Origin of the sequence: Nocardia sp. NPDC056064 (assembly GCF_042266925.1) — a bacterium.
Classification (GTDB): Bacteria; Actinomycetota; Actinomycetes; order Mycobacteriales; family Mycobacteriaceae; genus Nocardia.
In genome coordinates this window covers 224,881-340,223 of the sequence record NZ_JBHJWO010000002.1, presented here as the reverse complement: position 1 = coordinate 340,223, position 115,343 = coordinate 224,881, and the positions used below count along the sequence as shown (strand labels likewise).

101 protein-coding genes (1 of these 101 running past the window's edge) are annotated in these 115,343 nt (G+C 66.4%); 51 read left to right on the top strand and 50 right to left on the bottom strand.

Annotation, left to right across the window (positions count from 1 at the left end; all coding sequences use genetic code 11):
* The first annotated feature begins 117 nt into the window (after window positions 1–117).
* The 6 genes from ndk (at window position 118) to proB (ending at window position 7,773) form a co-directional block, all read left to right on the top strand.
* Complete coding sequence (gene ndk, locus ACFC06_RS25395; RefSeq protein ID WP_375936628.1) at window positions 118–534, top strand: nucleoside-diphosphate kinase; 417 nt, start codon at window positions 118–120, stop codon at window positions 532–534.
* Window positions 535–788: 254 nt separating this feature from the next.
* Window positions 789–4,229 carry a translation initiation factor IF-2 N-terminal domain-containing protein gene (locus ACFC06_RS25390; RefSeq protein ID WP_375936625.1) on the top strand — a complete coding sequence of 1,147 codons (3,441 nt, stop codon included), beginning with the start codon at window positions 789–791 and terminating at the stop codon, window positions 4,227–4,229.
* A 229-nt stretch (window positions 4,230–4,458) separates the two neighbouring features.
* Window positions 4,459–4,770: a 50S ribosomal protein L21 gene (gene rplU, locus ACFC06_RS25385; RefSeq protein ID WP_302874528.1), complete on the top strand. Its 312-nt coding sequence runs from the start codon at window positions 4,459–4,461 to the stop codon at window positions 4,768–4,770.
* Between the two features lie 22 nt (window positions 4,771–4,792).
* Complete coding sequence (rpmA, locus tag ACFC06_RS25380) at window positions 4,793–5,059, top strand: 50S ribosomal protein L27 (RefSeq protein ID WP_067486232.1); 267 nt, start codon at window positions 4,793–4,795, stop codon at window positions 5,057–5,059.
* A 121-nt stretch (window positions 5,060–5,180) separates the two neighbouring features.
* Window positions 5,181–6,635 (top strand): GTPase ObgE, encoded by a 1,455-nt coding sequence (gene obgE, locus ACFC06_RS25375; RefSeq protein WP_375936620.1) that lies wholly within the window; start codon window positions 5,181–5,183, stop codon window positions 6,633–6,635.
* A 22-nt stretch (window positions 6,636–6,657) separates the two neighbouring features.
* Window positions 6,658–7,773 (top strand): glutamate 5-kinase, encoded by a 1,116-nt coding sequence (gene proB / locus ACFC06_RS25370; protein ID WP_375936617.1) that lies wholly within the window; start codon window positions 6,658–6,660, stop codon window positions 7,771–7,773.
* Here the strand turns inward: proB and ACFC06_RS25365 are convergent.
* The 11 genes from ACFC06_RS25365 to ACFC06_RS25315 all read right to left on the bottom strand — a co-directional run bounded on the left by ACFC06_RS25365 (window position 7,763) and on the right by ACFC06_RS25315 (window position 18,742).
* A complete protein-coding gene (locus tag ACFC06_RS25365; protein ID WP_375936615.1) occupies window positions 7,763–8,059 on the bottom strand; it encodes a DUF6191 domain-containing protein in 297 nt (98 codons plus the stop codon). The genes proB and ACFC06_RS25365 overlap by 11 nt on opposite strands.
* Window positions 8,060–8,101: 42 nt before the next feature.
* A complete protein-coding gene (locus ACFC06_RS25360; RefSeq protein ID WP_375936612.1) occupies window positions 8,102–9,349 on the bottom strand; it encodes a hypothetical protein in 1,248 nt (415 codons plus the stop codon).
* The gene (locus ACFC06_RS25355) at window positions 9,349–9,720 is read right to left on the bottom strand and encodes a hypothetical protein (protein ID WP_375936610.1); all 372 of its coding nucleotides are present in this window, start codon (window positions 9,718–9,720) and stop codon (window positions 9,349–9,351) included. The genes ACFC06_RS25360 and ACFC06_RS25355 overlap by 1 nt, the downstream gene beginning before the upstream one ends.
* 37 nt (window positions 9,721–9,757) lie before the next feature.
* Complete coding sequence (locus ACFC06_RS25350) at window positions 9,758–10,492, bottom strand: ESX secretion-associated protein EspG (protein WP_375936608.1); 735 nt, start codon at window positions 10,490–10,492, stop codon at window positions 9,758–9,760.
* 110 nt (window positions 10,493–10,602) lie between these two features.
* Window positions 10,603–11,571 (bottom strand): D-isomer specific 2-hydroxyacid dehydrogenase family protein, encoded by a 969-nt coding sequence (locus ACFC06_RS25345; protein WP_375936605.1) that lies wholly within the window; start codon window positions 11,569–11,571, stop codon window positions 10,603–10,605.
* Between the two features lie 100 nt (window positions 11,572–11,671).
* The gene (gene ligD, locus ACFC06_RS25340; RefSeq protein ID WP_375936602.1) at window positions 11,672–12,628 is read right to left on the bottom strand and encodes a non-homologous end-joining DNA ligase; all 957 of its coding nucleotides are present in this window, start codon (window positions 12,626–12,628) and stop codon (window positions 11,672–11,674) included.
* 74 nt (window positions 12,629–12,702) lie between these two features.
* On the bottom strand, window positions 12,703–13,092 hold the full coding sequence (locus tag ACFC06_RS25335) for a hypothetical protein (protein WP_375936599.1): 390 nt from the start codon (window positions 13,090–13,092) through the stop codon (window positions 12,703–12,705).
* A gap of 63 nt (window positions 13,093–13,155) precedes the next feature.
* On the bottom strand, window positions 13,156–14,256 hold the full coding sequence (locus ACFC06_RS25330; RefSeq protein WP_375936596.1) for a methyltransferase: 1,101 nt from the start codon (window positions 14,254–14,256) through the stop codon (window positions 13,156–13,158).
* Between the two features lie 103 nt (window positions 14,257–14,359).
* Window positions 14,360–16,483, bottom strand: a complete 2,124-nt coding sequence (locus ACFC06_RS25325; RefSeq protein WP_375936593.1) for a RecQ family ATP-dependent DNA helicase — start codon at window positions 16,481–16,483, stop codon at window positions 14,360–14,362.
* A gap of 29 nt (window positions 16,484–16,512) precedes the next feature.
* On the bottom strand, window positions 16,513–17,724 hold the full coding sequence (locus ACFC06_RS25320; protein ID WP_375936591.1) for an RtcB family protein: 1,212 nt from the start codon (window positions 17,722–17,724) through the stop codon (window positions 16,513–16,515).
* 151 nt (window positions 17,725–17,875) lie between these two features.
* The gene (locus ACFC06_RS25315; RefSeq protein WP_375936588.1) at window positions 17,876–18,742 is read right to left on the bottom strand and encodes a ribokinase; all 867 of its coding nucleotides are present in this window, start codon (window positions 18,740–18,742) and stop codon (window positions 17,876–17,878) included.
* 133 nt (window positions 18,743–18,875) lie between these two features.
* Between ACFC06_RS25315 and ACFC06_RS25310 the strand changes: the two genes are divergently transcribed.
* The 11 genes from ACFC06_RS25310 to lexA all read left to right on the top strand — a co-directional run bounded on the left by ACFC06_RS25310 (window position 18,876) and on the right by lexA (window position 29,087).
* On the top strand, window positions 18,876–20,141 hold the full coding sequence (locus tag ACFC06_RS25310) for a glutamate-5-semialdehyde dehydrogenase (protein WP_375936585.1): 1,266 nt from the start codon (window positions 18,876–18,878) through the stop codon (window positions 20,139–20,141).
* Window positions 20,138–21,016 (top strand): AAA family ATPase, encoded by an 879-nt coding sequence (locus ACFC06_RS25305; RefSeq protein WP_375936582.1) that lies wholly within the window; start codon window positions 20,138–20,140, stop codon window positions 21,014–21,016. Before ACFC06_RS25310 ends, ACFC06_RS25305 begins: the two co-directional genes overlap by 4 nt.
* A 2-nt stretch (window positions 21,017–21,018) precedes the next feature.
* Complete coding sequence (locus ACFC06_RS25300; protein WP_375936580.1) at window positions 21,019–22,410, top strand: VWA domain-containing protein; 1,392 nt, start codon at window positions 21,019–21,021, stop codon at window positions 22,408–22,410.
* 10 nt (window positions 22,411–22,420) lie between these two features.
* On the top strand, window positions 22,421–22,756 hold the full coding sequence (locus tag ACFC06_RS25295) for an MmcQ/YjbR family DNA-binding protein (RefSeq protein WP_375936577.1): 336 nt from the start codon (window positions 22,421–22,423) through the stop codon (window positions 22,754–22,756).
* 342 nt (window positions 22,757–23,098) lie between these two features.
* Complete coding sequence (locus ACFC06_RS25290; RefSeq protein ID WP_375936574.1) at window positions 23,099–23,890, top strand: hypothetical protein; 792 nt, start codon at window positions 23,099–23,101, stop codon at window positions 23,888–23,890.
* A 66-nt stretch (window positions 23,891–23,956) separates the two neighbouring features.
* A complete protein-coding gene (nadD, locus tag ACFC06_RS25285) occupies window positions 23,957–24,598 on the top strand; it encodes a nicotinate-nucleotide adenylyltransferase (protein WP_278262873.1) in 642 nt (213 codons plus the stop codon).
* A 46-nt stretch (window positions 24,599–24,644) separates the two neighbouring features.
* Complete coding sequence (gene rsfS / locus ACFC06_RS25280; protein WP_375936571.1) at window positions 24,645–25,061, top strand: ribosome silencing factor; 417 nt, start codon at window positions 24,645–24,647, stop codon at window positions 25,059–25,061.
* Window positions 25,058–25,717, top strand: a complete 660-nt coding sequence (locus ACFC06_RS25275; protein WP_375936568.1) for a histidine phosphatase family protein — start codon at window positions 25,058–25,060, stop codon at window positions 25,715–25,717. The genes rsfS and ACFC06_RS25275 overlap by 4 nt, the downstream gene beginning before the upstream one ends.
* Window positions 25,718–26,777: 1,060 nt before the next feature.
* A complete protein-coding gene (octT, locus tag ACFC06_RS25270) occupies window positions 26,778–27,503 on the top strand; it encodes a diglucosylglycerate octanoyltransferase (RefSeq protein WP_375937317.1) in 726 nt (241 codons plus the stop codon).
* Window positions 27,504–27,506: 3 nt separating this feature from the next.
* Window positions 27,507–28,349 carry a DegV family protein gene (locus ACFC06_RS25265; RefSeq protein ID WP_375936565.1) on the top strand — a complete coding sequence of 281 codons (843 nt, stop codon included), beginning with the start codon at window positions 27,507–27,509 and terminating at the stop codon, window positions 28,347–28,349.
* An 87-nt stretch (window positions 28,350–28,436) separates the two neighbouring features.
* The gene (lexA, locus tag ACFC06_RS25260; protein ID WP_375936562.1) at window positions 28,437–29,087 is read left to right on the top strand and encodes a transcriptional repressor LexA; all 651 of its coding nucleotides are present in this window, start codon (window positions 28,437–28,439) and stop codon (window positions 29,085–29,087) included.
* 5 nt (window positions 29,088–29,092) lie between these two features.
* On the opposite strand, the gene ACFC06_RS25255 is transcribed toward lexA, so the two are convergent.
* Window positions 29,093–30,055, bottom strand: coding sequence for a DUF2332 domain-containing protein (locus ACFC06_RS25255; protein WP_375936559.1), 963 nt, complete (start codon window positions 30,053–30,055; stop codon window positions 29,093–29,095).
* A gap of 178 nt (window positions 30,056–30,233) precedes the next feature.
* Between ACFC06_RS25255 and ACFC06_RS25250 the strand changes: the two genes are divergently transcribed.
* From ACFC06_RS25250 to ACFC06_RS25230, 5 genes are all read left to right on the top strand, one after another.
* Window positions 30,234–31,199: a ComEA family DNA-binding protein gene (locus ACFC06_RS25250; RefSeq protein WP_375936556.1), complete on the top strand. Its 966-nt coding sequence runs from the start codon at window positions 30,234–30,236 to the stop codon at window positions 31,197–31,199.
* Window positions 31,200–31,901: 702 nt separating this feature from the next.
* A complete protein-coding gene (locus tag ACFC06_RS25245; RefSeq protein ID WP_375936553.1) occupies window positions 31,902–34,601 on the top strand; it encodes a ComEC/Rec2 family competence protein in 2,700 nt (899 codons plus the stop codon).
* Window positions 34,598–35,569: a DNA polymerase III subunit delta gene (gene holA / locus ACFC06_RS25240; protein WP_375936550.1), complete on the top strand. Its 972-nt coding sequence runs from the start codon at window positions 34,598–34,600 to the stop codon at window positions 35,567–35,569. Before ACFC06_RS25245 ends, holA begins: the two co-directional genes overlap by 4 nt.
* Window positions 35,570–35,619: 50 nt before the next feature.
* On the top strand, window positions 35,620–36,075 hold the full coding sequence (locus ACFC06_RS25235) for an SgcJ/EcaC family oxidoreductase (protein WP_375936547.1): 456 nt from the start codon (window positions 35,620–35,622) through the stop codon (window positions 36,073–36,075).
* Between the two features lie 191 nt (window positions 36,076–36,266).
* Window positions 36,267–37,445 (top strand): LCP family protein, encoded by a 1,179-nt coding sequence (locus ACFC06_RS25230; RefSeq protein ID WP_375936544.1) that lies wholly within the window; start codon window positions 36,267–36,269, stop codon window positions 37,443–37,445.
* Window positions 37,446–37,451: 6 nt separating this feature from the next.
* On the opposite strand, the gene ACFC06_RS25225 is transcribed toward ACFC06_RS25230, so the two are convergent.
* Together ACFC06_RS25225 and rpsT are read right to left on the bottom strand one after the other, a co-directional pair.
* Window positions 37,452–37,700: a hypothetical protein gene (locus ACFC06_RS25225; protein ID WP_375936541.1), complete on the bottom strand. Its 249-nt coding sequence runs from the start codon at window positions 37,698–37,700 to the stop codon at window positions 37,452–37,454.
* Window positions 37,701–37,799: 99 nt separating this feature from the next.
* Complete coding sequence (rpsT, locus tag ACFC06_RS25220; protein ID WP_375936538.1) at window positions 37,800–38,060, bottom strand: 30S ribosomal protein S20; 261 nt, start codon at window positions 38,058–38,060, stop codon at window positions 37,800–37,802.
* A 393-nt stretch (window positions 38,061–38,453) separates the two neighbouring features.
* On the opposite strand from rpsT, the gene ACFC06_RS25215 reads away from it, so the two are divergent.
* The 4 genes from ACFC06_RS25215 (at window position 38,454) to ACFC06_RS25200 (ending at window position 42,625) form a co-directional block, all read left to right on the top strand.
* The gene (locus tag ACFC06_RS25215) at window positions 38,454–39,989 is read left to right on the top strand and encodes a circularly permuted type 2 ATP-grasp protein (protein ID WP_375937314.1); all 1,536 of its coding nucleotides are present in this window, start codon (window positions 38,454–38,456) and stop codon (window positions 39,987–39,989) included.
* A gap of 5 nt (window positions 39,990–39,994) precedes the next feature.
* Entirely contained in the window at window positions 39,995–40,972 is a 978-nt protein-coding gene (locus ACFC06_RS25210) for an alpha-E domain-containing protein (RefSeq protein WP_375936535.1), read from the top strand.
* Window positions 40,969–41,811, top strand: coding sequence for a transglutaminase domain-containing protein (locus ACFC06_RS25205; protein ID WP_375936532.1), 843 nt, complete (start codon window positions 40,969–40,971; stop codon window positions 41,809–41,811). Before ACFC06_RS25210 ends, ACFC06_RS25205 begins: the two co-directional genes overlap by 4 nt.
* Window positions 41,812–41,875: 64 nt before the next feature.
* Entirely contained in the window at window positions 41,876–42,625 is a 750-nt protein-coding gene (locus ACFC06_RS25200; protein ID WP_278262858.1) for an aquaporin, read from the top strand.
* A gap of 50 nt (window positions 42,626–42,675) precedes the next feature.
* On the opposite strand, the gene ACFC06_RS25195 is transcribed toward ACFC06_RS25200, so the two are convergent.
* From ACFC06_RS25195 to ACFC06_RS25180, 4 genes are all read right to left on the bottom strand, one after another.
* Window positions 42,676–43,227, bottom strand: coding sequence for a type II toxin-antitoxin system PemK/MazF family toxin (locus tag ACFC06_RS25195; protein WP_375936528.1), 552 nt, complete (start codon window positions 43,225–43,227; stop codon window positions 42,676–42,678).
* An 889-nt stretch (window positions 43,228–44,116) separates the two neighbouring features.
* Window positions 44,117–44,845 (bottom strand): hypothetical protein, encoded by a 729-nt coding sequence (locus ACFC06_RS25190; protein ID WP_375936525.1) that lies wholly within the window; start codon window positions 44,843–44,845, stop codon window positions 44,117–44,119.
* 158 nt (window positions 44,846–45,003) lie between these two features.
* The gene (locus tag ACFC06_RS25185; protein ID WP_375936522.1) at window positions 45,004–45,450 is read right to left on the bottom strand and encodes a hypothetical protein; all 447 of its coding nucleotides are present in this window, start codon (window positions 45,448–45,450) and stop codon (window positions 45,004–45,006) included.
* A gap of 424 nt (window positions 45,451–45,874) precedes the next feature.
* A complete protein-coding gene (locus ACFC06_RS25180; protein ID WP_375936519.1) occupies window positions 45,875–47,551 on the bottom strand; it encodes a DNA cytosine methyltransferase in 1,677 nt (558 codons plus the stop codon).
* A gap of 1,076 nt (window positions 47,552–48,627) precedes the next feature.
* Here ACFC06_RS25180 and ACFC06_RS25175 point away from each other — a divergent pair.
* Window positions 48,628–50,715 (top strand): LGFP repeat-containing protein, encoded by a 2,088-nt coding sequence (locus ACFC06_RS25175; protein WP_375936516.1) that lies wholly within the window; start codon window positions 48,628–48,630, stop codon window positions 50,713–50,715.
* Between the two features lie 63 nt (window positions 50,716–50,778).
* Here ACFC06_RS25175 and ACFC06_RS25170 read toward each other — a convergent pair whose 3' ends face one another.
* The gene (locus ACFC06_RS25170; protein ID WP_375936513.1) at window positions 50,779–51,192 is read right to left on the bottom strand and encodes a hypothetical protein; all 414 of its coding nucleotides are present in this window, start codon (window positions 51,190–51,192) and stop codon (window positions 50,779–50,781) included.
* Window positions 51,193–51,470: 278 nt separating this feature from the next.
* Between ACFC06_RS25170 and ACFC06_RS25165 the strand changes: the two genes are divergently transcribed.
* The 4 genes from ACFC06_RS25165 to ACFC06_RS25150 all read left to right on the top strand — a co-directional run bounded on the left by ACFC06_RS25165 (window position 51,471) and on the right by ACFC06_RS25150 (window position 55,295).
* Window positions 51,471–52,013: a hypothetical protein gene (locus ACFC06_RS25165; RefSeq protein WP_375936510.1), complete on the top strand. Its 543-nt coding sequence runs from the start codon at window positions 51,471–51,473 to the stop codon at window positions 52,011–52,013.
* 19 nt (window positions 52,014–52,032) lie between these two features.
* A complete protein-coding gene (locus ACFC06_RS25160) occupies window positions 52,033–53,127 on the top strand; it encodes a hypothetical protein (protein WP_375936508.1) in 1,095 nt (364 codons plus the stop codon).
* A gap of 629 nt (window positions 53,128–53,756) precedes the next feature.
* Complete coding sequence (locus ACFC06_RS25155; protein WP_375936505.1) at window positions 53,757–54,128, top strand: hypothetical protein; 372 nt, start codon at window positions 53,757–53,759, stop codon at window positions 54,126–54,128.
* Between the two features lie 846 nt (window positions 54,129–54,974).
* Window positions 54,975–55,295, top strand: a complete 321-nt coding sequence (locus ACFC06_RS25150; RefSeq protein WP_375936502.1) for a hypothetical protein — start codon at window positions 54,975–54,977, stop codon at window positions 55,293–55,295.
* Between the two features lie 235 nt (window positions 55,296–55,530).
* Here the strand turns inward: ACFC06_RS25150 and ACFC06_RS25145 are convergent, their stop codons facing one another.
* From ACFC06_RS25145 to ACFC06_RS25135, 3 genes are all read right to left on the bottom strand, one after another.
* A complete protein-coding gene (locus tag ACFC06_RS25145; protein WP_375936499.1) occupies window positions 55,531–55,875 on the bottom strand; it encodes a hypothetical protein in 345 nt (114 codons plus the stop codon).
* 461 nt (window positions 55,876–56,336) lie between these two features.
* Window positions 56,337–57,159 (bottom strand): IS5 family transposase gene (locus tag ACFC06_RS25140; protein ID WP_375936497.1). Its coding sequence is split into 2 segments (ribosomal slippage): window positions 56,337–56,810 and window positions 56,812–57,159, totalling 822 coding nucleotides; the frame shifts between segments, so codons are not numbered across the junction.
* Between the two features lie 90 nt (window positions 57,160–57,249).
* Window positions 57,250–58,197, bottom strand: a complete 948-nt coding sequence (locus tag ACFC06_RS25135; protein WP_375936494.1) for a hypothetical protein — start codon at window positions 58,195–58,197, stop codon at window positions 57,250–57,252.
* 202 nt (window positions 58,198–58,399) lie between these two features.
* Here ACFC06_RS25135 and ACFC06_RS25130 point away from each other — a divergent pair, with 202 nt between their 5' ends.
* Window positions 58,400–58,762, top strand: coding sequence for a hypothetical protein (locus tag ACFC06_RS25130; protein ID WP_375936491.1), 363 nt, complete (start codon window positions 58,400–58,402; stop codon window positions 58,760–58,762).
* Window positions 58,763–59,182: 420 nt separating this feature from the next.
* On the opposite strand, the gene ACFC06_RS25125 is transcribed toward ACFC06_RS25130, so the two are convergent.
* Window positions 59,183–59,506: a hypothetical protein gene (locus ACFC06_RS25125; RefSeq protein ID WP_375936489.1), complete on the bottom strand. Its 324-nt coding sequence runs from the start codon at window positions 59,504–59,506 to the stop codon at window positions 59,183–59,185.
* An 82-nt stretch (window positions 59,507–59,588) separates the two neighbouring features.
* On the opposite strand from ACFC06_RS25125, the gene ACFC06_RS25120 reads away from it, so the two are divergent.
* Entirely contained in the window at window positions 59,589–62,324 is a 2,736-nt protein-coding gene (locus ACFC06_RS25120; protein WP_375936486.1) for an NB-ARC domain-containing protein, read from the top strand.
* Here the strand turns inward: ACFC06_RS25120 and ACFC06_RS25115 are convergent.
* The 4 genes from ACFC06_RS25115 to ACFC06_RS25100 all read right to left on the bottom strand — a co-directional run bounded on the left by ACFC06_RS25115 (window position 62,321) and on the right by ACFC06_RS25100 (window position 64,104).
* Window positions 62,321–62,620, bottom strand: a complete 300-nt coding sequence (locus ACFC06_RS25115; protein ID WP_375936484.1) for a hypothetical protein — start codon at window positions 62,618–62,620, stop codon at window positions 62,321–62,323. The two genes, ACFC06_RS25120 and ACFC06_RS25115, sit on opposite strands and share 4 nt — an antisense overlap.
* A 285-nt stretch (window positions 62,621–62,905) precedes the next feature.
* A complete protein-coding gene (locus tag ACFC06_RS25110; protein ID WP_375936481.1) occupies window positions 62,906–63,283 on the bottom strand; it encodes a hypothetical protein in 378 nt (125 codons plus the stop codon).
* A 123-nt stretch (window positions 63,284–63,406) separates the two neighbouring features.
* On the bottom strand, window positions 63,407–63,892 hold the full coding sequence (locus tag ACFC06_RS25105) for a hypothetical protein (protein ID WP_375936478.1): 486 nt from the start codon (window positions 63,890–63,892) through the stop codon (window positions 63,407–63,409).
* A 5-nt stretch (window positions 63,893–63,897) separates the two neighbouring features.
* On the bottom strand, window positions 63,898–64,104 hold the full coding sequence (locus tag ACFC06_RS25100) for a hypothetical protein (protein ID WP_375936475.1): 207 nt from the start codon (window positions 64,102–64,104) through the stop codon (window positions 63,898–63,900).
* Window positions 64,105–64,209: 105 nt separating this feature from the next.
* Here ACFC06_RS25100 and ACFC06_RS25095 point away from each other — a divergent pair, with 105 nt between their 5' ends.
* A complete protein-coding gene (locus ACFC06_RS25095) occupies window positions 64,210–64,719 on the top strand; it encodes an NUDIX domain-containing protein (protein ID WP_375936473.1) in 510 nt (169 codons plus the stop codon).
* Window positions 64,720–64,745: 26 nt separating this feature from the next.
* Here the strand turns inward: ACFC06_RS25095 and ACFC06_RS25090 are convergent, their stop codons facing one another.
* Window positions 64,746–65,528: an aldo/keto reductase gene (locus ACFC06_RS25090; RefSeq protein ID WP_375936470.1), complete on the bottom strand. Its 783-nt coding sequence runs from the start codon at window positions 65,526–65,528 to the stop codon at window positions 64,746–64,748.
* Window positions 65,525–65,992, bottom strand: coding sequence for a hypothetical protein (locus ACFC06_RS25085; RefSeq protein WP_375936467.1), 468 nt, complete (start codon window positions 65,990–65,992; stop codon window positions 65,525–65,527). Before ACFC06_RS25085 ends, ACFC06_RS25090 begins: the two co-directional genes overlap by 4 nt.
* A 251-nt stretch (window positions 65,993–66,243) precedes the next feature.
* Between ACFC06_RS25085 and ACFC06_RS25080 the strand changes: the two genes are divergently transcribed.
* From ACFC06_RS25080 to ACFC06_RS25050, 7 genes are all read left to right on the top strand, one after another.
* On the top strand, window positions 66,244–67,545 hold the full coding sequence (locus tag ACFC06_RS25080) for an aminotransferase class III-fold pyridoxal phosphate-dependent enzyme (RefSeq protein ID WP_375936464.1): 1,302 nt from the start codon (window positions 66,244–66,246) through the stop codon (window positions 67,543–67,545).
* A 7-nt stretch (window positions 67,546–67,552) separates the two neighbouring features.
* Window positions 67,553–68,830 (top strand): thymidine phosphorylase, encoded by a 1,278-nt coding sequence (locus tag ACFC06_RS25075; protein ID WP_375936461.1) that lies wholly within the window; start codon window positions 67,553–67,555, stop codon window positions 68,828–68,830.
* Window positions 68,831–68,873: 43 nt separating this feature from the next.
* Window positions 68,874–69,437, top strand: a complete 564-nt coding sequence (locus ACFC06_RS25070; protein WP_375936458.1) for a hypothetical protein — start codon at window positions 68,874–68,876, stop codon at window positions 69,435–69,437.
* A gap of 51 nt (window positions 69,438–69,488) precedes the next feature.
* Window positions 69,489–74,069: an AMP-binding protein gene (locus ACFC06_RS25065; RefSeq protein WP_375936455.1), complete on the top strand. Its 4,581-nt coding sequence runs from the start codon at window positions 69,489–69,491 to the stop codon at window positions 74,067–74,069.
* A gap of 329 nt (window positions 74,070–74,398) precedes the next feature.
* Window positions 74,399–75,358, top strand: coding sequence for a hypothetical protein (locus ACFC06_RS25060; protein WP_375936453.1), 960 nt, complete (start codon window positions 74,399–74,401; stop codon window positions 75,356–75,358).
* Window positions 75,359–76,159: 801 nt separating this feature from the next.
* On the top strand, window positions 76,160–82,624 hold the full coding sequence (locus ACFC06_RS25055) for a PA14 domain-containing protein (RefSeq protein ID WP_375936450.1): 6,465 nt from the start codon (window positions 76,160–76,162) through the stop codon (window positions 82,622–82,624).
* Window positions 82,625–82,627: 3 nt separating this feature from the next.
* On the top strand, window positions 82,628–82,963 hold the full coding sequence (locus ACFC06_RS25050; RefSeq protein WP_375936447.1) for a hypothetical protein: 336 nt from the start codon (window positions 82,628–82,630) through the stop codon (window positions 82,961–82,963).
* A 608-nt stretch (window positions 82,964–83,571) separates the two neighbouring features.
* Here ACFC06_RS25050 and ACFC06_RS25045 read toward each other — a convergent pair.
* From ACFC06_RS25045 to ACFC06_RS24970, 16 genes are all read right to left on the bottom strand, one after another.
* Window positions 83,572–84,219: a DUF4913 domain-containing protein gene (locus ACFC06_RS25045; protein WP_375936444.1), complete on the bottom strand. Its 648-nt coding sequence runs from the start codon at window positions 84,217–84,219 to the stop codon at window positions 83,572–83,574.
* Window positions 84,216–85,943 carry a type IV secretory system conjugative DNA transfer family protein gene (locus ACFC06_RS25040; protein ID WP_375936441.1) on the bottom strand — a complete coding sequence of 576 codons (1,728 nt, stop codon included), beginning with the start codon at window positions 85,941–85,943 and terminating at the stop codon, window positions 84,216–84,218. The genes ACFC06_RS25045 and ACFC06_RS25040 overlap by 4 nt, the downstream gene beginning before the upstream one ends.
* Entirely contained in the window at window positions 85,943–86,680 is a 738-nt protein-coding gene (locus ACFC06_RS25035; RefSeq protein WP_375936439.1) for a hypothetical protein, read from the bottom strand. The genes ACFC06_RS25040 and ACFC06_RS25035 overlap by 1 nt, the downstream gene beginning before the upstream one ends.
* A 25-nt stretch (window positions 86,681–86,705) precedes the next feature.
* A complete protein-coding gene (locus ACFC06_RS25030; RefSeq protein WP_375936436.1) occupies window positions 86,706–88,337 on the bottom strand; it encodes a hypothetical protein in 1,632 nt (543 codons plus the stop codon).
* Window positions 88,334–89,827: an SCO6880 family protein gene (locus ACFC06_RS25025; RefSeq protein ID WP_375936433.1), complete on the bottom strand. Its 1,494-nt coding sequence runs from the start codon at window positions 89,825–89,827 to the stop codon at window positions 88,334–88,336. Before ACFC06_RS25025 ends, ACFC06_RS25030 begins: the two co-directional genes overlap by 4 nt.
* Window positions 89,828–89,900: 73 nt before the next feature.
* On the bottom strand, window positions 89,901–91,559 hold the full coding sequence (locus tag ACFC06_RS25020; protein WP_375936430.1) for a hypothetical protein: 1,659 nt from the start codon (window positions 91,557–91,559) through the stop codon (window positions 89,901–89,903).
* Window positions 91,556–92,242, bottom strand: a complete 687-nt coding sequence (locus tag ACFC06_RS25015) for a hypothetical protein (RefSeq protein WP_375936427.1) — start codon at window positions 92,240–92,242, stop codon at window positions 91,556–91,558. Before ACFC06_RS25015 ends, ACFC06_RS25020 begins: the two co-directional genes overlap by 4 nt.
* Before the next feature lie 14 nt (window positions 92,243–92,256).
* Window positions 92,257–93,009 carry a hypothetical protein gene (locus ACFC06_RS25010; protein WP_375936424.1) on the bottom strand — a complete coding sequence of 251 codons (753 nt, stop codon included), beginning with the start codon at window positions 93,007–93,009 and terminating at the stop codon, window positions 92,257–92,259.
* Between the two features lie 16 nt (window positions 93,010–93,025).
* Window positions 93,026–93,472, bottom strand: coding sequence for a hypothetical protein (locus ACFC06_RS25005; RefSeq protein ID WP_375936421.1), 447 nt, complete (start codon window positions 93,470–93,472; stop codon window positions 93,026–93,028).
* Window positions 93,469–93,756, bottom strand: a complete 288-nt coding sequence (locus ACFC06_RS25000) for a hypothetical protein (RefSeq protein ID WP_375936418.1) — start codon at window positions 93,754–93,756, stop codon at window positions 93,469–93,471. Before ACFC06_RS25000 ends, ACFC06_RS25005 begins: the two co-directional genes overlap by 4 nt.
* Before the next feature lie 12 nt (window positions 93,757–93,768).
* Window positions 93,769–94,317, bottom strand: a complete 549-nt coding sequence (locus ACFC06_RS24995) for a hypothetical protein (RefSeq protein ID WP_375936416.1) — start codon at window positions 94,315–94,317, stop codon at window positions 93,769–93,771.
* Window positions 94,314–94,925, bottom strand: a complete 612-nt coding sequence (locus tag ACFC06_RS24990; protein WP_375936413.1) for a hypothetical protein — start codon at window positions 94,923–94,925, stop codon at window positions 94,314–94,316. The genes ACFC06_RS24995 and ACFC06_RS24990 overlap by 4 nt, the downstream gene beginning before the upstream one ends.
* 20 nt (window positions 94,926–94,945) lie before the next feature.
* Window positions 94,946–96,019 carry an NlpC/P60 family protein gene (locus ACFC06_RS24985; protein WP_375936410.1) on the bottom strand — a complete coding sequence of 358 codons (1,074 nt, stop codon included), beginning with the start codon at window positions 96,017–96,019 and terminating at the stop codon, window positions 94,946–94,948.
* Between the two features lie 169 nt (window positions 96,020–96,188).
* A complete protein-coding gene (locus ACFC06_RS24980) occupies window positions 96,189–97,487 on the bottom strand; it encodes a cutinase family protein (RefSeq protein ID WP_375936407.1) in 1,299 nt (432 codons plus the stop codon).
* The gene (locus tag ACFC06_RS24975) at window positions 97,487–98,890 is read right to left on the bottom strand and encodes a hypothetical protein (protein WP_375936404.1); all 1,404 of its coding nucleotides are present in this window, start codon (window positions 98,888–98,890) and stop codon (window positions 97,487–97,489) included. Before ACFC06_RS24975 ends, ACFC06_RS24980 begins: the two co-directional genes overlap by 1 nt.
* The gene (locus tag ACFC06_RS24970; protein WP_375936401.1) at window positions 98,887–99,057 is read right to left on the bottom strand and encodes a hypothetical protein; all 171 of its coding nucleotides are present in this window, start codon (window positions 99,055–99,057) and stop codon (window positions 98,887–98,889) included. Before ACFC06_RS24970 ends, ACFC06_RS24975 begins: the two co-directional genes overlap by 4 nt.
* A 741-nt stretch (window positions 99,058–99,798) precedes the next feature.
* Between ACFC06_RS24970 and ACFC06_RS24965 the strand changes: the two genes are divergently transcribed.
* From ACFC06_RS24965 to ACFC06_RS24945, 5 genes are all read left to right on the top strand, one after another.
* Window positions 99,799–100,359 (top strand): hypothetical protein, encoded by a 561-nt coding sequence (locus tag ACFC06_RS24965; protein WP_375936399.1) that lies wholly within the window; start codon window positions 99,799–99,801, stop codon window positions 100,357–100,359.
* 479 nt (window positions 100,360–100,838) lie between these two features.
* Complete coding sequence (locus ACFC06_RS24960) at window positions 100,839–101,429, top strand: hypothetical protein (protein ID WP_375936396.1); 591 nt, start codon at window positions 100,839–100,841, stop codon at window positions 101,427–101,429.
* Window positions 101,430–102,072: 643 nt separating this feature from the next.
* Window positions 102,073–102,561 (top strand): hypothetical protein, encoded by a 489-nt coding sequence (locus tag ACFC06_RS24955; protein WP_375936394.1) that lies wholly within the window; start codon window positions 102,073–102,075, stop codon window positions 102,559–102,561.
* Window positions 102,558–103,718, top strand: coding sequence for a DUF6545 domain-containing protein (locus ACFC06_RS24950; protein WP_375936391.1), 1,161 nt, complete (start codon window positions 102,558–102,560; stop codon window positions 103,716–103,718). Before ACFC06_RS24955 ends, ACFC06_RS24950 begins: the two co-directional genes overlap by 4 nt.
* A complete protein-coding gene (locus tag ACFC06_RS24945; protein WP_375936388.1) occupies window positions 103,715–105,079 on the top strand; it encodes a cytochrome P450 in 1,365 nt (454 codons plus the stop codon). The genes ACFC06_RS24950 and ACFC06_RS24945 overlap by 4 nt, the downstream gene beginning before the upstream one ends.
* 16 nt (window positions 105,080–105,095) lie before the next feature.
* Here ACFC06_RS24945 and ACFC06_RS24940 read toward each other — a convergent pair whose 3' ends face one another.
* Window positions 105,096–105,488, bottom strand: a complete 393-nt coding sequence (locus ACFC06_RS24940; RefSeq protein ID WP_375936385.1) for a hypothetical protein — start codon at window positions 105,486–105,488, stop codon at window positions 105,096–105,098.
* 8 nt (window positions 105,489–105,496) lie between these two features.
* Entirely contained in the window at window positions 105,497–106,105 is a 609-nt protein-coding gene (locus ACFC06_RS24935) for a hypothetical protein (protein ID WP_375936382.1), read from the bottom strand.
* A 396-nt stretch (window positions 106,106–106,501) separates the two neighbouring features.
* On the opposite strand from ACFC06_RS24935, the gene ACFC06_RS24930 reads away from it, so the two are divergent.
* The 4 genes from ACFC06_RS24930 (at window position 106,502) to lepA (ending at window position 110,921) form a co-directional block, all read left to right on the top strand.
* Window positions 106,502–106,756, top strand: a complete 255-nt coding sequence (locus tag ACFC06_RS24930; protein WP_375936379.1) for a helix-turn-helix transcriptional regulator — start codon at window positions 106,502–106,504, stop codon at window positions 106,754–106,756.
* Window positions 106,757–107,397: 641 nt separating this feature from the next.
* Window positions 107,398–107,601, top strand: a complete 204-nt coding sequence (locus tag ACFC06_RS24925) for a helix-turn-helix domain-containing protein (RefSeq protein WP_375936376.1) — start codon at window positions 107,398–107,400, stop codon at window positions 107,599–107,601.
* Window positions 107,602–107,808: 207 nt separating this feature from the next.
* Entirely contained in the window at window positions 107,809–109,026 is a 1,218-nt protein-coding gene (locus ACFC06_RS24920; protein ID WP_375936373.1) for a tyrosine-type recombinase/integrase, read from the top strand.
* A 35-nt stretch (window positions 109,027–109,061) separates the two neighbouring features.
* A complete protein-coding gene (gene lepA, locus ACFC06_RS24915) occupies window positions 109,062–110,921 on the top strand; it encodes a translation elongation factor 4 (RefSeq protein WP_375936371.1) in 1,860 nt (619 codons plus the stop codon).
* 1 nt (window position 110,922) lies between these two features.
* Here lepA and ACFC06_RS24910 read toward each other — a convergent pair whose 3' ends face one another.
* From ACFC06_RS24910 to ACFC06_RS24900, 3 genes are read right to left on the bottom strand one after another with little or no spacing between them, the layout of a single operon-like run.
* On the bottom strand, window positions 110,923–112,152 hold the full coding sequence (locus ACFC06_RS24910) for an ATP-binding protein (RefSeq protein ID WP_375936368.1): 1,230 nt from the start codon (window positions 112,150–112,152) through the stop codon (window positions 110,923–110,925).
* Window positions 112,149–112,835 (bottom strand): response regulator transcription factor, encoded by a 687-nt coding sequence (locus ACFC06_RS24905; protein WP_375936365.1) that lies wholly within the window; start codon window positions 112,833–112,835, stop codon window positions 112,149–112,151. The genes ACFC06_RS24910 and ACFC06_RS24905 overlap by 4 nt, the downstream gene beginning before the upstream one ends.
* Before the next feature lie 36 nt (window positions 112,836–112,871).
* Window positions 112,872–113,231, bottom strand: coding sequence for a hypothetical protein (locus ACFC06_RS24900; protein ID WP_375936362.1), 360 nt, complete (start codon window positions 113,229–113,231; stop codon window positions 112,872–112,874).
* Between the two features lie 276 nt (window positions 113,232–113,507).
* Between ACFC06_RS24900 and ACFC06_RS24895 the strand changes: the two genes are divergently transcribed.
* On the top strand, window positions 113,508–115,343 hold the 5' portion of the coding sequence (locus tag ACFC06_RS24895; RefSeq protein ID WP_375936360.1) for a hypothetical protein. It continues 183 nt past the right edge of the window; only the first 1,836 of its 2,019 coding nucleotides appear in the window; the start codon lies at window positions 113,508–113,510; the stop codon falls past the right edge of the window.

Here is a 115,343-nt window from a genome sequence, read left to right as displayed (position 1 = left end):
CCCGCCTCGATTCTGGACTGACGGAGCGAAGGAGCGCAGCGACTGAGCGGAGGAGGGAAGAATCGAGGCTCAGGGGGCCGATCGGCGCGGCGCCGCAGGCGACGCTAATGTTGCTGCGTGACTGAGCAGACGTTGGTACTCATCAAGCCGGACGGTGTCTCGCGTGGACTCGCCGGCGAGGTGCTCGCGCGCATCGAGCGCAAGGGCCTCACCCTCAAGGCACTGGAGCTGAAGAACGTGTCCGTGGCGCTCGCCGAAGAGCACTACGCCGAGCATGCCGAGCGGCCGTTCTTCGGTTCGCTCATCGAGTTCATCACCTCGGGCCCGGTCGTGGCGGCCGTGCTGGAGGGACCGCGCGCGATCGCGGCGTTCCGTCAGCTCGCCGGTGGCACCGACCCGGTCGAGAAGGCCACCCCCGGCACCATCCGTGGCGACTTCGGTCTGGAGACCCAGTTCAACCTGGTCCACGGTTCCGACTCGCCCGAGTCCGCCAAGCGCGAGATCGCGCTCTGGTTCCCCGAATTTCCTGCTTGATCTGCTGTTCTCGCTCGTCGCGCCCGTGCTCGGCGCGACGAGCTCGAGTGACGCGGAGTTCGGGTGAGTTGCGCCGATGGCGATCCTCGCGCGAACCGTATGGGATACTGATTACGGACGTGTTCGATGCCGGACCCTGTCGCGCAGGTACGTGACAGCGGCGCCGGACATGACCGGATGACATCGCGGTTGGATGCCGATCATCGCTGCCACGGGCGGCCCTGTTGCTGGGGGCGCTCGCGCAGGCACGCTGGATGAGCGCTCGAAACGCGGCGTCACCGTACAGCCAGGCGCCGTGTGACCGGTTGGCCCGCCAGATGATCGATTCCAGGCGCGACCGGACGCACGGGGCGAGACCAGATGACCCTCGCACCATCGGGTGCGAGGTGCACGGACGATGCCCCCGCGTCGGCCGCGTACACCCGTACCGGGGATGGACGCGCCCGGGGGCCCGAGGAGACTTCGTGGCCGAACAAGAGCCGCTGGACACAACACAACAGGATGCCGATCAATTGCCGGAGCGAATTCGAGTTCATGCACTGGCCAAGCGACTGGGAGTGACCAGCAAGCGCATCCTGGCCAAACTGGCCGAATTGGGAACCGAGGCGCGCAGCGTCCAATCCAATGTCGACCGCGCGGTCGCCGAGACCGTGCGCGACGCGATCGCCGCCGACGCCGAGACCGGCGAATCCCCGGCAACGCCGTCCACCCCCGCCCCCGTCGCCGAGCAACCGGCCGACACGACCGCGGCCGCCGCCGCGCTGTTCTCCGCCCCCGAGGTCGCCCGCACCGGTGAGGTCTTCGCCGCCATGGCCGACGACGCGCACACCGGGCTGTTCACCCACCGGGTGACCGAGACCCCCGCCCCGGCCGAGCCGGTCGCCTTCGAGGCGCCCGCCGTGGCCGCGCCGCTGTTCCTGCCGCCGGACGCCACCGCCGCTGAAGAGGCCCGCAAGCGCCGCCGCACCGCCCGCACGACCAAGCGCGCCGACGAGCCCGCCGCTCCCGCCGAGGAGCCCGAGACCGAGCCCGCGACGGCCGACGACGAGCCCGTCGCCGAGTCCGTCGAGGCCACCACCGACACCACCGACTCCGATGCCGACCAGTCCGGTGACCACGACGCCGACGGCCAGCCGCGCCGCCGCCGCCGGGGCCGTCGTGGCCGTGGCCGTGGCCGCGGCGAGCAGTCCGCCGACGGCGACGACACCGACACCGACGAGTCCGACACCGACGACGAGCCCACCGCCGCGACCGAGCCGAGCGCCGAGTCCGCCGAGCAGGCCGAGGACACCGACGAGGACGACGAGGACGCGCTGCCCGAGGGCGCGAGCCGTCGCCGCCGCCGCCGTCGTCGCCGCAAGGTCGGTGGCGAGTCCGGGGAGGACGCGTCCTCGGAGGACGATCCGCCCAACACCGTCGTGCACGAGCGCGAGCCGCGTAACAAGAGCCGCGGCCGGTCCGGGTCCGACGAGGTGCAGGGCATCTCCGGGTCCACCCGGCTCGAGGCCAAGCGCCAGCGCCGCCGCGACGGCCGCGAGGCCGGGCGCCGCCGTCCGCCGATCCTGACCGAGTCGGAGTTCCTGGCCCGCCGCGAGGCGGTGGACCGGGTGATGGTCGTGCGCGAAAAGGCCTTCGACGCCGCCGAGCACGCTCCGGGTCACCAGATCACCACCCAGGTCGCGGTGCTCGAGGACAACATCCTCGTCGAGCACTTCGTCACCAGTTCCGGCCAGGCGTCGATGGTGGGCAATGTCTACCTCGGCAAGGTGCAGAACGTGCTGCCCAGCATGGAGGCGGCGTTCATCGACATCGGCCGCGGCCGCAACGGCGTGCTCTACGCCGGTGAGGTGAACTGGGAGGCCGCCGGTCTGGGCGGCAAGGAACGCAAGATCGAGCAGGCGCTCAAGCCGGGCGACCAGGTGCTGGTGCAGGTCTCCAAGGACCCGGTCGGGCACAAGGGCGCCCGCCTGACCACCCAGATCTCGCTCGCGGGCCGCTTCCTGGTGTACGTGCCGGGCGGCACCTCCACCGGGATCAGCCGCAAGCTGCCCGACACCGAGCGCAAGCGGCTCAAGGAGATCCTGCGCGACATCGTGCCCGCCGACGCGGGCGTGATCATCCGGACCGCGTCCGAGGGCGTCAGCGAGCCGGAACTGGCCCGCGACGTCGAGCGGTTGCAGGCCACCTGGCGCACCATCGAGGAGGCCTCCAAGGGTGCGGGCAAGGACGCGCCCAAGGCGCTCTACGAAGAGCCCGACATGCTGGTCAAGGTCATCCGCGACCTGTTCAACGAGGACTTCGCCCGGCTGGTCATCGAGGGCGATCGCGCCTGGAGCACCGTCGAGAACTACGTGCGCACCGTCGCGCCGGACCTGCTGCCGCGGGTGAACCGGCACGAGAACAACGGGGTCGACGTGTTCGACGCCTTCCGCATCGACGAGCAGCTGGCCAAGGCGCTCGACCGCAAGGTGTGGCTGCCCTCCGGCGGCACCCTGGTGATCGACCGCACCGAGGCGATGACCGTCGTCGACGTCAACACCGGCAAGTTCACCGGTTCGGGCTCGTCCAATCTGGAGGAGACCGTCACCAAGAACAATCTGGAGGCGGCCGAGGAGATCGTGCGCCAGATGCGGCTGCGCGATATCGGCGGCATGATCGTCGTCGACTTCATCGACATGGTGCTCGAGTCCAACCGCGATCTGGTGCTGCGCCGTCTCACCGAGGCGCTGGGCCGTGATCGCACCCGTCACCAGGTCTCCGAGGTCACCTCGCTGGGCCTGGTCCAGATGACCCGCAAGAAACTGGGCACCGGCCTGGTCGAGGCGTTCTCCACCACCTGCGAGCACTGCCACGGCCGCGGCATCCTGGTGCACTCCTACCCGGTCGACGCCGGGTCGGGCACCGAGGAACCGCGCGCCAAGGAAGGCGGTTCGCGCCGCCGCCGCGGCAAGGACAAGGACCGCGACAAGCAGCCCGCGGCCGCCGCTCCCGCGTCCAACGGCACCGCACCGCACCCCGAGCACGGTGAGGAGGACATCGCGGTCAAGCGGGCCCATCCGGTCGCGCTCGCGATGGCCGCCCACCACGGCGAGGACGGCGAACCCACCGACGAGCCGACGGCCGAGACCGCCGAGGCCACGACGGCCGAGGTCGCGCCCGAGGCGCCCGCCGAGCCGACCAGGCGGTCGCGTTCACGCTCGCGCCGGTCCAGCCGCAGCGCGGGATCGCAGTCGGAGACGGCCACGGAGAGCCCGGCGCTGACCGGGGTGATCCCGGCCGAGCCGGAGGCCGCCGATGCCGAGACCCCGGCGGCCGCGGAAACGGAGCCCGCCGACATCGAAGCGGTCACCGACGCCGCAGCCGCCGAACCGGAGGCCACGGTCACCGAAGCCGCGGCCGCCGTGTTCGAGGGTGCGGAGCCGGAAGTCGCGGCCACCGAGTCTGAGGCCGTCGAACCCGAGCCCGCACCGGTCGCCGAGGAGCCCGCACCCCGCACGCGCAGGCGTCGGGTGGCCCGCTCCACCGCGGCCCCGGCACCGGACAGCTCGGGCGCGGTGTTCGTCCTCTCGTCGAGCGAGCAGCCGCCCGCCGCCGTGGTGGACTTCGCCGCGGAGCCCGTCGTCGTCCCGGAACGCAAGCCGCGCCGTCGCGCGGTGGGCCGTCCCGCGGGCGCGCCGGCACCCGAGTCGAATTGACCCGTCGGCCCCCCGATTCGGCCCTGACCGGCCGAATTGGGGGAGCGGTTACCGTTCTGGTAGCCTAGGTCGGTCGCTGCCCCGCGATTGGGCATCCGGTCTTACGGCCGGGTGATTCCGCAGGCAGCCGAAGTTCTTCCCCCGCCGATGCGGGGATGAGCCCAGAAATACGCGTCGCAGCTGTGGCGCGAACATGTGCAGGACCAACGTGAGTGGAGGAAGCCGACCGATGGCAGCGTACGCAATCGTCAAGACCGGCGGAAAGCAGTACAAGGTCGCGGTCGGTGACCTGGTGAAGGTCGAGAAGATCGAGGGCGCGCCCGGCACCGCCGTGGCCCTGACCCCGGTTCTCGTCGTCGACGGCGCCGATCTGACCACCGACGCCGACAAGCTGGCCAAGATCTCCGTGGCCGCCGAGGTCGTCGACCAGACCAAGGGCCCGAAGATCCGGATCCACAAGTTCAAGAACAAGACCGGCTACCACAAGCGCCAGGGTCACCGTCAGCCGCTGACGGTCATCAAGGTCACCGGCATCAAGTAAGACATCCCGAGGAGACGAAGCAATGGCACATAAGAAGGGTGCATCCAGCTCCCGGAACGGTCGTGATTCGAACGCCCAGCGCCTCGGCGTGAAGCGCTTCGGTGGCCAGAAGGTCAGCGCGGGCGAGATCCTCGTCCGTCAGCGTGGAACCCACTTCCACCCCGGCGTGAACGTCGGTCGTGGCGGCGACGACACCCTGTTCGCCCTCGCGGCGGGCGCGGTCGAGTTCGGCACCAAGCGTGGCCGCAAGACCGTCAACATCGTCGTCCCGGAGCCGGTCCAGGCCTGACCGCCTGGAGCGTCAGCTCCCCACGGACACCAGAGCGGGTCAGGGTTGCTTCCCTGACCCGCTCTGTCGTGTCCGTCACCCCCTACCGCCAACGACCAGTCAGAAGGAGGAGGATCAACCCATGTCCAAATTCATCGACCGCGTCGTGCTTCATGTTCGTGCCGGTAGAGGTGGACACGGTTGCGCCTCGGTGCACCGTGAGAAGTTCAAGCCGCTCGGCGGGCCCGACGGCGGCAACGGCGGCAACGGCGGGGACGTGATCCTCGAAGTCGACGCCAATGTCCACACCCTGCTCGACTTCCACTTCCACCCGCACGCCAAGGCGGGCAACGGCAAGCCGGGCGAGGGTGGCAACCGCGACGGCAAGCAGGGCACCGATCTGGTGCTCAAGGTGCCCGATGGCACCGTGGTGGTCGACGGGGACGGCAAGGTCGTCGTCGACCTGGTCGGCGCGGGCAATCAGTTCGTCGTCGCCAAGGGCGGCCGCGGTGGCCTGGGCAACGCCTCGCTGGCCTCCAAGGCGCGCAAGGCGCCCGGCTTCGCGCTGCTCGGCGAAGAGGGCGAAGAACTGGACCTGGTCCTCGAGCTGAAGTCGGTCGCCGACGTCGGCCTGGTCGGGTTCCCGTCGGCGGGCAAGTCCTCGCTGGTCTCGGTGCTGTCCGCGGCCAAGCCCAAGATCGCCGACTACCCGTTCACCACCCTGGTCCCGAACCTGGGCGTGGTGGCCTCCGGCGACACCACCTTCACCGTCGCCGACGTGCCCGGCCTGATCCCCGGCGCCAGCGACGGCCGCGGCCTCGGCCTGGATTTCCTGCGTCATCTGGAACGCTGCGCGGTGCTCGCGCACGTGGTCGACTGCGCCACCCTGGAACCCGGCCGCGACCCGGTCTCCGATGTCGACGCGCTCGAGGCCGAACTGGCCGCCTACAAGCCGGCGCTGACCGGTGACGAGAGCCTGGGCGATCTGGCCGACCGGCCCCGCGTGGTGATCCTCAACAAGACCGATGTGCCCGACGGGGCGGAGCTGGCCGAGATGGTCACCCCCGAGTTCACCGAGCGCGGCTGGCCGGTCTTCGAGATCTCCGCGGTGAGCCGCGCGGGCCTGCGCCCGTTGACCTTCGCGCTGGCCGACATGGTCCGCCAGTACCGCGACGACCACCCCAAGGCCGCCCCGAAGCGCCCGGTGATCCGTCCGATCGCGACCGACGAGTCCGGCTTCAGCGTGATCGCCGATCCGCAGGAGCCCGGCGGCTTCATCGTGCGCGGCACCCGCCCGGAACGATGGGTGCGCCAGACCCAGTTCGACAACGACGAGGCCGTGGGCTACCTGGCCGACCGCCTGGCCCGCCTCGGCGTGGAAGCCGAACTGGTCAAGCAGGGCGCGCAGCCGGGCTGCTCGGTGACCATCGGTGACGTGTCGTTCGAATGGGAGCCGCAGATCTCCGCGGGCGTCGACATCGTGCCGACCGGCCGCGGTACCGACGTGCGACTGGAGAACAACGACCGGGTCGGCGCGGCCGAGCGCAAACTCGCCTCACGCGCGCGGCGTGGTCTGCTCGACGAGGACGGGAAGTAGGGTCCGGCCGAGGAGTATGGCTATGCAGGTGGGTTCGGAAGTGAGCGTGGCGCGTCAGGCCATCGTGTCGGCTCGTTCGGTCGTGGTGAAGATCGGGTCGTCGGCGCTGACCAGCCTCGAGGGCGGTCTCGACACCGACCGGCTCGACCGGCTCGCCGACGCCGTGGAAGCGCGGATGCGCGCGGGGTCGGACGTGGTGGTCGTGTCCTCCGGGGCGATCGGTGCCGGCATCGCGCCGCTGGGCCTGTCGCGCAGGCCCAAGGACCTCGCCACCAAGCAGGCCGCCGCCAGTGTCGGCCAGCTGGCGCTGGCGCACGCCTGGGGTACCTCGTTCGCGCGTTACGACCGCACCGTCGGCCAGATCCTGCTCTCCGCCGACGATTTCGCCCGCCGCGAGCACCACCGCAACGCCCAGCGCACCCTGGACCGGCTGCGGTCGCTCGGCGCGGTCGCGGTGGTCAACGAGAACGACACCGTCGCCACGGAGGAACTGCGCTTCGGCGACAACGACCGCCTCGCCGCCCTGGTGGCGCATCTGGTCGGCGCCGACGCCCTGATCCTGCTCTCCGATGTCGCCGGACTCTACGACGGCGACCCGCGCAAGGGTGCCGCCACCTTCATCCCCGAGGTCCGCAGCAGCGCCGATCTCGACGGGGTCATCGCGGGCAGCGGTGGCGCGCTCGGCACCGGCGGCATGGCCTCCAAGCTCTCGGCCGCGCGCCTGGCCGCCGACGCGGGCATCCCGGTGCTGCTGGCCTCGGCCGCCGACGCCGCGACCGCCCTCACCGACGGCACCGTGGGCACCGCCTTCGCCGCCCGCCCGGTCCGCCTGTCCGGCCGCAAGTTCTGGGTCCGCCACGCCGCCGACACCCGCGGCGCGGTGCTGCTCGACGCGGGGGCCGTCACCGCCGTCACCGAACGCCGCTCCCTGCTCGCCGCCGGCGTCACCGGCATCCGCGGCCGCTTCTTCGGCGGAGACGTGGTCGACCTGGTGAGCCCCGACGATCAGGTGATCGCCCGCGGCGTCGTCGAATACGACAGCACCGAGCTCACCACCATGCTCGGCCGCTCCACCACCGAACTCCCCGAGACGATGCAGCGCCCGGTCATCCACGCCGACGACCTGGTCAAGGTCTGAGCGCGGACCCTTCCCGCCGCAGATACACCGTGCGCGTCGAGAGATCGAGCTCGCGCCCGTCACCCACCTCCACGCGCACCAGCTGCCGCGACTCCCGTTCCTCGACGACATGCCGCGACGCCGGGTTGAACACCTCGTCCACCGGAGCGAGCATCCCCGCGGCCCCCGCGCTCCCCGAGCGGCGCCTGCGCCAGTGGACCCAGCCGCGCCGCTCGGCCCAGCGTCCGAGCTGGTCGATCCCGACCACGAGCGAGGCGAGCGTACCCAGGAACAACGCGTAGTCCACGATCTCTCCTTCGGCCACCGGCACCGCGCCCGGTGCTGACGATCACCGTTGCGGCGGAACAACTCCCGGCTGATCCAGGTCCGCCGGTGCCGGCGGTGGCGGCGCGGGACGCGGGCTCTCCGCCCCCGGAATGGGCCCGGTGACACCCGGCTGCCCACCCGGATCCGACATGTCGGGTCCACTCGGGACCGGCGGGAGCGGGGCCGGAACAGGCTGCCCCGTGGGCGGGGGAGCCGGCTGCTGCGACGTGGGCGCCGGTGGGTCCGGTTCCGGCGCGGGTTGCTGCGTCGTAGGTGCGGGCGGCTCGGGCTGGGCCGGGGGTTCGCTCGGCGGTGGTGCCGGTTGCGTCGGCTGCTCCGGGGTCGGTGCCGGAGCTTCTGTCGTCGGGGCCGAGTCGTGCGGGGTCGGTGTCTCCGTCGGCTGGGGGTCGGCTTGTGTGGTGGGCGCGTGGGTCGACGGCGGCGCAGAGGACTCGGTCGGAGCCGCCGGCGTGGGGGTGTTGCCGCCGGGTGCGGGTGAGTTGTCGGTGGGTGCCGGAGCCGGGGTGCCTTCCGTGGGCGCGCTGTCGGCCGGGGGAGGCGTGACCGGGGACGCCGGGGCGCTGTCGGTCGGCGCGGGCATTTCCGGCGACGGCGAGGTACCGGGGTTCTGGGGTGAATCACCTTCCGGGGCAACACCTTGCGGTGTGCCGAGCTGTGGCTGGGCCGGCGTGGTCTGCGGTCGCGACGGCGTCGCAGGCGATTCCTGTCCTCGCGCACCGGGGGGAGCGGGCAGGGACGGAACCCCGGTGCCCGCCAGCGAATACGCGGGCTTGTAGATCATGTTCATCGCCAGCACGGCTTCCTGGCGCAGCGCCTCGGTCGCCATCTGGGCGTCGATCACCTTGGCCGACTCCAGCAGTCGCGCGATGGTCCCGATCGGTCCCGAATCACCGGGCGCGACCACCGCGAGTTTCACCGCCTCCGCGGCCGCCGCCACTGCGCCCAGCCGGGCGCCGACTTCGGCTGCCACCCCGGCCAGTTCGTCCAGCGCGGCGGCGAAACCGCGGGTGCCCGCGAAGGCGGCCTCGGCGGCGGCACCCTCCCAGCCCGCTTCGTTGATCACCCGTTCGGCGTCGGCCTTGGTGATCGGCATGGTGGTGCTCAGCGCGGCCGCGGCCTCCAGCCAGGCCATCGAGGCGCCGAGGATCGCGCCCGCGTCGATCTGCTGGGTGCGGGCGTAGATCTGTTCGTGCGGCATGGATTCGAAATGCTCCATGGCACTGATGTAGGTGGGGTCGGTTCCGCTCATCAGCGCATCCGGGTTTCGACGGCCCGCAGGGCGGCGGCGGCCGCGGCGTCGGCCTCGTCGTAGAGACCGCCGCTGAGCAGGAACGCCTCTTTCATCCGGTAGGCCGCCTCGATGTAGTGATCGATCAGCGAGGCCGCGTCACGCGCCTTGTGCGCGAAGCCGGCCTGCAACTGCTGTGCGGAGACGAAACCGCCGAATCCGCCTGCCTCGGAGGCGGATTCGAGTCGCTGACGTAACTGCCCGAGCTGATCGGCCTGCTGTTCGTAGAGCTCGGCGCAGCGGCGCGCGGCCTCGGGCTCGAACTTCAGCGTCCCCGTCGCGGCGGCGGTGCGGAACCGGGAGATCTCGGCCCTGCTGCTCTCGATCGTCATCGCGTCTCCCCTCCAGATGAAGCGTTCGTGGTCCAGGCTAGCCGGACCTTCTGCTGTGCGAACTGTGCGCCGGTGCCAGCCTGCGCTGGAGCTGGGCGGCGAGCTGACCGGTCGTCGCGGGCACCACGTGCACCGTTTCCCCTGCTCTGAGCAGGTAACGGCCGTCGGCGGCGACATCGATCCAGCTGTAGTGCACCGGCGGGGCGGGCACGCTGCGGTCCAGCCCGGTCTCGATGCGGATATGTCCCTCCGCGGTGTGCTGGCGACGTAATAATCGCTGGATACGCGGCACCGCGGGGTGCGTCGCGATCACCGTCTCCTCGTCGCGCACGGCCTCGGTGGCGGCTTCGCGCGCCGGTTCGCGGCCCGGCGGCGTGTCGGGCAGGCACGCGGTGATCCGGGCGCCCATGCCCGCGGTGTGCCCGATCGAAACCCGCACGCTGCCACCGTAATCGGGCCGGTTGCCGGGTTCCTGGCGCACCAGCACCGCCCGGTCGTACACGGCACAGGCGAGCAGGCGGATCTCGCTGCCCGGCGTGTGCCCGCCGCCGACCAGCACGATCCTGGCGTGCGGTGCGGCGATGATCCGCAGACAGGCGGTCAGGTCGGGATCGCCGCCGCCGGGTAGTCGCTGCTCCAGCCCGGACCGCAGCCGGGCCGCCTCGTGTTCGGTGTGCGGTGATTCCAGCACCCGGATCGGAAACGGCAGGCGATCCTGACCCGATTCCCGCCAGACGTGCGCGAATTCGTCAGCGGTGAAGGTCCATCCCATTGCCGATCCCATCCTTACCGAGCCAGGACCACGACAGCCTATCGGTACTGTCCGATTCCGGCCCACCGTTCACCCGGCATACCTCCGAACGGAAGCTTTCCGGGTGTCGTTCAGTAACCCCGGTCCGGGTCGATGAGCGCGTGCAGCGGCTCGCCCGCGACGAACCGGGCCGCATTCGCGCCGACGTGATCGGCGAACGCGGCCAGCCGCAACTGCGGCGGGTTGGAATCGTGCGGGGTGATGATCGCGTTGGGCAGGCTCCACAGCGGATGACCGTCGGGCAGCGGTTCCGGCTCGGTGACATCGAGCCCCGCGCCGCCGATCGCGCCCCGCGTGAGCGCGTCGACCAGCGCCTCGGTGTCCACCAGGCTGCCCCGGGCCACATTGATCACCCACGAGGAGGGCTTGAGCCGGGCCAGTTCCTCCGCGCCGATCAGGTGCCGGGTCTGCGCGGTCGCGGGCGCGGCGATCACCACGTGGTCGGTGTGCGACCACACCCGGCCCAGCTGGTCGGCGGGCACGGTCTCCACGTCGTCGGGAATGCCCGGGCCGGTGACCGGACGGCCGGACCGGTTCACCGCGATCACGTGCGCGCCCAGCGGCGCCAGCATCGGGATCAGCGCCCGGCCGATGCCGCCCGCGCCGACGATCGTCACCGTCTTGCCCCGCAACGACCCCACGTGCGGGAAGAACTCGCGCTGCTGCCAGGTCCTCGCCCGCAGGTGCTCGGGCAGATACCGCACGCCCGCCAGCAGCAGCGTGAGCGCGTGCTCGGCGACGCTGTCGGCGAACGCGCCCGCCGCGGAGGTGAACGTCACGCCGGGATGGGCCTCGAACACGCCCGCGCCGAAGTAGTCCTCGATGCCCGCGGCGGGCAGCTGCACCCAGCGGACGGAGGCGGGCAGCGTCCGCGGGAACTCGCCGGGGGAGCCGATCCAGATCAGGGCCTCGGCATCGTCGAGCGCGCCGATCTGCGCACCCGCCCCGAGCACGGCTTTCTCCAGCAGGCGCGAGGCCGGCTGATCCGGTCCGATCGCGATCGTGGTCGCGGATTGCTGCACAGAGACCTCCTGGGGCATGGGCTCGACCGGGGCGCGGCGGCTCCGGGTGGGAGTGTCGATTCTTCCTGTTCGGGCGCGCCCGCGCAGCCCGGCGATCAGCCCGCGCGGAAGGGTTCCGCTACTCGTCCAGATCGACCGGTTCGTCCACGCCGTGCCGGTCGGCCAGCTCGAGCAGCCCGGCGATGTCGAACACGGCCTCGTCCATCCCGGCCTGCAGGTCGCCGAGCTCGGCGTAGCGGGCCGGAACGGTGGCGAGGGTGAAATCGCGGGGGTGGATCTCGTCGATCTCGGTCCAGCGCACCGGCGTCGACACCGTCGCCGCGGGCACCCCGCGCACCGAGTACGCGGCGGCGATGGTGTGATCGCGCGCGTTCTGGTTGTAGTCGACGAACAGCTGCGCCGGATCGCGATCCTTGCGCCACCAGGCCGTGGTCACGTCCGCGGGCGCGCGCCGCTGCACTTCCCGCGCGAACGCGAGCGCCGCCCGGCGCACCTGCTGGAAGCCGTACTCCGGCGCGATCCGCACATAGACGTGCATCCCCGACCCACCGGAGGTCTTGGGCCAGCCCACCGCGCCCAGCTCGTCGAGCACCTCGTGCACGACGTGCGCGACCCGCCGCACCCGCGACCACGGGCAATCCGGCATGGGATCGAGATCGATGCGCCACTCGTCGGGCGACTCGGTGTCGGTGGCCCGGGAGTTCCACGGATGGAACTCCACCGTCGACATCTGCACCGCCCAGATCACGTCGGCCAGTTCCTGCACGCACAGTTCGTCGGCGTGCCTGCCGTAGCGCGGGAAATTCACGCGCACCGTCGAGATCCAGTCCGGCGCACCGCCCGGCAACCGTTTCTGATGCACCTTGCCGCCGGGCAGGCCCTTCGGGAACCGGTGCAGCATGCACGGCCGGTCGCGCAGCGCGTTGACGATGCCGTCGCCCACGCTGAGGTAGTAGCGCGCCAGGTCGAGCTTGGTCGCGCCCAGCTCGGGGAAGTACACCCGGTCCGGGTTGCTCACCCGCACCGTGTGCTCACCGACCGGCAGTTCGACAGCCGGAGTCGCTGACTTGGCCACCGGCCAACCCTAACCGAGCGGACCCACCGCGCCACGGATGTTGCGGCGGCGCGGTGGGACGGCGACCGGCGGAGCTAGAGCTCGTAGACGCCGAACGCGCGGTTCTGGATGCACATGGGCATCACGTGGACGCGGTCGGTCCATTCGAACCTGGCGGCCGCCTCGACGGTTCCGCGCTCGTCCACGCACACGCTCGCGGTGCCGGGCATGGTCAGCGGGTTGAGCACCGCCAGCGGGATGCCGGCGTGGATGCCGCTGTAGAGGCCGCCGCTGAAGCACAGCGGGGTGATCGGGATGCCGCGTGCGGCGCTCTCCCGGTCGGCCGCGGCCTGGGCGCCGGGCACGCCCGCGCAGTCGAGGGGGTTCTCGTTGCTCGCCTGGGCGGGCACGGTGAAAAGGGTGAATCCGGCCGCACAGCCCGCGGCGACGGCCATCAGGGATCGAGCAAATGTGGTCCTGGTCATAGCCGCATTGAAACACTGGTGCCGGGTGCCACACACAATCGGCGGCGGCGTGTCGAGCCGGACTCAGCGGGCGACCGCCTCCAGCACGCAGTCCGGCGCGGCGGTGTGCACCGTGCGGGTGAGGGTGAAACCGCTGCGCGCGAGCAGTTCGCGGAACTGTGCCTCGGTGCGTTCGTGGCCGCCGTCGGTGTTCACCAGCATCTCCAGATCGATGAATTTGCCGGGATGCGGCCGGTCGTCCTCGGGCAGCACCAGTTCGATCACCAGCAGCGTCGTGGACCGGTTCATCGCGAGCCGGATGGTGCGCAGGATCTGTTCGGCCCGCTCGTCGGACCAGTCGTGCAGGATGTGTTTGAGCAGGTAGGCGTCGCCCCCGTCGGGCACCTTCTCGAAGAACGACCCGGCCTCCACCGCGCATCGCTGCGACAGCCCGGCCGCCTCGAGTTCGGCGGCCAGGTCGTCGACCACGGTCGGCAGGTCGAACACGATGCCGCGCGCCGCCGGATGCCTGCCGAGGATCTCGGTGAGCAGCCCGCCCTGCCCGCCGCCGACGTCGACGAGCGTGCCGAACCGGCCGAAATCGTAGGCGGCCAGCAGCGGTTCGGTCGACAGGGTGCCGATGCTGGTCATCGCCCGGTCGAACAGTTCGCCGACATCGCGGTGGGTGGCCGCGTACTCGAAGAAACTCGACCCGTCGATGGCCGGGCCGACGGCCTCGCCGGTGCGCACCGCGTCGGTGAGATGCGACCAGTGACTGCGATGGAACTTCGAACCGAAGAACTTCGACACATCGCGCAGCGTCACCGGGGCGTCGCTGCGCAGCGTGGCACCCATGCGGGTGAGCGCGTAGGAACCGTCGCGGCGTTGGGCGAACACGCCGTAGCTCACCAGCAGGCGCATCAGCCTGCGCAGCCCCTCCTCGTCGACCTCGACCGCCCGTGCCAGCTGGGCCGCCGTGCGTGGACCGCCTGCCAGTTCGTCGGCGATCCCGAGCTCGGCGGCCGTGCTGATCGCCTGCGAGAGGAATCCGGCGATCTGTAATTCCAGCAGCGCGATATGGCCCGGAACCAGGTTCCGGTACAGGCTCCCGAGTGCGGCGCGCACCCGATCGATCGCGCGGAGCACGGGGAGCGGGGGAAGCTTCTGCGGTGCGGTGGACGTCATGACGACTCCGTATCGGCCGGTTGACCTGCGCGTATGGACTGAGGGTACGGGACCGCGGGTGATGTGGGCAGCCCTCACACGCCGTGGGGGCGGGTTCGGTGGGTCAGGTCGGGGTGGCCAGCGCGAACGGCAGCACCGCCTCGGCGCCGCTGGTGCGCAGGGCGTGCGCGGCCACCGTCATCGTCCAGCCGGTGTCGGTGAGCGTGTCCACCAGCAGGATCGGGCCCGCGACCCCGGACAGATCGGGGACCTCCCAGTAGTCGAACAGCCCGGCCACCCGGTGCGCCGAATTCGCCGCCGAGACCGGCGGCCGGTCCGGGCGGGCGCGCAGGGTGCCGAGGTCGTCGAGCCTGCCGACCTGCGCCAGCCGCGCGGCCAGACTCGTGGTGAGCTGCGGATGACCCGGGGACTCCAGGGCGAGCACCGAGGTCGGGCGGGTGGTCCAGGTCCAGTCGCGCAGCACGGCGACGCAGGCCTCGAACACCGCGTCGGGCACGGGAGCGTCCGGTCCGTCGAGCAGCGTGCGCAGCCGCCTGCCCCAGCCGAGATCGGTGAGCCTGCCGAGCACCCGCCCGGTCTCGGCGCCGCCGGTGATCTTGCCCGAGAGCGGGACGCCCAGCTTGGCCATTCCGGTGGGCCACTGCTTGCGCGGGGCGAGGTCGAGGCCGGGGCGGTCGAGCCGGGCCCTGGTCGCCGCGACGGCGGCCTCGTCGACGGTGGTGTCGGCCCGGGTGCCGGTGCAGTTGTCGCAGCGCCCGCAGCCGGGAGTGGTGGCGTCGAGGGCGGCCAGGCCGGGGTCGTCGAGCTGGCGGCGCAGGAAGGTCATCCGGCAGGTCGTGGTCGACTGGTAGTCGATCATCGCCTGCTGTTCGCTGTCGCGCGCGGCGGCGAGCCGTTCGTAGCGTTCGGTGTCGTAGGTCCACGCCTGGCCGGTGGACAGCCAGCCACCGCGCACCCGGCGCACCGCCCCGTCCACGTCGAGCACCTTCAGCACCATCTCGAGCCGCGAGCGGTTCAGTTCCACCAGCGGTTCCAGCGCCACCGTCGACAGCGGCCGGTCCTGGTCGAGCGCGGCGAGCACCGCGCGCACGATGTGCTCGCGCGGGAAGGCGACCGAGGCGAAGTAGCTCCAGATCCGGGCGTCCTCGGGGCCGGGCAGCAACACCACCTCGGCCCGCTCGGTGCCGCGCCCGGCACGGCCCACCTGCTGGTAGTACGCGATGGGGGAGGACGGCGCGCCCACGTGCACCACGAACCCGAGATCGGGTTTGTCGAAGCCCATACCCAGCGCCGAGGTGGCGATCAGGGCCTTGACCTCGTTGTTCAGCAGCGCGGCTTCGAGCGCCTCGCGTTCGGCCGGGTCGGTCTGGCCGGTGTAGGCGGCCACGGTGTGGCCGTGCGAGGCGAGCACGTCGGCCAAGTCGTGCGCGGCGGCGACGGTGAGGCAGTAGATGATGCCCGAACCCGGCAGCCGGTGCAGTTGTTCGCCGAGCCACGCCGTGCGCTGCACCGCGTCGTCGAAACGCACCACCGACAGGTGCAGCGACTCGCGGTCCAGGGTGCCGCGCAGTACCAGCGTCTCGGTGCCGATCTGCCCGGCCACATCGGTGACGACCCGGTCGTTGGCGGTGGCGGTGGTCGCCAGCACCGGCACATCCGAACCCAGATCCGCGATGAGGGTGCGGATGCGGCGGTAGTCGGGCCGGAAATCGTGGCCCCAGTCCGAGACGCAGTGCGCCTCGTCGATCACCACGAGCCCGGCGTCGGCGGCCAGCCGGGGCAGTACCTGGTCGCGGAAGTCCGGGTTGTTCAGCCGTTCCGGACTCACCAGCAGCACGTCGACACCGCCCTCGGCCACCCGCTGATGGATCTCGTCCCACTCGGTGACATTGCCCGAGTTGATGGTGGCCGCCACCACGCCCGCCCGTTCGGCGGCGGCCACCTGGTTGCGCATGAGCGCGAGCAACGGCGAGACGATCACCGTCGGCCCGCGCCCGGCACCGCGCAGCAGCTTGGCGGCGATGAAATACACCGCCGACTTGCCCCATCCCGTGCGTTGCACGACCAGGGCCCGCCGCCGCTGCACCACCAGTGCCTCGATGGCGGTCCACTGGTCCTCGCGCAGCCGGGCATCCGGACCGGCCAGTTCACGCACCAGTTCCTCGGCCCGTTCCCGCAGGTCAGGAGCCATCAGGTCGAGCACGTCACTGCCAGCCGCTGAGGTCATGTCCCCATACTGCCCGACCCCACCGACAGCTAGCCCTTGACGCAGAGCACCTGCCGCAGCGTGGCCACCACGTCGACCAGGTCGGCCTGCGCGGCGATCACCTCGTCGATGTCCTTGTACGCGGCCGGGATCTCGTCGACCACGCCCGCGTCCTTGCGCGACTCCACACCCTCGGTCTGGGCCACCAGATCCGCGACGGTGAACTGCTTCTTCGCCGCGGTCCGGCTCATCCGCCGACCCGCACCGTGCGAGGCCGACTGGAACGAGGCCGGATTCCCCTTACCCCGCACCACGTAGGAGCGCGTGCCCATCGAGCCCGGGATCAGCGCCAGATCGCCCGCGCCCGCGCGCACGGCACCCTTGCGGGTCACCAGCATCGGCACCCCGTCGATGATCTCCTCGGCCACATAGTTGTGATGGCAGCTGATCGGCTCGTCGAAGCCCACCGTCCGCGCACCGAACTCCTCGCGCACCGCCCGGCACACCAGCGACAGCATCACCGCGCGATTGCGCGCCGCGTAGTCCTGGGCCCAGGTGAGGTCGCGCCGGTAGGCCGCCATCTCCGGCGTCCCCGCCAGGAACACGGCCAGATCCCTATCCGGCAGTGACCCGTTGTGCGGCAGCTTCCGCGCGATCGCCATGTGCCGCTCGGCCAGTTCCTTGCCGATGTTGCGCGAGCCGGAGTGCAGCAGAATCCACACCGCGTCGTCCTGGTCGAGGCAGACCTCGATGAAGTGGTTGCCGCCGCCGAGCGAGCCGATCTGCTTGTGCGCCTTGGACTCCAGCGAGGACACCCCGGGATGCAGGTCGCCGAAGGACCGCCAGAACTGCTCCCAGCCCTTGGTCCGCGCCGAGTGCCCGTGCGAGCCCGCGTGCAGCGCGGTGACGTCGACCGCGCTCTTGTGCGCGTTGAAGCCGACCGGTACGGCCCGCTCGATCCGGCTGCGCAGCGAGCGCAGGTCGTCGGGCAGATCGGCCGCGGTGAGGTCGGTCTTCACGCTCTCCATCCCGCACCCGATGTCGACGCCGACCGCCGCGGGCGCCACCGCGTCGCGCATCGCGATGACCGACCCCACCGTCGCGCCTTTACCCAGGTGCACATCGGGCATCACGCGCAGTCCGTGCACCCATTCCAGCGCGGCGATGTTGCGCAGCTGGCGCAGGGCGGCCTGCTCGATCTCGTGCTCCTCTGCCCACATGAGCGTCTGCGCCCTGGTACCGCGCAGCTCGACGGGAAACATGGTTCGGTCCTTTCTTCGATGTATCGACGACGGTAGGCGCACGGGGCCGGCACCCGCATCCGAATTTCCGCGCCCCGCGAGTCGAGTGCGGCGCTATTTGCTTGCGGGAGAACGATTTTCGAGGTGTCGGCAGTGCTGTGTGCCCGTCGGGTCAGTCCGTCGGCAGCGCGGCGGCGATCCGGGCGCGGTCGGGGATCGACGCGCTGGCTCCGAGCACGGTGGTCGCCAGCGCGCCCGCGGTATTGGCCCAGGTCAGCGCGGTGCGCGGGCCGCTGGTCCAGGTGGCGGCGAGCGCGCCGGTGAACGCGTCTCCGGCGCCGGTGGTGTCGACCGCGTCGACCGTCCTGCCCGCGACCGACAGCTGCGTGCCGTCGGCGCCCCGATAGGTGGCGCCGTCCGCGCCGAGGGTGCGTACCACGTGTGCCACGCCTGTCAGCTCCGCCGAATACCGCTCGTACTCCAAGGAATTCACGATCGCGACATCCACATCCGCCCACAGCCCGGCGGGTAGCGGTGCGACCGGCGACGGGTTGAGCACCACGACGGTCCCCGCGGCGGCCGCGTGGCGGGCGGCGGTGACGACGGTGTCGAGCGGGATCTCGAGCTGACACAGCAGGATGTCGGCCGCGGCGATCGCGGCGAGCTCGGCCTCGGACAACTCGGTCACGTGTCCGTTCGCGCCCGCCACGACGATGATGCTGTTCTCGCCGGACCCGTCCACCACGATCGAGGCGACGCCACTGGGCCCCTCGACGCGGCGCACCAGGGCCGTGTCGACGCCCGCCTCGTGCAGTGTCGTCCGCAGCTCGTCGGCGAACGCGTCGTCGCCGAGCGCGCCGAGGAACCGCACCCGCGCACCCGAGCGGGCGGCGGCGATCGCCTGGTTGGCGCCCTTGCCGCCGGGCACCGTCGCGAATCCTGACCCGAGCACGGTCTCACCCGGCGCGGGCCGCCGCGGCGTGCTGGTCACCAGATCCATATTGATGCTGCCGAGGACGACGACGTCGGGGCTGTCCATGAGGCCAACCTAGGACACCATCGCGCCGCAGGTGGCGACCCTGTGGATAACTCGGTCCCGCCGCCGGTCGGAGCCGCTTTACGGTGTCCGGGTCGCGTCGAACGGACGAGCCGGACTGCGTAGGCTGATACCCATGACGGTAGAAGTGACCCCCGAGCTCGACATCCGCGCAGCGGTGCACGACGCCGCCCGCAGGGCTCGTGTCGCGTCCCGTGTGCTGGCTCAGCTGACCACGGCGCAGAAGAACGAGGCCCTGCACGCGGCGGCCGACGCCCTGCTCGCCGCCGCCGACCGCGTTCTCGCGGCCAATGCCGCCGACATCGCGACGGCACAGGCGGCGGGCACCGAGGAGAACCTGCTCGACCGGCTGCGGCTCACCACGGCACGCATCGACGGCATCGCCTCCGGGCTGCGCCAGGTGGCGGGCCTGCCCGACCCGGTCGGCGTCGTGGTGCGCGGCTCCACGCTGCCCAACGGCCTGGAGATCCGCCAGACCCGGGTGCCGCTCGGCGTGGTCGGCATGGTCTACGAGGCCCGCCCCAATGTCACCGTCGACGCCTTCGGCCTGGCCCTCAAGTCGGGCAACGCGGCGCTGCTGCGCGGCTCGTCCTCGGCGGCGCAGTCCAACGCCACCCTCGTCGAGGTGCTGCGCGAAGCGCTTGTCGCCCAGGACCTTCCGGCCGACGCGGTGCAGCTGCTGCCCAGCCACGACCGTTCCAGCGTCACCCACCTGATCCAGGCCCGCGGCCTGGTCGACGTGGTGATCCCGCGCGGTGGCGCCGGCCTGATCAACGCGGTCGTGCGCGACGCGCAGGTGCCCACCATCGAGACCGGCACCGGCAACTGCCACGTCTACGTGCACTCCGCCGCCGATCTGGACATGGCCGAGGCGATCCTGCTCAACGCCAAGACCCGCCGTCCCAGCGTCTGCAACGCCGCCGAGACGGTGCTCATCGACGCCGCCGTCGCCGAGACGGCCGTCCCGCGCCTGAGCAAGGCGCTCGAGGCCGCGGGTGTCACCATCCACGGCGACCTGCCCGGCCAGGTGCCCGCCACCGACGCCGACTGGGGCGAGGAGTACCTCACCCTCGACATCGCGCTGAAGGTCGTCGACGGCATCGACGCCGCGGTCGACCACATCAACACCTGGGGCACCGGCCATACCGAGGCCATCGTCACCGCCGACCTGGCCGCCGCGCGCGAGTTCACCGCCCGCGTCGACGCCGCCGCGGTGATGGTGAACGCGTCCACCGCCTTCACCGACGGCGAGCAGTTCGGTTTCGGCGCCGAGATCGGCATCTCCACCCAGAAGCTGCACGCCCGCGGCCCGATGGCTCTGCCCGAACTCACCTCCACCAAGTGGATCGTGTGGGGCGACGGCCAGACTCGGCCGGTGTGATCGTGGCACTGGTAGAGGAACCGATCTTCGCGTCGGTCGAGGAGGTCGTCGAGCGGCTCGCCGCCACCGGCTATCTGGCCGACAAGGCCACCGCCACCTCGGTCTTCCTGGCCGACCGGCTGGGCAAACCGCTGCTCATCGAGGGCCCGGCCGGTGTCGGCAAGACCGAGCTGTCGCGCGCGGTGGCCCAGGTCGCCGGGGCCGAGCTGGTCCGCTTGCAGTGCTACGAGGGCGTCGACGAGGCCCGCGCGCTCTACGAGTGGAACCACGCCAAGCAGATCCTGCGGATCCAGGCCTCCAGCGAGAACGACTGGGCCGAGACCAAGGCCGATGTCTTCACCGAGGAGTTCCTGCTCTCGCGCCCACTGCTCACCGCGATCCGGCGCACCGACCCGACGGTGCTGCTGATCGACGAGACCGACAAGGCCGACGTCGAGATCGAGGGCCTGCTGCTCGAGGTGCTCAGCGATTTCGCGGTGACCGTGCCGGAACTGGGCACCATCACCGCCACCCGCAAGCCGTTCGTGGTGCTCACCTCCAATGCCACCAGGGAACTGTCCGAGGCGCTCAAGCGGCGCTGCCTGTATCTGCACCTGGACTTCCCCGACGAGGAGCTGGAACGGCGCATCCTGGCCAGCCGGGTGCCCGAGCTCTCGGCCTCCGTCGCCGAGCAGCTGGTGCGGATCGTGCATGTGCTGCGCGGGATGCAGCTCAAGAAGCTGCCCTCGGTGGCCGAGTCCATCGACTGGGGCAACACCCTGCTCGCGCTGGGCGCCGAGGACCTCGACGACGCCACCGTGCGTGCCACCCTCGGTGTGGTGCTCAAGCATCGCAGCGACCACCAGCGCGCCCTGGCCGAGCTGAAGCTGGCCTGAGCATGACAGCGCCCGCGCCGCACGGACTCGGCGGCCACGTCGCCGGTTTCGTCGCGGCGTTGCGGGCCCGCGGTGTGCCCGTCGGCCCGTCGGAGACCATCGACGCGGGCCGGGTGCTGACCGTGCTCGACCTGCTCGATCGTGAGGCCGTGCGCGAGGGCCTGGCCTGCGCGGTCCTGCGCAGGCCCACCCACCGCGCCACCTTCGACAGCCTGTTCGACCTGTGGTTCCCGGTCGCGGTGGGTGAGCGCGGCGGCGAGGTCACCGATCTGCCGCGCACACCGGAGGGCGAGATCGACTTGGCGGCCCTGCGCGAGCAGCTCGCCGAACTCCTGGCCGAGGAGAACCCCGGCGACCGGCTCGAGCAGCTGGCCGGCCAGGTGGTCGAGCAGCTGGGGCAGTACCAGTCGGCCCGCGGCCCCTCGTTCTCGGCCTATCAGGCGATGAAAGACCTCGCGCCGCAGACCTTGCTGTCACGCGTGCTCGCCGGGCTCGCGCTCCCGCCGGACGCGAGCGCCCGCGACACCGAGGTGGCCCGCCGCATCGCCAGGGAACGCATCGACCGGTTCCGGGCGAGCGTGCAATCCGAGACCAACCGCCGCGTGGCCGAACAGATCGGCCGCGACCGGGTGGCGACCTACGGCGTCGCCCGCCAGGCCGAGGACGCCGATTTCCTGCGTGCCTCCGAACGCGAACTCACCGAGCTGAAGCGCGGCACCCAGCGCCTGGCGCGAATCCTGGCCTCCCGGCTGGCGGTGCGGCGCAAGCATTCCCGCCGCGGCGAGATCGACCTGCGCAAGACCCTGCGCGCGTCGATGTCCACCGGCGGCGTCCCGATCGACCTGGTGAACCGCAAGCCCCGCCCCGGCCGCCCGGAACTGGTCCTGCTGTGCGATATCTCGGGCTCGGTGGCCGGGTTCAGCAATTTCACGCTGCTGCTGGTGAGCGCCCTGCGCGAACAGTTCTCCCGGGTGCGGATCTTCGCCTTCGTCGACCGCACCGACGAGGTCACCGGCTACTTCGACCCGCACGCGGGTCTCGACGACGTCCTCACCAGGATCTTCACCGAGTCACGCATCATCGACGCCGACGGGCACTCCGACTACGGCCAGGCCCTGACCAGCTTCGCCGACAACTTCGCCGACGCCGTCACCAGCCGCAGCTCGCTGCTGGTCCTCGGCGACGGCCGCACCAACTACCGCAACCCGCGCCTGGACACCCTGCGTGAGCTGGCCGGCACCGCCCGGCACGCGCACTGGCTCAACCCGGAACCGAAAAACCTGTGGGGCACCGGTGATTCGGCCGCCCAGGAATACGGCACCGTGATCGAGATGCACGAATGCCGCTCGGCCCGGCAACTGACCGAGGTCGTCTCCCGACTGCTACCCGTGTGAAGGAGCTGTGGTGGATCCGCTGACCTACTGCCTGGCCAAACCCGGTGCCTGGCAAGACGAACCGTGGGAGGGCGATGTCGTCGCCAAGGTCGGCGACAAGATCTTCGCCTTCCTCGGCGCGGGCACCGCGATCGGCCTCAAATGCGGCCGCGACCGGGCCGAAGCCGACGAACTGGTGTACGTCTATCCCGACGACGTGAGCGCCTCGGCCTACATCGGCCGCTACGGCTGGAACAGCATCCGCCTCGGTGGCGCGGTCCCCGACGACGAACTACGCGAACTCATCGACGCCTCCTACGACGCGGTCGTCGCCAAACTCCCGAAGACCAAGCGCCCGAAGGCATGACGGATTTCAGCGGACGTTAAGCCACTTACAGGGTGCCGGTACCAGGATCGCGCACATGCTGGCAGGGGCGTCGCGCGACGACGAGCGAGCCGATCGACGTGGATCGGCCAACAAGGGTGACCTAGCGGTGTCGTGGGTCCGGTCCACCCGGTGACCGATCCGCACGCCGAACACAGCGCCGCAGAACCGTCACGCGAGACACAACCCGAACATCCCCTCGCCCCCACCCCACCCGGCGATCTAGCCCTGGCCGAACGACCTCGTCCCGCATCAGGGCCAGGGCCGGGGATTGCGTCGGCGCTCGAACGGGGTGCGGGTGCTCGGGCCGCGCGGAGGCTGGCGGTGGTCGCGGCTGCCCGGCTCGTCGATGCGCCCGCGGCCGCGGAGGAGCAGTTGCGGCGCGCGTTGGTGGTCGGCGCGGGTGAGCTGGTCGGTCGTGAGCTGGCGCAGCTGCGTACTCAGCTGGTGACCGCGGTCGCGGCGCAGCCGGACCGGGATCGCGACGTCGCCCGTGCCGCGGCTGCGGCGGCGGCCTGCTGGCAGCCGATCTCGCGGGCGGACGCGGCACATCTGTGGCTGGTGGCCGGGCGGGCGTGGCGCCGGGCGGGCAGGCACGGGGAGGCGGTGACGGCGTTCGATCGCGCCCTGCTCGGAGGCCCGCTGCACTATCCGCCCGGCGAGCTGTCACTGGCGCGCGCCGAGTTCGCCGAGTCGCTGATCCGGTTGCGGCGCTACCGCCAGGCTGCCTGGCAGTTCACCGAGGCCGCCCGCCTGCTCTCCGGCGCTCCCGCCGACCGGCACCGCCATGCCGACCTGGTGTGGTCGGCGGCGGTGGCGCGCGAATGCTGCGGGCAGGAGTCGCTGGCGCTGGGGCTCTATCTGCGCGCGGCCGGTCTGTGGGGTGAGCAGGGCCGGATCGTGCCGCGCGCGCGATGCCTGCGCGCGGCCGCCTGGCTGCAGCTGCGCGGGCCGCACGGGTACGTCCGCGGGCCGTGGTGGGTCACCATCGACGTGCTGCTGGCCGAACTCGGCCGCCTGGTGGCCGAGAACCCGGCCGTGCACGTCGCCGAGGAGCTCGACCGCACCCGCGCCCAGTTCGCCCAGATGTGCGCCCAGGCGTCGGGCCTGGGATGACCCGCACACGGTGGCCGGGCACTCCGGTCCGCCCCGCGGGCTCCCACCCCGTTAAGCTCGGACCTCATGCACGAAACAGCTCGGCCGCGCCGCAAGCTCGGCGTCATGGGCGGCACCTTCGACCCGATCCACCACGGCCACCTGGTCGCGGCGAGCGAGGTCGCGAACCGGTTCGAGCTCGACGAGGTGATCTTCGTCCCCACCGGACAGCCGTGGCAGAAGGCGAACAAGCAGGTCAGCCCCGCCGAGGACCGCTATCTGATGACGGTCATCGCCACCGCGTCCAACCCCCGGTTCTCGGTCAGCCGGGCCGACATCGAACGCAACAAGGTCACCTACACGGTGGACACCCTGCGGGAGATGCAGAGCGCCCATCCCGACGACGAGCTGTACTTCATCACCGGTGCGGACGCGCTGGCCAACATCCTGACATGGCAGGATTGGACCGAACTGTTCGAACTGGCGAAGTTCGTCGGGGTGAGCCGTCCGGGGTACGAGCTGAACACCGACCATCTCGAGGAGCATCTGCGGGACCTTCCCGCCGACGCCGTCACGATGATCGAGGTCCCCGCGCTGGCCATCTCGTCGAGCGAATGCCGCCGCCGCGCCGCGGAGGGTCGGCCGGTCTGGTACCTCGTCCCCGACGGCGTGGTGCAGTACATATCGAAGCGGCACCTGTATGGGCCCGCAGGAACGGAAGGTAGCTGACGTTGAGCGAGACGAGCGTGGTTCTGGTCTGTCAGGGGGAGCCGGCATGAGCGCTTCCGCCGAATCGATCGAGATGGCCAAGGTCGCCGCGCTGGCGGCCGACGACAAGCTCGCCACCGATGTCGTCGTGCTCGACGTTTCCGAGCAGCTGGTGATCACCGACTGCTTCGTGATCGCGTCGGCGCCCAACGAGCGCCAGGTCAACGCGATCGTCGACAACGTCGAGGAGAAGCTGCGCGAGGCCGGGCACAAGCCGGTCCGTCGCGAGGGCACCCGCGAGGGCCGCTGGGCGCTGCTCGACTACGTCGACATCGTGGTGCACATCCAGCACAACGACGAGCGCAATTTCTATGCGCTGGAACGCCTCTGGCGTGACTGCCCGGCGGTGCCGGTGGACGGCATCGAGACCCCCGCCACCCCGGCGGCCGACGACGACGCACAGGTAGAGGGTTACACCGAGTGAGCAAGTACGCCCATGTGCGCACGCTGATCCTGCTGCGGCACGGGCAGACCGAATGGAACGCCGCGGACCGGATGCAGGGCCAGATCGACACCGATCTCACCGAGCTCGGCAGGCAGCAGGCCAAAGAGGCTGCCCGCGAACTGGTTTCGCGTAATGCCATCGCGATCCACGCCTCCGATCTGCGTCGCGCCAAGGACACCGCCCAGGCGCTGGGGGACATCAGCGACCTGCCGGTCGTCACCGATCAGCGACTGCGTGAGACCAACCTGGGTGACTGGGAGGGGCTGACCCATCTCGAGGTCGACGCCGACTACCCCGGCGCGCGCGTGCAGTGGCGGCTCGACGCCACCTACACACCGCCCGGTGGGGAGAGCAAACTCGAGGTCGGCGCGCGGGCGCTGCCGGTGGTGCGCGAACTGTACAACGAGCGGCAGGATTGGCCCGGCCGGACTATCATCCTGGTTGCGCACGGCGGGCTGATCGCTGCCCTCACGGCCGCGTTGCTGGAACTGCCGCCCGGCAGCTGGCCCGCTCTGGGCGGGCTGGCCAATACGAGCTGGGTGCAGCTGTCCAGCCACGGCCCTGACATCGACCGACCCGGCTGGCGACTCGATGTTTGGAACGCAGCGGCGAAGGTAGCTCCCGATGTCCTCTGAAGAGCCTGATCGATCGGTACCGGACGAACTGTTCCAGCAGGTGACGGCCAAGCCCGGACGGCAATTGCCGGACGCGCTGTTCGGCCCGCCGCCTGCTCGCACCCCACGCGCCGAGCGTGAGGAGCCGATCCGTTCGGTACCGGACGAACTCTTCAAGCAGGTCACCGCACGCACCGCGCGCTCGCTGCCCGACGCGTTGTTCGGTCCGATGCCGGCACCGGCGGTCGCCGAACCGGAGCAGGCCGAACAGGTGCGAGCCGCCGAGTCCGTTTCCGGGGCAGGCGATTCCGCGACTGCGGTAGAGTCGGCGGGGACCGACGGCGCGGTTGCCGCGGATTCCGCTGTCCAGGAACCGGATACCGCGCCGGACACCGACACGGTGAACTCCGGTGTGTCCGTGGACGGTACCGGCGCCGACCTGGAGACCGGTGCCGCACAGCCCGATATCCGGTCGGCGATCGACTCCGAGACCACCGGTGCTGATATCGGCTCCGCCGCAGCGGCTTCCGAAGACATCGCGACAGAACTCGTCGCCGCTGACCTCCCGGAACTCGCGACGTCGACGGGTGCTGTCGCTTCGGCCGCCGGCTCGGTGGAGGCGGACCAGGCCGAATCGGCAGGTGTCGGATCGGCGGCTTCCGAGGATGCCGCCGCGGTCGCTGTCGCCGATGTCGTGCCCACCGCCGTCGAGCGTGAAGCCGCTGCCGCGGACGCCGTGGATGCTTCCGGGGGTCCCGGTGCCACCGGGTCCGAGCCCGCTGCTGTCGACGTTTCTTCGGGCATCGAGCAGCAGGTGGACGCCGGTGAGAACGTGCTCGCCGGTGCTCCGGCGATGGTGATTGCGGCAGCCGGTGATGCGGAGTCCGCATCGGTCGATGGCGTCGCCGGCGAAATCGCCTCCGAGACAGGCGAATCTGTAGCGGCGCAACCGGCCGCTCTCGAGAATTCGGTGGCAACCTCGTCGGCCGAGACCACCGTGGTGTCGAAAACTGTTGTGGCGCAGGGTGAACCCGCCGCCGCTGTGCTGGACGGCGTGCTGGCCGAATCCGAGGCCGCCGAGCTGCCGGTCGCGCAGGCGTCGCCGCGTCCGGTGCTGCTCGTTGTCGCCGATTCGCTGGCCTACTACGGACCGAAGGGCGGCCTGCCCGCCGACGATCCGCGGATCTGGCCGAATCTGGTCGCGGCCGAACTGGACTGGGATGTCGAACTGATCGCCCGGATCGGCTGGACCTGCCGCGATGCCTACTGGGCGCTGATCGGTGACCCGCGGGTGTGGGCGGCGGTGCCACGCGCGGGCGCGGTCGTGTTCGCCGTCGGCGGCATGGACACGCTGCCCTCGCCACTGCCGACCGCGTTGCGCGAACTGATCCGCTACATCCGCCCGCCGCGTCTGCGTCGCGGGGTGCGGTCCACCTACAACTGGCTGCAGCCCAAGCTGTCGAAGCTCGGCCGTCCGGTGGCGCTGCCGCCGAAGGTGAGCGTCGACTACCTGGAGCAGTCGCGTGAAGCGCTGGCGCAGTTGCGACCTGATCTGCCCGTGGTCGCGGTGTTGCCGTCGGTGCACAAGTGCGAGGCCTACGGACGCGTGCACCGGGGCAGGGCCAAGGCCGTCAAGGCCCTTCAGGCCTGGTCGGGTCGCACCTCGGTGCCGCTGGTCGACCTCGGCGAAGCCGTGCGCGAGGACATCGAGTCGGGCTCGGCGAACCCGGACGGCATCCACTGGGGCTGGGCCGGGCACACCGCCGTGGCGACCGCGATGACCAAGGCGCTGCAGGAGGTCCGGTAGTCCGTGACCGTTGTGGTGGTCACCGATTCGGCGGCCGGCCTGTCCGCCGACGTCGTCGCCGAACTCGGTATCGAAGTGGTGCCGTTGCATGTCCTCGTCGGCGAACGCGAGATCCGCGAAGGTGTCGACCCGGTCGACATCGACTATGGAGCCGACTCCGTCAGCACCTCGGCCGCGTCGCCGGGTGAGTTGCGCGCCGCCTACGAGCGCGCGCTGCACCACAGTGACGGCGACGGTGTGGTGGCGGTGCACCTGTCGCGCATGCTGTCGGCGACCTGGGAATCCGGTCGGCAAGCCGTGCGGGACATGGGGGCCGAAGACCGTGTGCGCCTGGTGGATTCGCTCGGCGCGGGCCTGGCCACCGGGCTGCCGGTGCTGGCGGCCGCGCGGCGGGCACGGGCAGGCGAGGCGCTGGACGCGGTCTACGAACGGGCGGTGGCCGCCGCGGCTCGTGCCCGCACGTTCATCCTGGTCAACCGCACCGAACAACTGCGCAAGGGCGGCAGGCTGAGCAGCGCGGCCGCCTTCTTCGGCAGCGAACTGGTGACCAAACCGCTGCTGCAACTGGTCGAGGGCAAGCTGGAACTGCGCGAGAAGGTCAGGACCCGGTCGCGCGCGTACGCCAAACTGGTCGCGGCCGTGCTCGAGGCGGCGGGCAGTGACGGTGCCGCCCTCGGCATCCAGCATCTGGGCGCGCCCGATGCCGCCGAGAACATCGCCGCGCAGCTGCGCGAGCAGGCGCCGGAGCTGGCCGAACTCTACGTCGCCGAATTCGGGCCGACCCTCGGCGTGCATCTCGGGGTCGGGGCACTCGGTGTGGTGGTCCTGCCCGGCGGCTGTTCCTGAACCGTTCCGATGCCGGATCCGGGCGCGCCGCCGCGGACCGGCCCCGCGGTGCCGTGTGGTGAGCACGCCGGGCTCTACGATGCCCCGGTGACCGCATTCGACGACTTCGACTATCTCGACACCGCGAACCTGCCGCCGCGCAGGCAACACATCCTCGCCGTGATCCGGGATTCGGTGCTCGCCCACGGCTACCCGCCCAGCGCCAGGGAGATCGCCGACGCGGTGGGCCTGCGGTCCACCTCCACGGTCGCCAAGCATCTGAAAGCGTTGGAGGAGGACGGTTTCCTGCGCCGCAGCGCATCCCTGACCCGCCCCATCGATGTCCGGCTGTTCCTGCGCACCGCGCCCGGCGCGAGCTCCGAGGCGTCGGTGACCGTGCCCGTCGTCGGCGATATCGCCGCCGGCACCCCGATCCTGGCCGAACAGCACGCCGACGACGTCCTCACCCTGCCCCGGGAACTGGTCGGCCGCGGTGAGGTTTTCGGTCTGCGCGTGCGCGGCGACTCGATGATCGACGCCGCCATCTGCGACGGTGACCTCGTGGTCGTCCGCAGGCAGCAGGAGGCGAACTCCGGCGACATCGTCGCCGCCATGATCGGCGAGGAGGCCACCGTCAAGGTCTTCCGCCGCCGCAACGGGCACATCCACCTCGAACCCCGTAATCCCGCCTACTCCGCGATCGACGGCGACGAAGCCGTGATCCTCGGTCGTGTCGTCTCGGTGATGCGCAGCATCTGACACCCTCACCCCACGCCGAACCAGTCCAGCGACTGCCCGTGCGGGCCCGCGTAGGCCAGTGGCACCTCGTCGAGCGCCACCACCAGCCGCGCGGCGCACGAATCCCGCTCGGGCAGTTGCCCGGTGAGCCAGGGCAGTACGGCGGGGCCTTCCTGGGAGATCCAGTGACACGGCAGCGCCCGCACCGTCGACCGGAACTCCGTCCTGGCTTCCGGTGACAGGTAGGTGAGGACCGCACTGTGGAAGACGACCACCGTGCTGTTCCGGGGTGCGGCGGCCACCAGTCCGGTGACCTTCTCGATCAGGTCGCCGGCGACGACCTCCGGTGGGTCCGCCGCCGCGATCGCGCAGGCTGCCCGCAGCCGCGACACCCGGTCCTCCTGACCGGGCCAGACCAGGGCTGCCAGCCAGTCGCGGTCCCGGCTGTCGGCGGCGTCGAGGGGATTCAGGTCCACGCCCGCGCGATACACGACCCGTGGCAGCCGGGCCGGGATCGGTACCGGCCCAGTAGTGGTGCAGGACAACACCACCGGCGACGGGCCCTCCTCGGGGTCGACGCCCGTGTGCCCGTACCGGTAGCTGAACCGATCGGGATAGAGACAGAGCCCGGCCGAGGCGCCCACCTCGATGAGCGACAGCGGCTCCGGTAGCGCCGCCAGTACCGGAAGCAGGGATGCCGCGCGACCGGCTTCGTTGGTCTGGGTGCGACGCGTCAGTGCCGTCCGCGCGATCGCGGGCCAGTTCGCGTGGAACTGCTCGCGGAATTCCTGGTAGCGCTCGGTATTCGCGCCGTTCACCCGTGCCGCGGCCAGGATCAGATTCGGCTGCTGTTTGTCCGGAGGCAAGGCGGCGATCAGCGCCAGGGTGTCCGGGTCGGCGGCGATGTCGAGCGCTCGCCGGTGATAGAGCGGGGAATTGCCGCGTGCCTCGCGGAGCGCGAACTCGCGGAATCGCTGTGCGGGATGCATGTGTCCATCCGTACTGCCGAGTCGTCATGCGCGCACCGTATCCGTTCAGCCCGCGCCGAAAGCGTGGCCTGGGGCGTGGAACACCTAGTTGTCCACAGGTTTCGAGTTATCCACAGGCCTAGTGAAAGCCCAGGTCGCAGGCCGGGCCGGGAGATCAGGCGGGCATACCGTCGGAGCCATGTCACGACACGAAGAGCACGAGCGGGTACGGCAGCGGTTGGGCGGAATGGCGGTGCGGGAACGGGAGTGGGCCGGTGGGCAGCCGCCGGATAGCGGCCCGGACGGCAGGAGTGGCGCGGGGACACGCGGCGAAGGGCGCTGGGACGACGAGGTCGCACCGGCGCCATCCGAGCAGGTGCGACTGCCGAGCTGGCTCGACGAGGGAACGTCCCGGCGCCGGAACCGGCTCGTACCGGAGCGGTTTCGCGGCGCCAGGATGGATCCGGGTCGTCGCGGTGCGATGGCACTGGGTGTGGTCGGTGTCCTCGCGGTGGTGGTCACCGGCGTGGTGATGATGCGGGATCAGCCGATTCCGCAGGCGGTCCCGCCGGTACCGGTGGTCCGTGCCGAGGCCGCGCCCGCGCGCCCCGAGACGGTCGCCGCGGTAGCAGCCCTGACGGACACCGGCGCGGGGCCGGGGGCCGAAGTGGTGGTCAGCGTCGTGGGCCTGGTCGAGCATGCCGGTCTGCACCGGTTGCCCGGTGGTTCCCGGGTCGCCGACGCCATCGAGATGGCGGGTGGGATTCGCGATGGTGCCGACCTGTCCGGTCTGAATCTGGCCCAGCGCCTGTCCGACGGCGACCAGCTCGTCGTCGGCGCCACCGGTCCGCACTCGGATCCGCTCCGGGTCGGCAGCGCCATGATCAGTGCTTCCGGCGGAACCCCTGCCACCGGTCCCACCCCTGCGGGCGGCTCCGGTCCGAAGTCGGCCGGAGCGGGCACGGGCAAGTCCGGTGGGGTCGACCTCAATACCGCCACCGAAGCGGAACTCGATGCTCTTCCCGGCGTCGGTCCGGTCACCGCGAAAGCCATCCTGGCCTGGCGCGCGGCCAACGGCCGCTTCACCGATATCGCCCAGCTGGGCGAGGTCGACGGTATCGGCCCCGCCCGCCTGGCGCGACTCCGCGAGCTGGTGAGGATATGACCGCGCATCGGCCGACAGCTCTCCATGCCGACCCTCGTCGTCGTGCCGTGCCCGAAGGACATCCCTCGTGTCCTGCGAGGCTGCCTCCAGAACGCGACGCGGTACCTATGGAGGAATCGACTGTCGGTGGTTCTCGGGAAACTGTCGGTGGTTCTGGAGAAGAACGGCCGACGCGCGGCTTCGGTGAAGTCGCACGGAGCCGGTCCAGCGCGATGTCGCGATCGCGTGGATTCGCTGCCTGTGCGGTCGGATCTCTCGGGTCCGGCAGCGAAGTGACTGCGGCTCAGAATGATTCCTCCTCGGGGTCTGGTCCTGCCCCGGCCGGGAGTCCAGGGATTCGTTCGACTGCTGCTCTCGGTGCCGGTCCGGACGGCTCTGCTCCTCGGCAGGGTTCACAGCTGCTCACCGGCGCCGGCGGCGGCGACGAGACGCGAACCGGGTCGTTGACCGCGGTGTGGCCGCGGCGAATCGGCTCGTTCGCTTTGCCCGCCGAGTCGGAGCGGCCGGGTGAGGTGACGCTCAGGTGGTCGTGGCCCGTCGGCGCGGTGTCGGGGTGACCGGGCCGTGCTCGACCGGGACGGGCGGGGAGGTGCGCCGTAGTCGGCGCTCGTGCATCGCGTGTGATCGCTTGCGCGGCAGGGGCGGACGTGTGCCGGCGGATGGCCGGAACGGCGATGTCGGGTCTTCCGGTGTGGTGCGCGGATGAAGGTGATGGGGGAGGAGATCGCCGCGGAGGACGAAGGGGAGCTGCCGGTTCTCGATATGCGGCTGGTACCTGCCGCGGTGGGGTGCTGGGTGGCGACCATCGTGGCGATCGGGGCCGGGTGGGTGGCGGGAGTGGTGATCTCGGTGGCCGCCGTGGTGGTGGCGATCGGGCTGTGGGTGGTGCTGCTGTGGGCGATCGCGCACCGGCGGGAACGGTGGCGGGTAGTGGCGGTGGCCGGGTTGGCGGCCGTGCTGCTGACCGCCGGCTTCGGGGTGGCGGGGGCGTGGCGGGAGCATCGGGTGCAGGCGCATCCGCTGCGGGACATGGTCGGGCGGTCGGTGAGTGTGGTGGCGGTGGTCACCGACGACGCGAAGCCGATGCGCGGCGGCGGATTCGGTGGGCAGCGACGGTGGATCGTGCACGCCGAACTGCGCGAATTCGGTGGCGGTGGTGAGTGGACGCGGGCAGGCGGTGCGGTCGTGGTGCTGGCGGGCGGCGGCGAGTGGGCCGCGCTGTCACCGGGGCAGACGGTGCGATTCCGGGCGCAGGTGAGTCGGCCGAATCGCGCCGACCTCACCATCGTGGCGCTGAACGCCTCGGCGGCGCCGCAACGGCTCGGTGACCCGCCGTGGTGGCAGCGCGTAGCGGCGGGGGTGCGCGCGGATCTGGTGGCGGCGGCCGCGCGGGCGCTGCCACCGGACGCCGCGGGACTGCTCCCGGCACTCGTCGTCGGGGACACCGTGGCGCTACCCGACCACGTCCGGGATTCGTTCGAAATCGCAGGGCTGCAACATTTGTGCGTGGTCAGTGGGGCGAACTTCACGATCCTGCTGACAGCGTTGCTGGCACTGACCCGGTTGCTCACCGCCGGGCCGCGGGTCAGCGCTGCCGCCGCGGCCGGTGTCGTCGGCGTGTTCGTCGTCATCGCTCGGCCCGATCCGAGTGTGTTGCGTGCGGCCGCGATGGGCTCGGTGACCGTGCTCTCGCTGCTGACCGGACGGCGCAAACAGGCCCTGCCCGCGCTGTGTGGCGCGGTGATCGGATTGCTCGCGGTCGCACCGCACTTGGCGATGAGTGCTGGGTTCGCGCTGTCGGTGCTGGCCACGGCCGGGTTGATCCTGCTCGCGCCGAGCTGGGCCGACTGGTTGCGGGCGCGGGGATGGTGGCGCGCGCCCGCGGAGATCGTGGCGGTGGCCGCCGCGGCCTTCGTGGTCACTCTGCCGCTGATGGTGGCGCTGTCGGGCCGGGTGAGTCTGGTCGCGATCGTCGCGAACGCTCTCGTGGCACCGGTGGTGGGGCTGATCACGGTGATCGGGGCGGTGGGCGCCGTGGTGGCCTGCGTGTGGGGTGATGCCGCGGTCCGGGTGCTGTGGTGTGCGCGGCCACCGATGTGGTGGTTGCTCGAGGTGGCCGATCGGGCAGCCGCGGTTCCCGGGGCGACCGTGACGGTGCGGTCGGGTAGCACCGGTGGTGTGGTGGCTGCCGTGATCGTCGTCGTGGTGATCGCCGCCCTGCGGTGGTCGCGGACGCGGCGGCTGCTCGCGGTGGTCGCGCTCGGCGTCTCGATAGTGCTCGTGCCGCTGCGCCTGTGGACTCCCGGCTGGCCGCCGTCCGGTTGGTCACTGGCGATGTGCGATGTGGGTCAGGGTGACGGCCTGGCCCTCTCGGTCGGCCCCGGCGCCGCCGTGGTCATCGACACCGGCCCGGACCCCCGCCTCATCCGCCGATGCCTCGACCGCCTGCACATCACACGCATCCCCCTCCTCATCCTCACCCACCCCCACGCCGACCACATCGACGGCCTCCCCGGCGCCCTCCGCGGCCGCACCGTCGACGCCATCGCCACCGCCCCAGGCGAACTACCCACCACCCCACCGCGCGCAACCGCTCCGACCCGCGCGACCGTCACGCCCGCCGCGCCGACTGTGACCGTGGCGCCGAACGCGACTGGGGCGCCGACTGTGCCCCGGGCGCCGACCACGACCGGGGCCACCGCCTCAATCACGCGCACTGCGCCCACCGAGGCCACCGCCTCGCACTACACGGCGGCCGATGCCGATACCCCCTGTACAGCCCCAACCCTGCTGGGGTCTTCGGCGGGCGGTGCGGGTGCCGATCATGGGCATGGGGAGGGTGGGGTCCGGCAGGTTGTCGAGAGTGCTTGTGCGGCAGGGGTTCCCCTGATGGAGCTGTTCGCGGGACAGGTCTTCGTCTTCGGTGTGGTGGAGCTGGCGGTGCTCGCGCCGGGTGCGGGGGCGCCGACGAGTTCGGGGGTGGACGAGGCCAATGATCGGTCGTTGGTGGTGATGGCGCGGACGCCGGTCGGGTCGGTGCTGTTCACCGGGGACATCGAGGCGGGCGCGCAGGCCGAGGTCATGCGGCGCCATGATGTGCGGGCCGACATTCTCAAGGTGCCCCACCACGGCTCCCGGACGACGGCACCGGAGTTCTTCCGTGCGGTGCGGCCGCGGCTGGCGCTGATCAGTTCCGGGGTGGACAACACCTTCGGGCATCCGCACCCGACGGTCCTCGCCACGCTGGCCGGACTCGGCAGCACCGTGGCCCGCACCGACCGCGACGGTGACGTGATCGTGCTCGGGAGCCCGGCGAACCTGCGCACCGTCACCTCCCGGCGTCGATCCGCTCGGCAGGGGGCACGCGGGTTGTCGGAGGCGGTCCGTAGGATCGGCTCGTGAGCGAACGGCCTGCCGCGGTGCATCTGGTTCTCGGGGACGAGGAGCTGTTGGTCGAACGCGCGGTGGCGCAGGTGACCGCGGCCGTGCGGGCGCATGCGCCGGACCCGGAGTCGGTGCCGGTCGACCGGTTGCGCGCCGGTGACGCGAGTACCGCCGAGCTGGCCGAACTGCTGAGCCCCTCGCTGTTCGCCGAGGACCGGGTGATCGTGCTGGAGTCCGCGGCGGAGGCTGGCAAGGACGCGGTGGCGGTGATCACCGAGGCCGCGATCGACCCGCCCGACGGGGTGGTGCTCATGGTGCTGCACTCGGGCGGTGGCCGGGCCAAGGCGCTGGCTCCGGCGCTGCAGAAGCAGGGCGCGGTGGTCCACGAGTGCGCGAAACTCACCAAGGCGGGTGAGCGGATGGAGTTCGTGCGCGGGGAGTTCCGGGCGGCGGGGGTCAAGGTGCCCGCCGAGGCGGTGCAGGTGCTGATCGAGTCCGTCGGCTCCGAGCTGCGCGAACTGGCCGCGGCCTGTTCGCAATTGGTCGCCGACACCGGCGGCAGGATCGATGTGCAGGCCGTGCGCCGCTATTACTCCGGCCGGGCCGAGGTCACCGGTTTCGATGTGGCCGAGCTGGCCGTGGCCGGTGACCGGCCTGCCGCGATGGAAGCCCTGCGCTGGGCCACCGATCGTGGGGTGCCGCACGTACTGCTCGCCGACGCTCTCGCCGACTCGGTGCACACCATCGCCAAGGTGGGGTCGGCGGGCCGCGGCGACCCGTTCAAGCTGGCCCAGCAGCTCGGGATGCCGCCGTGGAAGGTGAAGAAAGCCCAGGCCCAGGCTCGCGGCTGGAATCCCGGCACCATCGGCACCGCCCTGCAGGTGGTGGCGACCCTCAACGCCGACGTCAAGGGCGGCGCCGCCGACGCCACCTACGCCGTGGAACACGCGCTCTCCCGCATTCTCGACCTGCGCGCGGCGGGCTGAGCACACCGCGGGAACTCGTGCTTGACCTGAACAACGGTTGAGGAAGCACGATGCTGTTCATGGACACCGACACCACACAGCCCCCGGTGATCGACGATCACAGCGTCGACCACACCGCCGACATCGCCGCGATCCGCCGGATCGTCGCCGACGCGCAGACCGCGATGAACACCAAGGACCCCGAACTGCTCACCGCGCCGTTCGCCGCGAACGCCAGCGTCGGCAACGCGGCGGGCAAGGTGATCAGCGGTCGCGCGGCCTTGCTCGCGGCGAACCGTGCCGGGCTGGCCGGATTCCTGAAGGACCTGTACGTGCGCTACGACGTCACCGACATCCGCTTCCTGCGTCCCGATGTCGCGCTGGCCTACAAACAGGCGCGCGCGATCACCGCCGAAGGCGAGCTGATCGACACCGAGCCGGTGATGGTCGCGCTGTATGTGCTGGTCAAGGAGAACGGCCGCTGGTGGACGGCAGCTCGCCAGAACACGCCGGTCCCGACCGCCTGAGCGGGGCGCCCGGCGGTCGGCACCAATTCGCGATCCGATCGCGATCTTGCATCACTCCTGCCGCTGGCAGAGTCGACCACGACATGGACGAGCCGACCGCCAGCCGAATCGATGAGCGCGCACGAGGCCGACGCGCTCGTCGATCGGCGGGGGACTGGGCCAGGGGGATCGGGAAGGGGATCGCCGCCGGATTGTCGGCGGCGATCGTCGCGGTGACGGCGTACGGCTGGTCGACGGCGGGCAACTTCGACGCCGGCTTCCTGCGCTCGTACGCGCTGGGCGAGGACGCCCCGCACTCACTCGGTGGCGACCTCAACATCCTGCTGATCGGCCTGGACACCCGCCGTGACCAGAACGGCGACGAGCTACCACCCGAGGTACTCGAACAACTCCACGCCGGGGACGGGGACGAGGGCGGTTACAACGCCAACACCCTGATCCTGGTGCACATCCCGGCCGCCATGGACAAGATCGTCGCGGTCTCCATCCCGCGTGACGACTACGTACCGGTCAGCGGCATCCCCGGCTACACCCACGCCAAGATCAAGGAGGCGTACGGGCTGCGCAAGGCCGCCGTGCAGGACCAGCTGATCGCGCGCGGGGTGACCGACCGGCGCAAGCTCGAGCAGGCGGGCCGGGAAGCGGGCCGCGCCTCGATCGTCGGGGCGGTGCGCGATCTGACGGGGGCGCCGATCGACCGCTTCGCCGAGATCACCCTGGCCGGGTTCTACGATCTGGCCGACGCGCTGGGCGGGGTGGAGGTGTGCCTGAAACAGGCGGTCAGCGATACGGAGTTCTCCGGTGCCGACTTCCCGGCGGGCCGCCAGCACCTGGACCCGGCGCAGGCGCTGGCCTTCGTGCGGCAGCGGCACGGCCTGGACAACGGAGACCTGGACCGCACCCACCGCCAGCAGGCCTTCCTCACCTCGGTGGCCCGGCAGCTGCACAGCGCGGGCACCCTCACCGATCCGGGCAAACTCTCGGCGCTGATGGATGTGGCGCACCGCAATATCGTGCTCTCCGACGGCTGGAACATGACCGACTTCGTGCGCACGCTGGGCAGCGCCGACAACCCGCAGGTCGAATTCCGTACCCTGCCGGTGCTGCGCTACGACGTGATCAACGGCCAGGACGTGAACATCGTCGACCGCGCGGCCATCCGCCGCGAGATCGCGACCGCCTTCGGGACACCGTTCGCCGACCCGACGCCGACCACCACGACCCGGCGGCACACCCCGCCCGCGGCACTGCCCGCGGAGGCGACCACCGGCAGGCAGACCGGTACGACCAGCTCGGTGACGGAGACCCCCGACGCGGGCAGACCGGTCCGCAGCGACATCACCTCGGGGGAGATCCCCTGTGTGAACTGACCCGGATCATTCGCCGACGAGGGCGAGCTGCTCTTCCTCGTCGTCCTCGAGATCCTCGTAGCGGCCCTCCCACTCCTCGTAGAGCGGAACCTCGTCCTCGCGGGTGACGATCCAGGCCGCGGAGTAGCCGCCCTCCTCGTCGGGCACCATCACGTTCTCGATCTTGAGACCGAGCCCCAGGATCTCCGCGGCGCGGATCACCTCGGCCAGGTCGTCGCCTCGTACCACCGTCTGATTCGCGTAGACCGTCAACATGCGGCGAATGGTAGCCGACGACAAAAGCCGCCGTGGTCATCGAGGCCACGGCGGCTGCGTCTTGCGAAGTATTGCTGAGCGGGACCGAGCCCGCTCCGATCAGATCTTGTTGAGAGCCAGCGCGAGCGCGGACTTCTTGTTGGCCGCCTGGTTGGCGTGGATGACGCCCTTGGAAGCGGCCTTGTCGAGCTTGCGGCTCGCGAACTGCAGCTGCTCGGCAGCCTTTTCCTTGTCACCGCTCGCAGCGGCGTCACGGAAGTTGCGGATCGCGGTGCGCAGCGCGGACTTGACCGACTGGTTGCGCTTGCGCGCCGCCTCGTTGGTACGGATCCGCTTCATCTGGGACTTGATGTTGGCCACGCCTGTATCCTCTGGTTTCCTGTCGCTGGGTGGTAGGTCTTGAAAGCTCGTCGGGCGCGCGCCCACGATGCAGCAGATGGTGCTGAACTACGGGTAACACCGCGCCGAATGTCGAGGTTACCAGCTCGGCAGCGACGGGCGAAATCGGCCCGGATCCGGCGGACCGTCCCGCTGCCCTATTTCACCCGTTTCAGGTGATGCAAGAAATTTACCTGTGTCTCACAGAACCCTGCTGTCGGGTGATGCACAGTTTTTCCCATGACCTCCACCACAGCGCCGAGTACAGGTCGATCAGCAGCACCGGCGTCGGTGGGATCGACCGCACAGCCGAGCGCGCAGACCGGCCTGTTCGACGGGTACGGGCCGGGCCGCTTCGCCGACGCCTTCGACGAGATGTTCGACGTGGCGGGCCGGGTCCGCGCGCCGTACAAAGGCATTCACGCCGCGATGGCGGCCATCGATGTCGACGACCTCGCCAAGCGGTCCGACGCGCTGGACCGTGCCTTCATCGACCAGGGCATCACCTTCTCGCTGTCGGGTCAGGAGCGCCCGTTCCCGCTGGATCTGGTGCCCCGGGTGATCGCCGCCGCGGAGTGGGCCAAGCTCGAACGCGGCATCAAACAGCGGGTGACCGCGCTGGAGCTGTTCCTGGCCGACATCTACGGCGAGCAGAACATCCTGCGCGATCAGGTGATGCCCAAGCGGCTGGTCACCTCCTGTGAGCACTTCCACCGGGAGGCGGCCGGACTGGTGCCGCCCAACGGGGTGCGCATCCACGTCTCCGGGATCGACCTGGTGCGCGACGAACGTGGTGACTTCCGGGTGCTCGAGGACAACCTGCGCTCACCGTCGGGGGTCTCCTATGTGATGGAGAACCGCCGCACCATGGCGCGGGTCTTCCCCGACCTGTTCTCCTCGCACCGGGTGCGCGCGGTCGGCGACTACCCGGGGCATCTGCTGCGCGCGCTGCGGGCCTCGGCCGCGCCCAACGAGGCCGATCCCACCGTGGTGGTGCTCACCCCCGGCGTGCACAACGCCGCCTACTTCGAGCATTCGCTGCTGGCCAGGCAGATGGGGGTGGAGCTGGTCGAGGGACGCGACCTGTTCTGCCGCGACAATGTCGTCTACATGCGCACCACCGCCGGGGAACGGCAGGTCGACGTGATCTACCGGCGCATCGACGACACCTTCCTCGATCCGATGCACTTCCGGCCCGACTCGGTGCTCGGCGTGGCCGGCATCCTCAACGCGGCCAGGGCGGGCAATGTGGTGATCTCGAGCGCGGTGGGCAACGGCGTCGGCGACGACAAGCTGATCTACACCTATGTGCCCACGATCATCGAGTACTACCTGGGCGAGAAACCGGTGCTGCCCAATGTCGACACCTTCCGCTGCTGGCTCGACGACGAGCGCGAAGAGGTGCTCGACCGGGTGGGTGAGCTGGTGGTGAAGCCGGTGGAGGGGTCGGGCGGCTACGGGATCGTCATCGGGCCGGACGCGGGCCCGCGCGAGCTGGACGCCGTGCGGCGCAAGATCAAGGCCGACCCGCGCGGCTGGATCGCCCAGCCGGTGGTGCAGCTCTCGACCGTGCCGACCAAGATCGGCAACGACCTGGTGCCGCGGCATGTGGACCTGCGCCCGTTCGCGGTCAACGACGGTGACGACATCTGGGTGCTGCCGGGCGGGCTCACCCGCGTCGCGCTGCCCGCGGGCTCGCTGGTGGTGAACTCCAGCCAGGGCGGCGGCAGCAAGGACACCTGGGTGCTGGCCGGGCGCTCGGGGCCGGTCGAACGGGAACTGGCGGGCTCGGAACTGGTGAGCGACCCGCCCCAGGCCGACTCGTTCGAGATCGGCCGCGAGCTCAGCGCGCCGCAGGCCAATCAGCAACAGCAGCAACAACAACAGACGCAGCGGCTGATCGGGGAATAACAGACATGCTTGCTCGAAACGCCGAATCCCTCTACTGGATCGGCCGATACGTCGAGCGCGCCGACGACACCGCGCGCATCCTCGACGTCGCCGTGCACCAGCTGCTCGAAGACGCCACCGTCGACGCCGACCGCACCTCGCGGGTGCTGCTCAAGGTGCTCGGCATCGAAGCACCCGAGGGCCTGCGCCTCGACGTCTGGTCGGTGACCGATCTCGTCGCGTTCAGCCACGACCACGGCGTCTCGATCAGCGACTCCATCGCCAAGGCCCGCGAGAACGCCAGGGGCGCCAGGGAAGTCACCTCCAGCGAGATGTGGGAGTGCCTCAACGCCACCTACAACGGCCTGCCCGCGGCCGAACGCGCGGCCCGCGGACTGGGCCCGCACGAGTTCTTCTCCTTCATCAAGGACCGCGCGGCGATGTTCACCGGGCTGACCGACTCGACACTGAGCCGCGACGACGGCTACCGCTTCCTGCTGCTGGGCCGCTGCATCGAACGCGTGGACATGATGGTGCGCCTGCTGCTCTCGCGCGCGGGCGACCGCACCTCCTCACCCGCCTGGGTGACGGTGCTGCGCTCGGCCGGTGCCCACGATACCTACCTGCGCACCCATCGCGGCGCCCTCGACGCGGCCAGGGTCGCCGAGTTCATCCTGATCGACCGGCTCTTCCCGCGCTCGGTGTTCCACACGCTGCGCGTGGCCGAGGACTGCTTGACCGAGCTCGACCAGCGGCCGGGCAGCCGGGTCGGGGCACGGCACGAGGCCCAGCGGGTGCTCGGCCGGGCGCGCAGCGAACTGGAGTTCCTGCCGCCGGGGGCGCTGCTGGAAGACCTGCAGAGCCGCCTGCTCGCCCTGCAGAAATGCTGCCGCGAGGTGAGCGAGGCGGTCTCGCGCCAGTACTTCCACGCCGCCCCGTGGGTGGCCTGGACCGATGTCCGCCGCAACCAGGACGTGCGCGTGCCGGTGGAGGGAGAGCTGTGAGCTGGCGGATCAGGGTGGTGCACACCACCGGATATGTCTACGACGCGCCGGTGACGCGCTCGTTCAACGAGGCCAGGCTCACGCCGCGCGCCGACAGCAGGCAGAACGTGATCCTCAATCGCGTCGAGACCGTGCCCGCCACCAGGGCCTATCGCTACACCGACTACTGGGGCACCGCGGTCACCGCCTTCGACCTGCACGCCCCGCACACCGAACTCGAGGTGACCGGGTCCTCGGTGGTGGAGACCGAACCGTTCGCCGAACCGGCGGGGGAGCTGACCTTCGACGACCTGCGCGGCGGACGGATCGTCGACCGCTTCGACGAGATGCTCAGTCCCACCGCCTATGTGCCGCGCGACCGCAAGCTGGCCACGGTGGCCAGGCAGCTGTCCCGGGGCGAGCCGCCGGCCAAGGCGGTGGTGCGCGCCGCGGAGTGGGTGCACAAGGAGATGGACTACATCGCGGGCACCACCTCGGTGCACACCTCCGCGCCCCAGGCCTTCGCCGAGCGACGCGGTGTCTGCCAGGACTACGCGCACCTGACACTGGTGTTGTTGCGCAGCATGGGGATTCCGAGCCGCTACGTGTCGGGGTATCTGCATCCCAAGCCGGGCGCGGCGATCGGGGAGACGGTGGCCGGGCAGTCGCACGCCTGGATCGAGGCGTGGACCGGGCAGTGGTGGGGCTACGACCCCACCAACAATCTCGCCGTCAACGAGCAGCACGTCTCGGTCGGCGTCGGGCGCGACTACGCCGACGTGCCACCGCTGAAAGGGGTGTTCTCCGGGGGCGGCTCGACCGATCTGGAGGTCGTTGTGGAGGTCACCCGGCTCGCGTAATCTCCGAGAGGATCGTGCGGGACCCCGCTGGTCGCGGGGTCAGTCCTCTCGAAGGCGGTGGGCGATGACCGAGGTTGTGCCGGATACCAAGAAGTGGGCGGCCGAGGGACTGGGCACGTTCGTCCTGGTGATCGGTGGTGTCGGCACGGCGGTGCTGGCGGGGGAGCGGGTCGGCGCGCTCGGGGTGGCGCTGGCCTTCGGTCTCACGCTGATGTTCCTGGTGTACGCGCTCGGGCCGATCTCGGGGTGCCATGTGAACCCGGCGGTCACTCTGGGGCAGTTGCTGCTGGGCCGTATCTCACCGCGCAACGCGGGGTTCTACGCGCTGTTCCAGATCGTCGGCGCACTGCTGGCCGGGCTGGTGCTGTTCGCCATCGCCAACAACCTGCCCGCCTACGACCGGCCCGTCGACGGGCTCGGCGCCAACGGCTGGGGCGCGCACAGCCCGTCGGCGGTGACCGGGCCGCTCGGCGAGGTGGTCCTGCAGAACGGCTACGGGCTCGCGGCGACCATCATCATGGAGGTGATGCTCACCGGCGTGCTGGTGTTCGTGGTGCTGGCCTCGACCGACCAGATCTCCGACGCGCCGCTGGCGGGCATGTCCATCGGCGCGGCGTTCGCCATCGTCAACCTGGTGGCGATCCCGGTGGACAACGGTTCGGGCAACCCGGCGCGCAGCATCGGGGTGGCGCCTTTCCAGGACGGGGCGATGGGTCAGCTGTGGGCGTTCATTCTGTTCCCGCTGATCGGCGGGGCGCTGGGCGCGCTGGTGTACGGACTGATCTTCGGGCGATCCAAGGAGATCGCCGCCTGATCGGGCAGGGCGAACCCCCCGGTCCGGGCGGACCGGGGGGTTCGCGGCGGTCAGCTCCAGTGATATTCGGCGACGAGCCGGTGCGCGACCAGGTCGAAGGTCTTGCGCTCGACGATCGCGCCCTCGCGCCGGATGCCGTCCTCGGGGACGTCGAGCACCCGGTCCAGCCGCACCCAGCTGGGCCTGCCGTCGTTGTCCCAGGGCCCCGACCCGATGCCGACCCAGTTGCGGTCGTGCGCGCGTTCGGCTTTGGACGACAGCATCAACCCCAGCAGGGTCTTGCGGTCGCGGCCGACCACCAGGACCGGGCGGTCCTTGCCATTGGTGGGGTCTTCTTCGAAGGGCACCCAGGTCCAGACGATCTCCCCGGGATCGGCGCGACCGTCCAGTTGCGGGCAGTAGACGATCTGGCGGGCGCGGTGCGCGGTGGGCACCGGAGTGGAGGCGGTCGGTCGGACGGCGACGGCGGGACCGGGCTTGCTGCCCAGCGCCTCCACCAGCTTCTCCAGCAACCGCGGCCCTTGCTTGCGCACGATCTTCGGCCCCTGCTCCTTGGCGATCACGCCGAGCTGCTTGCCGAGTGTGTTCCAACTGCTGGCCATCCCTGAAATATAACGGTGCCCCGGCGCTTCGGTGCACCGGTGACAGGGCCACCGATCCGGCCATGGGACGATGGACCCAGTTCGCCGATACCCCTCGAGGAGTGGAGTGGCTTCCAGCTTTGCCGACACGACGTTCACCGATCCGTCCCGGATCAGGAACTTCTGCATCATCGCGCAGGTCTATTCGCGGGTCGCGGGGTAGAGAGGGTTTTGCCTGTTCGGGGCGCATTTCCTCACTTCCCAACGCTTCCTGGCGTGACCTGGCGTTTCCCGTGGCGGTTTGTTGAGCGATGGGATGAGAATGGGATGAGTTCGGCGGGGAGCTGGTGAGCGTCGTGTGGGCGCAGGCTGGCTAGCCGATCAGACTCGTCGGCGTGTCGCAATCCGACACGCCGACGAGTTTTTCCGGTCGGCAATCCTTTAGCTAACGGATCGATGTGGCTGCTGAGGTCACCGCGGGGACGTCGCCGCTGCGGTCGGATGGGATCAGGGTCCGTCCTGCTTCGGTGGCTGGCAGGTCAGGTGCTGTCCTCATCTGCTGTGTCCGGGAATCCGAGTGCGCCCAGTGCCTGGCCCTGACGTGGATGCCAATTCTTCGCACACCGGCCTGGCATTGAACTCGCCGCCTGGAGGTCGAACCGGCTGTCATCCGATGTCGTGGGGAGTGTGCAGGCCGAAGGCATGCTCCTCTGTCTGTTGAGTGGGATATGTCACACGGGACTCACCGGCTTGGTGCGACACAGCACATCCCGTTGGAACGAACGTTCCCGGTCGCCACCTTCTCTGACGCCTCTGCTGGCCGCCACCGGCAGCGCGATATTGATGCCAATGGCGGCCAACTCGGTGCGCCGTAATCGGTAGCGTCGCCGCCGCGCCGACCCGCTCGGATCTACTTCACGCGCGGTCGTTCGTACAGGACCCGATGCGGAGTCGTCGCAGGCGGCAGACCGGCAATCATCCCGTCCTCCGACAGGCGAGCGAGGCTCAACACCCGAGAACGGTTCTTGAGGAATTTCCTCACCCCAAACTCCCCTCGATACCCGGATGAGTGCTTGGTCCCGTTCAGTTCGGCGAGGAAAACGGAACCTGACAGCTCGTACCCGCCAGCGGCCTCGAAGATCAGTTCGTTCTTGGCGAGCCGCACGGCCAGGTCTACATCGCTTACGCGTTGCCGTGTCGGGTCGAGCATTGAACCGAACAGAACCACACGGTCGACTACCCACAAGTTCATTGGATCGGCTGCGGCTTGCTCCACCCTGTGTAGGAAACCCGCTAGAGCTTTCTCTGCTGTGGCCCGGTGGACGGGTTTCGCCGCGCTGGCATTCGCCAATGCGTAGCCCTTGCTGGTGGGGCGATATGACGGCTGGACAATCTGCTCGTACCGGCAGGTTTCAGGATCGTGGACTGAGATGGTGGCGGTGGTTCCGTCTGCCTCGAGGTAGCCCTGCTCGATCAGGATGTCGAAGACACCAGCCGAGTTCTCAAGACCCATCGCGGGTGACCGCTCGAACCAATCCCTGTGGACGCGTAGTTGTTGACACATCACCTGAAGGCAGTTACGCACCTGTAGATAGGTGTTTCCGGTGTGTTCGAACTCGGCCTGGCCGTCGATGTTCATCGTGCCCCCCGTTAGCGTTGGATCGAAGAACCTGTGATCGCATAGCGGGTAAGCCGTGCCCGCCGTTTCCTCGGTTGTACCCGGTGGCGCGAAGTAATGCGAGGTTCCTGGTGGTCCCCTGATTGGAGGTACCGCCTTCGTCGGTGCCCAGACCGTCGCTACTCAGGCGGCAGGGGATTGCGCGGGCGGGCCATGCCCATGCCGCGGCGTTTGTTGAGCACCTCGACCACGCCTCGGGTGTGATAGACGGTACGTGCACCGCGGGGAGTGTGGTCGACTTGTTCATCGATGGTTTCGCGGTACTGGGTAACAGTCTTGCCATCGAGGCCGAGCAACCGGGCGATTGCGCCGAGCGTTCGGTATTCCTCGGGACCGTCGGGCATCGCCAACGGCGCTGGTCGCTTGTCGGCTTCCCAACGGTCTGCGAAGGCATCGAGTTCATCGCGGTCGTACTCCTGGGCGGGAGTTCCTCCGCCCAGGCCGGCGCGTGAGCGGGGTTGTTTGGGTTTCGGAAAGTCGGGATGGCCTACCCAGGTGTTGCGAATCGAGCCGTAGCTGCGTCCGCGCAGAGCGGCCCATTCCTTCAACGTGATCAGTGTTTCCACGCTCTCATTGTTGTTGGGTTGCTGTCGCGGTGCCTAGGCAGGCTTCTGGCGTGGCGCATCAGGGGACCTCAGGCTGATGAGCGTGGCGTACACGGCGGTCTTAGGGCCAGTGGCTGTCTTGCTAGACTCGTGGGTGCCCTTCCTTTTGCGAGTGGGGCACTTTCGGGCGGTCTGACGTGTCCGAGCTGTGGTCTCGCGATCACGGCTTCGTCAGGCCGCCCGACCCTGTATGTGATGCGTCGCAGGGGCGGGCGCGTTGAACATCGAGTCCCGCCCCGTCTGCCCACGGCTGTACGACCGCGTCGTTGACGTGGTTGATGGTGGCATCGAACGTTCGAAAGGTCCGCTCTAGAAGTGGTTGTGAGTGTGGACGAAAAGCGGAGGCTGCCGGGGAGAGTCGGGTTGTCGGCCCTCCCCGGTTCTCTCAGGCTGCCAGGGCGTAGCGATCGAGTTCCTCGCCGGTGATGGCTTCCACCAGCGCGGAGATCAGGATTTCGGCGGCGGGCGGTGTGACGGCGTTGCCGAGTTGGCGCACTTTCTGGCGTTTGGTGCCCAGGACGACGTAGTCGGAGCGGAACGCCATGGCGTTCTGGATCTCCTCGGGCTCCAGCATGCGGAAGCGCACGTCGCCGATGTGGTGCTCGGTGATCGTTTCGACTAGGGCGTACCGGTCGCGGGTGGTGAGTGCACCGATCGGATCGGCGACCGGTCGCGCGGTGCTGGTGCCGTAGTAGGGCAGAAGGAGCGAGTTCCACAACCGATCCGACATTCCTGTCGGGGGAGTGACAACGCCGTGGTGGTTACCGCTGGCCGTGACGGTGGCGAGGGGGTCGGTCACGGATCGTGCATCTGACGATCCGCCGCGTAGCTCCGCGACGAACGGCACGAATGCGACCCCTGTCTCGGCCCTGGTGGTCTGGGTTCGCAGCGGCTGAGTGGCCAGCTGAGCGCCCTTGCCCTCGCGGCCCTCCATCGGGATCATCAACGGTGGGGCGATGAACCGGCTATTGGAGCCGTCGGCGACGATCGTGGCCTTGGGGTCGCGCAGGCCGATCGTGCGGGGTCGATCTGAGCGGAGCAATGCCAGAAACGGTTCCGGGATCGCGATGCCGTCGTTCTCACGGGTCGTGCGGGTGCTCATCGGGTCGGTGACCTGTGTGGCGTCATCACGCCAGGTGCCTCCGGCCGGGACCATCATCGGTGTCGCCGAGGCGTAACGCCGCAGGCCGACTCGAATGCGTTCCATGGTCTTGGGAGCCAATGGCTTCGTCCGGTCGCCGATGCGAGTACCTGGCAGGGTCCAGTCGATCGCGGCGGCTGCTGGGAGCACAGGCGGCTCGATCACGGCATTGCGGCAGGTGTAGCGGGGGCAGCGGTAGGAGTACTGGGTGCGGTAGCGGCCCATGTCCGCCCCGGGACGCTTGAACGCTTGGAGTGCTTGCACCCATTTGTCGCAGCTGGGGCAGTAGGCCATCGGCCGCAGCCATTTGTTCCAGTCGGGGGTGCGGCCGAGCTTGAGATCCCAGTACGCGACGTAGAGTCTGTCCCGGCTCTGCGGTGCCGCCGGAGTGCGGACCGGTTGCGCGTGGGCGGAGTTCAGGGCGATGACCCTGACCCCGTAACCCAGGGCCCGGATCTCGCCGATCCAGCGGTGCCACTGGTCCCATTGGCGGACCTCGATCACGTTCTCCACGACCCCGGCACGGACTCGGCCGCCACGTTCGATCACGCCGCGCAAATACATCGGTACTTCTTCCATGAGCGCCCGGCTGCGTTCGGCTTCCTCGTCACGTTGCAAGTCGAGCAGGTCGCCCTGGAGGGTGTTGTGGAAGTCGCGCTTCTTGCCGCGCGCCGAGGACCACTGCGGGCATTCCGGCGATGCCCAGAAAACGTCGGCCACAGGCCATTTCACGATCTGTGCCTTGGCCTCTTTGGTGCTCAGGTCGCCGAGGAAGTGATCGGCTTCGGGGTAGTTGGCGGCATGGGTCTCGACAGCCTTGTCCCAGTGGTTTGCTGCGCGGGTGACTCGCATGCCGGGCACCTTCGATGCGCCCTGCGTGGAGCCGCCAGCGCCGCAGAACCAATCCATCAATTCGAGCATGGGGAATCCCTTCGTGACTTTGCGAGTGGGGTCGAAGGAAGCGGGGTGTCCGGTCCCGAGTCCTTCTATGTCAGATATTACCCGTTATTTTTGCCGTGGTCAAGGCGTGTCGAAAGTTGCTGTGGATTCTCAAACCGCATGTCGTATTCTCAGTCGCGATGTCATGTAGATGTCATTTATGACATGGGATTGAGAATCCAGGCGCTCCGTCGGGTCCCTTGGCGGACCGATCCGCCCGTGGCGATGTTGTCTGCGGTGCTGATGATCGGATTCGGCCACGTGCGGATGTGCTCCGGTGGAATCCTGCTCGGCATAGGATCGTGCGACGTGAGGAGCGCGTGTGGCGCGCAGCCCGCCTGACCTGCCTGGTGAGGCGGTCTAGTATCGTCGCTCCAGCGGAGTTGCCGCTGAAATCCCTTGGGAGGATGTGGATGTGAAGCTGCGCGATCGGTTAGCTGATCCGGTCGTGGCGCGAACATTCGCGTGGACTCGCGAGCTGGTCGAGGCCCGCAGCCCGCTATCGACTCGGTCGCCGGATTCCATCGACTGACGATCCTCGCCGCCACCGCCCGGAACAGGACTTACGAATCCGCCGCAGCGGCCTCAACGACCTGTACTCGATCTCACCGAGACTGAAGCCGACCTCGGTCACAACCGGCACTAGGCATGGTGCGCACGAGTCCGGTCAAGAAACCCAGCTCCGGCGAGGTTCGCTATCTAAATAGACTATGCGCCTGCATGATTCGATGTGCAATCCCCGGATAGCTCTGTCGGATCTGTCTCCGGTTCGTGACCCCGGCGGTATCAATTGTGCCGACATAGCCAATGCGCATCATTGATCCTGGGATAGCCGCAGTTTCACTGAATCACGCACTGGGGGTAGAAAATTGAACGACGCCCGACTCGGTCTACCTCGTACAACGGGGAAATTCAGGGCATTCATCATCGCGATCATCGCGCTAGTACTCGCCGGACTAGCCGTTTCGGTGAACGCTCAGCCACCCCCGCAGCCACCGGCACCGGCGCAGCCATGGCGGGCGACCGAAAATCCCAACGCCACAGTAGTGCCCGGGAAGATGCGGTCGGACCGCGAAGATGTGCCAGGCGGGTTCTCCAAAGCCGATGCCGACAAGGCCGAGACGATGGAAGCCAAGATTCGAGAACAGGCAGTCTCGTTCGTGACGCCCGGTTGTCAGGTTTACTGGCCGTCACCGTTTGAGGTGTGCGGAGCGATCAAGGACAAGTACAACGAACTCGGCGGCCCGAACAGCTTCCTGCTGTGGCCCACATCCAACGAGATCCAACAGCCCGATGGGATCGGCGCGCATAGCGTATTCACCAATGGGCCGATCTTTTGGTCACCATGGGGTGGCGCTCACCCGGTGGTGAACCATTTTTATGCCGCCTGGCAACGCAACGGCTGGGAAGGTGGCGTGCTCGGCTATCCCACCTCCGATGAGATCGTCAACCCCGACGGGATCGGACGTCGCCAATACTTCGACGGCGGCACGATCTACTGGAAGCTCAACGAAGCCTACTTCGTCGGAGGTGCCATCCGTGACAAGTGGGGCGAAACCGGTTGGGAGGGCGGTTGGCTGGGCTATCCCACTTCCGACGAAAACGTGCTGCCCGACGGACAGGGCAGGATGAACAAGTTCGAACACGGCCGCATCTACTGGTCACCCTCGACCGGTGCGCACCCTGTCGCCGGCCGGATCGAAATCGAGTGGGGAAGCGAACAATACGAGTCAGGGATGTTCGGCTATCCGGTCAGTGACGAGAGAGTCGTTGCGCGCGCTGACAGTCGAGAACAGGACTTCCAGGAGGGCACTATCGCGGTTCCCAATCCACTCGACGGCGGCGACGGCCCAGATGAAGACGACGTTCGCGTACCGACCTCAGGGGGTGACGACTACGCCCCTAACGCGGACTGGCGCACCGGGCAAGGGATCATCGGCGACAGTTCGCCATGGGACCGCTGCGCAACAATGGGCTCACCGACAACGGACGGGCTGGATGGGTGCGCGGGGCCCGGATACATCGCCCCATCCGGTTCTACGCCTAACGAGGGCGCTCCGGGGCTGCTCCAAGATCCGATCAGCTTGAAACCTGGCTGTGACCGGGACTACGAGAAGAAGAAGGCAGACGCGCTCGCCCACCGTCCCCTCAGCGAATCGTGGTGGCAGGAAGAGCGACTGTATTCCTGCGCGGTCAACCCATTCGTGGTGGAGATCGAGCAGACCGTCGATGGCAAGCCCGCAGGCATCATCGCCTCTGCCTCCGGCAAGGTCGAGCAGGAACTCATCACCCACCACAACCGCACCACCTCGGACTACCGGGTGCGCGTGACCGTCGAGCACATCTCGGGAACGATCGCGGTGACCGGCAGCGCTCCCTGCACCGGCATCTCGTGCCCCGTCATCGTCCACGACGAGATCGTCAACGAACCACTCACTCCAGGTGCCCAGATCTTCGGCTTCTATGAGTTCGGGCCCAACGGACTCGCGCCGAACCAGATCATGACGCTGATCATGGAGATGAAGCTCCGTTTCACGTCGCCGGGAGCTCGGGAGAAGCAGCCGGGCAGTCTCGAATGGCGCAGCATATCTCCAGAGATACGCTGCGACAACGAAACAAACGTTCCCGGTATCTCGGTCGGCCTCCAGTCTCAGGGATGCGTGTTCCCCTCCAGGACGCCCGTGGTCGACTTCGCGTCGGAGGCTTTGCTGACCCCTATTGCCGACCATGTTCGGCAAGCGCAGCAGTCCGGGTTGCCTGGAGCGCCCAAGTTCTACTGGACGGGACCGCTGAGCCGGATGACGAATGAAGCTGAACGGCGGCGAAATGGGGGCCGAGCTTGTCCGAGTGGTCGGTACAGTGCTACGGGTCGTACTTGTGACGAGTATCCGTTCAAGTCGACATATCAAGGTGCCGCCCAACCGTCTGGCGTCGTGCTGCCGCCGAATGGGCGAACCTTCACCGGATGTGAGATCGATGATCCTCCGCGGGTCGAGCTCTCACGAACCGGCAGCCCAGGATATAGCGTGTGCATGATAGACGCCGCCGCCAACAATAGACAAGGCGACGTGTTGGCCACCTTCTACTACGAGAATCGGGTCATGGATGGTGATCAGTTCTATGTCCGGGCTGATCCAACGATGTGATGGAGATGAGCATTGACGGTGTTGACCGACGTTGTCGACGATGACGGCAGGGTGTTTCATCTGCTAGACCGGAATCTTCATCGTCAGGCGTTGACGATAGACTTCGAGGGAGGCGGTCAGCGACTCAAACCCGGGGTCGGTGCACTCGGCATCCTGACAAATAACGATTTCGACTACGAGGTCATCAATAGAGTTCGCGTCAGTGTCGAGGTCGGTCAGGGGCGGTTCCCGAACGAGCCGAACGATGCTCAGTTCATCGAGGAAGCCGAGTACCTCACCGAACTTGGCCAACAGTACGTCGCGGACTGCAACCTCGAAGAATGTCACGGAGAGCTCGCTGGTGCGCTGACTCCTCCCGGTCGGGCGATTGTCCATGTTCGGCTGTACGGGATCGAACGGCCACACGAGCCATATCTGGCCGAACCGCCGGGTTACCCACCTCGGTTGATCCCGGTTGCCGAACATCTCCTGTTGCATATCTGGAATGAATCGAGCCCCAGATCCGATCCCTAGATGTGGTTCCCCCCGTCGGCATTTGCTGTCGGGGGAACCGCCGTCTTGTCAGTACGCGCCACACTCGGCGCAACTATTGTCGAATAGCGGGGCGCGGTGGGGGTGTTGGCGAGGTCGACACAGCGTGGAGAGCGGTTGCGGGGCATGGCTTTTCGCGAAATCGAAGTTTGAGCTAGCCTTTAGTGGGCTTGTGTGTCTCCTGTGATGAGCCGATGGTCAGATGGTCGCATAGGTGTAACTGGGTGGATCTCGCGATGCTGTCGGGGTTTGCGGGCGGGGGTCAGTGGCTACGCGCAGGCTGCGTCGTGCAAGGTGCGGAGCCGACCATCGACATGACCGCGCGCAACGTGACCGCACACGCTGGCCACATCGGCTACGCCCAATCCAGCGGACTGCCCGGCAAGCCGAATGGTACGCCGCTGACTCGGACCACCGACGAACCCGCCGTTCAAAACAACCGCAACACCACGTGCAACCGGGTTCCCGGACCTCGTCCACCTGGTCAGCAATGCGATGAATACCCTTTCGCGTCCACCCGAGACGGTGGAGGCGGTGGTGGCCCGGCACGGGCCTATGGCAGGGTCCGAACCGATCCCTGCGCGCAGGAGAAGATTCCCGCTTCGATCAGGATGCTGCCGATCCCAGTGCCGTACTTCGACGGCCAGGGGATCGATATGTGCTTGATGCCGGGCCGAGACAGTATGCGCGGTGGTGGCATCCTGAGCTGGTTCTATCTGAAGAACCGGGCCCTTGACGGCGACCAGTTCTACGTGAAGGGCCTATAACGAACAAAGGAGCAGATCGATGACCGAAACCGGGACCGTCCAGGTCGAAGACCATCAGTTCCTCATCACCGCAGCCGACGCCGACACCACCGACGTCACCGCGGAGGGAACCCTGATCTGGACCGGTCCCGGGTTCGTGTCCGTACTCGCCGGAATCTCCCACGGGCCGGTCACCCTCACCGTCGACCTGACCGGAACGTTCGACACCGCTCTCGACTCGTGGGAAGCGGTCGAGGAGGCTGTCGTCGAAGCAGGCACCGCGCTCCACCTCATGACACTCGGTGGGAACCTCGCCGAACCGTTTTCACCGATTCCGGCCGGCCGCTACACGATCCGAGTCCATGCCTGCGGCCGTGACACCCACTTCGACCTCGGCGTCACCGAACCCGTCGAGACCTACCTGATACAACTCGGCCCCACAACGACACCACCAGCGGGTATAACGTGCCTGCGCAGAACCGACAGTGCCCACGGCGCCACGGAAGTGCCCACCGACCGTCGCCCGAAGACCGACGACCGAGTCAACATTCCAGGCGAAAACGGCACGTGGATCAAAGTCGATCGCGACAGCCCTCGAGCCCACGAGGTCTACGAATACCGGGCACAGTTCGGCCCGCGCCCACCCTCGGAATGGCTTACCGCTGACCCCGGACGGCGGCTGACTGCGTCCTACGTCGCCTACATGGACCGGGACCTGGTCGACGACATCGCCGCCCTCACTGCCGACCAACAACGCGCCCTCGCCCGGTGGACGACACGCCGCGCCTTCGAGCGCGCGGGCTTGGCCGAACACCCCGACTTCCGTGCCGCACTCGACGCGATGGACAACGCGACACCACCACCACCCAAATTCACGGTCCCCTCGCTGATCAGCAACTGGATGGACACCGACCCCTCCATCACCTTCACCGTCGCGCCCGGATTCGGCGGGCAAACCGACTCCTGCCCACAGTCCGACGCGATCGCGACCTACCTGTACACCGTCGGCGACGAAACCGACATCGAATCACCTACCGCAGCATTCGAAGCGATCCGCTGGGCAAGCCGCGCATACGGCCACGACTACCCCGAGCTCATCACCGCGATCCGCGAAGAGTTCTTCCCCCGAACCTGATCGTTCCGAGTCCCGCCCTACGTTGCTGATCGACAGCCTGCCGATACGCGTCCGCAGGCGGCCCACCTTCCAGAGATGAAGCTCGCGCGAGACTTGCTGGCATGACGCCGCGCTGAGGTGGCGCGGATGTGACCTGGTCAGCAGTGCGCCGGATGCAGCTGAGTCCGAGAATCTACATGGCTTTGCTGTCTATTCCAAGATCGAAACCATCTGGGCTGGCTGCTGCTGGCGGGCGGTGCAGTGTTGTTCTGCCGCATTCCATCTGATCCGGGGGGGCAGACGGACGGGCGGAACTGTCATTTCTGTCATCGCGGGAGCGATGCCGGCTGGGCGCCGGGTTGAGCCGGGCCCCGGGGCAGGCCAGGCTCGTAGGGGTAATGAGCGGGCAGCATCTTGGATGAGGCTTTATTAAGTTGCCGGAACTATGCCGAACACGCGGTCCCTTGAGGCGATGGTGCGGTCTTGAGCTGCGATCAGGGGTGCCTTGGAGACGGTGTCTGCATGGCGCTGGATTGTGCGTGGCTATGCCATTGAATTTGCCCTCTGTTGTCGGCCCTCGACCCACTTCGGCACCCATCCAGGATGCGGCCGGGGCTTGGGCCATCAGGATGCCCGGTCATACTGTGTCGATGATCTACTTCGCCTGCGCCGCGTGCGAGCAGCCGCTCACCGGCGATCTCCGGGAGTCGCAGATGTTCCCGGCCAGCGATAACCTGTCTGACCACCGCATCGCCGCCCCTCGAGTCGCGCGAGGCACTTATGCGATCAACTACGACGCGACGCGGTTCATCCTGCATCCCGACGACGTGCCCGGGACGACTCGTCACGCCGACTCCAAGCGGTGCAACGGCTGCTGTGGGCTCGATGGGCAGGATGGCCCCAACCTCGTCTGCCTTGGCTGCGGCGTCGATGTCGCGACCAAGGAATCGGACTGTTGGACCGACAACTTGGTCGCGGTGATTGCCGCCGCTGTGCTCACTAATTCGAGATCTTCATCCTGACCGTGGCATCATCTGACCGCCTCGAGACGTATGCGCAGTGATATGGCCGCCTCGGCGTTGCCCGTGCGCGAGCACCAGCTGGGTCCACAGCTGCGAGTTCTGCTCGGTGAGCCCACGAATGCGCTGATGCGCCAACTCGAGATGGCGCTGCCAAGATTCGTCACTTGCGCGTGAGGCCCGTCCAGAACCGGCCCGGCGACGCGGTTTGGATCTGATGCGATCGAGCAGGTCGTGTTGGGTGTAGATCCACGAGCTCGCGACGTTTGCAGCTTTGGTGAGTCCCGCGACGGGATGGAAATGATCGCCAGTTTCGTCGAGTGCGTCTAGAGCCCGCCGACGCGCGGATTCATGGCGGGCCGCCGCAGCACGGAAGGACAACGAATGTGAATTCCCCCGGCTATGGCGAAACAGAGGATTGCTACCCCTGATGGAACGAAATTCTTGTCCAATATTGGGGGCTGGCCAGCCCCGAACCGCCGTGACACCGATCGCTGCGCCCATCATGCTCAACAAGAAAGAACTCAGGTTTCTAGGCACACGACCTGGCGCCTGATACCAGGCCTTGGATACGGATCGTGCCCTGGTCTGCACTGGCAATGGCTCTGCACTTGGAGTATCGGGCTGTCCGGCGCAATTCCGCCCGTCCTGAACCGGGTCGAGCGTGTGCATGATCGACGAAGCGCAGAACTCGGCAGCGAGCAGTGCCCTGGGTGCCTTGTGCTGCACGGATCGAGTCATCAACCAAGATCCTTTCAGAGTGCAAGTGCAGGAGGTTTGCTTGCCCTGACACCCTGGCACTGTTGTTCAGCGCTACAATGGGGGTCATTTGACTGGTAAGGAGACGGCGTGCGTGGTAAGGCGGTCGGAGCTGCTGTACTGGGTGCGTTGGTTCTAGGCGGTGTCGTCGTCGGCATCCTGCGTTCCGGCGACATGAGGACGACCGTTCCGACCACAGGACAGGATCTGGGTACCATGACCGCCGAGCCTCGACCTGCGCGCGACGACGATTACGATCCCGATCTCGAAGATCCAGTGATCGACTTAGGTAAACCGACAACCTGGGAAGAGTTCGCTGAGGACTCTCAAGCGGGCATGACTCCCGGCGAGTACGAGGATGGTCCCAAAGGGTTGGAAGGCGGGCCTTTGTGGTCCACGGAGAATCCCTGAATTTCGATCGTGTCAGCTGAGTCAGGCACCGACAGAATTCGGTCTGGCCTAGCTGGCATGTTTCCGTTCCAGAATCGGCCGCGGTTGGCTGCGGCGCGCGGTTGCGAACGGTTTACGAGGTCTGGCAGGGCCAGGGCTTCGACGCGCTGCCTACCCGTCTTCACCCCGGGAAAGTACTTCGGGGACATCCATGACATCTTCGCGCAGCTCTCAGTCTGACCACACCGTCACGTCGTCACCGAGGATCGTTCGGCGGTCGGTTGCTCTCGATATAGGCGTGGCCGGTTGGATCTACTGGCCGCGGCGGTACTTCACACAAGATGTTGATGATCTTGCGCCACCTGCTCCGCTCGGCTGTCAGGGCCAGCTCGGCGCCCTGCCGGGTCGCGATCGCGATCTCGGTCTGGCCCGGGTTTGGGTCGCGTTCACGAAACTGCGCGATCTGGCATTGACCCTGCTCGATCTCGCCTTCGATCGCCGCCAAGACCGCCTCGGCGGCAGCTATCAGTTCCGGAGTGACCGGGAGTGTGCTCGCGAACGCCTGGCTTGCGGCCATCAAGTCCTTACCCTGTCCAAACATCCGATCATTCTCCACCAGTGGATGGCGATTTGACGGGATCCCTCCAGGGTCGAGGCCCCCGCCGGTCTGCTCGGCCGCGTGCTGGTGGTTGTTGTTTCGTCGAGTTTCCGCATGTCGTGGTCCGGGAGTAATCCTGGATGTCGCGGGTGGACGTGACCTCGCCGATCTGGCTTCACGCGTGTCGCTGGATCGGCCTCGCGACCTCGGCACCGGTGTCTGGTGCTGCGAGCGATCGCCTTGATCTGGGTGGCGATTGGCCGACCAGGTGGAAGGTAACCTGCTGTCGCCGGGCAGGCGAGATGACCGCGCGCCGGGATTATGGGATTGCCGCTGACCGCGGAGATCCCGGGTCCGGGTGAGCGGTGTCCGTAATACCCGCCCGTCACCTGGGTGGGCTCATAGCTGTAGATAACGCCAGACAGGTGGGATGGTAGATTCCGGAAGATGCCTAAGAGCGTGTCTCATGTCGCTGCTCGAGCCTTCGCCAGCTTCTTGTAGCAGGTCAATGTCGCTGCCAGTGTGAGGAAGCCGCAATAGTGAGTGTCTTTGCGGTCGTAGCGGATCGAGAGCCGGTGATAGCCGCCCAGCCAGGCGATCGTGCGTTCGATGACCCACCGATGCCGACCCAACCGCTGGCTCGACTCGATCCCACGACGGGCGATACGAACACCGATACCTCGGTCACGCACCCATTCCCGCAGATCGCAACTGTCATATGCCTTGTCCGCGTGTAGCTTCCCCGGTCGACGCCGACGTGGCCCGCGCCGGGAACGCACCGCAGGGATCGCCCCCACCAACGGGCGCAAGGCGGCAGCGTCGGGGGTGTTGGCCGCCGAGACGGCGACGGTCAGTGGGATCCCGTTCCGATCGGACAACACATGCAGTTTCGAGCCCGGTTTACCCCGATCGACCGGATTCGGGCCGGTCATCGGGCCCCCTCTTTGCTCGCACCGACGCGCCGTCGACCACGACACGCGACCAGTCGAGCAAGCCCTCGCTGCCGAGCTCGTCGAGCACGGCGCACTGTAGGCGCCGCCATAGACCCGCCTCGGTCCAGGCTGTGAACCGGCGATGCGCGGTCGGGACCGTGACCCCGAACCCCGGTGGCAGCATCCGCCACGCACAACCGCTGGTCAACACGTATACGACCGCGGTGAACACGGCTCGCTCGTCGGTGGGTGCGGTCCCGCCGCCCTGGCGACGCGGCGTGAACGCCGGTAGCAACGGCTCGACGAGGTTCCACAGCTCGTCGGGTACCAAACGCAACGAAAGGTGGTCGGTCACGACCGAAGATCATGCACCACAACCGATCCCGCCGTCTCGGCGGGATCAATTGCGACGTGAGACACGCTCTAAGTTTCGCTGGGAACGGTGCTACTTGTCAGGAGCTGCGAACGAGTACGCGCAGTCCTTGGGCCAATTGCACGGCCTGAGGACGTTGCCACTTCCATCGGCACGTTGTCGGTGAGTGAACGCCATTTCATACTTGGGGGCAAGTCCGACTATGGTGAACGGTTCGCCGTCCATGTCGATTGTCACTATGTCGCCGGTCAGAAACTCCACCGCAATCTCGAAGTCGCAGACGCAGGACCCCGCGATGATCAACAGGTTGAACGACAGGGTTTCGTCCTTGGCTAGGGTGATCGTGTTTTCCTTCGCGAAGTCCAGGTCAGTGAGCTGATAGTAAGGATCTCCGAGGACTTTCGCCTCGACGACGTCGGCCTGATTCAAGTCAACGCCCGCTTCGATCGCGTCGGCCACTCCTTGGGGGAATCCCGCGATCACCGTTCCTGACGGAGCTGGCCGCCGACTGAGTACTTTCACCGCGAGACTCGAAATGACCGCTGGCTTATTCCTGAGACCGGTGATTTTGAAAGAAATGGTGTCCTCGACTTGCATCTCTTCCGCGCTGGTCAGGACGACTAGCCGGCTCGCTACGGAGCTGGTCGCACCGCGCTCTTGTAAGACCTTGCTCCCGTCACCGACATCAGCACCATCGAGGTCGACAGCGCTTTCCGAAACAACCGAGCCGAACTTTCGTTCAGGTCCTCGTACCGCCGAAACCCGCACCGGCGGAACTGTCGCGTCAAACTCATCACGGTCGGCGGCCAGTGCCTTATTCGCGTTGACCACACGCTGGGGATAAAGCTCTCCGTAAACCAGGATGCTGGTAGCTACAAGAAGACCGACAACGACCACTGCAAACACGATCCACCGAGGCGAAATTCTGAAATTATTGTTCTGGGTGTTGCCTCCGCCGATCTGCACGCCTTGGGCGTTTACAGTGGCATGCGACAACGGCTTCCCACCCTTGATGCCCACGTGTCAACCCCCATGTCTGCACTCCGGTCCGCTACAGGACTAGATAATCGAGCGTGCTCAGGACGGTTGTCTCGTGAACGACACCCCCATGCCCAGGCCATACGGGATGTTCGCGCTTAGTTGCCTCTTCGATCACCGGTGTTGCGCGATGCGTTGTTCGCTAACCTGGCGGTGATACTGTGCGACTGGGGAGGCTGTAGTCATGAACGAAGCGCTCGACATCATCGCAACGGCGCTGCTCGCTGGTGCTGCCGCTGGTGGGCAGGATGCCGCGTCGTCTGTGGTACGTGATTCGTACGCCGGGCTTCGGAACTTGTTGCGGCGCAGGACCGATTCCTCTCCGGAGTCTGCCGCCGCGATCGAGGCGGCAGAGGCTTCTACTGATGCGGGAGCGCTTGCAGCAGCGCTGGCCGAGGCTGACCTTGATGATGTCATCGAGTTGCGTTCAGCCGCCGAAGCACTTCTGGCAAACTTGCCGAGTCGGGACCGGCTAGGCCAGATCACCTTGAACATCCAAGGCAACCAAATCGGCGATGGGAATATTCAGAACAACCACTTCGGGTGATTGTGATTGCACGCCGCCGCACACCACTGCGGTGTCGAGCCGACCACGCTGGCCGCCAAGGTCGGCCAGCTCGATTGAGAACTGCATCATCAGCCCATCGCCCACGACACGGTCACCATCACCGACTACGGGGTACTCCGTCGTCGCGACCGCCATCCTCCGCGCCCGATCCATCGAAATCTGAAACCTGACGCGAGACCAGTGGTCGCGAACAGTGTTGACGCAGTGCATGATTCGGTTCATGAAGCCCGAGCCGAACTCGGTAGCGCGGCCCCTATCCCTACGTGCTGCCGGGGGACGCTGCCTCGCGCTGTGGAGCACGCGATCGGTGCGCCGGGACTTGATCACCCTCGGCGCACTACGCCGGGCAGGCGGCCATCAGTCATTCTACATTCGGTCTTCGCTGCGCATATCTCTGGCTCACTGGTCGAGGACGAGACCGTATCTCCTCCAGCGCTCGAGTTGGTCATGTGCGCAGTCGCGGTGCGTGAATGCTGCCGCGTCGCGTTCGATTGGGCAGCAACCTGAATGCGTCGAGCAGCCCTGCGTCCAGGCAGGCGTGTCCTCCAGGACGATCACGTTGGTCGGTATCAGCCCGTCGGAGGTGAGCGGTGCGAGCAAGGTCGCCTCGCGGTCCGGGTCGCCCAGTGCTGCGGCAGGCAGCATCGCGAAGTGCCAGCTGCCGGTGGGGGACCGAGCCGCGATGCGGACAGGATCGTCCAACAGCGCGGTGGCGGCCTGCACGGCTGCTACGGCGGTATCGGCGTAGCAGAAGATGTCGAGCGGAGAGCCGTCGATTCGGGAGTAGACCGCGGCACACCAGTCGGTGCTGCAGCGGCTCGGGTTGGTGGTCGAGGGTGAACTGGTCGGCACGTGGTCCGTAGCAGCGTCCCGTCAGGAGATCCTTTCCCGGCTGCAGGGGTTCACCGAGTTGCTCGCTCACCCGCGGCATCTGATCGCCGAAGCAGTCGGGATCGATGAGACCTCAGCCGGGCTCCACCACGTTCCTTCAGGTGAGGGCACTGCACGCTCCGAACTGATCGATGGGATTGCTCACCGATTCGCAAACCTCCGCGCTGGACACGCCCTGCGGTGCGCGCTCACCGGCAAGTCCGGAATCGGGAAGAGCAGGCTGGCTGCGATGTTCGCCCACACCCACCGCCACGCCTACGACCGAGTGTGCTGGATCGACTCGGAGTCGGAAGCATCAGTACACGCCTCGGTGATCAGCCAACGCCACACCCTCGGCCTCGCCGGCCAGGAAAAGCGCGCCATCCGCGAATTGGCGGAATCGTTTCGCGAATCGATCGCAACATCTCCGGGTCGTTGGCTGGTCGTTTTCGACAACGCCCGAACCCCAGCCGACATCGAGCAGTGGCTGCCCAACACAGGTTCGGCCCACGTCCTGATGACATCCAACAACGAGGTCGCATGGTCGGCGTTCAGCCCGATCGAAGTACGAAGGATGACCGACGAACAAGCCTTCAGCATGCTGCGCTCACGTCTGGAAACCGACGATCCGACCGCAGAGATCACCCCAGCAGAAGTCAAGATCATCAACCGATTCGGTGGATGGCCCTTGGCGCTGCAGCTCGTGGCAGCGCACTTCCATTCCCTACCAGCACTGACCCTCGGCGTCGAAACATATCTGGCGCAGATCAGCGACTACGTGATCGACGACCCTGAACTCGATCACGACGGATACCCTCGCACATTGCAGGCGGCTATCCACATGTGTCTCGACAGACTCGCCACGCGTGCAGAATCCGGCGACATCGCCGCGGTCGATGCCTGCAAAATGCTGACGATCGGATCGATTTTCGCCTCGCATGCGATCCCAGATGTACTCCTGTACTCGGTGGCATCCAGCCCAGTGCCATCAATTCACGAGAACCGCGGCTACCCGATACCCGTCGAAGAAAAGGATCTGCCCAAGGCTTCTCGCGCGATCCACAGGATCCGCACCGAGTCCCTGGTAGACCGCAGTATCAGTGCCGATGAGAAGACCCCGATGCCCTTGCGAGCGCAGGTCGAAATCAACGAAATCATTCAGACAATCATTCGCAACCGCGAGAACGTCGCCACATTGATCGACTCGACCGCACATCATCTCTCCACCTATCTCGACTTCTACCTGCAGAATGAGCGCTATACCGAGGCAATCCTCATCCAACCGCATGCACTGTCGGTTCTCGGGTACTCGACTGCGGTTCTCCACGAGCTCGCCGCGCCGGAGTCCTGCGCTACCCTCGCAGGCAACCAGGCCGTCTTCCTCGATATACAAGGTCGCAGCGCGGAAGCTACGCCTTGGCTCGAATTCGAAATGACATTCCTCCGACACGCACCCCACCACAGCCACCGCCTCATTGCTAAGACATCAAACCAGCTGATTCTCAATAAGATCCGCCTCGGTAGGCCACGCAGTGACATCCTTCCGCACGCAATGGACGGCATTCAAGCACTGGAAGAGTCTGTACAAGCAGGCGACCTGAATTGGGAAGGTGGCACTGTCGTCGCAGGCATTACGCAGTGGCTCGATATAGCGATCGGACGAGCAGAATTCGCCGGTAGCCATGAACCTGACATTCAGGATCTCAAGAACCGATGCCAAAGGCTCGCTGAAATATTCCCAACAGATGAGACCTTTCGAAAGATACCCATGGGCTCGATCAATAGCCTCATAAAATCCGACCGCGATGAGGAAGCCCTCGCTATCATTGAAGCAACTCTCGACACGATGCCCACACTCGAACACCACCATCGCCTTGCTCTTTCCGCAACACGATTGGAAACACTCGCATATTTGCGCCGCTTCGACGAACTTTCCGCAAACCTGGACCGGTTCGTTGCCGACCTCGACATGAATCCACTGGTTCGCGCCGGCATCGATGCGAACCTGATAAATACAGGAAACGCCCTCACTACGGCGCTGATATTTGGCAAATTTTCGGAGGCAGCGCCGATCCTTGATAGAATTCTGACAGTTTGCAGGCCGATGCTGATCAGCGACTACCACAAGTGGTGTCACGCGGTTCTGTCCGCGGCGGCGGCCAGTTTTCGCAACGATCGAGAAGGCGTTCGAAGGATTCTCGCCGTTTACGCAGCTGAGCTCCCGGCATCAATTCCTGATACCGTCTGGACGATCGGCATGTTCGAGTATCTCCTCCGGTGGCTCAAGTTCTGGCTCGAATGCGCGGATAGCGGCCAACAAGCACGACTGATCGAGGGAAACCCTCTTGGGCCGGGCTCCGTCCCCGATCCATCGGGTAAAGAGACACGGGCAATGTTCATGCGGGTATCCAAAGATGATCGAGCCCGGCTTCCCGAACTCGGGCACTATTCAGCATGCCGACAGCAGGACTGCGGAAGCAGCAGGAGGATCATCGAGCTTCGTCATCCCGAGAGCAACGCGCCGTTCGCGTGGATCGAATACGGCATTCCGGAGCGTGTCCAAAATATCGAAGCGAAGGCAATCGGGGACTACCTCGACAGTTTCGCTACGATCGTTCTCACAACCAGCGACAACGACGACTCGGGCACCCTCGCAGTGTTCTCTGACTAGGGCCTGTCCTGTAAGTCATCAGAGCCAGAGGATGATCGCGGCGATGGTGAGTCGGCCTGGAAGTAGACGGCGCGTTTGGCGTAGCGGGTGGCCAGACCACGGAACTGCTTGAACCTGTTGAAGCATCGCTCGACCATGTTGCGCTGTTTGTATGCCTCATGCTCGAACACTGGCGGTCGTCCACCGGCCGATCCCTTGGCGCGTCGGCGGGCGATCTGGTCGTCTCGTTCGGGACTGACGAACTCGATACGCCGTCGGCGCAGCGCGGGATGCCGCATACGCATGTCGGCAAGCACGGTCTGCGACCGTGTCTGTGGCTTGCCGGGGGCCGGTACGGGCAAACGCTGATCCCGTCGAGCAACGGCAGGATCTTCGGATCGTCACCGTCCTGACCAAGGGGTGAGCATCACTCGCATCGGTTAGGCCACGGCCGTCGACGGCAAGGTGAATCTTGGTACTCAGCCCACCTCTGGACCGTCGTTCGGGCAGGTCACGCCAGGGTATTTCTTGGCGGCGTCCAGGTTGCCAGCGCTGTAGCAACTCGTCGCATCAGCTCGACCGGCGGCCTCTCGGTTCTGTGCTCAATCGGCAGCCCGCTCGGAATACGTTGGGGCAGCATGGCTTCTCCTGATGTCAGTTTCATGATCCCGTGTCCGCGGGGTGTTGGTGGTGCGGCGGTTGGAGGCGTCGAGCGTCACCAGTGCCGCGGCTTTTCGTTCACACAGCCACGGTGGGCACACCGCGTGTGCACGACTTTCCCGTTGAGCGGCCTCGGTCGTCAGCGACTCGCAGGGTGCGGAGTGGTCGAGTATGTCCAGCAGCGCGAAGTCGGCCGTCGGTTGCCCGCGCCTCCATCCCCGGTTGAGCCCGATGTCGCGGAATGAGCACGGAGTGAGATAGCAAACCAGCAGCCCGATCCCGATTGCCGTTCCGAGAACGAGCACGATGGCCCAGAACAAGATCAGCCTCCGTAGTGGGTAGTCGCCCACAGTCCGAACGGCACCGCGAGCCCGCCGGGATACGCACAGCCAGTCTTGCGGCCGGAGTGCCGAGAGCTTCCCGAATGGTCTCGGCTCGGGCTTCTATCTCTGCGGTGATCGGTCTTCCTGCTCCCACACACGCAGCGCCGCCGGACGACGCTGGCCGCGTTGAGGCTCGACCGGTCGGTCGGTGTCGAGGTGGTGATACAAGGGCGGAATGTGGGTGATCGGCCCACCGAACGAGTAGACGACACAGGAACTCGCGTCGCACACGCGGGCGTGTGCGAGCAGTTCGCGAGGAACCTCTCCATGCAGATGGAACAGCCCCGGCACTATCACCACGCCTACGCGATCGGCGGAGATCGCCGTGATCAGATCAGCGATCGGGTCGGCATCGGTCGGAGCGGAAGGAACTGTCCGGACGTATTCCCAGCCGGCCTGCTCGGCAGCACGGGCCAGCACGCCTTCGTCCCAGGCGACGCCTGCGCCCTGCCCGGGGTCGATGAGGTAGCCGAGGGCTCGCACCGTTTCCGACGTTCCGGTGTGAGCCTCGGGTAGCGCGTTGTCGGGATCGTGGGTTGATGGCATCGGAATCACTCCTGCATGCGGTGGCGGGCGGTGGCGGTGATGAAATCCTGGCGGCGGTATCCGGTTCGCTGGTCGGCGGGCAGGCGCGCGTCGCGGCGGCCGAGCTCGGCCGCAGCTCCGTAGGTGATGACCGCCAGGACCCCGGCGGGGGTGCGGCGGGGCATGATCCGCAGCTGGTCTCCGCGGCGGTAGAGCGTGGGGTTGGTGGTCATGAAAACTCCGGGATTGCGATATGCGTCGGGCGCATAGTCGAATTGGCGGTGATTGGCTTACGGTCGGGCGCGCGCTCAGTTCGGACGCTTCGGAGAGGGGTGGTTATGGCCGTGGCCGGCGTGGAGAGACACAAGGTGATCGGTGACGTGCATCTGTTGCTGACTGACGGTCAGGGGCGGGTGCTTTTCGGTCGGCGTGCTGGAACCGGGTACGCCGATGGCGCCTACCATCTGCCTTCTGGGCATCTCGAAGCCGAGGAGTCGGTGATCGACGCGCTGGTGAGGGAAGCCGCCGAGGAGATCGGTGTCCAGATCGAACCGGGTGACGTGGAGTTCGTGCACGTGATGCACAACTCCTCGTCAGGTGGACGGGTGGCGTTCTTTTTCCGGGTGAGGCGGTGGCGAGGTGAACCGACGAACCTCGAGCCGGACAAGTGCGACGCGCTCGAGTGGTTCGCACTCGATGCGCTGCCGACCGAGATGATCCCCTACTGCCGGGAGGCGTTGGGTCGCATCGCTTCCGGGGAAACCATCTCGCTCTACGGCTGGTTGGCGGTCACGGTGGGACGCCGCCTCTCTCGACGCCCACCGTTCCCTGCGCCCCGCCCCGAGTAGGTCTTGCCCCGCAGCGAGGAGACTGGTCATCGTGGGACACCGACGGCCACATTCTCCGCGAGGTGGGCGAGGTCGGCGGTGCCCGGAATCGGCAGAACAGCCGGGGACTGTTCGAGGAGCCATCGCAGCGCCACGCGTGGGGTGAGCGACAGGTTGCCCGCGCCGAGTGGGGCATACGGCACGAAAGCGAGCCCGTTCTGCTCGCAGTAGTCCAGCACTTCGCGGTCACCGTCACCGGCGAGGCAGAACTTGTTCTGCACCGCGGCGATCGGCGTGATCGTCTGCGCGGCCTGGATCTGGGCGACTGTCACCTTCGATAGTCCGATGTGGCGGATCTTGCCCTGTTCGCGTGCCAGTTCGAGCGCGCCGACCTGGTCTTCGAGAGGCACTTCGGTGTCGACGCGATGCAGGTAGTACAGGTCGATCGAGTCGAGATCGAGTCGGCGCAGGCTCATCTCGAGGCACTGCCGCAGATACGGTGGCCGACCCACCGGTGTCCATCGGTTCGGTCCCTGGCGGGTCAGGCCGCCCTTGGTCGCGATGACCACCTCTTCCCGGTAGGGATGGAGGGCCTTGCGGATCAGTGTTTCGGCGACGTCGGGCCCGTAGGCGTCCGCGGTGTCGATGTGGTTGACACCGAGCTCGACGGCCCGGCGCAGCACCTGGACGGCGTTGTCGATGTCGACCGGGTATCCCCAGTGGCCGGGGCCGGTGAGCTGCATGGTGCCGTACCCGATGCGGTGGACCGGTAGGTCACCGCCGATGCAGTAGGTGCCGCTGGTTGCGGCGGGCAGAGTCTCGATGCTCATGGGAGGGCTTCCTCGTCTCGTTCGACGCCGTCGAGGCGGCCTTGGATGAACGCCATCGTCTCGACGAGCGCTCGGTTGTGTCCGTCTGCGGGCAGGATGTCGTGGGCGATGCCGAGGCGGTCGTGCACCTTGGCGACGTGCCGGTCGGCCAGCGCCCGGAATGCCAGGTCGGTACCGCGCGGCTTGCTGCGATCGAGCGGGATCGTCGGATCGAGCACGGTGCGCAGCACCAGGTCGTAGTGGCGGGAGTGGTCGGCGACCATCTGCTCGAGCTGGCGCATGTTGGCCGGATCGGGCTGCTCGCCGCGGGATTCCAGCGCTGCTTCGTAGTAGCCCAGCGCGTCGGAGACCGGCCGGTCGATCAGCACCACGTCGGCATCTGCCCACGCCTGCGCCTCGAGCGACATCCCCCGCGCGATGAACCACAGCGTCGATGACCAGGTGTGTCGATCCAGGATCGGCAAGCCGTGAGCGACCGCTTCGGCACCGAGGTCCTGGACGACACCGACCTCGATCCGATCCCGGTGGAGACGGTCGGCCAGTTCCTGCAGGCCTCACTCGGGCATGGAGTGGTCGACAATTGATTCAACCCGAGCACCTGGAGAAATACAACTATCGAAAGAGCAATACCGTACTTGTTGCAGCAATCGAGTATCTGCTCGCACGCCGAGATGCTCCCGGTGCCATGCACGAAACAGTGGAAGGAATTGGATAGATGCGCAACGCGGGTGCTCTGCTGCGGTTCATCCGCCCATGGTCGAAGGTCGGCGAAGCAGCTCCAATTGTTCATCGCGCTCTCGGAAACACTGTCGAGCTACACGGTGATGGAACTACCAAATTTGACGGAAACTCGGGGGCGATGAGCAGCGTCCTCGGAGCTCAGAATGAGAAGGTAAGCGCAAGCATTGCCGATCAGCTCAACGTGCTCGCGTCATATGATGCGAGCACGTTCAGTAATCCGAACGCCGAGCGTCTCGCGCGCTCACTGATCGAGCGTACCGGGAGCTGGGGCGGCGCTGCCTACCTGGCGAACAGTGGGAGCGAGGCGAACGAGGCAGCGATCGGGATGGCGACTCAGATCCAGGAGGCCCGCGGGCGCGGCCACGTGCCGATCGCCGTGCTGAGTCACGGCTACCACGGCAGCACGTCGTTGCTTCGCCACTTGTCCATGGGCGGACAGTTCGCCCCCAAAGCACTCCGGCTGGGAGTCGAGGTCCGCTACATCGACTGTGCGCCGTGGATGTACACCGTTGACAACGACACGACCTACGCCCGTGCCTTCCGGCGGTCTGTGGCAGACGCGATCAGTGGCCGTTCCTACAGTGGTGAACCGGCAGGGATCGTGATAATCGAGCCGTGGCTCAACGTCGCGGGTGGGTACACGCTGCCGCAAGACACCCTTAGAACCGCTGAGGAGAGCTGCCGAGACCAGGGTGCGATCCTGATCGCCGACGAGGTCTTCACCGGATTCGGACGCAGGGGAGCGCTGTCCTGCGCGTTGGCCGACGGGATCGATCCTGACTTCATCACCCTCAGCAAGGGGCTGACCAACGGCACCGTGCCGCTAAGCGCCACCTTGACGAGTAGCTCGATCGCCGACGAGCTGGCGCTTCTTGCTCGAGTGTTCGCCGGACACACGATGTCGGGCAACGCACTCGCCGCCGAGGCCGCGATCGCTTCTCTGAGAGAGTTCGACGACAACGGCGTGTGGTCCCGTGTTGGTCGGGTCGCTCAGGTCGTTGCAGATGCCAGTGAGGCATTCACCGACCAGGGCGTCAGACACCACACTTTCGGCTCCTGCGTCTCGGTGCATTTGGACACCGACGACGATGCAGTCACATTGTCGCGTTTCTGTTCCGACCGGGGCGTGATCGTTCGAAGGCAGTCGAACTCGGTGATGTTGATTCCGGCGCTGACATCGGCCGACAGCGACCTGCTCGCGGCGATCGGGGTCATCGCGGCCGGCGCCGCCGAGATCGCAGGCAGCCGTGCAGTGTTCGCAGACGAGACGCGGTGAGGTGGCCGTGAAGGATCGAATCGTCGTCACGGCAATTGAGAAGATGTTCGACCAGCGACGGCTGTCCGATGACGACGTTCGCGGCTCGGTTGCCGGATTCATCGACGGGACCGTGTCGGACCTGACGATCGCGACATGGCTGGGTGCATTCGCGGCCCGCGACGTGGACTTCGATGAGGTGAAGTCACTCACGGATGCCTACATCGCGTCCGGGCGACAGATGGAATCGGGACCTCGTTCCGGACCCGTACCCGTCGATAAGCACAGCAGCGGCGGCGTCGGAGATAAAGTGTCGCTGACAGCGTTGCCCGTCATCTCTGCGATGGGGATCCCGGTGCTGAAGCTCAGCGGGGGAGCGCTCGGTTTGGCAGGGGGTACTGCCGACAAACTGGCCAGCATTCCAGGATTCAGAGTGCAACTGGGGCATTCCGAGCTCGAGAGTATCCTCGCCCGAAGCAACCTGGTCATCGGCAGCCAGACGGCGGATTTGTGTCCCGGTGACTCGGCCACCTACCGCGTGCGCGATCTGTGTGGCGCAGTCAAGTCTGCCGCCCTGATCGCGGCGAGCATCGTGTCGAAGAAGGTCGCCGCAGGATCCACCCGAGTCGTCTACCACATCAAATGGGGTGAGGCCGGGCTGGTGAGTGACGAAGCCTCCGCGCGGGGACTGGGTGAATTGATCGACGCTCTGTCACGCGCATACGGGATCAAATCGAAGATCGTCTACTCCGCAATATATTCGCCTGCGGGATACTGTGTCGGGAACCTGCTCGAGGTAATCGAGGCACGCCGATTTCTCGGCGGCCACTCGGCGCATCCCACACTGCGCGAAGAGGTCTATGCTGTTTGCCGGGCGTTGCTGGAGGTGGCATCATTCGATCCAGCAGATGCGGATCGCAAGATCACGACGGCAATTGAAAATGGCGACGCGGTTGCAACCTTCGACAGATGGCTGGTGGCACAGGGCGCAGACAAAGAATTTGTCGACGATCCGGAGCTCTACTTCTCATCGCTAGAGCCGGAGCGTCGGCCGGTGCACGCGAAAAGATCTGGGATTGTCGCACGCATCGATCCTCTGGGAATAGCCGAGATCGCGGCGACGCTGGGGTCCGCCAAGGAGGCGATCGATGATTGCATCGACCCGGTGGCTGGAATCGAGCTCAAAGTCGAAGTGGGGACCGAAGTGTCGGCGGGAGACGTCATCGCTACACTGTGGTCAGGTCAGCCCATCAGCGAACATCTGGAGTTGCTGTCATATAACTCTATCGTATTCGCTGCCGATTGAAAGCGGCCTCAGGGACGGGCCCGTCGAAAAGTGAAAGGAAGTAATGAATCAAATAGCTGGTTCAGATACTGCGACCACTGAATCCACTACCGTGGTGTGGCTGAACGGTGCGTTCGGCGCCGGGAAGACTACCGTTTCCAGGAGGCTTGCGGCCACTTTTACGGACTCGGTCACGGTTGATCCTGAGGAAGTGGGATCCATTCTGCGGTCCTGTCTGCAGAGAATTTCCGCCCGAAGAGATTTTCAGGAATGGGGTGCATGGCGACGTGTATCGGTGGAGCTCATCGCTTCTATCGCCACTGAGGTTCCCGGCTCCTTGATCGTGGTCCCTCAGACCATTCTGGTCGAGGAATACTGGGACGAGATCAGCAACGGACTCTCATCGAGGGTTCGGCTGCTCCCGATTTCCCTGCACGTCGAACCGGATGTGCACAGCCAGCGGGTCCACGCGGATCAGGAAGAGCGGGATGCACTTCGATGGCGCCTGCACCGATACAGCGATTATCAGCAGGCCGACTGGATCTCGCGTCGTTTCAACGTTGTCGACAACAATATGGAGAGTATCGAACTAACTGTGGACTCAGTGGCAAAGCTGATACGAGGCTGAGGTATCGACTGTCGATCTGCTGACAACGGTGTTGAAGGGGGAGTTTGGCTCATGAGCAAGTCGGTATTTCGACTAACCGCAGCACAGGAAGCAATTTGGAATGCGATTCAGCTTTCGGATGATCCTGGTGTGTGGGTGGTTTGCGAACTGTCAATCTACGAGGCAAGCGCCTCAAGTGTCGCCGAGGCAGCGAGACGGGTGGTCGGTCAAGTACCGATCCTGTATACGCGAGTCCACCATGGCGAGGGTGAACATGCGGGGCGGATCGTCCAGACCCGAACGCACGACCCGTCGGATAGTGTCGTTCTCGTGTCGGATGTCGACATTGGCTCGACATCCGACGCGATCGACGCGGCGAGAACACTGCTGGGCCACAATGCGCCCTCCATGGCTATAACCATCGACGTTCCCCTCTTCTCGATTGCGGTTATTCCTCTCGGCGCGGACAAAGCGGCCTGCGTCCAGATGTACAACCATATTGTTATCGACGGTTTCGGCGCGAGTCTGATTCAGGATCGGATCGAACGGGAGCTCGCGCGCGGGTATGCTCCCGATCGTGTCCTCCCGTACGATCCGTACGATCCGGACCAGAATGTTCCCGACGAACTCGTTTCCGAGGAGAACTATCGATCCTCGGAGAACTATGACCGCGACTGGGAGTTTTGGCGGAACACCCTCGATGTAGAGGTCGAGAACCCCTACGGGGGCGGTCGGAAAGTTCAGCTTGGTGATCTTTCGGATTCGCACATCCTCGACCAGTCGGTCATGGATTCGCTGACACTGACGGCGAAAAAGGTAGGCTGCCATCGGATTGAGGTTCTGACCGGACTCTACGTGGGGTTCGTCGCTTATCGTCTGGGCATCGATAGAGTGACCTTCGCAATGCCGTTCAGCAACCGCGTGAGGTTTCCGACACTCGCAGCCGTGCCGTGCATGCTGGTGAATGTTCTACCGATCCAGATCGCCACTGACGAAGGGACCGACACACTCTACGACCTTGCAACCCGGACCGCCACGGTACTCCGCGAGGTCGGCAAGCACTCGAGGTTCCGAGGAGAGGAACTCGTTGCACGAGTGGACGGTGCCGACGGACGGCTGCTGGCGGGTATCGGGATCAACATCAGGACCTTCTTCGGCTCGACGTCGAGCGCCGATCGCGTGTCGATCGCGACCGGTCCGCGGGAGCCCGGTGGACTGCAGATCGATCTCGGACCTGCTGGTGAACTGACCTTGACCCTGCCGCGTGTCATTGGTCACGAGCCTGGCGAGCCGATCCTGGCCCTGGATGACTTCGTGTCGTTCTGCCGAAACTGGCTGGCATCTCCCGATCTCGCTTTGCGTGAGGTTCCGCTCTACGCTGCAGCGCAGTGGGAAGCCATCGGGGGTCCCCGCGCGGCAGCACGTATTTCCCTCGACTGCATACTGCGTGGTGACCTGATCGAGCGAATGCCGCAGGCACCGACAGTTACGGCTCATGAAGAGTCGGGTGCAGTCCGATCGTTTCTGAGCACTGACTTGTTCGCACACGTCCGGTCCAGGCGCAGCTACCTCGAGTCGGTGATCGACGACTGCGAGCTGACAGCTGTTGTCGCCGGCCGCGGGCTCGAAACTCTGGTCACCATTCTGGCCATGCTCCAGGCGCGACGTCCCTTCACTCTGATCGACCAAGCGCATCCGCCGGCACGGATCCGACAGATTCTCGAGTTGGCAACACCGAAGTACATCGTCCGCACGGACTCAGCAACGAAACTCCCCGTGCCTGCAGACAGCGTCGGCGGCGAGGGGCGAGATGGTTTCGTCGAGGTGTTCACCGTGGGAGACACCGATCCGCGGCCAGTTGTGCCGAATGAGCACACCATCGACTGGGCTGACACTGCGTACGTCATTTTCACCTCCGGAAGCACCGGCGTGCCCAAGGGCGTGGCGGTGAGTCGCAGCGCGCTCGAGCGGTTCCTGAGCACACAGATTTCCACCCTCCACAACCCCGGATTCTGTGATACAAGGCGCGGCGCGGCACCGCGCCGCGCCGCGATCACCGCATCGTTCGGATTCGACGCGTTCTATGAGCAGCTGTGTTTTCTGCTCGTGGGCTACGACACCCACGTCTATTCCGAAGCGCAGCGGCGAGACCCCGAGGAATTGGCGTTCCGCCTGGCTGCCGATCAAATCGAGATCATCGACCTCACGCCGTCTCATGCGCAGGCGCTGCTGACTGCGGGACTGTGGTCAGACACCCAGCCCGGTCCAACCACAGTATTGCTCGGTGGCGAAACCGTTCCCCTGTCGCTGTGGCAGCAACTCCGGCGGCATACCGACGTTCTCGCGAACACCTATGGTCCCACCGAAAACACGGTCGACACCGCAATCTTCTATGAATTCCCAGCTGCGGCTGCGCAGACACCAGCGGGTCGGGACATCGGGGTGTCTGCACCGATCGGAAGACTTCTGCCAGGGGTTGCCGGACTGGTCGTCAATGCGCTCGGTATTCCGGTCCGGCCGGGCGACGTCGGTGAACTGGTTGTCTACGGAGACCAACTGATGACGGGTTACCTCTCGGGCGGTCGCACCATCGACCCGACACTGCGGCAGCTCGTCAACGAAGTGGGCGCCCTCGCGGCCTATGCCACCGGCGATCTGGTTTGGATCGATGACGTCCACGGGCTGGTGTTCGCAAGCCGCAACGACCGGCAGGTCCAGATCCGCGGGAACAGAGTTGACCTCGCCGAGGTGGAGAAATCCCTGTTGGCCCTGGCGTGCATCCAGCATTGTGCGGCCCGTGTGTCCATGGACGGCAGGCTAGAAGCCGTGGTGGTCCTGGTCGCTGATAACTCTTCTGATATCTCAGAAATACGGAGGCAACTCGGCCAACATGTTCCTGCGAGCCACGTACCCGCCCGACTGACGGCGGTGGACTCGCTCGAATACAACGTCAACGGCAAGGTCGACTGGGATGCGGTCTGGTCGCAGGTGGCGATTCACCCAGCACAGCCTGATGCTCTCGACGCTTCACTGTCCGATGACTTCGTCGTCGGTCCCGGCCACGAGGTTCTGGCCGAGACCGTGCGAGAGGTTCTGGCCGACCATGTCCCGGGGTCCCTCCTGGCGGCGAGCTTTCTCGAGCTCGGAGGCGACAGCCTGTCGACTATCGACGTCGTTGCCCGGATGCACGTCCGGGGCTGGCGGGTGGCAGCAGCAGACCTCCGCGCCAGTACACGCCTGATCGATGTCACAGTGACGCATCTCGGAGTGGATCCGAACGCTCGTTACGACCGCGACCAGGGGCTAGGGATCAGCGAAGTTGATTGGATAGCGGACGGCGCTGAGCTGTCTGTCGAGCTTCCACCGATCGCGATCGCGGCGTGGGAGGCGGCCGGGCGAGACCTAGGGAAACTCCTTCGGTTCTGCTACTCGCAGGTCTACTCGATTCAGGCCAGCCCCGGCGAGGTTAGGCGCCGACTCGCTGCGCTGTGCTATGCACATCCGCTCCTGGCCGCCAAGTTGGTGTCCCCGGACGAGTCAGACATCGACGCCGTCCCCACTCTGACGTTCACAGTGACCGCGGAGGACTCGCGCGCAGATGAGTCCGCGCTGCGCGTCCTGGAGTTCCCGGTCGGGACCGCAACCGATTCCGTTCTCGAGGAAGTCTGGGCACGGGAGAACTCCGAGCGTGAAGTGTTCGCCGCCGGTGTCGTGCCGCGACCGGACGGCGGAGCCGATGTCGTGCTCGTTGTATCGCATCTGGTCATGGACCCGGTGTCCTGGCGAATCGTCGAGAGGGCGGTTATGGCAGGTGAGGGGCCGTCCACCAGCACCGGCGCGCTTGTGCGCGAGATCGATTGGTACGCACATTCGCAGGCATTGGACCAGGCGTTCGGTCGAAGCCGGCACGGCGGGGCGTATACACGCGCAGAACATGAGCCACACGGGCACTTCGTGCACACAAGCCATCGATTGGACTTCGAGAACGGCCTCGTGTTCGTCGCGAATAGTGGGTACGCCGACCTGCTCGGCGGTGACTTGCTCGACATCGTCGTGGTTGCTGTGGTTCGCGCGATGGAGAGCCGACCATCCGGCGTCGAGCAATTCCTGCCCACCGGCGAAATCCTGCTCGAAGGTCACGGCAGGGCGGGGATTCCCAGTCTAGGGCTTCCCGACGAGACCGGAATCGGCTGGTACGCAGTCGAGTGGCCGGTCGCAGTAGGTGGGATCACCTCAGTGGCTCCAACGCCCTGGGACCTGAACGCGTGGCATTCCTCGATATCTGGCATCAAGATTCGTCGGGCGTCTACACCTATCGAGAAGAGGGTGGAGTGGGGCTATCGTCTCGGCGAAACGACGGGTGAACTGAACAGACCGCGGGTTCTGCTGAATTTCCTCGGAGTGCAAGGATCCCAAGGCCAGACCGCGCCAGCGCTACCCCGTGTGCTGGGCGAGGACAGCGTGACAAACGATTGCATCACCTTCAATTGCTGGTTCGAGAAAGTCGGCCAGCGTGCCTCGTTCCGGATCGATGTCACCGCGTGTGAGTGCCACGCTGGAGCCGACCCCGATTGGCTCCTCGGAGCAATCCAGGAAAGTCTGACAGAACTCTCGGAAATGGTATCCCAATTCGATCGCGAGTTTGCTCTATGAGCACCGTAAATGCCGAATGTGTCGACGTGTACAAGGAAGTGAGAGCCGGTGTCGATTCTGGCTCGAGTCAAATCGGACAAGGGCGATGCTTGGTCGATCCCAGCGAGGACTCGCTCCTTATGCTCGGACAATGCCTGGGCGAGGAGTGGTACCGATCCAGACTGGTCGACTATAGTGGTGCCTGGCAAGATCAGGAGCGGGCGGTGGTTGCACACGCTCTCTCCAGGATGTGGAATGTAGAAGTCGCACCTTCGAACGTCCGATTCACTGAGGGAGCGACCGAGGCGGTTAGTCTTGTCACCGAGTTTCTCGCTGCGAACGGATTCAGTGTGGCGCTGCCGCTCCCATCCTATTACATCTTCGAGCAATCGCGTGCCGTGAACGGTATGCCAGTTGCTCTCTATTATAATGAAAATGGGAACACCTTTCCGGTCCCCGACGAGACACCGGAACCCATCGCCTTGGTCTCGGTAATGCCGAACGGCGTCTCGGGGAGAATGTTCCATGAGCCGGACATCGATCCTGGATACCTGTTTTTCGACACCGCGTTCCAGATTGGCCATCGATCTCACGGTCTACCGTTGAGGGCCCTCGGTGAGAAGCTTCGAAATGCGAACCTTGAGCGTTGTGTGGTGACATTCACGGCAAGCAAGGATTTATCACTACCCGGCCTGAGGCCAGGAGTCGTCGTTTCCTGGGACGATCGACTCATCGAGAGCATCGACCAAAGCCGATTCGCGCGATCCTACTGCCTCAATCCGTATGGGTCGCTCGTATCGACCTCGTATGTGCTCGCAATCGGGGACTACAGCCGAGACGCCGGCGAGGAGGACGCCTTCGCCGATGTCGGCTGGGTCGGTGCTCATGTAGGAGCCGACGCAGGACACGCAATTTCCTCCCTCGCGGAATCGATGATCGCGCATTTTGGCACCTTGATGGGCAGACTGGCATCGGGCTGGGAGGTGATCGAGCAATCGTGGATCGCAGGCGAGTGCGATCTGACGAAGATCGAGCCCCATGCCGGATACTCCGCCCATGTGCCCGTCGGCCGAACGATTGGCTACGAGAATCTCGTCGCCGCTTGCAACAGCATTGGCCGCAATTTTCGGCTGAAGCTGAACCCGACCCTGATGTTCGGCGGAAGCGAGGCCGCCTGGAACGGACTCTATCCGTGTGGGGCCGGAGTCCGGGTCAACATCTCCGAGTCTCCTGCCTGCCTCGAACGAGCGCTCCGAACCGCGAAGGCCGGCTTGGATTCGATGTCCGGGGGAGGGAAACGCTGTGCCTAAGTATCCGATCGTGGCAGAGTCGTTGGCTACCGTTTCCAGATTCGACTGGGCATCGAACAACGTCCACGCGGACACGCTCTTCGATGCTGTCGCATCCGCCGGTATCGATGCAACCGACTCGGCGCTGGTCTACAACGCGATCGACATCGAAGCATCTGTCCGACGGTACCGTGAAGCGGTAGGGGAGCACGGCGTCGGATTCGCTGTCAAGGCGAACCGCACGCAATCGGTCCTCAGGCACATGGCGACGGTTGTCGACTTTGCCTCTGTTTCGAGTGTCGCCGAACACGCCTCTGCAGCTGGCAAGGATGGGTCGGGTCCTCGGGACCCGCGAGTGTGGCGGAGTCCCTAACATGTGATGTGGGTGTTTTGAACCGTCGGCATGGTCAGTTCGACGGCATGGTGAACGCGGAGGTTTCAGTGGCAGAGTGATGTCTACTGAGAGATTTCGGGGCGGGGCAATATCGAGGCCGTTCTGTCGATTTGTTGGGGCCTGTTGAGAGTGATCGTCATCAACTGGCGCAACCCGACGAATGACACGTGGGTGGGTGTGCTATCGCCGCAGGTTTGGCATTATTCCCTTGCGCAGCCGAAGGTCCCAGGCTCGACGAAGGGTGCGACCTGCAAGATTGAATGGTGATGTCCGGGTCCTCGAGGCGAAAGGGTCGCCCGAGTGACCCGGACATAGCCATAGCGCACGTGCTGCACGATCTTCGGTTCGCTTCCTGGAAATCTTTCAGCTGTTGATGTTCATAGTGTTGAAATGCCCCGATGTTCGGGGCTTTTCGTGTGTGGAGTGTGATGAGTATTCGTCAACGGCACAGCGCGCTAGCGCGCTGGCTGCCTGTTCTATGGATATTCCGCCGCGCCGTAGCGTGGTCGGTGATATTGGTAATGTTGTTCATCGCGGCAGTGACCCAAGTCGTGGCCGCCCCACAGGCCGCTGCGGCACCCAAGGGCAAAGACCCGCGGACGATGCCGCTGATGCTGTCGAAAGCGAAGTCGAAACCGGAAAAGCAGCCTCCGGCGCAGGAAGCCGACTTCACGCCGCTGCTGGCCGGTGGCGACAAGCCCTCGGGCAAGAGTTCTTTCGATCCGAAGACATCGAAAGAAACCGGACGTAGCGAGAACTCGATCGAGTTCACCAACGCCAACGGCACCAAGACCCTGGTCCTGTCCGAGGATCCACTGGCAGTCCCTGACGGCAAGGGCGGGTGGGCCCCGGTCGATACCCGCCTGGTCGACAAGAAAGACTCCAAGAAAGTCGGCCCGGTGCGGACCGATGCAGCGGTCGAGTTGGCGGAGTTCGCCAACGATCCTGCGTTGTTCAAGGTGAGCCAAGGTGGCGTCCCGGTGACGTTGAAGCTCGACGGCGCCGGCAAATCCGGCCGCAAGGTCGACGGTTCGAAAGCCACCTACTCCAACGCTTTGCCGAACACCGACGTCACCTACGAGGTGACCGCGGACTCGGTGAAGGAATCGATTATCCTCAAGAACAAGTCGGCAGTCGGTGAAGGTCGATGGGTGTTCACCCTCGACACCGGCGACCTGACCCCGAAGGTCGACGGCAAGGTCGTCAAGATCACCGACAAGTCTGGCAAACTCGTCGCGGCGCTGCCGCCGATCGAGGTCTGGGACTCCGCCGGCAACCTGAGCGACACAAAAGTCAAAGACAAAGACCGCAAGGGCCCGGCCACTACTGGCGGCTCCTACGAGGTCAAACGTGCCGGGGATGCCTGGCAGTTGACGGTGTCGGTGGACAAGAAGTGGCTCACCGACAAGGCCCGCAAGTTCCCTATCGTGGTCGACCCGACCTACACGTGGGGTTTCGGGCAGCAGTCTGAAGCGGTCACCTACAACCAGGGCGGTGTGCCCTGCAGTTTCAGCTGCGGCATCCGCACCGGCAATGCCCGTAACGTGATCGGCCAGAACGCCTTCTGGCGCACGGCCCTGCGCTACGACCTGACCCCTTTGGCGGGCAAGACGGTGACCTCGGCGCGGATGGATCTGAAGTTGGCCTCGACCGCAGCCGAGCAGAAGGCTGCTTCGGAGGTGAAGCTGTTCCGGGCCACGACCCCGTTGGGTTACAACGCGCGCGGGGCCGAACTGGCTGCGGCCAATATCGGCGAGAATGGGTCGCTGACTTCCCAGGCGCTGGTCACTGCGGTCGGTGACCAGGTGGGTGCGACGGACAAAAACCTGTGGTTGATGCTCGGCGGCACCGAGACCAACATCTACTCCTACAAGCAGTTGCAAGCCGCATTGGTCGTGGACTACACCGACGGTGGCGGTACCACGCCTCCGCCGGCCGGTCCGCAGGTCAACCCTGTCAGTCCTGTCGAGGACGCGGTTGTCGCGACCGATATGCCGACCCTGGAGGTCAGCGCGGGCCCGTCGGGCACAAAGTACTGCTTCAAGATCTCTACCGGGTTCGACGGCCGCTCCGGCAGCGTCGTCGACTCAGGCTGTCTCTCCACTCCGAAGTGGACGATCCCGAAGAACGTGCTCGCCGACGGAGCCCGCTACACCTGGACGGTTGCCACGGTGCCTTCGGGCGGGTCATCGCCCTCGCCGCAGAACTGGGTCCGACACTTCACACTCGACAAAAGGATCGGCGTGCCAGGCCCGGCACCGACGGATGAATTCGGGCCGGTGACCGTCAACCTCTTCAACGGCAACGCGATGACGTCGGCTTCCGGACCGGCATTCGAATCATTGGGCGGCAAGGCAGGGGTGACCTTTGCCTACAACTCGCGCCAGGGCGGTGACGGTCACGGTGTTAGGGCTTCGTATTTCAATGATGCCAACCATGACGGTGTCGCCGATGCGACGCCCGTCTTGGTTCGTGGCGAAGCACAGGTGAACCTGGACTGGGGCAATGTCTGGAGCAACGTATCGGAGAACCTTCCATGGAAGGAAGACCCGATGCCAGCTGCGCTGGACAAAGAATGGTTCGTCATCCGCTGGGAAGGTCACTTCCAGGCGCCGGTGAGCGGCGATTTCAGCTTTGCGGGTAGTCACGCTGATGGCGCGAAGATCTGGGTTGACAACGCCGTGGCTTATGAAAGCCAGAACGCCACGGCGGTCGGGTCGGCGTTTACGACGGTGGGCCCCAAGAAGGCTACTGACGTGTCGTTGGTTGCTGGGCAGCGGGTTCCGATCAAGGTCGAGCTGTACCACCGCACGACAGCGAAGCCTCAGATGGTGTTGTGGGCCAAGAGCACTACCGGCACCACCTCGCGCACGCACAATTGGAGCCCGCGGATCGTCACGACCGACCAACTGTATGCGCAGGATCCGTCCCCGCTTCCGAGCGGATGGACCCTCGGCCTGATGGGCAGCGAATTCGTCACCGCGGAGATGCTTGACGGATCTGTCGTGCTCACCGACGCAGCTGGCGGCAAACATGGATGGTCCAAAGAATCGGCAGGTGGCTATGCCCCGCCCGCGGGTGAAGACGGCATCCTCGCAGTCGATGGCGGTGGCCGCGTGTCGGTCACGAAAAACGGTGTCGTGTCGATCTTCAACGTCGATGGCACACTGGCTGCGGTCTCGAATGTCGTAGACAGCAAGAAACCTGCGTCGCTGCAGTACCTGTATTCTGGCAATCCTGCGCGGTTGACTCAGATCAAAGACCCAGTGACGGGGCGGACGCACGCGCTGCACTACAACACCGACAACAGCAACAACTGCTACGGCGGTGCATCGGGGCCGACAGGATCACACCACGCGCCAGCGCAGAAGCTTTGCAGAATCAAGTACTGGGATGGCACAGAAACCCGTCTATGGTACATGGTCGGGGCACTGGCTCGGATCGAGAACCCGGGCTCGGAGATCTGGGATTATAGCTACCTGAACCTCGAAGCAGCAAAGCAGACTTACGACCAAGCCGGTAGCAATACCGAGAAGAAGCTGCAGGCAATCAACAGTGTCGGCGAGCTGAACGAAATCCGGGAGCCTCTCGCCGTCGACCTCCGTGCGATCGGCGCGATCGTACCCGGTTACGAACGAACGACCGTCGAATACGATGCGTTCTACGACGACAACTCGGGTACAAGACCGCCACATTCGCGAGCGATCAGCGTCACCGCACCAACGCATCATGGCCGCGATATGGCCGCACGGGCTGCGCATTTATATCGCTACGAAATCGCCAACAAGAAGGCAGTCATCGATGTATCCGGTCTCGACACCTACGGCGACCGTACTTTTATCTGGGACGACGCCGGTCGAAGAATCACAGAGACCAACGCTGTTGGAGACACGACCCGCTCGGAGTGGAACGCCAAAGATGATCCCACTGCGACAGTCGATGCGGCCGGTCGCCGTACGACGATTGTATACGACCATGCAGACAGGCCTACCGATATTTTTGGGCCAGCCCCTACTGAGTGCTTCAACGGTCAGCTACCGAAACCCGAATGCGCACCTGCGATGCCGCACGACCGGAGAGCATACGACGAGAACATTGTCGGTCTCGAAGCTGCGTTCTACGACAACCCCTTCTTGGCAGGCGTTCCACAGGAATGGCACACCGGCGTCGGCACCGCCGACGGCACGCTGACAGGAAACTGGGGAACCAGCCCGCCAGTCGCCAACACCGCCGGATGGTCCGCCAGATTCACCGGAGAGATCAAGTTCCCGGCAGCAGGTGAATACACTCTCGGATTCACCGCTGTCGACGGCGTCAGACTGTGGATCGATGACGTCCTGACCGTTGATAGCTGGTCAGACAAGCCCGCCACGAACATCAGCGGCACACACACTAATGCCACGGCCGAGACGTGGCATCGGGTTCGAATCGACTACTACAACCGGTCCGGCAGCAGCGGTGCCCTGTCGTTCACTTGGACTGAGCCCGGCAGCGGCGCGGCGGTCACTGTGCCTGGCAACAAGTTGGCACCGCGCTATGGGTTGGAAACCACCAAGGCGACATTCAGCTCGTCGGGAGGAGCGGAGCGCGCGCCGTCAAAGGTGGAGACCACCAGCTACTCCGACGAAGCTCGCGATATCGATGCTGTGTTCGGTTTGGTGACCTCGAAGTCTGTCGACCCGAGCGGAGTTAACCTTACAGAACGGTACTTGTACGAACAGCCTGGTCAAGGCTTCTTGCGGCAACTTGCGTCAGCGCTTCCCGCAGGCGACCCCTCCGATCCCGACAAACGAGGGACATCGACCTACTACGGTGACAACGAAACACGCGCGAATCCCTGTGAATCCGAATCCGCTGCAGTGAGTCAAGGCGGCCGCGCGAAGATTGTGCGCGGCGCGAAAGACTCGGCCGGTGTATACAGCACGATCGAAACAGTGTATGACAGCGTAGGGCGCGTCGTGGCGACACGGGTCAATACAGAGCCATGGGCCTGTGCCAGATACGATGCCCGGGGTCGAATCTCCACCAGGGCCTACCCCGCTATCGGTGATCAACCGGCCCGCTCCGTTAGCTACGATTACTCAGTCGGTGGTGACCCGTCTAAGCAGAGGTCCAGCGATTCTAGCGGCTCGACAACTGCAAAGGTTGACCTGCTCGGCCGGGTGATCGAATACACCGATATCTCCGGTGTCACGACCGTCTTCGCCTACGATCTGGCAGGGAGAAAGACCAGCGAGACGAGCACCATCAAAGGCACCACGTCTCGTCTGAATTTCCGCTGGAACGATGCGTCACAGCTGATCAGAACAGAACTGGACGGAACTTCGATTGCTGTACCCTCTTACCAGGTAGGAGAGCTCCGCACAGTTTCGTACGGAAACGGAACCAACCTCCAGATCAATCGCAACGACGCGTCTTCCGTGTCAGCGCTTACCTGGCAGGTTCCGGGTTCGTCGGTGACAAGTTCTGCCACTCGGTCGCAGGACCAGCGCATTATTGATGAGCAGATCTCCGATTCCACGGTCGCGGAACCTTACCGCTCTTCCTATACCTACGATTCCGTAGGACGCCTCGTCTCGGCATCGGTGCCGCATCACATGCTTACGTATTCGTTCGAGGCCGACAACGGGTGCGGCCCGAATCAGAGGGCTGGGCTGAATACAAACCGCACGGCATCGACGGACAGCTACAACGGCGGACCTGCCGCAACGACACGATACTGCTATGACCACGCCGATCGATTGATATCGACAACTGGCGCGACCACCTTGTCACTTGAATACGACGGCTACGGAAATTCCGTGCAGGTCGGTACTGACACGCTCGGATACGACTCGACACTACGGCACGTGACCACCAAAACGGCGGATGGCCGCAGCGTTACCTACACCCGAGACGTCGATGACCGCATTGCTGTACGAACGGTCACTGGCGGTGGAGAACCTGACAAGGTGACTCGTTATGGGTTCACCTCCGATACGAGCGGTCCGGAGTTCATTCTTGATAGCGCAGGAAACTTGCGCCAAAGGGTGGTGAAGCTATCCGGTGGAGTAGTTTTCACGAAGAATTACGCTCCGAACTCCGCGAGCAACTGGGCGTACCCAAATATTCACGGAGACATTCTGTTTACCGCCGACTCAGCTGGCGCTCGGACGGGATCAATCCACCTGTATGACCCCTTCGGCCAGAACATTGATCCGGTATCAGGAGTATTTGGAAAGATTCCGATCCCGGCAACAGCTGAGGGCGGCATGGACTTCGGCTGGTTGGGCGAACACACGGTGCCAGTTGAACATCTCGGAGGCCAGCAAGTGCTTGAGATGGGCTCCCGCACCTACATGCCGGCATTGGGGCGATTCCTCCAAGTTGATCCAGTCTCGGGCGGATCAGCCAATGCCTACGATTATGCAAACGCTGATCCCGTCAATTCCTTCGATCTATCGGGAGATAAACCGGGCGGCGGTAAACCGGGCGGCGGTAAACCGGGCGGCGACGACACGAACAAGGGTAAAGAAACACCGAAAGCCGATCCGAAAGCGGGCAAGGTTGAACCAACGCCGTCGAAATCACCGAGTCCATCCGAGCTAGACTGGCCGACACCGACGCCCTCGGATTGCCATAATGCGGCCAAGCAGATTCATGCTCAGATCGGTGGCGGCGTCTATCGTGTCGAATCCGTTCTTCCGGGCGCGCAATCGACCGGGCCTTCCATCCACTCCTACAACCGAAATGGTGAGTGGACACATCACTACGTCGTGATCAAGGAAGATGACGAAGGAAATCCGGTAGTCTACGATGCGTTTACAGGACCGGCGGGAATGCGGTTTGAGGACTACATCGCCCAGTGGGGTGAATATGGCGAATATCTAACATTTCAGTTGGAGGAGGAGTGACGTATGCAACTCGGTGAACTCTGCAGGTATCTGAAAAAGGCTCGCAGGATGTACATACTTGATGACAGGTACGCGTCAGCCGTCTCTTTTATTGCCGGTTTCGACGTGGCGCTGGGTGGTGAACCATTGCGGAGATTCGACAAATTCCTGCTTGACAGGTTTTTTGAGGGCAAGTCCACTTCGTCACTTCATTGGGGCTATATGATTGCGGCGACCGAATTTCCATCAATCCTTGTCGACGGGGGCCCTTCTCTTGACCGGATTCCGACTCAATACAATCAGATTCTTACGGAAAGGATGATCGATCTGCTGTTGGAGTACGCGGCGCAAGGTGATTAAAATCAGAAGTTAATCTCCTTGTGTCTAGCGGTCGACACGGCGGCCGGATTCTAGGCGGCCGCGTTTAGTTGGGCCACGTTAGGGGTGGGAGCGGAAGGGTCGTCGCCACGGCTTTCAAGCAGTGGCGACGACCGTCGCCAGTATTAAATCGGTTGCGGCTAGCATAGCTCCAATTGAGATGTTGAGACTTGAGAGGTTGAGACTTGAGAGGTTGAGACCGAAGGGAAGTGGGGGACTGGACGCTCGCCTCGGTGGTGCCTACCGGCCCGGTATGCCACCCCGACGGATTACCGCGTCAACGTTTCCTGGACGAGGCGGGGAGCATGCCTGATGAGTCCCGAATAGCGGTGTCGCGCATGGTGATCGAGCTCGACGCATCAACGTCAGAGCGGTCACCGTGTGGTCCTTCGAGGAATCCCTCACAACCTACTCTAACGGAACCAATACGATGACCGCTCCTCGTATCCCCACCGCGACAACGGAATCGCCGAGAGGTTTGACACAGGTCGGGATAGAGGCGAAAGTCGGGTCGGTGCCGACCGACCGATTCCAGGACCCTACGGCAACTTGTCAGTAGCCTCGTTCGTATTCGGGGCGAGATCGGGGTTCTATCGCCTGGAAGTCGCTGGGATGATTGGAACGAATTTGGCGTCCGGATCGTGGTTGTCGGGAGTGCAGGCGTAGAATGGTCCGACTGAGTTGGTCAAGGTGTTGAAGAGTGGATAGAAGAAGTCGCGGAAGTATGTGGCCATTGCGGCGCCGGGCTGTACGACGGCTTCGAGCCATGCGCGGCGTAGTGACCACAGCACCGTGACCGCCTCGGGGTGTTCGTACCATTGTGAGCACCAGCAGATCGCACCGTTGGCGGTGCTCGTCGCGGAGCGCGGCAACTTGCGTTGTGCCCATTCACCGACATTGCCGATCACCCAGTCCAGCAGCACCTCCATGTCGATCTGGTCTACGCCCGCGTCAGCGGGGGCGATCACTGCGGCTGCCGTCGGTCCGGGTGTGCTCGGTGGTGCGTCGGTGGCTGCGGGAGGTCCGGTGTTCTCGGCCATCCGGTCGGCAAGGACCCCGAGCGCTGTTTCGAACTGGTCGAGCCCCTGGGCGGAGCGGGCCGCCGTGGCGTCGACCCGCTCGACTTTCATAGACAGCAAACGGTTCTGGTTGCGCATCTCGACGAGCGCTTCGCTCAGCGTCGCCAGGCGTTCACGCAGTTCGGCGACGGCGGAGTCCGAGGACTCGGCGGTGCTCACGCCGCGCTCGCTTCCGCATTGTTGTCGAGCCGACGCCGCAGTGCCTTCGCGACCGGATTGGCCGGGCCCAGATGCTCGATCGCGGCCTTCTGCACTTCCCGGGTGGCTTCGTCGCGGACGCGTTCGATGTCATCCTTGTCGGATTCGGTGTACCAGGGGATGAGGTCGATCAGCACCGGCTTGGAGGATTGGCGGATCAGCAACGCGTTGTGTTTTCGCATCGCGGCGATGTCTTCGACGGGCATGATGGGTTCGAGTGAGCCGCGGTCGTTGGAGGTGGTGACACCGCCGGGGCCCTGGGAGCGGCGGCGCTCGCGGGGTTTGTACTGGCCGACCAGTCCGGAGATCTTGCGCAGGAACGGCTCGTCTTGGAGTCCGGCGCCGAGCAGACGCACCGTCGACGCACCCCACAATGCGGCTGCTTCGTCGGCGCCCCAGGTGGAGATGATCTGCGCTTCGGACTGGAAGATGGCGGTTACGCACATCGACTTCGACCCCAAATGCGAGGCCAACTTCGGCAGCCGTTTGATCTTGCAGATGTTGGCGCATTCGTCGAGGACGAGGGTCAGTGGAGGATCGACCCGTCCGCCGTGGGCGGAGGCCGCGAGGTCGCCGAGTTCGAAGATCTTGGCGACCATCGCCGCGATCACCGCGCCTGCGCTGCTCGATCCTCCTTCCTGGGTCATCAGGTACAGCGTCGGAGCCCGGCCATCCCCGTAGGCGAACACGGTCCACAGGTCGAGTTCGGCGATCTTCACCGTGGTCGGCTGTTCCCAGGTGGCCGGTGGGGTGATCCAACGCAGGGTTTCCTCGTCCTGGACCGAGGCCAGCGCGGTCTGAGCTTCACCGAAGACACCGCCTCGCGTCTCGGGTGGCAGATCCAGAACTGCGGCGAAGGCGTTGCCCGCGCGGCGATTTCCGTGCTGGTGCAGGATGTCGATCGGCTTGTCGGAGTAGGTGTCGATCCAGTCGAGGACATCGCGCATGGTGCGCCCGCTCAGTGCGGCGGCCAGCAGCGCCCAGGCGAGCAGGTTCTTTCCTGTGGGCGCGAAGAACGGGTCTTCGCTCTGCGCGGAGCCTCCGGCGCGGTTCTCCTCGATGAAGTGCTCGGCGATCATCTTGGCTTCACGCAGTGTCGTGATGCCGGAAAGGATGTTCCACCACCAGGTTTGGGCGGCATAGGCGATCCGGCCGGGGTCGAAGACGTAGACCGGTCCGACGGCCTCGCGCAGGGCTGCGGTGAGAATCCACAGATCGGGTTTGTTCGAGGTGGCGATCACCGCGCCGGGCGCGGACAGGATGCGCGGGACCGCAACGGCACTGGTTTTGTTGCTGCGCGGGCCCATCAACACGATGGTGAAGTCCTCCCAGGAGGCGTAGATCGCCTTGCCCAGCAGCCGACCGATCAGCGGGGCCAGCTCCCGCATCGAAACGCCCTTGGCGGACTCGATGGAGGCACGCAGACCCGCGCCCCTCTGGGCGGCCTGCTTGACGAGCATGTCCGAAATCTGGCGCTTGTCACGCAGCAGCCTGTCCGGCGTCTCACGCGGCCACGCCCTGCGCACCGCCCACCCCAACACGCTCAACACCAGGACCAGCACCGCCGTGACCAAGCCGATCACCAGCCACGACGTGCCTTGTTGGTGGATTCGGGAGACGCCGTAGCCGATTCCGGCCACAGCGAACGCCGCGATCCACACCCATGCCAGCGCGGAATCTTGCATCACGCACCCCTTCCCGGGGTGCCGACGTTCACTACCTGCATCGACATGCCAGCGTCTTGGGCTGCCAGCAGGAGCTCGGCCCGCAGTGCGGCGGCCACGCCCGCGCTGCGGGTGCCGGGCACTTCGACGACGAAGATCTCCCGGTGGGCGGTGAGCGCCCGCGATCCCAAGAGCGGCACGTGGTCGATGATCGATCCTGCGTGGGCGTGCGGGCTCAAGGCGGCCAGGATCGGGCCGTAGTCCAGGGGCAGCATCGCTTGACGGACCACGGCCCAGATCGCGGCGCGCTCTCCGGCCGGTGCCTCGCCGAAGGTATCCAGGTCCGCGGTCGGGTCGTCTTCCCCGGCGGAATCCAGCAGGCGATAGGGTTCGTCCAGGTCACCGGTGTGTATCCAGTCGAGAACGTCGCTGAGGGTGCGTCTTCCGCGCGCGGCGGCCAGCAGCAGGTTCGCGGTCAGCAGCGACGCCTCGGGAACGAAGTACAGCGCGCCTTCGTCTCGGATCACCGAGAACAGTGCTTCGGCGATCCGGTCGGCGTCGGTGGCGTCGGTGATGCCCGACAGCAGGTCCCATCGGAAGGTGGTTGCCGGGCCGCGCATTTCGGGGTTCCACACCAGCGCGCGTCCCCACCAGCGGTGCGGCAGTGTCGCCACATGGTCGGTCACCGTGACGACCATGGCGGTGGTCGCGGCGCCGGGATCGTGGTTCCAGTCCGGTGCGGAGATGACTTCCCGCATCACGATCCTTTCCCGAGTCGGTCGCTCATGCTGCACGGCTGCTCCGTCCGGAGACGGTGCCGTTGAGTCCTGCGAAGGCACCGTCGGTGTTGTAGAGGTCGAGTTCCTCTGGTGTCAGGTCGACGTTCACCGGCAGCCCCATGCGCGCGCCGGATTTGATGAGGTACTTTCCTCGGCCGGGATGGCGCTGACCGGGCACCCACGTCGGTGGTGCGGACCAGCGCGTGACCAGGTCCTTCTCACCGGAGGTGAACGGTGAAATTTCGTGTAGCCGTGCCATTTCGGCGTGGTCGAGGCCACCGATGACCTTGATGTCGTTGCGGGCGATCATGCCCTTGGCCTTGGCACGGTCGGACGCGGTCGGTAGCGCCTCGAGGTCGGTGATGGTGTGCGTCGACTGGGCAGAGACCACCCCGCGTCGGCGGTTGAGTCGGGTCATCCGGTCGGACTTCTCAACCAATCCGGGGGCCGCGCGCAACGCGCGCCACAATTCGTCTTGAGGCTGAAACACGTTGCGCCGGATTCCGGCGGCCTGCTTGCCCTCGATCAGGCCCGCCGACCACGCCCACGCGCACATCATCGCCGCGGCCACCACATCGTCGCCGTCGTCCTCCACGGCGCCCAGCGACAGCGAGATCGCGGGCAGATCGGCGTCGAGGGAGAAGCTCGACGGCCGATCGAACATGCCCTTGATCGGGCCCTCGCACAACAGGACCAGGGTGTTGCGCAGCTCGCGAACCTCGCGCCGATATTCGTGTTCGTCGCGGGCAGCCACCACGCGCAGCAGCGGTTCGGCGGCGGAGTCGAGGATCTGAACAAGCTCGGGGATCGTCGGGTCGGGCCGGCCGTGGCGTTGGTTGGCAGCGTCGGCCTGGTCGACGGTCATGGCCAGCAACAGCCGCTCGGTGGCGGTGAGGTCCTGCCCGCCGACGATGGTGATCAGCGATTCCAGCAGGTCGAGCCGCCTGCCGCGAGCCTGGGAGACCAGTTGGTCGCGTTGGGTACCGACGGCCGCGTCGATCGCGCCGCGCAGTGGTCCGAGGTCGAGGGGGTTGAGGCTGTGTAGGCCGCGACCGATGCGAAACACCTTGCCGTCCAATGCCTCAACCAGCGCGGTGTATTCGTCTTTGATGTCGCCAGGGATCACCGCGGCGAATCCGAACGCGACGAGTCCGACGAGCAGCCGCTTGATCGCGGTGGACTTTCCGATGCCGGGCTGTCCTTGGACCCACAGGCCGGTGTTGGTGACCAATCCGTCGACGAGCCATTGCGAGGGGTCGAGTCCGATGGGTTCGGCGGTGTGCAAGTGGCGACCGAACGGGACGCCTCGTACCCTGGCGCCGCTGGCAGCTGGGAAGGGGTACAAGCCCTGGACCTGACTGGTGGTGCCCGCGAACAGGCGTCCCGCGTCGACGTTGTGGGCGTACCCGCCGAAGGGGCGGTTTTCGCCGCGCGCGTCGGGAATCGGCGGCAGGGATGCGAAGGGGGCGAACGGATTGAACGGTTCCTGGCCGGGTTCGTCAGGATCGTGCGGTTCCTGCTTGCGGTAGGCCGGGACCACTCCCAGCTTCGCCAACCAACGCTCGGCCAAACCCGCATGCGCTGCCGCCTGATGCAGCCGCGCGTCGGCTTCGGTCAGGTTGTTGGTGCCGGTCATGCCAGCCACCTCTGCGCGGCGCTGCGCGAGAGTCCTGCACTCGGCTCGATGCCGTAGCCGAGCGAGGACGCGAACGCGGCGGCCTGTGCACCGCGAACGCGCCGGAACCGCAGTTTGGTGCCGCTGATGCGGTCCTCGACATCGGCGCAGGCAGCGGCCAGCGTTTCCTCGCTGCGCACCGTGGTCGTGACAAGCATTGTGAATCGTCCGAGGCCCGCGCCCATCGACTCCTCCTGCGCGGCTCTACGCGCGCGCACTCGGTCGTCGTATTCACGCTGGGTCTCGTCCTTCTTGGTCTTGGTGTTCCAGACCTGGCGGAGTTTGCCGCCCTGGATCTCGCGCTCGACGATGTCGGCTGCGGCGGCGGCGCTGTATGGCCGGTAGACCATCGAGAACCGTCGGTAGTACCGTCCTGGGCTGACCAGTTTGAGCAGGATGTCGTGGCGCACAACGCTGGTCGGCGGCTTCTTGAACACCCAGGTGACCGAATAGCCGGAGTCGTGGTAATAGACCTCCTTGGTGCTCTCAGTGCGCAGAGCGCTCGCGTCGGCCCAGGTCAGTTCGTCGTCGCTGTCGGCGGTGTCGGAGACCGAGATTCGGACGGCGGGGTCGAACGCAGCGCGGATGTTGTGGATCACCGATGCGGTGGACGCGCGGTCGGTCACGGTCGCCCCGGCTGCGGCGAGCGCGGATTCGATGCGGGGCAGCCACCGCACCACTTCCGCCGCACCCTCGGACAGGGTGGCCGGTTGCGGCGATGCCTTGGACAGATCGAAGTTCACCGTGACCCGCATCTGAATATCAGCGGTAGTCGAACGTGACTGGTCGACAGCCTTTCTCATGATCGTCTTGGCGAGCACGGGTGCAGTCTTGCCATCGCGCTCCATCCGACCCAAGGTGTACGCGCGCTGGTCGACACCGCCGGTCGGGCTGGACTCGCAGGTGAAAACGACCGAGGAGATGATCGGGGTGAACCCGAGATCGGCCAGCCAGCTGCCGTAGTTGCGGACCCAGGCGTTGGTGTCGGCACTGTCGGCCAAGGTGATGCCGACCGGGGACACCTTCAGTACCGCCGACAGGATGCCGGTGCGCCTGTTCCAGATCAGGCACTGCGTGCCGCCGCGACCGTCTTCGACGGTCAACGGCATCAGCGGGGCCAGCACGCCAGGGAGGTTCTCTCCGCGCGGGACTTCTTCGAGGACGTCGGCGGCGTAGGCGTCGCTGTTGTGCCGGTTACCCCACCACGCTCGGAAGTTCCAGGTCAGGTGTTCGACGACGGTGCGTTGCGAGTCGCCCACCGGCACGATGGTCAACGCCAGCACGGGGATGGCGACGACCAGCCCGAGGAAGGCCAGGAACAGGTCGATGAAGGTGGTGAAGGCCAGGCCCACCACGGTGGCCCCGATGATGGCTGTGCCGCTGGTGCCGAGACGGCCCAGGCCAAAGCCCTTGACCTCGCGGAATCCGCCGTAGCCGGGTGTGTCGTTCATTGCGTGTCCCTACCGTGTGCCGCCTGGTGTGCGGTGTTTTGATGTGTCCTGATCGAGAGAGATGTGCGGGTGCTCATGGCCGCTGTGGTCCGAGGTCGTCACCGGTCATCTCCGAGCCGATGTCGTCGGCGGCTTCGGCGGCCGAACTCGCCGCTGAGAGCCCTGCTTGGACCGCCATGGAGACCCCGCCGGTGGCCGCCGCGCCCACCGCACCGGTCGCTGCGGCCGATCCGCCGCCGGCTGCCGCGGTGCCGCCAGCCTCGGTGGCACCGGCCAGATCGATGCCGCCGCTGTCGCTGGGGGTGGCGGGTGTGCCGGAGGCGTCGGGATTCTCGGGCTGCGAGCCTGGTCCGGCTTCGAGTTCGAGCCCGGAGCCACCGGTGCCGAGGGCTTTCGGGGAGGACCCGGATTCCAGCTGCGCCTGTCCACCACCAGACGGCAGTGCGGCCGTGCCCCCATTGCCCGGTGACGGGTCGGTCTCGCCTCCACCGGGGCCGGATGCGGACATGAAGCTGGCGAATCCACCTCCGCCAGCCGACGAACCCGACCCGCTGGTACTGCCCATCGCCGCGGCAGCACCGAGCGCCCCGCCGGCGAGACCACCGACCGCGAGGCCGAGCGCGCCAGAGCCTCCGCTGACACTCATGCCCATGAAGTCGAAGAACTTCAGCAGCGCGGGCAGCGCGATCACCGCGAGCGCGACCACCATAAGGCCGGTGACCAAGGTGGTCAGGGACTGTTCTTCGCCGATGAGCGCGAAGCCCAACGAATAGATATAGGCAGCCATCGGCTTGTAGAGGATCAGCGCCACGCAGGTCGCGGCGATGCGGGGGAACCAATTCCTCCCCCAGGTGGTGAGCTGTCCAGCCGCCGCGAAGAGAATCAGGTTGTACAAGACGACGATCCCGGCCTGGCGGATGAAGCCCATCACCCACTGGATCGCGCCGAGCAGGAACGCGATGATGCCCAGCAGCAGCACCCCGCCCGGATTGCCGATCGTGGAGGTGCCCAGCATGGTTTGGACTCGCTGGCCGAACTGGTTGGCGTCGGTGTCGATCATCTGGTGGGCGAAGTCGTCTCCGGCGTGGATCGCGCCGGAGAGCACGATCAGTGCCATGGAGGAGATGACGATGTATTTGACTCCGCCGAGCAGGATCTGCGCGCCCGGCTCGGTGCGGCGGGTCACCATCATCACCATGGAGCCGGTGAGGATTCCGGCCATCATGATGAAGAAGACAACCTTCTGGACCGGCGCCTTGTCCGCCATGACGCCCGCGTAGGACAGGCTGATCGAGTCGGTGCCGATCCACCAGGTCATCGACTCGACCAGCAGGTCACCGCTGAATTTGCCGATGGATTCGGCGGCCTTGCCGAAGGCCGAGTCCACCGCCTTGCCGATCGTGTTGTCGGCGACTCTGCCCGGGTTCAGGTCGATCGTGGTTTGCGTTGCGTTGTTGTTGATTTGAGCGCGGAACGCGGTGTCGTCGTTCGGGTAGAGGTAACCAGTGTCGGACTTGTCCCCGCACCCAGGGAACTGGGGATGCTGCGAGCACCAGATCACGCCGTCGCTGTCGCGCCAGCTCTTCTGCTCGGCGCTGAGTTCGGAGAGTTTCTGTGGCATGTCCGGTGGCGGCGGCTCGGCCGAGACCAGTGCCACCGGGCCCACCAACAGGGCAAACAGCATTCCCACGAGCGCTAGAGGCCGCAGGATCGACCAGGTGTTCGCGCTCATCGCCCTGCCCTGTCCTGGAACATCGTGAACCCGGTCAGGCCCGTCGAATTCGGCAAGTCGGGGAGGCCGGAATCGACTTGGTAGTCCCAGTCGTTGCCGTCCCAGAGCGCGGCGCGTCGCACGAAGTCGAAGCCGCCCTTGACCGACGGGACCGCGAAGTAGATCCGCGCGAACATCGGTGTGTAGGTGGCGAATCGGAAGGCGACCGGCTGGCGGAAGGCCGCTTCGAACTCGTCGGCGGTCAGGTTGCGGGTCTGGGTGACCGCGTTGCGGACCTGCTGCTGCTGGCCGAGATCGGCGCGCACTTGGGTACCGAGCAGCTGCTCGTAGCGGGCGTCGGTCAGAACCCGTGTGGCGATCTGCCACGCTGCGACGAGTGCGCCTTGGGGGGTGTGGGTGTAGCCGTGCGCGCGCGGACCATCGACCTGGGCGGGCCCGTCTTCGCTGAACGGCAAGCGGATGCCGTTGATCAACTTCCATTCCAGCTCGCGCGGTGGTTCCGTGGTGGTGAGTACGTCAGGCGCTGGCGGTGTCGCGACATCGCGTGGTTGGTCGCGTATCACGACGACCGCGACGATGGAGGCGACTGCGACCACTACGGTGGTTACGGCCAGCGGAAACCAGCGCGGCGGGCGTGGGCCACGGAGTGCGGGGTCTTCGGCAAATTCTCGGGTGGTGAACATCAGGGTCTTCCTTGCTACAGCGGGGTGAATCCGGTCAGGTCTGCCGTGTCCGGCAGCGCCGGGGCGTTCAGCTCGCTGCTGTAGCGCCAATCGCCGTCGCGCCACACCACCGCTTGACGGGTGATCCGGTAGGGGCCGGAGGCGCGGGGGTAGGCGTAGTAGATGGTCGCGGCGTCGCCGGTGTAGTCGCCGATCTTGAATCCGGCGGGCGCCACGGTGCTGGCCTGCACGGCGGCCGGGTCCAGCCGAGGCTGGCTGAGACGGGCGGTGAGGATCTGGTGACGGTCGGCGGGCGAGATCGCGGTCTGGATGTCGAGGACGCGGGCGAAATCGGGGGAGTAGAGCAGTCGCATGCCGATCTGGAGTGCCGCGACGGTCGCGCCTTGTGGGGTGTGGGTGTAGCCGGTCGCGACCGCCCCATCGATGCGGGAGGGCCCATCCGACCCGGTGAACGGCAGGGGAACGCCGTCGACGCGTTGCCAAGACAGCCCCCGGGGCGCGGCGGTCAGCCAGTCCGAGTCGGCGGGGGAGCGGGTGAGCGGGATCTGGGGGACCAGCGAACCCTTCGCGGCGGTTGTCGCCACGGTCGTCGCGGCGATTGCGTTTGCCTCGCCTGGTGCATCGGTGTCGCCGTGGAAGCCCACGCCGACAAGGGCGAGCGCGCCGACCACGGCGAGGGCCGCCGCGCTGACCGACCCGATCAGGTACGCGCGGCGCGCTTTCGCCAAGCCAGCGGTGTCGCGGAACTCGGAAGTCGTCAATGACATTGGTGTTCAATCTCTTTCATAGAAATGCGTTGATGACGGTGTAGGCCGACCCGGACAGCACGGTGGCGACGAGCACGACCGGCAGCGAGTGCAGGGCCTTCTTGGCTTGCTCGGAGCGCCCACGAATCCCCACCATCAGAACCGCGGCGGTGATCAGCACGCCGCCGACCGCGCAGGCGAGAGCGAGGGTGAGCATCCAGCCGAGCGAGTCGGAGATGAAGGAATCCAGGTCCTCGGGAGCCTCGGCAGGATCACCGCCGAATCGGTCCCATTGCACGCCGCCGGTGGCGGGATCGCGGATGGGAATTTGCTCACCGGCGCCGCCACCACCCGGACTCTGGGGACTGAGCTGCTGACTGGTCGGCGGGGCCGGGGTGGTCGTCGGCGGCTGAGCGTGGACGACTCCGGCACCCACAGTGGTCAGGGTCGCGGTGAGCACGAACGCCCAGAGCGCCCGTTTCACCGAAAAGCCTCGATGATCCCGCCCGCGCCGCCGGTGATGACGATGCCGAGGATGACCATCGGCAGGTGTCCGAGAGCGTTCTTGGCCGTGTCGCTGCGACCGCGCAGGCCGACGAACAGCATTCCGGCCACTGCGAGCAATCCGGCGAAAGCCAGTGCGTAGCAGATGGATTTGGCGTAGCCGAGGGTGTCGTTGACCCGGTTACCCAGATCGCCGGGCAGTTCTTTGGCGGGTGGGTTGGGGACCTGTGCGAGCCAGTCGGCGGCCAAAAGCAGTGTGGACATGGGCTTTTCCTTCTAGTTATCGGTCAGGACACGCGCGTGAAGCGCGGGTTCGTGCTTGTCGGCGGGCTCCGGATCGGAAATGTCTTCGGCGGTGGAGGTTTCGCGTTCGAGGGCGGTGACGACTGCGTGATCCAGCTCGTCGCAGAACTCACGTGCGACTTCGGCCCACCGATGGGTCTTTCGCTCGGTGGCGAAGACACTGGTGGCCAGCAGGTCCCAGGGGTTGTCACTGGCGGCCAGCGGCGAGAGCCAACCGAGCCGCAGCACCGGGGTGTCGAGATTGGCGGCGGCCATCTTCAGGCGGCGCCGCACCACCGAGGGCCAGCGCCCTTCGCTGTCGGCGACGACGACCAGGACCGGGCGCACGGGCATCTGCTGGGCGGTGGCGATGGCCCAGCTCACCGCGACGGCCCTCGCGCGGGTCACCAGCACATCGACGGCCTGGGTGCCGTTGGCTTCGACGACGCCGACGTCGATGCCGTCGAGCAGGTGAGCCACCGTGGTGGTGCCGACTCCACCGGCGATGCCGCCGATCACCGGGCGCCGCGCTTGCGCGCTCATCGCGCGCTCACCTGGGACACGCGCCAGCCGGCGCCGACCTTGACCAGCGCGAGCCCGACCACCAAGTGACGCTCCGGCAGGGGCCCGTTCGCCGTGTTGACTGTCTGGGTGACCTCGAGTAGTCGCGTCGCGGAATTCGCGGTGTCGGTAGGCGCGCCGACCTCCGCGCCGGGGCGCACGCCATCAGCGGGCACGCTCAGTACCGCCGACCGTGAGGTCAGGTCGAGCCAGTCCGCTCCCGGGCCCGAAATCGGTGGATAGTCGCGCAGCAGCTGTGTGAGCCGGGGTTCGAGCAACGGGGTTGCGCGCAGCTTGGCGTCGTGCGGAGACAGATCGCGGGTGGTGTCCCACCCGTACCAGGTCCGCGCCACGGCGACCGCGACCGCATCGACGTCGGTGTCTTCGACCGGGCCGACCTCGATGGGAAGTGCGGTCGGAACCGCCAGCGGTGTCGAGGCCGGTGTCGCCGGAACTCGCGAGGTGGTTTCGGTCGAGGTCGTGACCGATGTCGTCGGTGTCGGGCTGGTTGTCGGCGCGTGGTGGTCGGCCTGGCCCGTGGAGCATGCCGCCACCGCCAGCGCCGCCCCGGCCAATGCGACCGCCTGCATCGTCCAAGTAGTTTTCGGCATCATTGTTTTTGGATTCCTGCTCCGAATCGCCTGATTTCGATTCCTGGCCCCAAATTCGATAAGGGGGAGATTTTCACCTGATCGCCTGATTGGGGCGCTTCGACCATTTGTCCGTCGCCGAGTGCGATGGCAACATGTTGCGGATTTCCGCCGCTAGGAAAAACGATGTCCCCCGGCTGGATATCGTCCTCGTCTACAGGGTGACCGCGTGTGTCATTGAGGATGGAGGTGGTGTAGTGGGGAAGTTGAATAGATTTGCCGCTCGCCTGCCCCACGGCATAAAGGGCAAGTCCTGAGCAGTCGAAGCCGACTTTCGTGTAGTCGCCGAAGGAATCGGCGACACCGCCGTCCCGAATTCCCTGTGACGGCCCGTCTAGAGTGCCGCCGCCCCACGCATACGGCGTGCCCAGCCAGCACAATGCCGCCGCGGCCACATTCGTGCCGAAGGCCGCGCCGGGGCGGAACTGGCTGCAATCGGTGAGTTCGACGGTGCCGAGCTGGGTGTATTTCGCGAGCTTGGCTTTGACCCCAGGCGCGTACCCCTCTGTTTCCCCATTGACGATCTGGGGCCCGCCAGCGGCTAGGACGCAGCCGTATCCGCAGTTGTAGGCGGCGAGCACGATGTCGATCAGGTCGCCCTTGATCCGTCCGCTGGCCAGGTCCTGCTTGGCCTGCGTGACGGTGTCGCAGTCGAATTTCGCCTGCGCCATGATCGCGTCGGCCGGGTCGAAGGGAGAGATCACGCCGTTGCCGTCGGCGTCGACGCCGTAGGACGGCCAGGTGTAGGGCATGAACTGCGACAGGCCCTGGGCGCCGGCCGGGGAGACCGCGTTGGGGTTCCACCCCGACTCCTGCTCGATCTGGGCGGCGATGAGCGGGGCCGAGATCTCCTCGCACAGAGTGCCCGCCCGGATGACCCAGGCTTCGAATTCGGGCGGAACCGTGCCTGTCGCGAGTTTCCCTTGAGCGAAACTCGGATTGTCGCGGTCGCCGTCGATGAAGATCGCGACAATCAACACCGGAACCATGACGAGCGCCATCGAGAGCGCTACCAATTTCGACGCTGATTTCATCGCGATAACACCTCCTTGGGCGTGTTTCGTGAAACCCCGGTATTCACTGGGAATGCGGCGCGGGGGTATTTATTCGGGATCGGGTGCGCGGGAATTGCGGTCGCTACGTTCTTTCGCTTACGCCCGGCGCTCTGATGCCCCGGGCGTAAGCGGAAAGAAGGTCACCGACTCAGAGACCGGCCTGAATCTTCGCGGTCAGCCATTTCACGATCCATTGCGCGGCGGTGTCGCCGCTGTCATTGACCGTGTAGTTGGTCGCGTAGGACCGGTGCGCGTCCAGTAGGAGATAGGACACGGCCTGTGATGCCTGCTGAACGAGTTCGTCGGGTTTGGTCAGGCTGACCAGCGCATCGAACTCGGGCATATTGATGACCTGGGCGACGTCATCGAGCATTGTCGAGGAGAACACCATCTCCGCCAGGGTCAGCGGCAGCGAGTACGGTGAAGTCGCCGCGACCACACCGAGTTTCGTCAGCTCGGTGATTAACGAGCTGGCGGCCTTCGCGATGACCTCTGGATCGGCCTCGGCGACGTTCTTGACCAGCTCCAGCCCGCGACCGATCGCATAGTTCGGCAGATCCTCGGGCGTGATGTTGAGCAAAGGGACCACCGCGGCGACGACCTTGGACTTACCCGAGAGCGAGCAAATCGTGTCGTTGGGTGCGCACATCGTGGTCACCCGCTCGGCGAGCACACCCATCCCGCCGTCGCGCTGACCGAGCACACCCTCACCGCCCGGATCGGCACCGACCAACGTTTCGGCCACCGACGACGACTTCGTGTTCACCGAGTTCGTCGGTGGAGAGCCATCAGAGGTGGACGAGACAGTCGACGCCGAACGTTTCGGGTCCGACAACAACCCACCGGCCAGAATGCGCGAGGGGTCGACCACGCCCCGGCGGTTGCCGACCTCGGACAGGAAGTCGCCCGCGATCAGCGCACCCTGGCTGTATCCCAAGATGACGAACTTCGACAACGGGCACGCTTGCGCCAGCTCCGTGGCCCGCGCTTCGAGTGCGGACTTGCCGTTGGCCCGAGACTGACGGAGTGTCAACGGATTTCCCGTCGCGATACCAGCAATCGGACCGCCCACCTGCGCCACATACGGCACCTGTTCAGCGCGCACGGACGTCGTGTTGGGCCTCGGTGCGCTCGCCGCGGTGCTCCGGGCCGACGAGGACCCGGCCGCCGGCTTCGGCACCGTCTCCGCCGCAGCGGGCACGGTGGTGCCCAGGGCCGCCAGGAGCGGCCCGGTGATCTGGCCGAGCATGCCCGGTACGACGTTGCGGTCGGCGTCGGCACTGGTCTCCCAGGTGCCGGGAACCGCCAACGTGATCACATCTGCGCAGTCGGACGCTGTTGGTGCCGGCTCGGGGTCGGCCCAGGCGGGCACCGCGGCAGCCGATGTCAGTACCGCCGCCAGCGCCACTGTGCACGCGGATCGCCGCCCGATCGTCGCGGCCGACATCACCCCACCAGTCCCTGCACAGCGGTGAGCGCACCGTTGGCCGCCTCGGTCAGCGGACCGAGCTGGTCGGACTCGAACAGAGGCTGCTCGCCGATCGTCGAGGTGACCGCGTCGACGACGTCCGAGGTTCCCGGTGTCGAACGGGCAGCGGCGAGGACATCAGAGGTCACCTCCGCGAACGCGGCATCGACCGGCGCGGCCATCGGCTCGTTCTGCCACGCCCGCACGCCACTGTCGAGCGCGGAGGCGACCGTGTGAACAGCGTCGACTCCGCCGGGTTGGGCCTGGACCCAATCCACGGCCGCCTCGCTCGCGGAGCGTGCGGCATCGGTGCCCGCGCGCAGCTGATCGTGCAGCGACGGGTCGGGCGCACCGGGACCGGGGACTTCTTCCGGTGGAGCGACGAAGTCTGAGCCGTCGCCCGCCGTCGCGACTCCGCCGACCAGAGCGCCGACTGCCCCGCCAGCCACACCACCGGCAACTGCGGCGGGGACGCCGAGAGCCGCAGCGCCGACCGCTGCGCCGGTCGCCGCGCCTAGCGCGGTTCCCGCCACTGCGGAGGGGACGACACCGACGATGGGCAGCGGGACCAGCGTGCCTGCCGCAGCACCGGCCGCACCGCCGATCGCGGCTCCTACGACACCACCGCCGACCGCTCCGATCGCCGCAGCGGGAACTCCCAGGGTGATTGCGCCGATGCCGAGTCCGCTCGCACCGCCCAGGACCATCGCGGTTGACATGATGTCGGCGCGGGAGGCGCTAATACCCGCCGATTGAAGGGCGGCGTTGGTGTCGCGCTGGGCCAGGGCCACGTGGCCGTTGACCTTCCACGCCACATCGGCGGGCACCCAGTCCGGCCGGTCGATGGTCATATCACCGAGCCCGAGCTTCTCCGGGGCAGGAGGAGTGATCACCTTCGGCGGCTGGACCGGGATCGGCGTGGGCTCCACCACGACCGGCAGGTCCGATTCTGGCGCGGACTGGTGTCGCTGCGGGCTCGACTGCTGCTGAGGCAGCGCAGTGCCAGTTCCCTGATCGGTGGACGGTCGCGGGTCGCGATACTGACTCGGATCGCTCGGCAGTGCGGGCGCGGGAATAACCCTGCCCAACGGGGACTGCTCGGCAGGCGGCGCAACCGGGGCGGCCGGTCGGGTCTCGAAACCCGGTTGCGTTGTTGCAGGACCAGCAAGGCCGGGCTGCTGAGTCGGCGCGGCTTGGGCCAACGCCGAGTTCGCGGCCAGGACAATCGTCGCTGCTACCGCCGAGGTCATCGCGACCCGCACCAGACCGGTGCCCGATCCGAGCATTCCCGCCATCCGGGCGTACTTCCCCCCGTGCGCGACGGCGCATTCGCAGATCGGTGCAGTGCGGTCGGCTTCGCGTCCGACGTTGTTCGCGGTCATGCGGCGGCCCGCCCGTCCACGCTCGACAGCACGCGCGGGGAAGGCTTGCCCACGATGCTCGCGGACGCGCCGACTCGGCGGGCCGCAGTCACGAACTCCTCGACCTCAACGGCGGGCAAATCGTAGAAGAATCGTGCGCCGCCGGGAAATTCCACGTGCACGGTCATTGTCGGAATTGTGGACATGTTGATGCTCCATTCAAAATGGCAAGTGGGCACAGCGATGCCAGGTATGGATGTGTGCTGAATTGAGTGCGCAATCATCCGGCTGTGTTGCGGAAATGGGTGCTACGCCCAATTCCCTGACACACGGGCTATTGCCCAGCGGATAGTCGCGCTGTGCCAGCAACCCGCTGGACCACCTCGTCGGCATAGTGCCGACTTGGTTGTTCCCGCATCGGCGACTTCTCCCACTTGCGGTTCCCGCGACCGATTCCTGGCCGCGAAAACGAACGTTAAGTGGTCCGCCACCAACCTGCAAAGGGTAGATGAGCTGGGTAAATCGAGCTATAGGCGACTGTTGGGCACGAATTACTACGACTAACTACGACCAACCTTGACCTGTGTGATTTAGGTGACTTAAGTCACACATGGTGGTGTGGTGGTGGAGTGTGGAGAGTTGTGCCGCCTCGTAACGATCGGAAAGTCGCTGACCGATGCCCTATGGCCCCCATTGGGGGAGACATCACCAACCGCCCTCTGTGACGCCAGCGCCCCGGTTTGGAGCTGGTTTGGGATACATCGTTGCCAAAGTGGTTGGAGTGCAGGTTGTTTCGACATTCGACGTACAACTACTTCCGACTCGCTGCTCGGTGCGGAGTTCGGCGGTGGCCGATGCTCAGGATTAGGGGCGCAACGCGCCCGCGCGTTTCAGAATTTCGGATGTCATCCAAGCTATTGTCGCCATCCATGACATCCACGGTTTCGGAGCCGGTGACGATCGACGCGCTACCGGAGTTGCCTGACGACAGTGCCATTGAGAAGGCTGCGTTGGCACACGCGAACAAGGGCACCCTCGAGGTCGACCGCGATCGCTCGGCCTACCACCAGGCCGGACATGCGGTCGCTTTGACACTAACCGGCATCTCCTTCGCGTCCATGCACTCGGACTGGGCCGGAAGGCCATGGAGGTTCGATGGGTTGGGTCTCGCAACCTCGCCTAATGAAGCTGCCTGCAACGGCAATCCTCATATCGTCGAAATGATCGCCGCCGCAGGATATCTCGCCGAAGTCGAGTACCTTCAGCGTGAGTACGGACTCACCCGTGAGGCCGCGATGATGTACGTCGCCAGGGGAGATTGTGCGGCCGCCGATGTGAGAACGCAGGGGGGCTTCAGCATGGTTGAAAGGGGGCGGCGCATGGTGGTCGATGAGTGGGAGCTGATCAAGAACACGGCCCAGCTGCTCGGACACCATTCCCTCACTCATCAAGACATGGTCAATCTGGTAACCGGCCGCTGGCCGCAATGAGATGAACTCTGTGCGTGTCTGACCGGACGTCGACGCAGCAGTGTTGGGTGCGAGGACTCGACCTGATGTCGGCAACGAACAGCAAAAGAAGCCCTCCGTCTGTGACTCGTGCCAGCGCCTGAATCTCATGCGGTCGCCGGGCCGTCGGGCCCGAACCGCTGGTACCGGGCGGCCTGAACGTATTGGTCTGCGCACGTCAAGGGGTTGGAGCTGTGGGTTGTCGCGTCGGTCACAATCTTCGAACGCTCGCTAACAATGGAGTTGAGATCTACTCTGTTGCAGCATCTTTCGTTGGCATGTTGCGACGCGAGAGGCGTTCTGCCGATACATTAGCTATTTTCGATACAATCGAGCCTCGGGAGGATTTGGCAACGCGACGCCAGCCGGTGTCAATCCGTAAGCGGGTGTCGCGCCAGAACGCTTCGCGCTTTCAGTCTCGGACCAGGCGCGGCCGATACAACCGAACGAGGAGTGGGCGAGTGACCAATAGCAAATCGGAGTACCCGGCCGAGGTGGCTAGCGGCGCACGTATCGCCCTCGGGCCCGGCGATCCGCTCAATGACGCGAGCCGATCACCGGAGGCGATCAAAATGGACGAGCTTGACGAAGCACTCCAGTTCTACGCCGTTGCTGTCGAGGACGATCCAAACGCCTTCGGTGAGTACATGGCTGACCCATATGCCGATGCCGTGAGCTTCTATCGCGAGTCCGCCACCCGGGACGCAAGCTGTCAAGTCGGGCTGAACAACGCCCAGGCTGAGTATGACGAATACCTCCAAGCCAACTGGGCGGTACTGGTCACTGACCCGCACTGGGGATCGCGGCTGCCTGCTGAGGGGGAACGCATCCGAGCGCAGAAGTCCGAACCAGGCGGTTTCGCGTCGGAGAGTCCAACACTGCACGAGCGTCTCCTCGCAGCACAAGAAGCCGCAAACGCGCCGTTGACACCACCAGCCGAAAGCGAGCGCCGCATCTGGAATCCAAGCGGCCCTTCTGCACTCTCACGTATGGCTGCGCCCTGGCCAGCTGTTGCGCGTTCGTCGCCAACGCGGCGCGCGGCGCCTCGCTGAGGGGCGGGACGACGGCCGACGACGTATCTAACAGCGTCATCAGTCGCCCGGCCGGTACCGGCAGTGATCACCGATTCGAGGACTGCGCAGGCCGCTCGACGAAGCGGGGGGTGCGATACACCGACGAAGCGCGGTTGGCGGGACTCAAGTGTGTCCAAGGTCGGCGCGTCGATCCACCAGTAGGACCTCCCCGCACTGCGGACTCATCGGAAAGCCTGCGAGCAAACAGGGTGAGCCGAGCCCTCAACTACAGATTCGAGCGCGTGTCTGTCAACTTGAGTTGACAGACACTCATTCGATCCGCCGCGGGATCGTCGAAGTCGCTACACGATCAGGGGCGGGCGCCGATGTGGGCGGAGCAGGATCGAATCCGTGGCGAAGCATGTGATATCTGGCACGCAATGGAGCTGAACGTCGTCGTCGCCCGCTAGCGGAAATTTGCCAGGTCATCACGCGGTCCCGCTGTCGTGCCAGATCCCCGAAGTGCCAGGTAGTGGGGGTTTCGCCATAGGGATCGTCAAGTGTCGCGAGCTATGTATCAGCTATTATGTTGCTGAGCTATTAGTTGATTGCGGTCCTTCTAGATGAGTGCGCTGGGGTGCGCACGGATGGAGATCGTGTACGGAACCCTGGAGGTCTGGCGGTGGATGAGAGCCGGTTACAGAGCATCTTGGACGGAATCCCGCTGACACCGCCATGGACGGTAGGGGAGTTCGCGAGGTACCTGTCCGGTCGTCTCGGCAAGCAGATCGTCTTGGACCCATGGCGGGTACATGTGCCGTCGGTGTCGCGATGCGGCGCCCTGTGGGTCACGCAGGACGAGCTTGTCGTCAAGTACGATGCCGCGCGATCGCCTCGCGGGCAGCGGCAGGAGATCATGCACGAGTTCGGTCACGTCCTGCTCGAACACCGGGGTGACGACCAGTATGAGGTGACCGACTCGTTGCTGTCCGAGGGCCTGGACCCGCAGCGAGTCCGCGAGATCATGCACCGAAGCCACTTCGACTCCACAGCCGAGCGCGAAGCCGAATGGCTGGGAACCCACCTCGCAGGGATGAGCCGAGGGAGGCCCGACGACATCAGCGGCGCGCGCCACCGCGCGGCATCGGTGATCGAACTGATGTGGCGATGATCCCCAACCCGAGCCCGCTACTCGTCGCCGAAGCCACGTCCTCGCTGTCCGAACCGGTCGCGGCGGCACTGCTGATCTGGATCGCCGCCGTGGTCGTGGCCCGCATGACGGTGCTCATCGAACGCCTGAGCCTGGACTGGGCATTAGCGGCACTAGCGGTGTCGTTCTGGATCACCGCGCTGCTGCGCGACCGGGCTGTGCAGTCAGTGCTGACACGCTGGATCGCCCTCGCTGACATTCGCCTTGCCACCCACGCGGCTGCACTGTGCGCGGCCGGCGCTCTCGTGTGGATCGGACTGTTGTGGCACGCGCGAAAACCTGTGCGCGACAGCACCATAGTGCTGATCTGGGTCGGCGTGGCGGTGCTCGTCGTCGCGCTGGCGTGGATCTCGGCCCCTGCCCGCACGGCCAACATCGCGGTCGAGGAGCTTTCGGGCTGGCGACCCGGCGTCTACCTGACGACCTATTCACTGCCCACCGTTCTCGCCGAGCTGATGATTCTGGTCACCGCCCTGAGTTTGGTGTGGCACTGGCGCCAGAGCCTCGCACGCGCGGCGTTCGCGGGTGTCCTCATCGTCTGTATCGCCGTCTCCCAGATCGACGCCTGGAGTCGAATCCTCACCGGTTGGTTGATCACCGCAGGAGTACTGGACGACCGCACCCGAGCGGGCACCAATGACCTGATGTTCCTGGCACCGGTCGCGCTGCTGATGCTGCTGGCCTTGCCCTCGATCGCCACATCCCTGGCGATCCGACTGCGCCGAGACCCCGCCTCACGCAACATCGCGGTTCTCGAGCCGATGTGGACGAACATGATGGACGCTCGCCCGGAAATGCGCCTGCACGTCAAGGCGCGCAAGGCGCTGCCCCAGGTGACCGAACACCGCATGCGCATCGAGATCGAAGACACGATGATCTCGGCCGTCCCCTACCTCGCCGGCCTTGGCCCGCACCCGGACCCATCCCAAGTGTGCCAGGCGCTGCGCGCCGCCCTGGACGCGGGCGAAGAGGGTCACCACTACCAGGGCGCGACCGCGCCGGAGTGGGTGGGAAACGAGGCGTTCGTGCTCAAGATCGCCCGCCAATGGAGCAGGACCCGTCCCAGCCCTGACCGAGCCACAGGACCGCACCCCCATCCCAGAGAGGTATCCGTATGACGATGATGAAATCTACTGCTGCGCAGAGTATTCCGCATCCGCCTAGGCGGGTGCCGATCTTGGGTGACGTGCTGGGTATGGATCGCAAACGACCCAACCAGAAGACGCTGTGGCAGTTCGGCCAGCTGGGGCCGCTGTATCGGCGCACGTTCGTCGGTGGCATCCATTTGACCTTCGCCGGGTCGTCGGACCTCATGCGCGAGGTCATCGACGAGAAGTCCTGGCAGCGCCATTTCGCCCGCCCGTACGAGAAGCTGCGCGCCATCGCCGGGAACGGTCTGTTCACCGCCTCGAACGATTCGCTCGAATGGAAACGCGGCCACGAAGCGCTGATTCAGGGATTCGTGCCCGCCGCCCTCGCCGACTACCACGATGCCTTCGTCCATGTGGCGGAACAGACCGCGCAGTGGCTCGGGCAGGGCCGCACCGTCGATGACACCGCCGCGATGATGGGCGATGCCGCGCTGGAGGCGATCGGGCTGGCCGGGTTCGGCTACTCTGTCGGCGCATTCACCGACCGCGAGAACGGCCGCAATCCGTTTGCCGACGCGCTCACACGAGTGTTCGCCTACGCACAGGAATCAGCAATCCCGGTGGTGGGCAAGCTCACCGGCGGCAAGCGCGCACGCCAGAACAACCTGGACGTCGCGTTCATGAAGGGCGTGGTGTCCGAGGTGATCGAAGAACGGCGACAGTCCGGCCAGCGGTCCCCGGATCTGCTCGACCGCATGATGTACCCCGTCGAGGGATCGGCGCTGCCCGATGACAACCTCATCGAGCAAGTCCTGACTCTCTTCGTCGCTGGGCACGAGACCACCGGCAACCTACTGGCCTTCGTCACGCACTTCCTGGCCAACGACCCGGAGCTGGCCGCGCGGGTACGCGCGGAGGCCACCGCGCTGACCACCAACGGCCGCATCGCCTACGAGGACGTGGCCAAGCTCGAGGTCATCGACGCAGTGATCGCCGAAGCGCTACGGCTATGGCCTGTCGCGCCGGGATTCTTCCGCGAAGCCCGCCAAGACACCACCCTCGGCGGATTCCCCATCGCCGCGGGCGAATGGGTTTTCGTGCTGCTGTTGGCGGTGCATCGCGATCCGGCCGTGTGGGGGAGCGACGCGAACGAGTTCCGCCCCGATCGCTGGCTGGGGGGATTCCGGCCCAAGCCCTGGGCCTATCGACCGTTCGGGACCGGCCCGCGCGCGTGCATCGGCCAGGCTTTCGCGCTCCACGAAGCGAAACTTCTGATCGCCTCGTTGGTGCGCGACTACGAACTCACCGCACACGGCGAACTCGATGTCGAGGAGAATCTGACGCTACGCCCGGCGAACCTGAAAATCGGATTCCGCCGCATCGAATGACCAGGGCGGGGCTGGATTACCGCGTGCGGGCAGGAAGCGCGCTCAGATCGGCGATCAGCTCCCTGAGCTTGTCGCGTGTCAACGCTCGCGCCGCAACGTGTTGCACTCCGCGGTCACGCGCCAGGGTCCACAGCTGTAGCCGCAAGTCGATATCCACATCCTCGTCGCCGACCGGCAGTAGGTAGGCCACATCGGTGACACCGCACAGTGCACACAGCGCCTCCGCGACCTCGCGCGTCACGTCCACGACCGAACCGGCGCGCAGAGCCGCGATCTCGCCGGGAGCCACCGCGCGCCCCAGCGCATCGGTCAGCGCGGCGGCGATCTGCTCGTTGTTCATCGCCGGTTCGCCCCATCGGTGCGAATAGGCGATCATGCGGTCGATCTTCCCAGCCAACGACAGTGCCATGAGAGTCCTCACCGGTTGATCCGTCGGGTTCCCGAAAGTGTCCGCTCGGTCTGTGACCACCGCTGCGCGAACTCCTCGGCGCGCTCGGACGCCGACTCCGGCAGCCGCCCCAGCAGCCAGCGCAGGTACAACAACTCCGTCTGATCGTCGGCGGTGGGCGCCTGCGGCTCGCGGCGCAGATAGTGGCCCAACAGCATCTCGACGGTGGCCTCGCGCAGCGTCCCGTCGAAGCGCTGGTGCTCGATATCGGCGATAGTCCACGCCCTCAGCATGCGGTCGGCGATGGTGTTCATTCCGTCGACCAGCGGTGCGAGACGTTCATCATCACCCGCGACCTCGGTCACCCTCTGCGCCATCCCCACCGTGTCCTGGAACAAGTTGGCCGGGATCGGAACGTAGAGCACCTTCGACGTCGGCTGCGGCACTTCGGTGCCGTCGATGACCTCCGGGGGTAGACGCTTGGTGAAGGCGTTCGATGCGGAGCCACCCTTCCACTTCAGCCCCTCGTCCAGCTTGAGCAGTGTGTTGTCGCGCAGAATCCCGGCCTTGCCGCTTTCGATCTTCTCGATAGTCCTTGGGTTCAGTCCGGTAGCTGCGTGAAGCGCCTGCCTGGACATGCCCAGCTCTGTACGACGCGCTTGCACTACCTGGCCCAGGTACTCGGGGTATCGCGTAGTCATCGCCTCGACTCTGTGTAGTAAGGGCTTGCAGAACATGCTGCTACACCCGCAGTGCTGCCGATACTACATGACTTGAGTGTGTACTTCGCGGTCGGTCGATCTGTAGTTACGTCCGTCATATCCTGCCTAAGGTGCGTAGAACTACATGGTTGTAGTGCAGATGATGTGTAGTTTGTTGGTTGAAAAGATGCACTTAGATACGTACTATGGCGGTGCAGCGACAGGTGGCCGCAGGTCAGACCCCTGATGTCACGCCCGTGTCGTGGAGCCCGCTCAGTCCGAGCTAGCTCACAGGGCGTCACCCGGCTGCCACTTCAACGAAGGAAACAGGCAATGGACAACACCCAGGCAATAGACAACACCAACGACATCTGGCTGACGAGCAAGGAAGTTGCACTACGTCTCAAGGTCGAGGTCTGCACGCTGGACAGCTGGGCCTACAACGGCACCGGTCCCGACTTCATCAAGCCGGGCCGTATTCGCCGCTATGCGCTGGCCGACATCGTCGCGTGGGAAGACCGACTGCGAGCCGAAGCGAAACTTCGGCGGCAAATCGCCCAGGCCAACGTCCGTCGTCATGTCGCCTAGTCGCTTCCAAGCTGAGGGCGGCAGCGGTTTGCCTGATCGACGCGGGGGCCTCGTTGGCGTGTATCCGCTGATGGTGTACATGCGCTGCCTGGGATCTCGCGCGCGATCGATGCCATCAGATCCACGCATCTCAGGTATGAAATGAACACCCATCCCGACGGCAACGTTTCGGTCTTAGATCTCAGTCGGCGGACGTCGAGACCATCCGGCACCGTCGCGAACAGGCATGTCCTCATCGTGCCGACGTTGGAGATGCCTCGCCATCACCCGGACGCTCTGTTTGTAGCTATGCGCATGATTCAGGAACTCGACCCTGATGAGCATGTCCACCTGGGAGGTTATGGCGAGCCATCGCATGTAGAGAATCGGTACGTCAAAACTCTTCGGCGGTCGTATCGAGGAACGCTAGGTTTCCGATCCTCGTCAGGCTTGAACCTCGGTAAGTACTACATCTCCTCACTGCCGCCGACTTATGGCCTTGAGGTCAACTGGATCGCGGTAGATGGGCCGGGCGAACCTGCCCTTCGCGGAGCTATCGAATCCGGTCGATCGGCAGTCATGGCCGCTGGTCTGACGGCGGCGTCCGTTGGGTGGCGTGACGGCGATATGTGGGCGAATCGAGTCGCGAAGGAAGCAGTTTTATGACCGCCGATGAGGTATGGCTCACCACCGAAGATCTGGCCCGGCGCTTTCAGGTCCCAGTGAAGACGATTTCCGTATGGGCGTCAGCCGGAAAAGGCCCGAACTACATAAAGGTCGGTCGGTACCGGCGATATCGGCTGAGTGACATCGAAGAGTGGGAGCAGGATCTCCTAAAAACTAGCCGTACTCGGCGAGCTGCATAAGGGCACTCGTTTTCGGTTTAGACCTGAATCTCCGACCCCCCTACGACGATAGGTCTACGGGGGGTCGGATCGTGTTCGCAGGGCCGACGTTCAGCTACCTGTTGGCTAACTTTTCTCGGTAGACGGATGGTCGGTTGGCATTCAATAGTTTGCTGCCGCCCCGGCCTAGGGGGCGCGGAAGACAATTCGATCCAGAAAAGTGTGGAGATGGCAAGTATTCAGGTCCGTGAAATCATGATGGGCCCGCGCGGTGGTCCGAAGAAGAAGGTAAAGCGATACATCGTTCGTTGGGAGGATCAGAACGGGGTACCTGACTCGAAAACCTTCGACAAGCGAGGTCGTTTTGATATCCCGGACACAGCCGAGTACTTCAAGAGCAAGATCGAGGCGAAGCTCCGTGACGGTGAGTATGTCAATCCTGACCTCGGTAAACAGAACGTCAAGATCTACGCCGAGAAGTGGCGGGACCGTGCTCGAAAAGATGGCACCTATAAGGCTCGGCAACAGTTCATCAACAACCTTGGTCCGCTAGCGAAGCTCAGCCTGGCGCAGGTTCAACGCAGTGATATCCGCGATTGGACAGATCTACTCCTCACCGGCCGGCCCTGGTGTAACGGAAAGGCTCTCCAGCTCTCGACGGCGTCGTTATACCTCCAGCATCTGACGACCCTTCTGCAAATCGCAGTGGACGATGAGCTGATCGGCAAGAACGCGGCCAGGAAATTCAGGCTCGACGGCGACGACTACGAGGAGGGTCTGAAGGGGCCGACCGCGACGGAGCTCCTCACCCCGGCGCTCATCAGTCGTGTGCGGAGGCACGCGTCCGAGACTGTCTCCATCATGATCCTGGTGAGCGCGCTGACCGGCCTGCGGGTCAGTGAAGTCGCTGGCCTTCGCGTGAAGGACATCAACTTCGTGCGGCGCGAGCTCCACGTAGTCCAGCAGACAGCACGCAGCCCCAAGAAGGAGCCGGTCACGCCCAAGACGCTGTCGTCGCGTCGCACCATCCCGTTGTCCAAGTCCGCTGTGGAGACCCTCGCCGCCTATCTGGCCGACGACGCCTACAGCCGCGGTCCCGGCGACCTGATCTTCGCTGCGCCGCGAGGTGGGCGTTGGTACGCCACGCTGCTTGGTGGCAACTTCCGTCGAGCGTGTGACAAGGCGGGACTCGGGACGGAGTGGTCGTGGCACGATCTGCGTCACTATTTCGCCTCGCGCCTCATCTTCAAGGGGCGGGACGTCAAGACGGTCAGCGAACTCCTGGGACACTCATCTCCCAATATGACATGGAAGGTTTATGTCCACTTGTGGCCCGGCCAGGACGACGCCCTGCGAGAAGACATGGACGAAGCGCTTCAAGACATCACTTCGCAGCAATGGGATGAGAATGGGATGGGATCGGACCTGCGGGCGGAAGCCGCGTAGCTCCGTGGGATCATGGAGACCGTCGATTCCCATCTGTGACCAGGAGCCCCGTGCCTAGCTTTGCCGACACGACGTTCACCGATCCGTCGCGGATCAGGAACTTCTGCATCATCGCGCACATCGACCACGGCAAGTCCACGCTGGCCGACCGGATGCTGCAGCTGACCGGTGTGGTCGAGGAGCGCGCGATGCGTGCCCAGTACCTGGACCGGATGGACATCGAGCGTGAACGCGGCATCACCATCAAGGCGCAGAACGTGCGCCTGCCCTGGAACGTCGACGGCGAGGACTATGTCCTGCACATGATCGACACCCCGGGCCACGTCGACTTCACCTACGAGGTCTCGCGTGCGCTCGAGGCGTGTGAGGGCGCGATCCTGCTGGTCGACGCGGCCCAGGGCATCGAGGCGCAGACGCTGGCGAACCTGTACCTGGCGATGGAACGCGACCTGGCGATCATCCCGGTGCTGAACAAGATCGACCTGCCCGCCGCCGACCCGGACCGCTACGCCGCCGAGATCGCCCACATCGTGGGCTGCGAGGCCGACGACGTGCTGCGCGTGTCGGGCAAGACCGGTGCCGGTGTCGACGCGCTGCTCAACAAGGTGATCGCCGAGGTCCCGCCGCCGGTCGGCGACGCCGAGGCCCCGGCCCGCGCGCTGATCTTCGACTCGGTCTACGACACCTACCGCGGCGTGGTCACCTACGTGCGTGTGGTCGACGGCAAGCTCACCCCGCGCCAGAAGATCAAGATGATGTCCACCGGCGCGCAGCACGAACTGCTCGAGATCGGCATCGTCTCGCCCGAACCCAAGCCCACCCAGGGCCTGGGCGTCGGCGAGGTGGGTTACCTGATCACCGGCGTGAAGGACGTGCGCCAGTCGAAGGTCGGTGACACCGTCACCTCCGCGCGCGACGGGGCCGCCTCGGCGCTGGCCGGCTACCAGGAACCGCGCCCGATGGTCTACTCGGGCCTGTACCCGGTCGACGGCTCGGACTACCCCGACCTGCGCGACGCACTGGACAAGCTGCAGCTCAACGACGCGGCGCTGACCTATGTGCCGGAGACCTCGGTCGCGCTGGGCTTCGGTTTCCGCTGCGGCTTCCTCGGTCTGCTGCACATGGAGATCACCCGCGAGCGGCTGCAGCGCGAGTTCGGGCTCGACCTGATCTCCACCGCGCCCAACGTGATCTACCGGGTGGTCATGGAGGACGGCACCGAGCACGTCGTCACCAACCCGTCGTACTGGCCCGAGGGCAAGGTGCGCCAGACCTTCGAACCGGTGACCAAGTGCACCGTGATCGCCCCGAGCGAGTTCGTCGGCACCATCATGGAGCTGTGCCAGAGCCGCCGCGGCGAGCTGCTGGGCATGGACTACCTGTCGGAGACCCGCGTGGAGATGCGCTACACGCTGCCGATGGCCGAGATCATCTTCGACTTCTTCGACTCGCTCAAGTCGCGTACCCGCGGCTACGCCTCGCTGGATTACGAGGAGGCCGGCGAGCAGTCCTCGGCGCTGGTCAAGGTGGACATCCTGCTGCAGGGCGAGGCCGTCGACGCGTTCAGTGCCATCGTGCACAAGGACGCCGCGCAGGCCTACGGCAACAAGATGACCACCAAGCTGCGCGAACTCATCCCGCGCCAGCAGTTCGAGGTGCCGATCCAGGCCGCGATCGGCTCCAAGATCATCGCGCGCGAGAACATCCGCGCGATCCGCAAGGACGTGCTGGCCAAGTGCTACGGCGGTGACATCAGCCGTAAGCGCAAGCTGCTCGAGAAGCAGAAGGAAGGCAAGAAGCGCATGAAGACCATCGGCCGGGTCGACGTGCCGCAGGAAGCCTTCGTGGCGGCCCTGTCCTCCGACGCGGCCTCCGACAAGCCGAAGGGCAAGTAGCTCAGTCCGGCTCGGCGGGCAGGCGTACCAGCAGGCGCGCCCCGCCGAGCGGACTCGCGGTGAGTTCGGCGGTGCCGCCGTGTAATTCGGCCTGCTGCCGGACCAGAGCGAGACCGAGGCCGGAGCCGGGGGAGCCGGGCCGTTTGACGAAGCGGTCGAACGCGTCTGCCGCGAGCTGTGCAGGCAGGCCGGAACCGTTGTCGTCGACGGTGATCTCCACCTCCGGGCCGGTCCGCCGGGCGGCGACGGTGATCTCGGTGGCGCGGCCGTGATGGACGGCGTTGTCGACGGCGTTGGTGACGATCAGCAGGATGCCGCCGGGCAGACCGGTCAGCGGGACGGGATCGCAGGCGGTGAGCGCGATCTCGGCGCCGGGCTGCGCGCGGCGGGCGTTCTGGACGGCGCGGTCGAGGGTTTCGCACAGCTCGAACGGCTCGAACGCGCCGGGATCGGTGAGTTCGCCGACGGCGAGGCGTTCGAGATCGCTCAGGGTGTGTTCGATCTGGCTCTCGGCGGCGAGGACGTCGGCCAGTACCGCGCCGCGCTGGTCGGTGGGCAGGCCGGTTCCGGCGAGGACCTGCAGGTCGGTGCGCATGGCGGTGAGCGGGGTCCGCAGTTCGTGGGCGCAGACCGCCGCGAAATCGCGGGCGCTCGCCAGGGCCTGACGGGTCTCGGCGTGCGCGGTCTCGAGCCTGGCCAGCATGCGGGTGATCGCGTCGGAGAGATCCTCGGCTTCTCTGACGCCACGTCCGGACAGCGGCGGCAGTTCGTCGAGGGTGTCGATCTCCCTGGTCGCGGTGGCGAGCCTGCGCAGCGGTCGCGCCGCGAATCCGGCCAGCACCCACCCCAATCCGGCCGCCACCAGCACGCCCGCGATGCCGATCCCGAAGCCGACCAGCTGGCTGCGGGTGATGGCGGCGTCGACCAGTCCACGATCGGCCCGCAGTTGCACGACCAGGCCCGGCGCGCCCTGGACCGGTGCCAGGGCCGCGTCGGGGACGGCGATCGTGTCGGACGGATCCAGGGGCAGCGCGGGTCGGGCGGTCATCGGCGGGGCGTCGTCATCATCGGCCACCTGGACCCGCATGGTCGACACCGTCTGGTCGAGCTGACGGCTGCTCGCCAGCTCGAGCAGCGCCGCGTAGGTGAGTCCGAGTGTGACCGCGACCAGCGCGGCCACCGCCGCCGACACCAGCGCGACCCGGGTGCGCAGCGACCACGAGCCGCTCACGGTGTGTCCCGCAGCACGAAGCCGACCCCGCGCACCGTGTGCACCACCCGGGCCACGCCGTTCGCCTCCAGCTTGCGCCGCAGGTAGGAGACGAACACGTCCACCACATTGGTGTCGGTACTGAAGTCGTAGCCCCAGACGGTGGACAGGATCTGCTCGCGCCCGAGCACCATCCCGGCATGGCTGGCCAGCATCGCCAGCAGCTCGAACTCGCGTTTGGTGAGGTCGACCGGTGTGCCGCCCGCCGTCACCCGGTGTCCGGCCGGGTCGATGACCACCGCGCCCACCTGGACCGTCGCGCCACCGCCGGTCACCGGCCGTCGCCGCAGCAGCGCGCGCAGCCGAGCGACGAGTTCGCCGAGGTCGAACGGTTTGGTCAGGTAGTCGTCGGCGCCGCGTTCCAGGGCGGCGATGCGGTCCGACACCGCGCTGCGCGCGCTCAGGACACAGATGGGGATGTCGTTGCCCAGTGCGCGCAGCGCGGTGACCACGCCGACGCCGTCGAGCTCGGGCATGTTCACATCGAGGACCATGGCGTCGGGCACGGCCGAACGCACCAGGGTGAGCGCCGCGGCACCGTCGCTCGCGGTGATCACGTCGAAGCCCGAGAGCTCCAGGCCCCGGCGCAGGGACGCGAGGACTCTGACCTCGTCGTCGACGACCAAGATCTGCTGTCCGGTCATGCGCTCACCCTAATGCGGTCCGTGGTCGCGGCGAGGTCAGCGCCGAAGCTCCAGCACCGGCGGGGTCATCGGGGTGGTCTCGCCGTCGGCATCGATCCGCACGCACTGCCCGTCCACGAGCGGCGGTGTGCCGGGAGCCGCAGGCCGGGCGGGGGCGGCCGTCACGTCGCCGCGTTCGATGGTGATGGTGTGCGAGAAGTATCCACCGGCACCCTCGGCCAGCGGCGGTTCGCCCGGTGCGGTGCAGACCACCATCGCGCGATCCGCGTCCGCGGGCCCGGCGGGCTTCACCGATGGGTCGGCGGCGGCCAGCCCGGCGGCGGTGCTGGTGAGCAGGGCGGCGCCACCGAGCAGGGCGGTCACGCGGGCTCGGCGGCGGGCGATGGTGGCGATCATGTTCGTCTCCTGACGTGGGATTTCCCCGACCTGTGCGGCCGGTGGAACCGACGCTAAGCAGCCGATCTTCACGCTGTGTTGATCAATCGTTAGAGTTCTCTTGGGATCCGGGTCCCCCTGTTTTCGGTGGCTGGCCGAAAGCTGTTGCTCGCCATAGGGTGGTGCGGGCCGTTCTGGACGAAATGACAGTGCGGTGTTCCGGAATTAGTGTTGGATGATTCTCACTTCGCCTCGGTCGGGTGGGGAACAACAGCGGTGCGAGTGTTGGAGCTTGGGATGACGCGTGAACTGCCTATCGACGACGATGCCGCGCGCGCAGCGGAGGCGACGGGCGGGGACACCGCCTACCGGGTCGCCAACGGTGTCGCCCGCGTCGCCAGGGCAGGCGCGTACGTGACCGGTGGCGCGCTCGTCGCGGCCAACGGCACCACCCCCGAGCACGGTTCCAGCACCGCCGACAGCCGGTACGCGGGCTGGTCCTCGCACGTCTCGCCCGATCCGGACCCGGATGTGCCCAGCCCGATCGTCACCTTCCCGGATCTGGCCTACGAGCCCGAGCCGCCGGTGACCCCGCACACGCCCTTCGGTGGGAACCAGCCGCCGATGGACCACGACCTCACCATGGTCGCCCGCACCGCCGAGTCCCCCGCCGAATCGCGGATTCCCGGCGCGGGAGACGAACGTGACCTGCGCATCCCGGGCTCCGGCGAGACCTCCACCGGGATCGGCATCCCGTCCGCCGCGCACCCGCCGTCGCTGCCGAGCTTCGGCACCGGCCCCGGCGCGGGCGAGGAAGCCGACACCGGCATCGGTCTGCCCGGATCGGGCCCGGGTCTCGGCCTGCCCGGGCACGGCATCGGCATCCCCGGCTTCGACGGCCTGCCCGGCAACGGCATGGGCATCCCCGGTTTCGACGGTGTCGGCCTACCCGGTCTGCCCGGCAACCCGGGTATTCCCGGTGGATCGGCGGGCGCCGGGGACAACCCGTTCGACGGGATCGGTGACCTGGACGGCCTGTTCGACGGGTTCGGGGCGATCGTCACCTCCGAATGGCAGGTCGACATGCACGCCGGGCTCGACGGCCTGTGGTTCACCTCGCAGATGAAGGTCGACCTGCAGGTCGGCAAGGTCGGCGACCAGCTCGACGACTACGGCCAGTATCTGGGCAGCGGACTGAAGGTCCCCGGCACCGACACCACGACCGGCGGCGCGCAGAACGGCGGGCTGCCGGGCACCTCGACCGGCGGGCCCGCTCTGCCCGGGTCGTCGTCCTCGGGCATCGGTCTGCCCGGCGCGTCCACCGCGCCCGCCGCGACGCCCGCGCCCGTGGGCCCCGCGGCGACCCCCGTACCCCCGGCCCCGGCCCCCGCCCCGGCGGCACCGTTCGCGCAGGCCCCCGCCGCCCCGGCCCCGATCGCCCCCGTACCGGCCGTCGCCCCGGCCGCGGTCGCTCCGGTCGCGGTGAGTCCCGTGGTGAACACCCCGTTGCAGACGACGGTCCAGCCCGATGCCGCGACCAGCCCGATCGCGAACGTGCTCGGCGGCCCTGGGGTCACCGCGCCCGTCGTGGCGGTGCCGGGGCTGTTCGCCCCGACGACGCCGACCAAGCCGGTCGTCACGACCGAGCCCACCACCGGCGGCACACACACCTCGACTCCGTCGACGGCGCCGGGCACCACGGCACCGACCGTCCCGACCATCGACCTGCCCACCACCACCGTGAAGGTGCCGCTGCCCACGGTGACCACGCCGTCGACGCCGGACACCACCACGGGCCCCGGCGGCAGCACCGGCACGCCGACCACCACCGGCCCGGGCACCCCCACCACGCCCGACGGCACCACCACGCCGGGCACCTCCGGTGGCGTCACGCCGCCCGCGACCTCGGGCGGGACCACCACTCCGGACACCGGCGGCACGACGACCTCGCCCGGCACCTCCGACGGCGGCGTCAGCACGCCCTCGACCCCGCCGAGCACCCCGTCGGTCGACGTGCCCACCGCGACGCAGCCCACGCACACCCAGCCCACCCACACCGCGCCGACCCAGCAGCCGACGCTCGACATCGACACCCCGACGGTGGTCACGCCGCCGACCGTGGTCGCCCCGCCG

Excerpts from the sequence above, each read along its gene's own strand:
- ACFC06_RS25390 (WP_375936625.1), top strand. The coding sequence starts at position 789 with ATGAGCGCTCGAAACGCGGCGTCACCGTACAGCCAGGCGCCGTGTGAC.
- rplU (WP_302874528.1), top strand. The coding sequence starts at position 4,459 with ATGGCAGCGTACGCAATCGTCAAGACCGGCGGAAAGCAGTACAAGGTC.
- rpmA (WP_067486232.1), top strand. The coding sequence starts at position 4,793 with ATGGCACATAAGAAGGGTGCATCCAGCTCCCGGAACGGTCGTGATTCG.
- obgE (WP_375936620.1), top strand. The coding sequence starts at position 5,181 with ATGTCCAAATTCATCGACCGCGTCGTGCTTCATGTTCGTGCCGGTAGA.
- proB (WP_375936617.1), top strand. The coding sequence starts at position 6,658 with ATGCAGGTGGGTTCGGAAGTGAGCGTGGCGCGTCAGGCCATCGTGTCG.
- ACFC06_RS25360 (WP_375936612.1), bottom strand. The coding sequence starts at position 9,349 with ATGAGCGGAACCGACCCCACCTACATCAGTGCCATGGAGCATTTCGAA.
- ACFC06_RS25355 (WP_375936610.1), bottom strand. The coding sequence starts at position 9,720 with ATGACGATCGAGAGCAGCAGGGCCGAGATCTCCCGGTTCCGCACCGCC.
- ACFC06_RS25350 (WP_375936608.1), bottom strand. The coding sequence starts at position 10,492 with ATGGGATGGACCTTCACCGCTGACGAATTCGCGCACGTCTGGCGGGAA.
- ACFC06_RS25345 (WP_375936605.1), bottom strand. The coding sequence starts at position 11,571 with ATGCCCCAGGAGGTCTCTGTGCAGCAATCCGCGACCACGATCGCGATC.
- ACFC06_RS25335 (WP_375936599.1), bottom strand. The coding sequence starts at position 13,092 with ATGACCAGGACCACATTTGCTCGATCCCTGATGGCCGTCGCCGCGGGC.
- ACFC06_RS25330 (WP_375936596.1), bottom strand. The coding sequence starts at position 14,256 with ATGACGTCCACCGCACCGCAGAAGCTTCCCCCGCTCCCCGTGCTCCGC.
- ACFC06_RS25325 (WP_375936593.1), bottom strand. The coding sequence starts at position 16,483 with ATGACCTCAGCGGCTGGCAGTGACGTGCTCGACCTGATGGCTCCTGAC.
- ACFC06_RS25320 (WP_375936591.1), bottom strand. The coding sequence starts at position 17,724 with ATGTTTCCCGTCGAGCTGCGCGGTACCAGGGCGCAGACGCTCATGTGG.
- ACFC06_RS25315 (WP_375936588.1), bottom strand. The coding sequence starts at position 18,742 with ATGGACAGCCCCGACGTCGTCGTCCTCGGCAGCATCAATATGGATCTG.
- ACFC06_RS25310 (WP_375936585.1), top strand. The coding sequence starts at position 18,876 with ATGACGGTAGAAGTGACCCCCGAGCTCGACATCCGCGCAGCGGTGCAC.
- ACFC06_RS25300 (WP_375936580.1), top strand. The coding sequence starts at position 21,019 with ATGACAGCGCCCGCGCCGCACGGACTCGGCGGCCACGTCGCCGGTTTC.
- nadD (WP_278262873.1), top strand. The coding sequence starts at position 23,957 with ATGCACGAAACAGCTCGGCCGCGCCGCAAGCTCGGCGTCATGGGCGGC.
- rsfS (WP_375936571.1), top strand. The coding sequence starts at position 24,645 with ATGAGCGCTTCCGCCGAATCGATCGAGATGGCCAAGGTCGCCGCGCTG.
- ACFC06_RS25255 (WP_375936559.1), bottom strand. The coding sequence starts at position 30,055 with ATGCATCCCGCACAGCGATTCCGCGAGTTCGCGCTCCGCGAGGCACGC.
- ACFC06_RS25250 (WP_375936556.1), top strand. The coding sequence starts at position 30,234 with ATGTCACGACACGAAGAGCACGAGCGGGTACGGCAGCGGTTGGGCGGA.
- ACFC06_RS25245 (WP_375936553.1), top strand. The coding sequence starts at position 31,902 with ATGAAGGTGATGGGGGAGGAGATCGCCGCGGAGGACGAAGGGGAGCTG.
- ACFC06_RS25235 (WP_375936547.1), top strand. The coding sequence starts at position 35,620 with ATGCTGTTCATGGACACCGACACCACACAGCCCCCGGTGATCGACGAT.
- ACFC06_RS25225 (WP_375936541.1), bottom strand. The coding sequence starts at position 37,700 with ATGTTGACGGTCTACGCGAATCAGACGGTGGTACGAGGCGACGACCTG.
- ACFC06_RS25215 (WP_375937314.1), top strand. The coding sequence starts at position 38,454 with ATGTTCGACGTGGCGGGCCGGGTCCGCGCGCCGTACAAAGGCATTCAC.
- ACFC06_RS25210 (WP_375936535.1), top strand. The coding sequence starts at position 39,995 with ATGCTTGCTCGAAACGCCGAATCCCTCTACTGGATCGGCCGATACGTC.
- ACFC06_RS25200 (WP_278262858.1), top strand. The coding sequence starts at position 41,876 with ATGACCGAGGTTGTGCCGGATACCAAGAAGTGGGCGGCCGAGGGACTG.
- ACFC06_RS25195 (WP_375936528.1), bottom strand. The coding sequence starts at position 43,227 with ATGGCCAGCAGTTGGAACACACTCGGCAAGCAGCTCGGCGTGATCGCC.
- ACFC06_RS25190 (WP_375936525.1), bottom strand. The coding sequence starts at position 44,845 with ATGAACATCGACGGCCAGGCCGAGTTCGAACACACCGGAAACACCTAT.
- ACFC06_RS25180 (WP_375936519.1), bottom strand. The coding sequence starts at position 47,551 with ATGCTCGAATTGATGGATTGGTTCTGCGGCGCTGGCGGCTCCACGCAG.
- ACFC06_RS25175 (WP_375936516.1), top strand. The coding sequence starts at position 48,628 with ATGCGGTCGGACCGCGAAGATGTGCCAGGCGGGTTCTCCAAAGCCGAT.
- ACFC06_RS25170 (WP_375936513.1), bottom strand. The coding sequence starts at position 51,192 with ATGCAACAGGAGATGTTCGGCAACCGGGATCAACCGAGGTGGGTAACC.
- ACFC06_RS25160 (WP_375936508.1), top strand. The coding sequence starts at position 52,033 with ATGACCGAAACCGGGACCGTCCAGGTCGAAGACCATCAGTTCCTCATC.
- ACFC06_RS25155 (WP_375936505.1), top strand. The coding sequence starts at position 53,757 with ATGATCTACTTCGCCTGCGCCGCGTGCGAGCAGCCGCTCACCGGCGAT.
- ACFC06_RS25145 (WP_375936499.1), bottom strand. The coding sequence starts at position 55,875 with ATGTTTGGACAGGGTAAGGACTTGATGGCCGCAAGCCAGGCGTTCGCG.
- ACFC06_RS25130 (WP_375936491.1), top strand. The coding sequence starts at position 58,400 with ATGAACGAAGCGCTCGACATCATCGCAACGGCGCTGCTCGCTGGTGCT.
- ACFC06_RS25105 (WP_375936478.1), bottom strand. The coding sequence starts at position 63,892 with ATGCCATCAACCCACGATCCCGACAACGCGCTACCCGAGGCTCACACC.
- ACFC06_RS25100 (WP_375936475.1), bottom strand. The coding sequence starts at position 64,104 with ATGACCACCAACCCCACGCTCTACCGCCGCGGAGACCAGCTGCGGATC.
- ACFC06_RS25095 (WP_375936473.1), top strand. The coding sequence starts at position 64,210 with ATGGCCGTGGCCGGCGTGGAGAGACACAAGGTGATCGGTGACGTGCAT.
- ACFC06_RS25090 (WP_375936470.1), bottom strand. The coding sequence starts at position 65,528 with ATGAGCATCGAGACTCTGCCCGCCGCAACCAGCGGCACCTACTGCATC.
- ACFC06_RS25080 (WP_375936464.1), top strand. The coding sequence starts at position 66,244 with ATGCGCAACGCGGGTGCTCTGCTGCGGTTCATCCGCCCATGGTCGAAG.
- ACFC06_RS25070 (WP_375936458.1), top strand. The coding sequence starts at position 68,874 with ATGAATCAAATAGCTGGTTCAGATACTGCGACCACTGAATCCACTACC.
- ACFC06_RS25065 (WP_375936455.1), top strand. The coding sequence starts at position 69,489 with ATGAGCAAGTCGGTATTTCGACTAACCGCAGCACAGGAAGCAATTTGG.
- ACFC06_RS25055 (WP_375936450.1), top strand. The coding sequence starts at position 76,160 with ATGAGTATTCGTCAACGGCACAGCGCGCTAGCGCGCTGGCTGCCTGTT.
- ACFC06_RS25050 (WP_375936447.1), top strand. The coding sequence starts at position 82,628 with ATGCAACTCGGTGAACTCTGCAGGTATCTGAAAAAGGCTCGCAGGATG.
- ACFC06_RS25040 (WP_375936441.1), bottom strand. The coding sequence starts at position 85,943 with ATGCAAGATTCCGCGCTGGCATGGGTGTGGATCGCGGCGTTCGCTGTG.
- ACFC06_RS25035 (WP_375936439.1), bottom strand. The coding sequence starts at position 86,680 with ATGCGGGAAGTCATCTCCGCACCGGACTGGAACCACGATCCCGGCGCC.
- ACFC06_RS25030 (WP_375936436.1), bottom strand. The coding sequence starts at position 88,337 with ATGACCGGCACCAACAACCTGACCGAAGCCGACGCGCGGCTGCATCAG.
- ACFC06_RS25025 (WP_375936433.1), bottom strand. The coding sequence starts at position 89,827 with ATGAACGACACACCCGGCTACGGCGGATTCCGCGAGGTCAAGGGCTTT.
- ACFC06_RS25020 (WP_375936430.1), bottom strand. The coding sequence starts at position 91,559 with ATGAGCGCGAACACCTGGTCGATCCTGCGGCCTCTAGCGCTCGTGGGA.
- ACFC06_RS25015 (WP_375936427.1), bottom strand. The coding sequence starts at position 92,242 with ATGTTCACCACCCGAGAATTTGCCGAAGACCCCGCACTCCGTGGCCCA.
- ACFC06_RS25010 (WP_375936424.1), bottom strand. The coding sequence starts at position 93,009 with ATGTCATTGACGACTTCCGAGTTCCGCGACACCGCTGGCTTGGCGAAA.
- ACFC06_RS25000 (WP_375936418.1), bottom strand. The coding sequence starts at position 93,756 with ATGTCCACACTGCTTTTGGCCGCCGACTGGCTCGCACAGGTCCCCAAC.
- ACFC06_RS24995 (WP_375936416.1), bottom strand. The coding sequence starts at position 94,317 with ATGAGCGCGCAAGCGCGGCGCCCGGTGATCGGCGGCATCGCCGGTGGA.
- ACFC06_RS24990 (WP_375936413.1), bottom strand. The coding sequence starts at position 94,925 with ATGCAGGCGGTCGCATTGGCCGGGGCGGCGCTGGCGGTGGCGGCATGC.
- ACFC06_RS24985 (WP_375936410.1), bottom strand. The coding sequence starts at position 96,019 with ATGAAATCAGCGTCGAAATTGGTAGCGCTCTCGATGGCGCTCGTCATG.
- ACFC06_RS24980 (WP_375936407.1), bottom strand. The coding sequence starts at position 97,487 with ATGTCGGCCGCGACGATCGGGCGGCGATCCGCGTGCACAGTGGCGCTG.
- ACFC06_RS24975 (WP_375936404.1), bottom strand. The coding sequence starts at position 98,890 with ATGACCGCGAACAACGTCGGACGCGAAGCCGACCGCACTGCACCGATC.
- ACFC06_RS24970 (WP_375936401.1), bottom strand. The coding sequence starts at position 99,057 with ATGACCGTGCACGTGGAATTTCCCGGCGGCGCACGATTCTTCTACGAT.
- ACFC06_RS24965 (WP_375936399.1), top strand. The coding sequence starts at position 99,799 with ATGACATCCACGGTTTCGGAGCCGGTGACGATCGACGCGCTACCGGAG.
- ACFC06_RS24950 (WP_375936391.1), top strand. The coding sequence starts at position 102,558 with ATGATCCCCAACCCGAGCCCGCTACTCGTCGCCGAAGCCACGTCCTCG.
- ACFC06_RS24945 (WP_375936388.1), top strand. The coding sequence starts at position 103,715 with ATGACGATGATGAAATCTACTGCTGCGCAGAGTATTCCGCATCCGCCT.
- ACFC06_RS24940 (WP_375936385.1), bottom strand. The coding sequence starts at position 105,488 with ATGGCACTGTCGTTGGCTGGGAAGATCGACCGCATGATCGCCTATTCG.
- ACFC06_RS24935 (WP_375936382.1), bottom strand. The coding sequence starts at position 106,105 with ATGTCCAGGCAGGCGCTTCACGCAGCTACCGGACTGAACCCAAGGACT.
- ACFC06_RS24930 (WP_375936379.1), top strand. The coding sequence starts at position 106,502 with ATGGACAACACCCAGGCAATAGACAACACCAACGACATCTGGCTGACG.
- ACFC06_RS24925 (WP_375936376.1), top strand. The coding sequence starts at position 107,398 with ATGACCGCCGATGAGGTATGGCTCACCACCGAAGATCTGGCCCGGCGC.
- ACFC06_RS24920 (WP_375936373.1), top strand. The coding sequence starts at position 107,809 with ATGGCAAGTATTCAGGTCCGTGAAATCATGATGGGCCCGCGCGGTGGT.
- ACFC06_RS24905 (WP_375936365.1), bottom strand. The coding sequence starts at position 112,835 with ATGACCGGACAGCAGATCTTGGTCGTCGACGACGAGGTCAGAGTCCTC.
- ACFC06_RS24900 (WP_375936362.1), bottom strand. The coding sequence starts at position 113,231 with ATGATCGCCACCATCGCCCGCCGCCGAGCCCGCGTGACCGCCCTGCTC.